104 protein-coding genes and 3 tRNA genes (2 of these 107 cut by a window edge) are annotated in these 113,130 nt (G+C 72.7%); 47 read left to right on the forward strand and 60 right to left on the reverse strand.

Annotation, left to right across the window (positions count from 1 at the left end):
- On the reverse strand, positions 1-494 hold the 5' portion of the coding sequence (locus ACPYO4_RS00285) for a phosphodiester glycosidase family protein (protein ID WP_425707202.1). It extends 3,823 nt beyond the left edge of the window; only the first 494 of its 4,317 coding nucleotides appear in the window; it begins with the start codon at positions 492-494; its stop codon lies off the left edge, out of view.
- 364 nt (positions 495-858) lie between these two features.
- On the opposite strand from ACPYO4_RS00285, the gene ACPYO4_RS00290 reads away from it, so the two are divergent.
- Together ACPYO4_RS00290 and ACPYO4_RS00295 are read left to right on the forward strand one after the other, a co-directional pair.
- Positions 859-1,626 carry an electron transfer flavoprotein subunit beta/FixA family protein gene (locus ACPYO4_RS00290; RefSeq protein ID WP_425707203.1) on the forward strand — a complete coding sequence of 256 codons (768 nt, stop codon included), beginning with the start codon at positions 859-861 and terminating at the stop codon, positions 1,624-1,626.
- Positions 1,623-2,585, forward strand: a complete 963-nt coding sequence (locus tag ACPYO4_RS00295; protein ID WP_425707204.1) for an electron transfer flavoprotein subunit alpha/FixB family protein — start codon at positions 1,623-1,625, stop codon at positions 2,583-2,585. Before ACPYO4_RS00290 ends, ACPYO4_RS00295 begins: the two co-directional genes overlap by 4 nt.
- 15 nt (positions 2,586-2,600) lie before the next feature.
- On the opposite strand, the gene ald is transcribed toward ACPYO4_RS00295, so the two are convergent.
- The 13 genes from ald to ACPYO4_RS00360 form a co-directional block, all read right to left on the reverse strand.
- Positions 2,601-3,728 (reverse strand): alanine dehydrogenase, encoded by a 1,128-nt coding sequence (gene ald, locus ACPYO4_RS00300; RefSeq protein ID WP_425707205.1) that lies wholly within the window; start codon positions 3,726-3,728, stop codon positions 2,601-2,603.
- 179 nt (positions 3,729-3,907) lie between these two features.
- On the reverse strand, positions 3,908-4,447 hold the full coding sequence (locus ACPYO4_RS00305; RefSeq protein ID WP_425707206.1) for a DUF4442 domain-containing protein: 540 nt from the start codon (positions 4,445-4,447) through the stop codon (positions 3,908-3,910).
- Between the two features lie 47 nt (positions 4,448-4,494).
- Positions 4,495-6,516 carry an ABC1 kinase family protein gene (locus ACPYO4_RS00310; RefSeq protein ID WP_425707207.1) on the reverse strand — a complete coding sequence of 674 codons (2,022 nt, stop codon included), beginning with the start codon at positions 6,514-6,516 and terminating at the stop codon, positions 4,495-4,497.
- Positions 6,517-6,644: 128 nt separating this feature from the next.
- Positions 6,645-7,862 carry an N-methyl-L-tryptophan oxidase gene (gene solA, locus ACPYO4_RS00315; protein ID WP_425707208.1) on the reverse strand — a complete coding sequence of 406 codons (1,218 nt, stop codon included), beginning with the start codon at positions 7,860-7,862 and terminating at the stop codon, positions 6,645-6,647.
- 104 nt (positions 7,863-7,966) lie between these two features.
- Positions 7,967-8,296: an ankyrin repeat domain-containing protein gene (locus tag ACPYO4_RS00320; RefSeq protein WP_425707620.1), complete on the reverse strand. Its 330-nt coding sequence runs from the start codon at positions 8,294-8,296 to the stop codon at positions 7,967-7,969.
- A 194-nt stretch (positions 8,297-8,490) separates the two neighbouring features.
- The gene (locus tag ACPYO4_RS00325; protein ID WP_425707209.1) at positions 8,491-9,084 is read right to left on the reverse strand and encodes a hypothetical protein; all 594 of its coding nucleotides are present in this window, start codon (positions 9,082-9,084) and stop codon (positions 8,491-8,493) included.
- A gap of 90 nt (positions 9,085-9,174) precedes the next feature.
- Positions 9,175-10,128, reverse strand: a complete 954-nt coding sequence (locus ACPYO4_RS00330) for a DUF429 domain-containing protein (protein ID WP_425707210.1) — start codon at positions 10,126-10,128, stop codon at positions 9,175-9,177.
- 165 nt (positions 10,129-10,293) lie between these two features.
- Positions 10,294-11,079: a class I SAM-dependent methyltransferase gene (locus ACPYO4_RS00335; protein ID WP_425707211.1), complete on the reverse strand. Its 786-nt coding sequence runs from the start codon at positions 11,077-11,079 to the stop codon at positions 10,294-10,296.
- A gap of 121 nt (positions 11,080-11,200) precedes the next feature.
- A tRNA-Leu gene (locus ACPYO4_RS00340) sits at positions 11,201-11,284 on the reverse strand.
- 364 nt (positions 11,285-11,648) lie between these two features.
- Positions 11,649-14,120: a phosphoketolase family protein gene (locus ACPYO4_RS00345; RefSeq protein WP_425707212.1), complete on the reverse strand. Its 2,472-nt coding sequence runs from the start codon at positions 14,118-14,120 to the stop codon at positions 11,649-11,651.
- Between the two features lie 180 nt (positions 14,121-14,300).
- The gene (locus ACPYO4_RS00350; protein WP_425707213.1) at positions 14,301-15,326 is read right to left on the reverse strand and encodes a DUF5979 domain-containing protein; all 1,026 of its coding nucleotides are present in this window, start codon (positions 15,324-15,326) and stop codon (positions 14,301-14,303) included.
- A complete protein-coding gene (locus ACPYO4_RS00355) occupies positions 15,323-16,294 on the reverse strand; it encodes a hypothetical protein (RefSeq protein WP_425707214.1) in 972 nt (323 codons plus the stop codon). The genes ACPYO4_RS00350 and ACPYO4_RS00355 overlap by 4 nt, the downstream gene beginning before the upstream one ends.
- 439 nt (positions 16,295-16,733) lie before the next feature.
- Entirely contained in the window at positions 16,734-17,615 is an 882-nt protein-coding gene (locus ACPYO4_RS00360) for a LuxR C-terminal-related transcriptional regulator (RefSeq protein ID WP_425707215.1), read from the reverse strand.
- A 262-nt stretch (positions 17,616-17,877) separates the two neighbouring features.
- On the opposite strand from ACPYO4_RS00360, the gene ACPYO4_RS00365 reads away from it, so the two are divergent.
- The 7 genes from ACPYO4_RS00365 to pknB are packed head-to-tail and all read left to right on the forward strand — an operon-like array spanning position 17,878 to position 26,737.
- Positions 17,878-18,576, forward strand: coding sequence for an FhaA domain-containing protein (locus ACPYO4_RS00365; RefSeq protein WP_425707216.1), 699 nt, complete (start codon positions 17,878-17,880; stop codon positions 18,574-18,576).
- A gap of 4 nt (positions 18,577-18,580) precedes the next feature.
- The gene (locus ACPYO4_RS00370; RefSeq protein ID WP_425707217.1) at positions 18,581-19,063 is read left to right on the forward strand and encodes an FHA domain-containing protein FhaB/FipA; all 483 of its coding nucleotides are present in this window, start codon (positions 18,581-18,583) and stop codon (positions 19,061-19,063) included.
- Positions 19,064-19,066: 3 nt separating this feature from the next.
- Entirely contained in the window at positions 19,067-20,374 is a 1,308-nt protein-coding gene (locus tag ACPYO4_RS00375; protein WP_425707218.1) for a PP2C family protein-serine/threonine phosphatase, read from the forward strand.
- A gap of 13 nt (positions 20,375-20,387) precedes the next feature.
- Positions 20,388-22,226: an FtsW/RodA/SpoVE family cell cycle protein gene (locus ACPYO4_RS00380; protein ID WP_425707219.1), complete on the forward strand. Its 1,839-nt coding sequence runs from the start codon at positions 20,388-20,390 to the stop codon at positions 22,224-22,226.
- Positions 22,223-23,677, forward strand: coding sequence for a peptidoglycan D,D-transpeptidase FtsI family protein (locus ACPYO4_RS00385; RefSeq protein ID WP_425707220.1), 1,455 nt, complete (start codon positions 22,223-22,225; stop codon positions 23,675-23,677). Before ACPYO4_RS00380 ends, ACPYO4_RS00385 begins: the two co-directional genes overlap by 4 nt.
- The gene (locus tag ACPYO4_RS00390; RefSeq protein ID WP_425707221.1) at positions 23,674-24,714 is read left to right on the forward strand and encodes a serine/threonine-protein kinase; all 1,041 of its coding nucleotides are present in this window, start codon (positions 23,674-23,676) and stop codon (positions 24,712-24,714) included. The genes ACPYO4_RS00385 and ACPYO4_RS00390 overlap by 4 nt, the downstream gene beginning before the upstream one ends.
- The gene (gene pknB / locus ACPYO4_RS00395; RefSeq protein WP_425707222.1) at positions 24,707-26,737 is read left to right on the forward strand and encodes a Stk1 family PASTA domain-containing Ser/Thr kinase; all 2,031 of its coding nucleotides are present in this window, start codon (positions 24,707-24,709) and stop codon (positions 26,735-26,737) included. Before ACPYO4_RS00390 ends, pknB begins: the two co-directional genes overlap by 8 nt.
- Before the next feature lie 100 nt (positions 26,738-26,837).
- Here pknB and ACPYO4_RS00400 read toward each other — a convergent pair whose 3' ends face one another.
- From ACPYO4_RS00400 to ACPYO4_RS00415, 4 genes are read right to left on the reverse strand one after another with little or no spacing between them, the layout of a single operon-like run.
- Positions 26,838-27,458 carry an anthranilate synthase component II gene (locus ACPYO4_RS00400; RefSeq protein WP_425707223.1) on the reverse strand — a complete coding sequence of 207 codons (621 nt, stop codon included), beginning with the start codon at positions 27,456-27,458 and terminating at the stop codon, positions 26,838-26,840.
- Between the two features lie 3 nt (positions 27,459-27,461).
- Positions 27,462-27,617, reverse strand: coding sequence for a hypothetical protein (locus tag ACPYO4_RS00405; protein ID WP_425707224.1), 156 nt, complete (start codon positions 27,615-27,617; stop codon positions 27,462-27,464).
- Entirely contained in the window at positions 27,617-28,411 is a 795-nt protein-coding gene (locus ACPYO4_RS00410) for a class E sortase (protein WP_425707225.1), read from the reverse strand. Before ACPYO4_RS00410 ends, ACPYO4_RS00405 begins: the two co-directional genes overlap by 1 nt.
- Positions 28,408-29,148, reverse strand: a complete 741-nt coding sequence (locus tag ACPYO4_RS00415) for a DUF881 domain-containing protein (protein ID WP_425707226.1) — start codon at positions 29,146-29,148, stop codon at positions 28,408-28,410. The genes ACPYO4_RS00410 and ACPYO4_RS00415 overlap by 4 nt, the downstream gene beginning before the upstream one ends.
- Positions 29,149-29,268: 120 nt before the next feature.
- On the opposite strand from ACPYO4_RS00415, the gene ACPYO4_RS00420 reads away from it, so the two are divergent.
- Positions 29,269-29,544: a cell division protein CrgA gene (locus ACPYO4_RS00420; protein WP_425707227.1), complete on the forward strand. Its 276-nt coding sequence runs from the start codon at positions 29,269-29,271 to the stop codon at positions 29,542-29,544.
- 375 nt (positions 29,545-29,919) lie between these two features.
- Here ACPYO4_RS00420 and ACPYO4_RS00425 read toward each other — a convergent pair whose 3' ends face one another.
- Together ACPYO4_RS00425 and ACPYO4_RS00430 are read right to left on the reverse strand one after the other, a co-directional pair.
- A complete protein-coding gene (locus tag ACPYO4_RS00425) occupies positions 29,920-30,891 on the reverse strand; it encodes a rhomboid family intramembrane serine protease (protein ID WP_425707228.1) in 972 nt (323 codons plus the stop codon).
- Positions 30,888-31,409, reverse strand: coding sequence for a peptidylprolyl isomerase (locus ACPYO4_RS00430; RefSeq protein ID WP_425707229.1), 522 nt, complete (start codon positions 31,407-31,409; stop codon positions 30,888-30,890). Before ACPYO4_RS00430 ends, ACPYO4_RS00425 begins: the two co-directional genes overlap by 4 nt.
- Positions 31,410-31,720: 311 nt before the next feature.
- Here ACPYO4_RS00430 and ACPYO4_RS00435 point away from each other — a divergent pair, with 311 nt between their 5' ends.
- A complete protein-coding gene (locus tag ACPYO4_RS00435; protein WP_425707230.1) occupies positions 31,721-32,569 on the forward strand; it encodes a hypothetical protein in 849 nt (282 codons plus the stop codon).
- A 146-nt stretch (positions 32,570-32,715) separates the two neighbouring features.
- Here ACPYO4_RS00435 and ACPYO4_RS00440 read toward each other — a convergent pair whose 3' ends face one another.
- Entirely contained in the window at positions 32,716-33,339 is a 624-nt protein-coding gene (locus tag ACPYO4_RS00440) for an NADPH-dependent F420 reductase (protein WP_425707231.1), read from the reverse strand.
- Between the two features lie 112 nt (positions 33,340-33,451).
- Between ACPYO4_RS00440 and ACPYO4_RS00445 the strand changes: the two genes are divergently transcribed.
- A complete protein-coding gene (locus ACPYO4_RS00445; RefSeq protein ID WP_425707232.1) occupies positions 33,452-34,477 on the forward strand; it encodes an LLM class flavin-dependent oxidoreductase in 1,026 nt (341 codons plus the stop codon).
- A 20-nt stretch (positions 34,478-34,497) separates the two neighbouring features.
- On the opposite strand, the gene ACPYO4_RS00450 is transcribed toward ACPYO4_RS00445, so the two are convergent.
- From ACPYO4_RS00450 to fdxA, 3 genes are all read right to left on the reverse strand, one after another.
- Positions 34,498-35,049 (reverse strand): hypothetical protein, encoded by a 552-nt coding sequence (locus tag ACPYO4_RS00450; protein WP_425707233.1) that lies wholly within the window; start codon positions 35,047-35,049, stop codon positions 34,498-34,500.
- A gap of 115 nt (positions 35,050-35,164) precedes the next feature.
- On the reverse strand, positions 35,165-35,500 hold the full coding sequence (locus ACPYO4_RS00455) for a cupin domain-containing protein (RefSeq protein ID WP_425707234.1): 336 nt from the start codon (positions 35,498-35,500) through the stop codon (positions 35,165-35,167).
- A 94-nt stretch (positions 35,501-35,594) separates the two neighbouring features.
- A complete protein-coding gene (gene fdxA, locus ACPYO4_RS00460; protein WP_425707235.1) occupies positions 35,595-35,951 on the reverse strand; it encodes a ferredoxin in 357 nt (118 codons plus the stop codon).
- A gap of 38 nt (positions 35,952-35,989) precedes the next feature.
- Here fdxA and ACPYO4_RS00465 point away from each other — a divergent pair, with 38 nt between their 5' ends.
- The 4 genes from ACPYO4_RS00465 (at position 35,990) to ACPYO4_RS00480 (ending at position 38,450) form a co-directional block, all read left to right on the forward strand.
- Positions 35,990-36,382: a cupin domain-containing protein gene (locus tag ACPYO4_RS00465; RefSeq protein ID WP_425707236.1), complete on the forward strand. Its 393-nt coding sequence runs from the start codon at positions 35,990-35,992 to the stop codon at positions 36,380-36,382.
- 232 nt (positions 36,383-36,614) lie between these two features.
- Positions 36,615-37,295 carry a hypothetical protein gene (locus tag ACPYO4_RS00470; protein ID WP_425707237.1) on the forward strand — a complete coding sequence of 227 codons (681 nt, stop codon included), beginning with the start codon at positions 36,615-36,617 and terminating at the stop codon, positions 37,293-37,295.
- Positions 37,292-37,609, forward strand: a complete 318-nt coding sequence (locus ACPYO4_RS00475; RefSeq protein WP_425707238.1) for a hypothetical protein — start codon at positions 37,292-37,294, stop codon at positions 37,607-37,609. The genes ACPYO4_RS00470 and ACPYO4_RS00475 overlap by 4 nt, the downstream gene beginning before the upstream one ends.
- Before the next feature lie 46 nt (positions 37,610-37,655).
- The gene (locus ACPYO4_RS00480) at positions 37,656-38,450 is read left to right on the forward strand and encodes a hypothetical protein (RefSeq protein WP_425707239.1); all 795 of its coding nucleotides are present in this window, start codon (positions 37,656-37,658) and stop codon (positions 38,448-38,450) included.
- Between the two features lie 24 nt (positions 38,451-38,474).
- On the opposite strand, the gene ACPYO4_RS00485 is transcribed toward ACPYO4_RS00480, so the two are convergent.
- Positions 38,475-38,897, reverse strand: a complete 423-nt coding sequence (locus tag ACPYO4_RS00485; protein WP_425707240.1) for a VOC family protein — start codon at positions 38,895-38,897, stop codon at positions 38,475-38,477.
- A gap of 204 nt (positions 38,898-39,101) precedes the next feature.
- Here ACPYO4_RS00485 and ACPYO4_RS00490 point away from each other — a divergent pair, with 204 nt between their 5' ends.
- Positions 39,102-39,497, forward strand: a complete 396-nt coding sequence (locus ACPYO4_RS00490) for a (R)-mandelonitrile lyase (RefSeq protein ID WP_425707241.1) — start codon at positions 39,102-39,104, stop codon at positions 39,495-39,497.
- 6 nt (positions 39,498-39,503) lie between these two features.
- Here the strand turns inward: ACPYO4_RS00490 and ACPYO4_RS00495 are convergent, their stop codons facing one another.
- Together ACPYO4_RS00495 and ACPYO4_RS00500 are read right to left on the reverse strand one after the other, a co-directional pair.
- Entirely contained in the window at positions 39,504-40,301 is a 798-nt protein-coding gene (locus ACPYO4_RS00495) for an ABC transporter permease (protein WP_425707242.1), read from the reverse strand.
- Positions 40,294-41,262, reverse strand: coding sequence for an ABC transporter ATP-binding protein (locus ACPYO4_RS00500; RefSeq protein WP_425707243.1), 969 nt, complete (start codon positions 41,260-41,262; stop codon positions 40,294-40,296). Before ACPYO4_RS00500 ends, ACPYO4_RS00495 begins: the two co-directional genes overlap by 8 nt.
- Positions 41,263-41,356: 94 nt before the next feature.
- Here ACPYO4_RS00500 and ACPYO4_RS00505 point away from each other — a divergent pair, with 94 nt between their 5' ends.
- Positions 41,357-42,154 carry a TetR/AcrR family transcriptional regulator gene (locus ACPYO4_RS00505; RefSeq protein ID WP_425707244.1) on the forward strand — a complete coding sequence of 266 codons (798 nt, stop codon included), beginning with the start codon at positions 41,357-41,359 and terminating at the stop codon, positions 42,152-42,154.
- A 61-nt stretch (positions 42,155-42,215) separates the two neighbouring features.
- Positions 42,216-43,358: a winged helix DNA-binding domain-containing protein gene (locus ACPYO4_RS00510; RefSeq protein ID WP_425707245.1), complete on the forward strand. Its 1,143-nt coding sequence runs from the start codon at positions 42,216-42,218 to the stop codon at positions 43,356-43,358.
- 55 nt (positions 43,359-43,413) lie between these two features.
- Here ACPYO4_RS00510 and ACPYO4_RS00515 read toward each other — a convergent pair whose 3' ends face one another.
- From ACPYO4_RS00515 to dnaA, 12 genes are all read right to left on the reverse strand, one after another.
- Positions 43,414-44,277, reverse strand: coding sequence for an SAM-dependent methyltransferase (locus ACPYO4_RS00515; RefSeq protein ID WP_425707246.1), 864 nt, complete (start codon positions 44,275-44,277; stop codon positions 43,414-43,416).
- A 76-nt stretch (positions 44,278-44,353) separates the two neighbouring features.
- Positions 44,354-44,429: transfer RNA gene (locus ACPYO4_RS00520), tRNA-Ala, on the reverse strand.
- A gap of 99 nt (positions 44,430-44,528) precedes the next feature.
- Positions 44,529-44,696 (reverse strand): DLW-39 family protein, encoded by a 168-nt coding sequence (locus ACPYO4_RS00525; RefSeq protein ID WP_425707247.1) that lies wholly within the window; start codon positions 44,694-44,696, stop codon positions 44,529-44,531.
- Positions 44,697-44,732: 36 nt separating this feature from the next.
- Positions 44,733-44,806, reverse strand: a tRNA-Ile gene (locus tag ACPYO4_RS00530).
- A 128-nt stretch (positions 44,807-44,934) separates the two neighbouring features.
- Complete coding sequence (locus ACPYO4_RS00535; RefSeq protein WP_425707248.1) at positions 44,935-45,435, reverse strand: DUF3566 domain-containing protein; 501 nt, start codon at positions 45,433-45,435, stop codon at positions 44,935-44,937.
- Positions 45,432-47,987, reverse strand: a complete 2,556-nt coding sequence (gene gyrA, locus ACPYO4_RS00540) for a DNA gyrase subunit A (protein WP_425707621.1) — start codon at positions 47,985-47,987, stop codon at positions 45,432-45,434. The genes ACPYO4_RS00535 and gyrA overlap by 4 nt, the downstream gene beginning before the upstream one ends.
- Positions 47,988-48,144: 157 nt before the next feature.
- Positions 48,145-50,268, reverse strand: a complete 2,124-nt coding sequence (gyrB, locus tag ACPYO4_RS00545) for a DNA topoisomerase (ATP-hydrolyzing) subunit B (protein WP_425707249.1) — start codon at positions 50,266-50,268, stop codon at positions 48,145-48,147.
- A gap of 216 nt (positions 50,269-50,484) precedes the next feature.
- Positions 50,485-51,156 carry a DUF721 domain-containing protein gene (locus ACPYO4_RS00550; protein ID WP_425707250.1) on the reverse strand — a complete coding sequence of 224 codons (672 nt, stop codon included), beginning with the start codon at positions 51,154-51,156 and terminating at the stop codon, positions 50,485-50,487.
- Positions 51,153-52,406 carry a DNA replication/repair protein RecF gene (gene recF / locus ACPYO4_RS00555; RefSeq protein WP_425707251.1) on the reverse strand — a complete coding sequence of 418 codons (1,254 nt, stop codon included), beginning with the start codon at positions 52,404-52,406 and terminating at the stop codon, positions 51,153-51,155. Before recF ends, ACPYO4_RS00550 begins: the two co-directional genes overlap by 4 nt.
- Entirely contained in the window at positions 52,407-53,333 is a 927-nt protein-coding gene (gnd, locus tag ACPYO4_RS00560; protein ID WP_425707252.1) for a phosphogluconate dehydrogenase (NAD(+)-dependent, decarboxylating), read from the reverse strand.
- Positions 53,334-53,358: 25 nt separating this feature from the next.
- Entirely contained in the window at positions 53,359-54,486 is a 1,128-nt protein-coding gene (dnaN, locus tag ACPYO4_RS00565; protein WP_425707253.1) for a DNA polymerase III subunit beta, read from the reverse strand.
- 434 nt (positions 54,487-54,920) lie between these two features.
- Positions 54,921-56,402, reverse strand: a complete 1,482-nt coding sequence (gene dnaA, locus ACPYO4_RS00570; protein ID WP_425707254.1) for a chromosomal replication initiator protein DnaA — start codon at positions 56,400-56,402, stop codon at positions 54,921-54,923.
- A gap of 381 nt (positions 56,403-56,783) precedes the next feature.
- Here dnaA and rpmH point away from each other — a divergent pair, with 381 nt between their 5' ends.
- From rpmH to ACPYO4_RS00610, 8 genes are all read left to right on the forward strand, one after another.
- The gene (gene rpmH / locus ACPYO4_RS00575; RefSeq protein WP_425707255.1) at positions 56,784-56,921 is read left to right on the forward strand and encodes a 50S ribosomal protein L34; all 138 of its coding nucleotides are present in this window, start codon (positions 56,784-56,786) and stop codon (positions 56,919-56,921) included.
- Positions 56,922-56,924: 3 nt separating this feature from the next.
- Positions 56,925-57,353, forward strand: a complete 429-nt coding sequence (rnpA, locus tag ACPYO4_RS00580) for a ribonuclease P protein component (protein ID WP_425707256.1) — start codon at positions 56,925-56,927, stop codon at positions 57,351-57,353.
- Entirely contained in the window at positions 57,346-57,810 is a 465-nt protein-coding gene (gene yidD, locus ACPYO4_RS00585; RefSeq protein WP_425707257.1) for a membrane protein insertion efficiency factor YidD, read from the forward strand. The genes rnpA and yidD overlap by 8 nt, the downstream gene beginning before the upstream one ends.
- Positions 57,810-58,970, forward strand: coding sequence for a membrane protein insertase YidC (yidC, locus tag ACPYO4_RS00590; protein WP_425707258.1), 1,161 nt, complete (start codon positions 57,810-57,812; stop codon positions 58,968-58,970). The genes yidD and yidC overlap by 1 nt, the downstream gene beginning before the upstream one ends.
- A gap of 264 nt (positions 58,971-59,234) precedes the next feature.
- On the forward strand, positions 59,235-59,705 hold the full coding sequence (locus ACPYO4_RS00595) for a protein jag (protein WP_425707622.1): 471 nt from the start codon (positions 59,235-59,237) through the stop codon (positions 59,703-59,705).
- Position 59,706: 1 nt separating this feature from the next.
- Entirely contained in the window at positions 59,707-60,432 is a 726-nt protein-coding gene (gene rsmG / locus ACPYO4_RS00600; RefSeq protein WP_425707259.1) for a 16S rRNA (guanine(527)-N(7))-methyltransferase RsmG, read from the forward strand.
- A gap of 1,780 nt (positions 60,433-62,212) precedes the next feature.
- Complete coding sequence (locus ACPYO4_RS00605) at positions 62,213-63,208, forward strand: ParA family protein (RefSeq protein ID WP_425707260.1); 996 nt, start codon at positions 62,213-62,215, stop codon at positions 63,206-63,208.
- Positions 63,209-63,523: 315 nt separating this feature from the next.
- A complete protein-coding gene (locus ACPYO4_RS00610; RefSeq protein WP_425707261.1) occupies positions 63,524-64,474 on the forward strand; it encodes a ParB/RepB/Spo0J family partition protein in 951 nt (316 codons plus the stop codon).
- Positions 64,475-64,503: 29 nt separating this feature from the next.
- Here ACPYO4_RS00610 and ACPYO4_RS00615 read toward each other — a convergent pair whose 3' ends face one another.
- From ACPYO4_RS00615 to ACPYO4_RS00650, 8 genes are all read right to left on the reverse strand, one after another.
- Complete coding sequence (locus ACPYO4_RS00615; protein ID WP_425707262.1) at positions 64,504-65,502, reverse strand: D-alanine--D-alanine ligase family protein; 999 nt, start codon at positions 65,500-65,502, stop codon at positions 64,504-64,506.
- 80 nt (positions 65,503-65,582) lie between these two features.
- A complete protein-coding gene (locus tag ACPYO4_RS00620; protein ID WP_425707263.1) occupies positions 65,583-66,950 on the reverse strand; it encodes a PLP-dependent aminotransferase family protein in 1,368 nt (455 codons plus the stop codon).
- Positions 66,951-67,038: 88 nt separating this feature from the next.
- Complete coding sequence (locus tag ACPYO4_RS00625; RefSeq protein WP_425707264.1) at positions 67,039-67,368, reverse strand: thioredoxin family protein; 330 nt, start codon at positions 67,366-67,368, stop codon at positions 67,039-67,041.
- A gap of 4 nt (positions 67,369-67,372) precedes the next feature.
- On the reverse strand, positions 67,373-68,422 hold the full coding sequence (trxB, locus tag ACPYO4_RS00630; RefSeq protein WP_425707265.1) for a thioredoxin-disulfide reductase: 1,050 nt from the start codon (positions 68,420-68,422) through the stop codon (positions 67,373-67,375).
- An 89-nt stretch (positions 68,423-68,511) separates the two neighbouring features.
- A complete protein-coding gene (locus ACPYO4_RS00635) occupies positions 68,512-71,127 on the reverse strand; it encodes a hypothetical protein (RefSeq protein WP_425707266.1) in 2,616 nt (871 codons plus the stop codon).
- Between the two features lie 207 nt (positions 71,128-71,334).
- On the reverse strand, positions 71,335-73,848 hold the full coding sequence (gene murJ / locus ACPYO4_RS00640) for a murein biosynthesis integral membrane protein MurJ (RefSeq protein WP_425707267.1): 2,514 nt from the start codon (positions 73,846-73,848) through the stop codon (positions 71,335-71,337).
- Positions 73,845-76,361, reverse strand: coding sequence for a DUF6049 family protein (locus tag ACPYO4_RS00645; RefSeq protein ID WP_425707268.1), 2,517 nt, complete (start codon positions 76,359-76,361; stop codon positions 73,845-73,847). Before ACPYO4_RS00645 ends, murJ begins: the two co-directional genes overlap by 4 nt.
- Complete coding sequence (locus ACPYO4_RS00650) at positions 76,358-76,879, reverse strand: NUDIX hydrolase (protein ID WP_425707269.1); 522 nt, start codon at positions 76,877-76,879, stop codon at positions 76,358-76,360. Before ACPYO4_RS00650 ends, ACPYO4_RS00645 begins: the two co-directional genes overlap by 4 nt.
- Before the next feature lie 144 nt (positions 76,880-77,023).
- On the opposite strand from ACPYO4_RS00650, the gene ACPYO4_RS00655 reads away from it, so the two are divergent.
- Positions 77,024-78,439, forward strand: a complete 1,416-nt coding sequence (locus tag ACPYO4_RS00655; protein ID WP_425707623.1) for a CCA tRNA nucleotidyltransferase — start codon at positions 77,024-77,026, stop codon at positions 78,437-78,439.
- 91 nt (positions 78,440-78,530) lie between these two features.
- On the opposite strand, the gene ACPYO4_RS00660 is transcribed toward ACPYO4_RS00655, so the two are convergent.
- Positions 78,531-79,604 carry an inositol-3-phosphate synthase gene (locus ACPYO4_RS00660; RefSeq protein ID WP_425707270.1) on the reverse strand — a complete coding sequence of 358 codons (1,074 nt, stop codon included), beginning with the start codon at positions 79,602-79,604 and terminating at the stop codon, positions 78,531-78,533.
- Positions 79,605-79,775: 171 nt separating this feature from the next.
- On the opposite strand from ACPYO4_RS00660, the gene ACPYO4_RS00665 reads away from it, so the two are divergent.
- The 5 genes from ACPYO4_RS00665 to rplI all read left to right on the forward strand — a co-directional run bounded on the left by ACPYO4_RS00665 (position 79,776) and on the right by rplI (position 84,031).
- Positions 79,776-82,034, forward strand: a complete 2,259-nt coding sequence (locus ACPYO4_RS00665) for a transglycosylase domain-containing protein (protein ID WP_425707271.1) — start codon at positions 79,776-79,778, stop codon at positions 82,032-82,034.
- 274 nt (positions 82,035-82,308) lie between these two features.
- Positions 82,309-82,599 carry a 30S ribosomal protein S6 gene (gene rpsF, locus ACPYO4_RS00670; protein ID WP_425707272.1) on the forward strand — a complete coding sequence of 97 codons (291 nt, stop codon included), beginning with the start codon at positions 82,309-82,311 and terminating at the stop codon, positions 82,597-82,599.
- A gap of 30 nt (positions 82,600-82,629) precedes the next feature.
- A complete protein-coding gene (locus ACPYO4_RS00675; protein ID WP_425707273.1) occupies positions 82,630-83,205 on the forward strand; it encodes a single-stranded DNA-binding protein in 576 nt (191 codons plus the stop codon).
- A gap of 122 nt (positions 83,206-83,327) precedes the next feature.
- On the forward strand, positions 83,328-83,564 hold the full coding sequence (rpsR, locus tag ACPYO4_RS00680) for a 30S ribosomal protein S18 (protein WP_425707274.1): 237 nt from the start codon (positions 83,328-83,330) through the stop codon (positions 83,562-83,564).
- A 14-nt stretch (positions 83,565-83,578) separates the two neighbouring features.
- Positions 83,579-84,031, forward strand: coding sequence for a 50S ribosomal protein L9 (gene rplI, locus ACPYO4_RS00685; RefSeq protein ID WP_425707275.1), 453 nt, complete (start codon positions 83,579-83,581; stop codon positions 84,029-84,031).
- 415 nt (positions 84,032-84,446) lie between these two features.
- Here the strand turns inward: rplI and ACPYO4_RS00690 are convergent, their stop codons facing one another.
- Both ACPYO4_RS00690 and ACPYO4_RS00695 read right to left on the reverse strand, forming a co-directional pair.
- Positions 84,447-85,586 carry an MFS transporter gene (locus ACPYO4_RS00690; protein WP_425707276.1) on the reverse strand — a complete coding sequence of 380 codons (1,140 nt, stop codon included), beginning with the start codon at positions 85,584-85,586 and terminating at the stop codon, positions 84,447-84,449.
- Between the two features lie 146 nt (positions 85,587-85,732).
- Positions 85,733-87,094 carry an MATE family efflux transporter gene (locus ACPYO4_RS00695; RefSeq protein WP_425707277.1) on the reverse strand — a complete coding sequence of 454 codons (1,362 nt, stop codon included), beginning with the start codon at positions 87,092-87,094 and terminating at the stop codon, positions 85,733-85,735.
- A 441-nt stretch (positions 87,095-87,535) separates the two neighbouring features.
- Here ACPYO4_RS00695 and dnaB point away from each other — a divergent pair, with 441 nt between their 5' ends.
- Together dnaB and ACPYO4_RS00705 are read left to right on the forward strand one after the other, a co-directional pair.
- A complete protein-coding gene (dnaB, locus tag ACPYO4_RS00700; protein WP_425707278.1) occupies positions 87,536-88,885 on the forward strand; it encodes a replicative DNA helicase in 1,350 nt (449 codons plus the stop codon).
- Between the two features lie 132 nt (positions 88,886-89,017).
- On the forward strand, positions 89,018-89,965 hold the full coding sequence (locus tag ACPYO4_RS00705) for a mechanosensitive ion channel family protein (protein WP_425707279.1): 948 nt from the start codon (positions 89,018-89,020) through the stop codon (positions 89,963-89,965).
- 16 nt (positions 89,966-89,981) lie between these two features.
- Here ACPYO4_RS00705 and ACPYO4_RS00710 read toward each other — a convergent pair whose 3' ends face one another.
- Positions 89,982-90,860: an ABC transporter permease gene (locus ACPYO4_RS00710; protein ID WP_425707280.1), complete on the reverse strand. Its 879-nt coding sequence runs from the start codon at positions 90,858-90,860 to the stop codon at positions 89,982-89,984.
- Positions 90,857-91,813 carry an ATP-binding cassette domain-containing protein gene (locus ACPYO4_RS00715; RefSeq protein WP_425707281.1) on the reverse strand — a complete coding sequence of 319 codons (957 nt, stop codon included), beginning with the start codon at positions 91,811-91,813 and terminating at the stop codon, positions 90,857-90,859. Before ACPYO4_RS00715 ends, ACPYO4_RS00710 begins: the two co-directional genes overlap by 4 nt.
- A 91-nt stretch (positions 91,814-91,904) precedes the next feature.
- Between ACPYO4_RS00715 and ACPYO4_RS00720 the strand changes: the two genes are divergently transcribed.
- Positions 91,905-92,648, forward strand: coding sequence for a TetR/AcrR family transcriptional regulator (locus ACPYO4_RS00720; RefSeq protein ID WP_425707282.1), 744 nt, complete (start codon positions 91,905-91,907; stop codon positions 92,646-92,648).
- 11 nt (positions 92,649-92,659) lie between these two features.
- On the opposite strand, the gene ACPYO4_RS00725 is transcribed toward ACPYO4_RS00720, so the two are convergent.
- Together ACPYO4_RS00725 and ACPYO4_RS00730 are read right to left on the reverse strand one after the other, a co-directional pair.
- Entirely contained in the window at positions 92,660-92,974 is a 315-nt protein-coding gene (locus tag ACPYO4_RS00725) for a type II toxin-antitoxin system PemK/MazF family toxin (RefSeq protein ID WP_425707283.1), read from the reverse strand.
- A 1-nt stretch (position 92,975) separates the two neighbouring features.
- On the reverse strand, positions 92,976-93,209 hold the full coding sequence (locus ACPYO4_RS00730) for a YlcI/YnfO family protein (protein WP_425707284.1): 234 nt from the start codon (positions 93,207-93,209) through the stop codon (positions 92,976-92,978).
- A gap of 95 nt (positions 93,210-93,304) precedes the next feature.
- On the opposite strand from ACPYO4_RS00730, the gene ACPYO4_RS00735 reads away from it, so the two are divergent.
- From ACPYO4_RS00735 to ACPYO4_RS00755, 5 genes are all read left to right on the forward strand, one after another.
- Positions 93,305-94,336 carry a GNAT family N-acetyltransferase gene (locus ACPYO4_RS00735; protein ID WP_425707285.1) on the forward strand — a complete coding sequence of 344 codons (1,032 nt, stop codon included), beginning with the start codon at positions 93,305-93,307 and terminating at the stop codon, positions 94,334-94,336.
- 156 nt (positions 94,337-94,492) lie between these two features.
- Positions 94,493-96,016 (forward strand): FAD-linked oxidase C-terminal domain-containing protein, encoded by a 1,524-nt coding sequence (locus ACPYO4_RS00740; protein WP_425707286.1) that lies wholly within the window; start codon positions 94,493-94,495, stop codon positions 96,014-96,016.
- Complete coding sequence (locus ACPYO4_RS00745; RefSeq protein ID WP_425707287.1) at positions 96,016-97,296, forward strand: FAD-binding oxidoreductase; 1,281 nt, start codon at positions 96,016-96,018, stop codon at positions 97,294-97,296. The genes ACPYO4_RS00740 and ACPYO4_RS00745 overlap by 1 nt, the downstream gene beginning before the upstream one ends.
- Positions 97,296-98,759, forward strand: a complete 1,464-nt coding sequence (glcF, locus tag ACPYO4_RS00750; protein ID WP_425707288.1) for a glycolate oxidase subunit GlcF — start codon at positions 97,296-97,298, stop codon at positions 98,757-98,759. Before ACPYO4_RS00745 ends, glcF begins: the two co-directional genes overlap by 1 nt.
- A 160-nt stretch (positions 98,760-98,919) precedes the next feature.
- Positions 98,920-100,758, forward strand: coding sequence for an L-lactate permease (locus tag ACPYO4_RS00755; RefSeq protein WP_425707289.1), 1,839 nt, complete (start codon positions 98,920-98,922; stop codon positions 100,756-100,758).
- 36 nt (positions 100,759-100,794) lie between these two features.
- On the opposite strand, the gene ACPYO4_RS00760 is transcribed toward ACPYO4_RS00755, so the two are convergent.
- Complete coding sequence (locus tag ACPYO4_RS00760; RefSeq protein WP_425707290.1) at positions 100,795-101,487, reverse strand: hypothetical protein; 693 nt, start codon at positions 101,485-101,487, stop codon at positions 100,795-100,797.
- Between the two features lie 424 nt (positions 101,488-101,911).
- Between ACPYO4_RS00760 and ACPYO4_RS00765 the strand changes: the two genes are divergently transcribed.
- From ACPYO4_RS00765 to ACPYO4_RS00780, 4 genes are read left to right on the forward strand one after another with little or no spacing between them, the layout of a single operon-like run.
- Positions 101,912-103,390 carry a uracil-xanthine permease family protein gene (locus ACPYO4_RS00765; protein ID WP_425707291.1) on the forward strand — a complete coding sequence of 493 codons (1,479 nt, stop codon included), beginning with the start codon at positions 101,912-101,914 and terminating at the stop codon, positions 103,388-103,390.
- The gene (locus ACPYO4_RS00770; RefSeq protein ID WP_425707292.1) at positions 103,387-104,793 is read left to right on the forward strand and encodes an amidohydrolase family protein; all 1,407 of its coding nucleotides are present in this window, start codon (positions 103,387-103,389) and stop codon (positions 104,791-104,793) included. The genes ACPYO4_RS00765 and ACPYO4_RS00770 overlap by 4 nt, the downstream gene beginning before the upstream one ends.
- Positions 104,790-105,494 (forward strand): sulfite exporter TauE/SafE family protein, encoded by a 705-nt coding sequence (locus ACPYO4_RS00775; protein WP_425707293.1) that lies wholly within the window; start codon positions 104,790-104,792, stop codon positions 105,492-105,494. Before ACPYO4_RS00770 ends, ACPYO4_RS00775 begins: the two co-directional genes overlap by 4 nt.
- 43 nt (positions 105,495-105,537) lie before the next feature.
- Positions 105,538-106,575, forward strand: a complete 1,038-nt coding sequence (locus tag ACPYO4_RS00780) for a LacI family DNA-binding transcriptional regulator (RefSeq protein WP_425707294.1) — start codon at positions 105,538-105,540, stop codon at positions 106,573-106,575.
- Here ACPYO4_RS00780 and ACPYO4_RS00785 read toward each other — a convergent pair.
- The 3 genes from ACPYO4_RS00785 to ACPYO4_RS00795 form a co-directional block, all read right to left on the reverse strand.
- Complete coding sequence (locus ACPYO4_RS00785; protein ID WP_425707295.1) at positions 106,572-108,155, reverse strand: hypothetical protein; 1,584 nt, start codon at positions 108,153-108,155, stop codon at positions 106,572-106,574. The two genes, ACPYO4_RS00780 and ACPYO4_RS00785, sit on opposite strands and share 4 nt — an antisense overlap.
- 149 nt (positions 108,156-108,304) lie before the next feature.
- Positions 108,305-109,156 (reverse strand): alpha/beta fold hydrolase, encoded by an 852-nt coding sequence (locus ACPYO4_RS00790; protein WP_425707296.1) that lies wholly within the window; start codon positions 109,154-109,156, stop codon positions 108,305-108,307.
- Positions 109,153-109,929 carry a DUF899 family protein gene (locus tag ACPYO4_RS00795; protein ID WP_425707297.1) on the reverse strand — a complete coding sequence of 259 codons (777 nt, stop codon included), beginning with the start codon at positions 109,927-109,929 and terminating at the stop codon, positions 109,153-109,155. Before ACPYO4_RS00795 ends, ACPYO4_RS00790 begins: the two co-directional genes overlap by 4 nt.
- Positions 109,930-109,990: 61 nt before the next feature.
- Here ACPYO4_RS00795 and ACPYO4_RS00800 point away from each other — a divergent pair, with 61 nt between their 5' ends.
- Positions 109,991-110,644: a winged helix-turn-helix transcriptional regulator gene (locus ACPYO4_RS00800; RefSeq protein ID WP_425707298.1), complete on the forward strand. Its 654-nt coding sequence runs from the start codon at positions 109,991-109,993 to the stop codon at positions 110,642-110,644.
- A gap of 156 nt (positions 110,645-110,800) precedes the next feature.
- On the forward strand, positions 110,801-111,865 hold the full coding sequence (locus tag ACPYO4_RS00805) for a hypothetical protein (protein ID WP_425707299.1): 1,065 nt from the start codon (positions 110,801-110,803) through the stop codon (positions 111,863-111,865).
- 87 nt (positions 111,866-111,952) lie between these two features.
- On the opposite strand, the gene ACPYO4_RS00810 is transcribed toward ACPYO4_RS00805, so the two are convergent.
- Entirely contained in the window at positions 111,953-112,771 is an 819-nt protein-coding gene (locus tag ACPYO4_RS00810) for an AAA family ATPase (RefSeq protein WP_010552309.1), read from the reverse strand.
- Positions 112,768-113,130, reverse strand: partial view of a Mu transposase C-terminal domain-containing protein gene (locus ACPYO4_RS00815; protein ID WP_095797975.1) — the end only. Its footprint extends 1,035 nt past the window's final position; only the last 363 of its 1,398 coding nucleotides appear in the window; its start codon lies beyond the right edge, outside the window — the gene reads right to left on this strand; it ends in the stop codon at positions 112,768-112,770. The genes ACPYO4_RS00810 and ACPYO4_RS00815 overlap by 4 nt, the downstream gene beginning before the upstream one ends.

A 113,130-nucleotide genomic window follows, 5' to 3' on the forward strand; every position in this document is an offset into this window, starting at 1 on the left:
ATGTCCGAGATCGTCGAGGTACCGGCGACCTCGCCGGCGTCCATGTAGTCCAGAGAGATCGCCGGGTTCGTCAGGTCGATGTCGAGGATCGCACCGCGCAGCCAGCCGGCCGACTCGAGCCGCTCGAGCTCGGTGAGCACCGCACCCGGGGCGATCCGGGTCGCGGTCTGCTCGCTGACGATCGCGGTGCCGTCGTTGGTGACGTCCAGGTAGTCGTCGGCGACCTCCTCGGGCTCGTCGGGGCCCGGGCCGTCCGTGGCGGTCGCCCCGCCGTCGTCGGGAGCCTCGGGCGCGGCGGGCGCCTCGGGCGCCGCGGAGTCGGTCTCGGCGCCCGCGTCGAGCTCCGCGGTGTCGCCCGGCGTGGGCTGGTCGGGGCCCGGCAGGGGCGTGGCACCGGCGGGGGCGAGCAGGGTCGCGGTCACGCTCGTCGAGGCGAGCAGACCGATGAGGGTGGCGGCGACGCGGGAGCGCCGTCGTCCGGGCACAGCTGACATAACCGTCCTTTGGGAGAACCGGGAAGGGGTGGGGCCATCCCACCGCCACCGGGTGGACCGAACCTGTCGCACGGGTGGACCCGAGGTGTCCTGGAAGCGGCGCGCAGGAGAGGTCGTGCACGACCTGTGCACGCAGGTGGGGACGGGCGTGGAGGACGTTCTCGACGGCGGGACGTTCGTCCCTTCCCCGCCCACGACCGTGGCCCCTGGAGCACCTCCCACGGCGACCGGGCACTGCTCCGACGCCGCACGACCTCCCGACGGAGGCGCGGTGTGAGGGAGGATGGGCGGGATGCGCCCGGCCGGGCACGCGCCCCACGCGGTGCGGTCGGCCGGGAGCGCCCCGACCGTGAGGAGTGACCCCGTGAAGATCGTCGTGCTCGTCAAGCACGTCCCGGATCCGGAGGAGCCGGCGGTGCTCGCCGGCGAGGATCGCCGGATCGTCCGCGAGGGCGGGGTGCTCTCGGAGACCGACTCGCGCGCGATCGCGGTGGCCGAGGAGCTGCGGGGCGACGGCGACACGGTGACCGCCCTGACGATGGGGCCCGCGCTCGCGGAGCCCTCCCTGCGCAAGGCGCTGGCCGCCGGCGCCGACGACGCGGTGCACGTGCTCGACGACCGTCTCGCCGGGGCCGACGCGCTGACGACCGCGCGCGTCCTGGCCGCCGCCGTCACCCGCCTGGACGCGGACCTCGTGCTCGCCGGCAACCTCGCCACCGACGGCATGGGCGGCATGGTGCCGGCGATGCTCGCCGAGCTGCTCGGGCTCCCGCACGTCACGCACGTCGAGGACGTCTCCCTCGACGCCGACGTACTGAGCGCGCGGCGCGTGTCCGGCCCGGTCGCGCGGACCGTCAGCGCACCCGTCCCCCTCGTCGCGTCGGTGGTCGAGCAGGCGGCCGAGCCGCGGATCCCGAACTTCATGGGGCTGCGGTCCGCCCGCACCAAGCTCGTCGAGGTCCTCGGCCTGGACGACCTCGGCCTCGACGTGCCGCGGGCGGCGTGGCGCGTGACCGGCGCCGAGCCCGCGGCCGAGCGCACGCGCGCCGAGCTCGTCACCGACACCGACGAGGCGGTCGAGCGCATCGTCGACCTCCTCACCTCCACCGGCACGATCGGAGCCGCCACGTGACCGTCCTCGTCCTCCTCGAGACCGCCGAGGCGGCGGCTACCGCCGACTCCCTGGCGCTCCTCCCGCTCGCCCGCACCCTCGACGCCGGCGAGGTCGTCGCCGTCGGTTCTGCCCCCGCCGCGGACCACGACGCGATCGCTGCCGCGGCCACGGCCGCCGGGGCCGACGTCGTCGCCCTCGCACCGGTGCCCGGCGCCGAGGTGCTCGTCTCCCCGCTCGTCGACGCCCTCGCCGGTGCCGCCGAGCTGCTCGGCGACGTCTCGGTCGTCCTCGTCCCGGCGACGTCGGACGCCCGTGAGGCGGCCGGCCGGCTCGGCGTGCGGCTCGGCGTCGCTCCCCTGTGGGGCGCCGACCGCCTCACCGCCCCCGGCGGCACGCTCACCACCAGGCAGCCGGTCCTGTGGAACCAGTGGACCGTCACCGCCGAGTCCACCGGCGAGGTGGCGATCATCGTCGTCGACCCCACGACCGACCCGCCCGCGGCGACGCCCGGTGCCGGCCGGCGCCTCGAGCTGCCCGCCCCGACCTCACCTGGCGCGCAGGTCCACGAGCGCGAGGTGGCCACGACCGAGGGCGGCCGGCCCTCCATCACGGAGGCCGACGTCGTCGTGGCCGGCGGTCTCGGCGTGGGCTCGGGCGAGCAGTGGCCGGTCGTCGAGGAGCTCGCGGACGCGCTCGGCGCGGCGGTGGGCGCGACGCGGTCGGCCGTGGACGAGGGCTGGGTGCCGTTCGCCGCGCAGATCGGGCAGACCGGTGAGGTGATCTCCCCGCGCGTCTACATCGGGCTCGGGATCTCCGGCGCCATCCAGCACACGTCGGGCATGCAGCGCTCGGGGACGACCATCGTCGTCAACGAGGACGAGGACTCCCCGCTCTTCGAGCTCGCCGACCTCGGCGTGCTGGGCGACCTGCACGAGATCGTCCCCGCCCTGCTGGAGGCCATCCGCGCCCGCGGCTGAGGGCGGGGAGGTCCGCTACTGCGGCCCCCTCCGGTACCGGTCGTGGTCCTCGGCCGGCGGCAGGTCGTGCGCCTCGGCCACGCCCGCGTGCAGGACCGCGCCGTCGTGGGTGTTGAGCCCCTCGGCCAGGACCGGGTCCGCGGCGCACGCCGCGCGCCACCCGCCGTCACCGGCGAGCGCGCGCACGTAGGGCAGCGTGAGCGAGGTGAGCGCGAACGTCGACGTGCGCGGGAACGCGGCCGGCATGTTCGCCACGGCGTAGACGGTCGATCCGCCGGCCGTGAAGGTCGGGTCGGAGTGCGTCGTGGGCCGGGAGACCTCGAAGCAGCCACCCTGGTCGATGGAGATGTCGACGAGGGCCGCCCCGGGACGCATCGCCTCGACGAGCTCGCGGCTGACGAGCTGCGGCGCGTGGGCGCCAGGGACGAGCACGGTGCCGACCACGAGGTCCGCGCGCAGGACGGCCTCCTCGATCGCCTGGCCGGTGGCGGCGAGGGTCCGCACGCCCGGGCCGAACGCGTCGTCGAGCCGACGCAGCGCGGGGATGTGCTTGTCGAACACCGTCACGGACGCGTGCAGCCCGTGCGCGAACGTGGCCGCACCGGTCCCCGCGACGCCGGCGCCCAGGACGACCACCTCGGCCGGGGCCACCCCGGCGATGCCGCCCATGAGCACCCCGGTGCCGCCACGGGTCGCGTCGAGCAGGTTGGCTCCGACGATCCCTGCCATGCGGCCGGCGATCTGGGACATGGGGGCGAGCAGCGGAAGGCGGCCGTCGTCACTCTGCACGGTCTCGTAGGCGATCGCCGTGGTGCCCGCCTCGAGGAGCCGCTCGGTGAGGGGGCGGTCGGCCGCCAGGTGGAGGTAGGTGAACAGCACCTGATCGCTGCGCAGGAACCCGTACTCGGAGCCGACCGGCTCCTTGACCTTGACGACGAGGTCCGCCGCCCAGGCCTCGGCGGGGTCGTCGGTGAGCGTCGCCCCGGCCGCGGCGTAGTCGTCGTCGGTGAGTCCGGAGGCCACGCCGGCGCCGGCCTGGACGACGACCGCGGCGCCGTCCCCGACGAGCTCCTGCACGCTGGCCGGCGTCAGTCCGACCCGCCCCTCGTGGTCGAGGACCTCGGTCGGGACACCGATCCGCATGCTCACCTCCGTCTCACGGCCGTGCTCGGCTCCCGCCGGGCGCGGGCACCCGCACGGGTGGCGACCAGCGTAGTGCGGATACGCATCCGGCCTGGTCGCAACCACCGCGTCGGCCCCGCGCCGCCCGCCCTTCCCGGTCAGCGCCTTCCGGTCAGCGCCGCCCGGTCAGCGCCACTCGGTCAGCGCCGGACGGCGGCCGCCTCCTCCGCCTCGGACAGGGTCGACGACGGCCTGAGCCGGACGTGCAGCTGCTTGCGCACACGCGCCACCACGGTCCCGTCGGTCGCGACGACATCGGTGGTCAGCCAGTGGAGGTGCGCCCCGCCGTCGGCGGCGCCGGCGCGGATCTCGTCGAGCAGGTCGTCGGTCACGCGGAACTCGGCCTCGACGGCCGTGCGGCCGGGACGGAGGTAGTCGATCTCGCCGCGCTTGTCCCACACCGTGTAGTCGGGGCCGAGCGCGCGGCCCACGAGCAGCATCCAGAACGGGTCGGTCATCGCGTACAGCGAGCCGCCGAACTGGGTGCCGACGTAGTTCGAGGTCAGCGGATTCTTCGAGAGCCGGACCCGCGCCGTCCGCGCGTCCGGGGAGAGATGGGTGATCCGGATGCCCGCGAACAGCATCGGCGGCCAGGCGTTCATCACCCACTTCAGCGCGAACGTCGATCTCAGGCTCCGGTCGAGGTCGGCGTAGGTGGGCAGCTTCGGCAGCGACGGCATGGGACATTCTCCCGCAGCCGCCCCCTCCGGCGCAGATGGGTGACCGGCTATCGCCGTTCGCTCCGACGTCGTGCCTGGTCCTGGTCCCCGAGGAAGACCTGCACGAGCACCCGTGCGCCGAGCGTGAACGCGAACAGCAGGAGCGCCGCTCCCACGACCGGGAGGATGCGGATGCCCTCGGCGAGGTCCGGGCCGCCCGGCGTACTGATCAGGAGGGCGCCCGCCAGTCCCAGGGAGGCGGCGAGCACGGCGACGATGAGCTGCTGGACGATGCCCGTGACGAACGCGCGGTCGTCCTCGTGGCCGAGCACGCGGGTGTTGACGGTGAAGCGGCCTGCCTCGAGGTCCTCCGTGAGCCGGTTGAGGCGTCGGGGCAGGCGCTGGAGCATCGGCAGGACCGCGGCCGCCTGCCCGAGCAGGGCGTCCTTGACCGCCTGCGGGCCGAGCTTCTCGCGGGACAGCGAGCGCCCCTCGGCGCGGGCGGCGGTGACGAGGTCGACGTCGCTGCGCAGGAGGGCGAGGGTGCCCTCGAGCGAGCCGAGCGCGCGGAAGGCACCGGCGAGCTGAGGCGGCACGGTGAACCGGTGACGCAGGACGATGCTCAGCAGGTCGCCGAACACGGCCGAGGTGCCCCCCGCGTCGAGCACCGCCAGCCGGGTGAGCAGCTGACCGATCTCGCGCTCGAGCGCCCGGTCGTCGAGGTGGTCGGGCCGGTCGAGGAGGTCGACGAGGGCGTCGGTCGTGGCGATCGCGTCGCCCCGCTCGACGGCGCCGAGCACGAGCCCGAGCGATCCGCGCGACCCCGAGTCCAGGCGTCCCACCGAGCCGAGGTCGAGGAGCGCGACGGTGTCGTCGGGGCGCAGCATGATGTTGCCGGGGTGCAGGTCGGCGTGGAAGACCCCGGTGACGAGCACCTGGCGCAGGATCGTGCCGACCAGCGCCTGGCTGAGCGCGTCGCGCCGGTCGAGCCGGAGCCGTTCGACGTCGGCGCGCGGCGACGACAGGGGCGACCCCTCGATGCGTTCCATCACCAGCAGGGTCCGCGAGCTGATCTCCGGGTAGGCGCGCGGCACGTGGACCAGGTCCGACGTGGTCGACGCGGCCATCGCCTGCATGTTGGAGAGCTCGACCGTGTAGTCCAGCTCCTCGTCGAGGGAGTCGGCGAACCCGCGGGCGAGCGAGCGCAGTCCGAGGCTGCGGCCCCAGGAGGTCGTGCGGTCGAGCCGGTCCGCGAGCCGCATGACGATGTCCATGTCGCCGGTCACCTGCTGGCGCGCGCCGGGGCGCTGGATCTTGAGGACGACCTCGGAACCGTCGTGCAGGCGCGCCGTGTGGACCTGGGCGACCGAGGCGGCCGCGAGCGGCGCGGTGTCGACGTGCGCGAAGACCTCCTCCAGGGGGCGGCCGAGCGAGGCGTCGACGACGGGGCGGACCTCCTCCCAGGAGAGGGCGGGGACGTCGGAGTGCAGGCGGGACAGCTCCTCGACGACGGTCGCCGGCAGCAGGTCCGGCCGGGTGGAGAGCGTCTGCCCGAGCTTGACGAACGTGACGCCGGCGTCCTCCAGCGCCCGCCGCAGCGCGCGGGCCGACGTGTGGGGAGCGGCGTCGGCGTCGCGCCGCCTGGGCATGCGTGGCCGGAGCCAGGCCACCAAACCGTGCCGGGCCGCGATCTGGACGACCTCCGCGTACCGACGTGCCCGCCGGAAGCGGGCGGGCGTGCCGCGGACGAACGCGATCGGCGAGGGGAGCGCGCCGGTGGGGACGACGGCCTCGAGCACGGCGAGGACCATGATCTCCAGGACGAGGACCCATGCGGTGCCGAGCACGAGGATGATCCCGAGCGGGAGCGGGTCCGCCGTGCTGGTCCAGATCTGGTCGGTGCCGATGTGCAGGCCCTCGAGCACCCGGTCGAGCAGCGCCACCGCCGCCGTGTTACCGATCAGCGCGACGATGATCGTGCGCGGCCAGCCGACCGGCGCCCCGAGCAGGCGCCGGGCCACCACGGCGACGACGATCGCGTTGACCAGCGCCGTCGCGGCGACGAGGAGGTACCCGAGCAGGGACTGCATGTCGGACAGTGTGGCGGACGCGTGGTGCTCGGTGTCACCCGGCCCCGACGCGCGGCTGGTCCGGAGCGAAGTCCGCACCCCCGCGGCGGGCCCGGTAGCGAGGGCCCCGCCCGCGCAGCGGGCCCGGCCTACCGGTCCGCTCGCATGAAGGTCGTGTCCGCGAAGGGGCTCGCCCCCGCCACCTCCTGGGCGAGGAGCTCGCCGATCGCCGGCGCGTGCTTGTGGCCGTGCCCGGAGTCCCCCGCGGCGACGACCAGCCGCTCCCGGCCGGGCAGGCGGCCCACGTGGAACTGCTGGTCCGCCGAGCGCGTGTACATGCAGGCGACGCCGGACACCGGGCTCGGGTCGACGTCCGGGTAGGCGTGCGCGACCGCGTCGGCGAGCGCAGCGGCGTCGCGGCCCAGGTCGATCGACCGGTCGAGCCGGTCGGGATCGGCGTCGGAGAAACCGAGTGCGTCGGTGCCGTCGTCGTCGAGGCCGAGCTTGACGGCGAACCCGCCGTCGGTGCCGGGGAGCTGGGCGCCGTGCCCCCAGACGCAGCGCCCGTCGTCGAGCTCGCGGATGATCACCGGGAACCTCCCGACGTCGAGGATCCCGCCCGGTGCGAGCGCCGCGGGGTCGCGCCCGGTGAACCAGAACATGGGGACGCGGCGCGGCCGCAGCGGCAGGTCGACGAGCCGGTCGGTCCAGGCGCCGGCCGCGACGACCACCTGGCGGACGGTGAGGGTGCCTCCGCCGCCGAGGCGCACGACGACGCCGGCTCTCGCCTCGTCGATGGCCTCCACCCGAGCGCGGACGACCCTTGCTCCGGCGGTGCGTGCGGCGTCGACGGAGGCACGGACCCCGGCCTCGGGCCGTGCGAGGCCGGCGGCCGGGTCGAGGACGGCCACGTGGTCCTCGGGCAGGGCGTGCAGGACGGGGAACCGGTCGCGGGCGTCGGGGGCGCCGATCGTCTCCACCGCCGTGCCGGCGGCCCGGGCGGCGTCGAGGACCCCGGAGACGACGCGGCCGGCCGACGGTCCCGCCATCACGCCGCCGGTGAGCGTGAGCAGCTCGGTGCCGGTGGCGGCCTCGAGGTCGCGCCACAGCTCGCGGGCGCGGCCGGCGATCGGCGTGAGGCCGGGGTGCTCGAGGCAGAGCTCGCGGAAGAGGCGCGTGGTGCCGTGGGTCGAGCCGAGCGCGTGGCCGACGGCGTGCTGCTCGACACCGACCACGTCGATGCCGCGGGCGGCGAGCCGCCACAGCGCCTGGGAGCCCCAGGCACCGAGGCCCACGACGGCGACGTCGGCGCTTGTCGTGGGGGCGGAGGAGGTCGTGGCAACGGAGCTCGTGGGGACTGTGGACACCGGCTGAGTCTGGCACCGTGCGGGACGCGCGTTGTCGGCGAACGGCGCGTCGACCACGATGGGAGACGGGCCGGCAGGCGTCGGACGGGGGCAGACGCGGGGTGTCAGGCGGGCGGGAGCAGGTCCGTTCGTCCGAACATCTCGGCGGTGGCGCGCGCCGTGGGAGTGCCGTGGTCCGGATCGGCGCCGTGCTCGAGAAGGGCGGCGACAACGTCCTCCTCGCCCTTGAAGACCGCGCCTGCCAGCGGGGACTGGCCCCGGTCGTTGAGCCGGTCGACGCCGGCGCCACGATCGGCGAGCGCCCGGACGGCGTCTGCGTGCCCGTGATACGCGGCGAGCATGAGCATGGTGTTGCCTGCCGGATCGGCGAGGTCGACCGGGGCCCCGGCGTCGACGTACGCGGCGAGCCGCTCGGCCTCGCCGCGGCGCGCCATGTCGAACAACTCGTGGGCCAGCTGCGCCGCGCGGTCCTGCTCGTCGGGGTCGTCGTGCTCGTCCTGCTGAGCCGGCTGCTCGTGCTGAACGGGTCGGTGCTGCGAGGTCGGTTCGTCGGCGTCGCGCGGGTCGTCCGTGGCCATCGACCGAGCGTAGCCGCGGCGCCGGCCCGCCCGCCGACGAGAACCTGCGTTCAGCGTCGGCGGCGGAGCCGGTCCATCAACGAGCGCCTGCGCGGAGCCGGTACGGCCTGCCCGGACACCGGGTCACCCGGTCCCGATACGTCGCCGTCGCGGACGTACGGGGTGGTCTCGGTCGATATCAGCGCGTCGTCGAGCGCCACGCCCGTCGTGCGCTGGAGCAGCTCCATCAGCGAGTCCTCGGTCAGCGGCCCGATCCCTGCAGCCGCTTCCGCCGTGTCCGGCTCGCCGTCGTCGAGCTCGATCTGTCCTTCCTGCGAGCGCAGCTCGCGGAGAGGTCCGCCGGGCGCCGTGACCTGCCAGAGGTAGCTGTCCGAGGTGCCGCCGAAGACGGCGAGTCGAACGGTGCGGCCAAGGACCGGGGCCAGGACGGGGGCAAGCCCGAGAACGTCGAGCATGTCGCCGAGGAGCACCGTCCCGCTCGGAACCGCGGCGGCGAAGACCGCACCCGGATAGCCGACTGCCGAGGTGTCCGCCGTGAGGACGAAGTCCGCGAGGACGGTGCCGTCGACAGGTCGCAGTCCGGCGCCGGCGAGCTCGGCCGGTGCGGCACCCTCGACGACGGCGATCGCGCAGTTCCATGACATGGCAGGACGATAGCGCCGGCCGGGGTCAAGCCGCGTCGCGGAGTGCGATCGGGCCTGCGTCTCGGGTCGGACCGCGGCCGGCCGGGCGGGTCAGGCCGGTGGCAGGAGATCGGTGCGACCAAGGATCGGCGAGCGACCGTCACGCGCCGGCCGGGCTGCTTGTCCGACCGCCGCCCGCCACGCGGCTTCTCCCGAGGTCGCGAAGGAGACGGGGGTCCCGTCCACCGTGAAGCCGATCGACTCCTCGCTTATCGGTTCCTTGTTCCCGCCCGGCATCACCGCGGCTGCGTGAGTCGCCGGCGGCCGCGTCGTTCGAGGTCGGGGAGCTGGTGCGTGCGTCGGAGGTGGCGGCGCGACGATGTAGCCGGCGGCGGCACTGCCGTAGACATGGAGCGCAGCCGCATCGATGTCCCACAGCCACGCCAGGTGTGCGCACAGGATCGCGTCGACCTCGTCCTCGACCCTGTTGATGTCGGCCGGCCGAGAGGCTGCTGTCACGATCTCGACGATCTCCTGCCAACGCCGGCTCTCGCGGAGCTTGAGGTTGTCGAGCCCTTCAATACGGTCAACGACCTCGGCAAGGGCTGGTCGTCGGGTCTCGATGGAACCCTTCTTGTACTTCAGCGTCCGACCGAGCTCGAAGAGCCCCACCATCGCCGCGTGCGGGTAGACCTCGAGGCAGAGCGGCCGCGCCGTCGACCCCGGATCCACCTCCCAGCCGTGGCGCTGCGCCAGACGTTCAGCGCGGGGCGGGTTCATGTAGCTCATCGAGCGGTTGCTCGAGTGGCAGCCGGCGTCGTACCGGCCGTAGACCGAGGTCACGAGACGCTCGCAGTCGCGCTGGCCGGTCTCGTTCGTCACGACCAGAGGTGCGTCGACGGCGATGATTTCCCGCCCGTGAGCAACGTGCCGGGCGAGCCAGTCGTCGATCTCGGCATCGGAACCGACCGACCCGGATGCCGTCAACGCGCCGTCGGCATCGAGCACCGCCAGGCCGGTCCTCGCTCGATCGTTCCACGCGAGGTCGATCCCGACGTACGCCATGGTGGTCCACTACGCCTCTCATGCAGGTGTGACGGGGCCTCCGAACCTAGAAGGTCCGGAGGCCCCGTGACAACGGGTGACAATGGGCGCGCAGGAGGGCCTGAACTCCTGCCCTCGTCGACTCACGCACCCGCGCGGGGGCGCCGCATGCCTCCGAGCGGGTGCCTATGGCGTGGCGCGGACGATGACCAGCGAGCCGTCGAACGTCGGTTGCCGCCGCAGTGCGCCGTACTTGGTGTCCCACGCGCCCGAATCGATCGCCGCACCCAGGGCTGCCACGTACTTCTCGGCCTGCGCAGGATCGACGAAGCTCCAGGCCGAGCATGCCGCGCGCGCCCCGGCACCGAGCAGCTCCTCGGGACGCCCGTAGTACGCCTCGTTGAACCCGTCCGTGCAATCGAGCGGAATCGGCACCAGGTCGACGGCGACCGCGCCGCCGAGCCCCTCGGCGAGCTCGGACATCGCAGGGTAGCGACGACGTTCCGTCGAGATGACGTCCGGCGCGTACTCGGCGAGCCAGAAGCGGTCGAGCAGGTCAGGGTCGCAGGTCAGGATGACGACAAGGCCGCGGGTGACGCGGCGGATCTCCGCGAGTCCCGCGGCGAGATCGCCCCACTGATGGACCGAGAACGTCGTCATCGCCGCGTCGAAAGCATCGTCTGGAAACGGCAACGACTCGGCTACCGCGTCGATCGCAGTGCTGAGCTGGTCCGCTCGCTGGGCGCGCATGCTCGCTGACGGTTCGATCGCCGTCACGTCCCGGTCGACGGGCTCATAGTTCCCGGCCCCTGCGCCGACGTTGAGCACCGTCCGTGCACCGCCGAGCGCATCCCACACGGCCTGCGCGATCCGCGGGTCGGGACGGCGATAGTCACTGTACGACTTCCCGATGACACCGTAATCAGCATCCCCGGCGCTGCCGTCCAGCTTTCTCGACTGCTCCACGGCCATGCACCGATCGTCACACAGGGCTGCGCGCGCACCGTCGTCGTCAAGAGACCGTCAACGAAAAACGGCTGAACCCCCGAGACCAGGGGTTCAGCCGTTCACGATGTCCTGGGACATCACACTGTGCGCGAAGGGGGACTTGAACCCCCACGCCCTTTCGGGCACACGGACCTGAACCGTGCGCGTCTGCCAATTCCGCCACTCGCGCGAGCCGTTGTACTGCGGCAAACAGCGTAGAGCAGGCTATCACCTGCGATCCGCGTGACGCCCGCGGATCCGGGCACCCCGGTGGTGATCCCGCACACCGGCGGCGCCGGTCGACGCGCAGCAGTGACCGGCACACCGGCGCCCACCGAGCCGGTGCGAGGCGTGCCGAGTCACCGAGGCAACTGGGTACGTGCCGAGTCAGTCGACGCGGGGCACTGACTCGATGTGTACCCCGCTGGCTCACCGCGAGACGCCGCAGGAGGGACGCCCAGCAGAACCGAGCTCACCGGCCGGGCCGAATCCCGCTCACTCGCCAGGTGGGGGCCGCTGCGCCCGGCAGAACTGCGCCCACCCGCCGGGAAGGGTCAGTCGTTGTCGCCGCCCGTGTCGTCGGTCGACCCGAGCCGCACCTCCTCGCCGCGGCTGTCCGTGAACGTCCACTCCGCGACCTCCGGGAGGTCCTCGCCGTGCCGGCGGGCGTGCATGCGGGCACGGGTCCTGGTGTCGAGGAGCTCCTGACGCAGCCCGGCGGCGCGCTCGGCGAGGCCGGGGACGCGGTCGATGACGTCGGCCGCGAGGCGGTACCGGTCCAGGTCGTTGAGCATGAGCATGTCGAAGGGCGTCGTCGTGCTGCCCTCCTCCTTGAACCCGCGCACGTGGATGTTGCCGTGGTTGGTGCGGCGGTAGGTCAGGCGATGGACGAGCGCCGGGTATCCGTGGAACGCGAAGATCACCGGCCGGTCGGTGGTGAACAGCGCATCGAAGTCCTTGTGGCTCAAGCCGTGCGGGTGCTCCCGCTCGTCCTGCAGCCGCATGAGGTCGACGACGTTGACCACGCGGATCCTCAGGTTCGGCAGCGCCCGCGCGAGCAGGCCGGCGGCCGCGATGGCCTCCATCGTGGGGATGTCGCCCGCGCACCCGATGACGACGTCGGGCTTCTCGCCGGTCACCTCGGTGCCGGCCCAGTCCCAGATGCCGATGCCGCGGGCGCAGTGCAGCTCGGCCTCGTCCATCGTCAGCCACTGCGGGTTCGGCTGCTTGCCGGCGACGACGACGTTGACGTACCCCTTGCTGCGCAGCACGTGGTTGAAGGTCGACAGCAGCGTGTTGGCGTCCGGCGGCAGGTAGATCCGCGTGACGTCGGCGGTCTTGTTCATGACGACGTCGAGGAACCCCGGGTCCTGGTGGGAGAACCCGTTGTGGTCCTGGCGCCACACGTGGCTCGACAGCAGGTAGTTGAGCGACGGGATCGGCACGCGCCAGGGGATCTCCAGGCTCGCGTCGAGCCACTTGGCGTGCTGGTTGAACATCGAGTCGACGATGTGGACGAACGCCTCGTAGCTGTTGAGCATGCCGTGGCGACCGGTGAGCAGGTAGCCCTCGAGCCAGCCCTGCACCTGGTGCTCGGAGAGCACCTCCATCACGCGCCCGCGGCGGGAGAGGTCGACGTCGGTGTCCACGATCTCGCCCTGCCAGGCCTTCCCGGCGACGTCGACGGTGGCCGAGAGCCGGTTCGACGCCGTCTCGTCCGGCCCGAAGACCCGGAAGTTCGTGCGGTTGCGGTCGACGACGCCGGCGAGCCAGCTCCCCAGCGTGCGCGTGGCCTCGCCCATGGTCCCGCCGGGCGAGGGCACGTCGACGGCGTGCTCGCGGTAGTCGGGCAGGTCGAGGTCCCGCGTCAGGCTGCCGCCGTTCGCGTGCGGGTTGGCGCTCATGCGCCGCTCGCCGGCGGGGTTGTTGCGGGCCACGGCGGAGGTGACCCGCCCGTCCTCGTCGAACAGGTCCGCGGGCCGGTAGCTGCGCATCCAGTCCTCGAGGAGCCGCGTGTACTCGGCGTTGCCGCGCACGTGGTTCATCGGCACCTGGTGGCTGCGCCAGGTCCCCTCGACGGGCAGTCCGTCGATCTCCTTCGGCCCGGTCCACCCCTTCGGGGTGCGGAAGACGATCATCGGCCAGCGCGGGCGACCCTCGAGCGTCCCGGCGGCCGCGGCCGAGCGGATGTTCGCGATCTCGTCGAGCACCCGGGCCAGCAGCGCGGCGAAACGGCGGTGCGTCTCGGCGGGGTCCTCGTCGTCGAACCCGCCCTCGAAGAAGTGCGGGCGGTGACCGTAGCCGATCATCAGCGCCTCGAGCTCCTCGCGCGGGATGCGGTCGAAGAGGGTGGGGTTGGCGATCTTGTAGCCGTTGAGGTGGAGGATCGGCAGGACCGTGCCGTCGACCGTGGGGTCGAGGAACTTGTTGCTGTGCCAGGCGGTGGCGAGCGGGCCGGTCTCGGCCTCGCCGTCGCCGACGACCGCGACGGCGATCGTGCCCGGGTTGTCGAACGCAGCCCCGTAGGCGTGGGACAGGACGTACCCGAGCTCTCCGCCCTCGTGGATCGACCCGGGTGTCTCGGGCGCGACATGGCTGGGGACGCCGCCGGGGAAGGAGAACTGACGGAACAACTCGTTGACGCCGCGCTCGTCGGGTCCGACGTGCGAGTAGACCTCGGAGTACGTGCCCTCGAGCCAGGCGGCCGCCACCAGCGACGGGCCGCCGTGCCCCGGGCCGCTGAGGTAGATCGCATCGAGGTCGCGCTCGATGATCTGGTGGTTGAGGTGGGCGTAGAGGAAGTTCTGGCCCGGCGAGGTGCCCCAGTGGCCGAGCAGCCGCGGCTTGATGTCCGCGTCCTGCAGCGGCCGGCGCAGCAGGGCGTTGCCCATGAGGTAGATCTGGCCGACGGCCAGGTAGTTCGCTGCCCGCCACCACGCGTCGACGGCCTCGACCGTCGCGTCGTCGAGGCGGTAGCTCTCGGTCTCGTTCGAGTCTGTCCCGGCCGTTGCGGCGTGGAGCTCCATGTCACCCAGCCTGGTGCTCCGGGCGCGGTTCCGCCACCCCCGAAGGTCCCGGTCCCGGTGTTGCCCGACGACGACGAACGGGGGCCGACCACCCTGAGGTGGTCGGCCCCCGCCGCCCCGGTCGGCGCCTTCCCGTGCCCACCGGGTCAGGGCTGCCTCCCGCCAGCCGTCCTGCGACACCTACCTGCCGTGCACCAGCACGGCGGTGGCGCCGATGCCGATGAGCAGGGCCGCGATGAGCGCCAGGGGTGCGCCGTCGGCGCCGGTGACCGCCACGGACGTGTCGTCCGCGCCGCCGGTGCCGGTCTCGGTGACCACGCAGGTCGCGCCGAGCGGGAGGTCGTCGTAGACGGCGGACAGGTTGTCCAGGGTGAGCTCGCGCGTGGAGCCGCCCGGGATCGTCACCTCCTGCTCCGCACCGTCGACCACCCGGACGCACTGCAGGTCGACCTCGAAGGTCGAGCCCTGTGGCGCCGGGCCCTCGACGGCCTTGGTGACCACGAGCGAGGTGGCCTCGAAGGTGTTCGTGATGACGACCTCCGCGACCTCGTCGCCCTCACCGATGACGACGGTGCCGTCCTCCGGCGAGATCGACGACGCGTCGGCCCCGCCGTTGAGCGTCTCCGCCACGACGCACGCGGCGCCCTGCGGCAGGTCACCCACCGTCGCGACGTAGTCGTTGTCCGGGCCGAGGACGACCCGTTGGTCGTCGGCGCCGACCACCGACTCGACCTGGAGGTCGGTCGGGCTGCCGGTGCGCGACGTCTCACCGAACTCGCCGGTCTCGCCCTGCTCGCTGACCGTGCCGGCGGAACCCAGCGGGAAGCCGTCGACGCGGACGATCCACCCGCCGTCCTCGGAGAGCGACACGGTGCCGAAGTCACCCATGTGCACGTCGACGCCGGAGATCGTGCACTCGACGTCGGCGAGGATCTCTTCCGGTGCGTAGGCCGCGGCCGGGCCGGAGATCTCCTTGTCGATCTGGATCGAGCCGGTCGGCAGGTGCGCGCCGGCCACGGACGGGGAGCGCTTGTCCCAGGTGCCGACGCAGGCGCCGGCGTCGATGGTGACCTCGATCGTCGTCGTCGCGCCCTCGGGTGCGTGGACGACCGGGGCCTCGACGAGCTGCGGGCGGTACTGCGTGCCTCGCGGCGTGCCCGAGACCAGCATGGCCTCCTCCGGGGAGGGCAGCTGCTCGACGATCACGAGCTCGTCGATGCGCCTGGTGCCGGCGTTGACCGCCCGCAGGACCCAGTCGTCCTCGCCGTCGATGACGGAGTTCGCGACGCAGGGGCTGCGGAAGTAGCTTCCGTCGGCTGCCGCGCCGAGGCCGGGGGCCGCGGTGAGGTTCGGTGTGCAGGTGGCGCACGCCTGAAGGCGGGAGACGACCCGGTCGCCCGGCTCGACGGCCCCGCCGGGTCGGACGTCCTTGGGAGCGTGACCTCGATGCCCGGGGCGATGACGACGAGGGTGTCGCCGGCACCGGCCTCGGCCGTACGGCCGTTGGCGGCCGTGACGGTCGTGGTCATCGTGTTGTTCACCGTGATGCTGCTCGTCGCGGAGCCGGCTGCCTCGTCGGTGGTCCCGATCGTGAAGGCGGCGCTGGTCTGCGTGTCCGCGAGGGTGAGCTCGACGACGGGTCCGGCAGAGGTGTCCCGCTCGGTGGCGCGCTGCTCGACGTCGAGGGTGATGCCCGCGCTCGCGCCGGGCTCGATCTCGCCGGTGCAGGTCAGCCGCAGGCCGGCGACGTCGGCCTCGCTCACGCCGGTCGCGAGCGCGGTGATGTCCGTGCCCGGCGCCAGGTCCACCGGCACCTGGAGGCTGAGGACGATGGTGAAGTTCTGGCCCTCGACCATGCCGACCGCGCCGCACGGCAGGTCGCTGCCGCCCTCGCGCCACGTGACCGCCCGCGGGATCGACGCCTCGCCGGGCGAGATGGCCGCATCGGTGATCGGGAGGCCGGCGAGCTCCGCGGGCAGTTGGTCGACCAGCTGCGCGTCGACGCAGGCTGCCTTGTCGCAGCCCATGACGATCGTGTCGCTGAAGGGCTCGCCGGGGGTGAGCTCGGACGTGCTCACCAACGTGCTGACGGTGAGGTACTGGACCGTCGCCGTGGGCGCGGGCGCGTCGTCTCCGCCCTCCGGGGCCGAGCTGACCGCCGACGGGACGAGCATGAGCACCGACGTGGGCAGGCCGAGGAACGCCCCGAACCGGGCCCGCCTCCTCCGGCGTGCACCGTGCCCGGTGCTTCTGTGACGTGGGCGGCAGGCAGGCGGCGCGCAGCGGACATGCACGCTCCTAGCAGGCAGGAAGCGCATGCCGTGTCCCCGCGCGCGGACGTGCCGGCGCGGCGGGGCGACGTCGGGCTGCCGGGGGGGACGAGCTCGACGGAATGGGGGGCGAACGCTTCTCAGGGGGGCGGGGGCGTGCAGCTGGGGACGACGGCACGGGGACACCAGTTGCTCATCGTTTCGATCTGCATCGGCTTCGGTGCGGGGTGAGCCGGAACGTCCCCCGTGTCACCCCCCCGGGGAGTGTCTCGACCTCACCCAACGGGGTGTTCCGACCTGCTTCCTCGGCGGGACCGGGTCCGGGCTCAGCCCGCCGGCAGGATCAGCCCGCCAGCAGGCCGGCCACCAGCGCCCGTGCCAGGGTCTCCTCGCGCGAGGAGACGCCCAGCTTCCGGCAGAGCGAGCTGCGCTGCGACTTCACCGTGTTCAGGGACACGCTGAGCGTCTCCGCGATGCACGCCAGGCTCGATGTCCGCGAGAGCTCGCGCAGCACGACGAGCTCCCGCACGGTGAGGTCCGGCTGGTCGCTCGCCGGCGGGAGGATCGGCCGGACGCCGTCGGCCGCGTCGCCGAACTCGTCGAGGGAGCGGGTCGGCAGCAGCATGAACGGCGAGCGGAGCCCGTGCACGCGGCTCACCACCGCGGCGCGCTCGGCCACCGTGCGCGCCTCATCGACATGGCCCCCCGCGCGCAGGGCCACCGCCGTGAGTGCGCCCGTCGTCATGCGGTCCACCGGGTCGTCCGGGGCGAGGGACCCCGGGAGCCGACCTGCCGGCCCGGCGTCGCCCCTGGCCAGCATCACCCGTGCTGCGGCCGTGCCGAGCACGATCGTCGTCCCCAGCCCCACGGCGGGGTCGGCGGCGGAGCCGAAGGCGTTGAGCATCCGCTCGGTGCCGGCGAGGCCGAGGTAGAGGTCGGGGGCGAGCTCGACGTCCCAGTCCAGCGCCCGCCGGGGCACCGACCGCACGGCGCCGCGGACCGAGAGGCCGTGATGGCGCCGGAGCGTCGCCGAGATCCGCGACCGTGCCTCGGGCCCGAGATCCTGGAGGTCGTCGACGGCGAGAAAGCCTTCCGTGACATCGGGGATCACCCCGTCCTCGACCCAGTGGACGTCGCCGCGCCCCTGCGCCCAGGCCGCCAGCGCGGAGGACTTGCCGCTCCCCCGCGGACCGGTCAGAGCGACCGCCGCGTGGGACCAGGACAAGGCCGCCACAACGCCCGCGGGCTCGATCTACGGTGTCGGGACTCGAGGCGGCACCGCAATACCCTAGCCGCAACCGTCCCGGCGCATGACACCGTCCCGCATCGCGACCCGCATCGCGTCTCGCCACGTCACGCCGAGTCGTGGGACGGGGCGGCGTCCCGCTCCCGAGCCACGGGTCGTTACCATCTGCGTCAGGTACAGCGAGCGCACACCGTCCGGTCGGGACCGGGCGGACCGGCCGACAGCAAGGAGCACCGCACGGATGGGCATCCTCGACCGCTTCGAGAAGGGTGTGGAGAACGTGGTGTCCACGGTCTTCTCCAAGGCCTTCCGCTCGGAGGTCAAGCCCGTCGAGATCGCCTCCGCGGTGCGGCGGGAGATGGACGAGCGCGCGGCCACGCTGACCCGCGACCGCACGGTCGCCCCGAACGAGTTCCACGTCGAGCTCGCCCCGAACGACCTCGCTCGCGTCCAGGAGTGGGGGCACGACGCGCTGGCCGGAGAGATGACGGCGGCCGCGACCGCGCACGCCACCTCGCAGTCCTACAGCTTCGTCGGACCCGTGGACATCGACTTCGTCGTCAACGACTCGTTGAGCACCGGGCGCATCCAGGTCCGCTCCGCCACGCGGCGCGGCGCCGTGGCGCCCGCGGCCGCCGCGACCGCCTCCGCCGCGCACCCGATCCTCGACATCGACGGACGCCGCTACCTCCTCACCGGCCCGACGACCGTGCTCGGCCGCGGCTCGGAGTCCGACATCGTCCTCGACGACTCCGGCGTGTCCCGCCGGCACCTCGAGATCACCGTGTCGCCGCAGGCCGTCATCGCCACCGACCTGGGGACGACCAACGGCACGTTCGTCGAGGGGCACCGCATCACCGCGGCCACCCTCGTGGACGGCAACACGATCACGATGGGCCGCTCGCGGATCATGTTCTGGACCGGCGAGGACGAGGCCTGATCGCGTGAACGAGCTCGTCGTCACGCTCCTGCGCGTGGGCTACCTGGCCGGTCTGTGGCTGTTCGTCCTGCTCGCCGTCCTCGTCCTGCGCAACGACATCTTCGGCACCCGCGTCTCGCCCCGTCCCACGCGCGGCCGACCCGCGCGCGGCGGTCGGTCCACGGGCGCCCCCGCCCGACCGGCCCCCGGTCGTGACGCCCCGACCCGGCTCGTCGTGACGGAGGGCCCGCTGACCGGCACCTCGGTGCCGCTCACGCGCTCCGCGATCCTCGTGGGACGCGCCGAGTCGTGCACGCTCGTGCTCGAGGACGACTACGCCTCCTCCCGGCACGCCCGCTTCTTCCCGCGCGACGGCAAGTGGTTCCTCGAGGACCTCGGCTCGACCAACGGGACGACCGTCGCCGGCCAACGGATCGGCACCGCCATCCAGGTCCCCGCCGGCCTCCCCGTCCGCATCGGCCAGACCGTCATCGAGCTGAGGCGGTAGCGGATGCCCATCGTCACGCGATTCGCCGCCCGGTCCGACGTCGGCCTGCTGCGGTCGAGCAACCAGGACTCCGGGTACGCCGGCGAGCACCTGCTCGTCCTCGCGGACGGCATGGGCGGGCCCGCGGGCGGCGACATCGCCAGCTCGGTCGCCGTCGCGCACCTCGCCCCGCTCGACGACGAGCACGGCGCCGACGAGCTGCTCGGCCTACTGCGCGGCGCCGTCGCCGACGCCCACGCCGACCTCGTGGCCCGCTCGACTGCGGATCCCGACCTCGCGGGACTGGGCACCACGTGCATCGCCATGCTCCGCACGGGCAGCAAGCTCGCGATGGTGCACATCGGGGACTCCCGGGCGTACCTCCTGCGCGGCGGCGAGCTCACCCAGATCACGACGGACCACACGTTCGTCCAGTACCTGGTCTCCACGGGCCGTCTCACGCTGGAGGAGGCCGAGCGCCATCCGCAGCGCAACATGATCCTCCGCGCCCTGGGGGACACGGACGGCGAGGTCGACCTCGACGAGTCCATGCGGGAGGCCAAGGTCGGCGACCGCTGGCTGCTGTGCTCCGACGGGCTGTTCGGCGTGGTCTCCAAGGACACGATCGCCGAGACCCTGCGGGACACCGACGACCCGGGCGCGGCCGCCCAGGCACTCGTCGACCTCTCCCTGCGCGCGGGCGCGCCCGACAACGTCACGTGCGTCGTCGCCGACTTCCTCTCCTCCGGCGACTCCCCCGGGCTCCCGACCGCCGACCCCCAGATCGTCGGTTCCGCCGCCGAGCGCCCCACGCAGCGCCCGGACGGGGCAGGCCGGTCGGACGCCTCCGCCGGCGGCGCCACCGGGGCCGCGGCGCGCGCGTCCTCCGCCGAGCGTGCGGCCGCACTCCTGGGCGCGGAGTCCGGCGAGCAGGACACGACCCGCAGGCGCCGCCTGCCACGGGTCCTGCTCGGCGTCGTCGCCGGTCTCGTCCTGCTCGCCGCCGGCGCGTTCGCGGGCTGGACCTGGACGCAGCAGCAGTACTACGTCGCGCCCTCGGGCGACCACGTGGCGATCTACCGCGGCATCCCCCAGCACGTCGGCCCGCTGGGCCTCTCCGACCTCCACGAGCGCACCGACCTGCGCATCGACGAGCTCACTCCGCTGGCCCAGCAGCGTCTCGACTCGCCCATCACGCGCGGCTCGCTGTCCGGGGCTCGCGACGTCGTCGAGAACCTGCGTGGTTCCGTCGTACCCGAGGAGTCGCCCAGCGAGTCCCCGAGCGAGTCCGGGAGCGAGTCGCCCAGCGAGTCGCAGAGCGGGGCCGCGTGAGGGGGGCCGTCTGATGGCGGTCGTCCGTCAGCAGTCCGCCCGGTCGGGCCGGTGGCCGGAGCTCGGGCTGCTGGCGCTGGCCGTCGCGATCGTCCTGTTCGGCTACGTCCAGGTCGCCCTCAACACGACCGAGGCGCTCCCGACCGACCTCCTCCAGCGGGGTGGAGCCTTCGCGGGCATGGCGCTCGTCGCCCACCTCGTCGTCCGGTGGCGTGCACCGTACGCCGACCCCGTGATCCTGCCGTCGGTCATCCTCCTCAACGGCATCGGCCTGACGATGATCCACCGCATCGACATCGCCGACGGGACGGCGTCGGTCGACCGGCAGCTCATGTGGACCGCCATCGGCGTCGCACTGGCCCTCGCGGTGCTGCTCCTCGTCCGCGACCACCGCGGGCTGCGCGGCATGACCTACACCTCGATGGTCGTCGGCATCGTCCTGCTCCTCCTGCCGCTCGTGCCCGGTCTCGGCCGCACGATCAACGGCGCGCGCATCTGGATCGGCGTGGGGCCCCTGAGCTTCCAGCCCGCCGAGGTCGCCAAGATCGCGCTGGCCGTGTTCTTCGCCGGCTACCTCGTGGCGAACCGGGACAACCTCGCGTTCGCGGGCCCGAGGTTCCTCGGCATGCACCTGCCCAGGGCCCGGGACCTCGGCCCGATCCTCATCGCCTGGGGCGTCGGGATGGCCGTCCTCGTCCTGCAGCGCGACCTCGGCACCGCGGTGCTGTTCTTCGGGATGTTCGTGGCGCTCATGTACCTGGCGACGGAGCGCATCAGCTGGGTGATCCTCGGCGCGCTGCTCGCGATCGGCGGGGCGGTGCTGGCCGCCTCGCTCTTCCCGCACGTCGGGGCGCGCGTGGACGTCTGGCTCCACGCCCTGGACCCGGAGGTGTACTCCCGGAACCCGGGCGGCTCCGGCCAGCTCGTCCAAGGCCTCTTCGGTCTCGCGTCGGGCGGGCTCATGGGCTCGGGCTGGGGACTGGGCTACCCGCAGCTCGTGCCCTACGCCGAGTCCGACTTCATCATGGCCTCGCTCGGCGAGGAGCTCGGCCTCACCGGGCTCGTCGCCATCCTGCTCGTCTACCTCGTCGTCGTGCAGCGCGGCATGCGCGCGTCGATCGCCGTGCGCGACGGGTTCGGCAAGCTCCTCGCGGCCGGTCTCGCGTTCACGATGGCGCTTCAGGTGTTCGTCGTCGTCGGCGGCGTGACCCGGCTCATCCCGCTCACCGGCCTGACCACCCCGTTCCTCGCCCTCGGCGGGTCCTCCCTCGTGGCGAACTGGGTGATCGTCGCGCTCCTGCTGCGCGTCTCCGACGCCGGACGGCGGCCCGCGCCCGTCGTCGACCCGTCGTCCGTGGCGGCGCTCGGCACCGGCACCACCGCACCTTCCCCCGACGTGGCCCGCGCGCCCGCAGTCGTCGGCGCCTCGGGTGCGACCGCCTCGAGGGGCGGTGCCGCGGACCACGCAGGGGCGGGTGCCGGCCGCCCCACCGACGACGCGCCGACGAGCGTGGGCGGCACGCCGGTGCCCGACGCCGCCCCGGGGGCCCACGGACGGTCGCCGGCCCCGGACCGGCACCGCGACGCGGACGCGCCGTCCGGCTGGACCGCCACGGGTGACGCGTGGGACGAGGAGGACGGAAAGACCCTGGGCGACGCCCCGCGCTCGGGCTACCGGCCCGTGCCCGGCGAGCAGCGCCCGACGGCGGCCACGGCCGCCCGGGACGCCACGGCGGCCACGGACGCGGACCCCGGTGCCACCCTGCTCCCCGACGAGGAGCACGACGGGTACGGCGCGCACGACGCGCACGACGACCGACCCGGCCGCGGCGAGCAGGAGGGCAGGCGATGAACCCCCAGATCCGACGCCTCACCGTGGTGATCGCGCTGATGTTCCTCGCGCTCATGGTCTCGGCGACCACCGTCCAGTTCGCCCAGGCGGGCGACCTCAACGCGGACGGCCGCAACGTGCGCACCTTCTACCGGGAGTTCGGCCAGGACCGCGGGCCGATCGTCGTCGAGGGCACGCCCATCGTCACGTCGGAACCCGTCGACGACGCCTACAACTACCTGCGCCGCTACCAGCAGGGGCCGGCGTACGCCCACCTGACCGGGTACTTCTCGGTGGTGCACTCGTCGATGACGGGGCTGGAGCGGTCGGGCAACGAGGTCCTCAACGGCAACGACCCCGGCCTGCTCGTCGCCCGGCTCCAGGCCCTGATCACCGGTAACCAGCCGCGCGGCGGGGCCCTCGACCTGACGATCGATCCCGCGGTCCAGGCAGCCGCGATCGAGGGGCTCGGGGACCAGCGCGGCGCCGTCGTCGCGATCGACCCACGCACCGGCGCGATCCTCGCCATGTACTCCTCGCCGTCCTTCGACCCGAACCCCCTCGCGTCCCACGTGCGCGAGGAGGCCACCAGCGCCTACGACGAGCTGTCGAACGACCCCGACCGCCCGCTGCTCAACCGCGCGATCGGGGGCGACCAGTACGCACCCGGCTCGACCTTCAAGCTCGTCACCGCGGCCGCCATGGTGGAGAACGGCCTGACGGCGGACTCGGTCGTCGAGGCCCCCACCGAGTACCAGCTGCCGCAGACGCAGACGTTCATGCACAACCCCGGCGAGCGCGCGTGCGGCGACGGCTCGGGCAGCGCCACCCTGCGCCAGGCGCTCATCGAGAGCTGCAACACCCCGTTCGCGATCGGCGCGGTCGACCTCGGCACCGACGAGATCAACGAGCAGGCCGAGGAGTTCGGCTTCGGCCGCGCGCTCGAGGTCCCGCTGCCGGTCACGCCGTCGCGCTTCCCCGCGGACGCGACCCCGCCCGAGCTCGCCCAGTCGGCGATCGGACAGTTCTCGGTGCGCACGCACCCGCTCCAGATGGCGATGGTGGCGTCCGCGATCGCCAACGACGGCGTCCTCATGACCCCGTACCTGGTCGAGCGCACCCTCACCGCGGACCTCGAGGAGGTCGGCACCCACGACCCGGAGGTCTTCTCCGAGCCGATCTCCTCCCGCACGGCCGAGGAGATGACGTCGATGATGATCGACGTCGTCGAGCAGGGCTACGACACCCCGGGCGCGATCCCGGGGGTGAGCGTGGCCGGCAAGACCGGCTCCGCCGAGATCGACGCGAACACCCCGCCCCACGCCTGGTACACCGGCTTCGCGCCGGCGGACGACCCGCAGGTCGCGGTGGCCGTCATCGTCGAGAACGGCGGGAACGTCGGCTGGGGCGTCGGCGGGGCCCAGCTGGCCGCACCGATCGCGGCGTCCGTGATGGAGGCGGCGCTGCCATGACCACCCCCCGCGGGCACCCGCCCTCGCCCGGGCCCGACGACGTCGCCCGCACGGGCGCGCTGCCGGGCGCGCAGGCGTCCCGGCCGCCCGGCACCCCGCCGGAGGAGCCGGCCGGGCGCCTGGCTGCGGGCGACCTCGTCGTCGGCCGGTACGAGCTGACCGTGCACCTCAACACCGGCGGCTCGGGCGAGGTGTGGGTGGCCCGTGACCAGCGGCTCGGACGGCAGGTCGCCATCAAGTGCCTGCACCCGGACCTCGCCGCGCAGCCGCACTTCCTCGAGCGCTTCCGCAAGGAGTCCCAGAACACGGCGCGGCTGCGGCACGTCAACATCGCCGCGCTGCTGGACCACGGCCGCGCCGACGACGGCGGCGCGTACCTCACGCACGAGCTCGTCGTCGGCGACGACCTCGCCGACCTCCTCACCCGAGAGGGCACCCTCCCGCCGACGACGCTGATCCGGATCCTCGTCCAGGTCCTCGACGGGCTGCAGGCCGCCCACGCCGCCGGCGTCGTGCACCGGGACGTCAAGCCCGCCAACGTGCTCGTCTCCGCGCGCGGCACCGTGAAGATCACCGACTTCGGCATCTCCCGGGCCGTGGGCCAGGAGACGATGACGTCCGCCGGGATGGTCATGGGGACCCCCGAGTACCTGGCGCCCGAGCTGGCCCGCGGCGCCACGGCGGGGCCGGCGGCCGACCTGTACGCGGTCGGTGTCATCGCCGTCGAGGCGCTGACCGGCGAACGGCCGTTCGGCGGGGCGCGGCCGCTCGACGTTCTGCTGGCCCACGTCAACGACCCCGTGCCGGAGGTGTCCGGGGCACCGCCCGAGCTGGCCGCCGTCGTGCGCGACCTGCTGGCCAAGGACCCGGCCGGCCGACCGGCGTCGGCCTCGGCCGCGGCGGACCGGTTGCGCGACGCGCTGGAAAGTATCCGCAGACCACGACGGCCCGGCGGCGATCCCGTCGGTAGAGTGGACGGCACCGCGCCCGCCGCGGGAGACCGGGCGGAGACCGCGAAGGAGGACGGACGTGAGTGACGACGTGACCGACGAACCCCTCGTCCTGGCGGATCGGTACGAGCTCGGCGGCCTCATCGGACGCGGCGGGATGGCCGAGGTGCACGTCGGGCGGGACACCCGGCTCTCGCGCACGGTGGCGGTCAAGATGCTGCGCGCCGACCTCGCGCGCGACCCCTCGTTCCTCACCAGGTTCCGGCGGGAGGCCCAGTCCTCAGCCGGTCTCAATCACCCGGCGATCGTCTCCGTCTACGACACGGGCGAGCACGTCGAGGCGGCCGGCACGCCCGGCGAGCGTCGCATCCCGTTCATCGTCATGGAGTACGTCGAGGGCCACACGGTGCGCGACCTGCTCGGCGACGGCGACCCGGTGCCGATCAGCGAGGCCGTCGACATCGTCGTCGGCGTGCTCAACGCGCTCGAGTACAGCCACCGCGAGGGCATCGTCCACCGCGACATCAAGCCCGGCAACATCATGATCACGCCGACCGGTGACGTGAAGGTGATGGACTTCGGCATCGCCCGCGCGCTGTCGGACAACTCTGCGACGATGACCCAGCCGCACTCCGTGGTCGGCACCGCCCAGTACCTCTCCCCCGAGCAGGCGCGCGGCGAGGTCGTCGACACCCGGTCGGACCTCTACTCCACGGGCTGTCTGCTGTTCGAGCTCCTCACGGGCCGTCCCCCGTTCTCCGGCGACTCCGCCGTGGCGGTGGCCTACCAGCACGTCCGCGAGACCCCGCCGACGCCGTCCTCGATCGCCTCCGACATCCCCGAGAACCTCGACCGCGTCGTCATGCAGTCGCTCGCCAAGAACCGCGACGAGCGCTACGCCGACGCCGCCCACTTCCGCAGCGACCTGCTCGCCGCCTCCCGCGGCAGCGAGGTCAGCGCGCCGCCGACCACCGCGTGGGCGGCTGCCGGAGCGGGCGCCGCGGCGGCCGCCGCCGCGGGCTCCGCCACCCGGGTCGTCCCCAAGGCGTCGGTCCCGGCCGCCGCTCCCGGCGCCGGCGACCCCGAGCCCTACCGCCGTACACCCCAGCCCGTCGAGGACGAGCCGAAGCGGTCGTGGGCCTGGCTGTGGATCCTGCTCGCCGCCCTGCTCGTCGTCGGCGGCGTCGTCACCTACCTGCTCGTCACCGGCGACGGTCGCGGCGACGAGGAGACCACCCCGGCAGTGACGACGGTCGACGTGCCCGAGCTCGAGGGGCTCGACGAGGCGGCCATCACGGCCGAGCTCGACGAGGCCGAGCTCGTCCCCAACTTCCTCGACCCCGAGAGCTCGGACGACGTCGAGGAGGGCCTGTTCCTCAGCTCGACGCCGGAGCCCGGCACGTCCGTGGAGACGGGGAGCTCCGTCGACGTCGTCCTGTCCTCCGGGCCCGCCGAGGTGACCGTCCCGGACCTCGAGGGAATGGACCGGGCCGAGATCGTCGACGAGCTCGAGGAGGTCGAGCTCGAGGCGACGTTCGGTGAGCCCGAGAACGACGACACGATCGAGGAGGACCTGTTCCTCCGCTCGACCCCCGCACCGGGTGAGTCCGCCCCGCGCGGCAGCTCCGTCGAGATCATCCTGTCCGCCGGGCCCGGCGACGTCCTCGTTCCCGACGTCGCCGGCCGCAGCCAGGAGGAGGCCCGGCAGATCCTCCAGGACGCCGGTCTCAGCGTGGGCAACACCAACACGGTCGACGAGCCCGGGGCGGGCGCCGACCAGGCCCTGCGGACCGACCCCGCGACCGGCACCTCGGTGCCGCGCGACACCGAGGTGACGCTGTTCCTCGCATCCGGCAACGTCGATCTGCAGGACCTCACCGGCCTGCCGCGCGAGGAGGCCGAGTCGATCCTCGACTCCCTCGAACTGAGCTCGAACTTCACGGAGGAGTTCTCGGACGACGTGCCGGAGGGCGACGTCATCACGCAGTCGCACAGTGGGCTGATCCCCCAGGACACGCGGGTCGACGTGACGATCTCCCGCGGGCCCGAGGAGACCGAGGAACCCACGACCACCGAGCCGCCGCCGGAGCCCCCCACCGACGGGGACTGACCCGCAGCCTCCCCGCTCGCGCAGAGCGCGCGGGTGGGGGCCGCCGAGTGTGCGGTCGATACCCGGAGGCCGCGGGCCGCGCCCGCGCGGCCCGCCGTCGTCAGGCCCGGACGAGCGGGGCGAGCCCCTCGGCCGCGGCGACCGCGCCGGTCTGGCCGGCGAGCTCGAGCCAGTTGGCCAGCAGGCGGTGGCCGCCTCGGGTCATCACCGACTCGGGGTGGTACTGCACGCCGTGCAGCGGCAGCTCCCGGTGGGCGAGCCCCATCACCACGCCGCCGGGCGTGCGCGCCGTGACGACCAGCTCGTCCGGCACCGACTCCGGCACGACCGCCAACGAGTGGTACCTCGCCGCGGTGAACGGGCTGGCGAGCCCGGCGTGGACCCCGGTGCCGTCGTGCTCGACCTCGGAGGTGCGGCCGTGCATGAGCTCCGGCGCGTGCATGACGACCCCGCCGTAGAGCTCGGCGAGGACCTGGTGCCCGAGGCAGACCCCGAGCATCGGCACGCCCGTGCGAGCACAGTCCTCGACGATCTCGCCGGAGCGGCCGGCCTCCTTCGGGACGCCGGGCCCGGGCGAGACGAGGACGCCGTCGTACCCCGCGACGTCGAGCTCGGCGTCGTCGTTGCGCCGCACGGCGGTCCGGGCACCGAGGTGCTGGAGGTACCCGACGATCGTGTGCACGAAGCTGTCGTAGTTGTCCACGACGAGGATGCGGGCCACGTGTCACTCCACTGTCAGGTCGGCGCTGGGGAGCTGCGACTCTACCCACGGGAAGACCCACAGGAAGAGGGCGACCACGGCGAGGAGGAGCAGGGCCGTCATGAGCACCGCCCGGAACCACCGTGGGCCGGGCAGGGCACGGAACAACGCCGAGTACATCAGTCCTCCTCGAGGAGCTCGGCGGGCAGCCCGTCGGCGCGGTCGACCCAGTGGTCGAGCTCGGTGTAGGTGATCCACCGGTGGGTGGAGTAGTTGAACGGGTGGCAGGTCGTCAGGGTCATCAGGCGCTCGGTGGGCTCGGCACCGGGGTCCCCCGGCACGGGCGCGACGACCTCGACGTCCCAGGGGCGCACGATCTCGGAGCCCGTCACGCGGTAGACGTAGTAGGTGTCCGCCGTCTCGACGACGATCGGGTCGCCCGCGTCGAGGTCGGCGACCCGCCCGAGCGGCGAGCCGTGGGTCTGCCGGTGCCCGGCGGCCGCGAAGTTCCCCACCTCCCCGGGCATGGCCGTTCCCGGGTAGTGACCGAGGGCGCCGAAGTCCATCACGTCCATGCCGACGCCCTCGATCAGGGGCAGGCCGTGGTCGCTCCCCCACGACGGCACGTGGACGATCCCGAGCGCCTCCATCCCGTCGGGCAGGGTGAGCGCGGCGGGCGAGAACGGGGGCGGCTCGTCGGTCCGCGGGGCCCCGACCGCGGTCGGGGCCTCCCCGATGGCGTCGGCGATGGCAGCGACGGACTGCTCCTGGCGTGCGTGCCCCTCGAGGTCGGTCCACCACAGCTGCCACACGACGTACAGGCCGAGGAGCACGCCGGCCGTGAGCAGCAGCTCGCCGATCACGCCGACGGCGCCCCAGACGGGTGAGCGTCGGCGCCCCGGGCGACGGGACGAGCGCGCCTCGGTGTCCTCCGGGGGCGTCGGGTGCTGCCGGCCGTCGGCCAGGGCCGTCACGAGGACGCCTCGTCGCCCTCGGGCCCGCCGGCCCCGATCGGCTCGGCGAACCGCGTCGTCACCGACGACGACGGCGGGACGTCCAGCCGGTCGTGGACCGTGACCGCATAGCCGAGGCCGATGAGGTCGACCCACTGCCGGTAGATGTCGACCGCCTCGGAGCTCTCCAGCGCGGCGAGCAGCTCGTCGGTATCCCCGACGGCTCCGACGACGAACGGCGGCGAGTAGACGCGCGCACCGACGTAGAGCACGTTGCCGACGCACCGCACGGTCGTCGTGGGCAGGACGCGCTGCCCCTGGACGGTCAGGGCCTCGGCGCCACCCGCACGCAGTGCGTTGATGACGCCCTCCACGTCCTGCTGGTGGACCACGTAGTCGTCGGCGACCCGGTCCGCAGGCATGCCGGAGTCGGGCACGTCGGCGTCGTCGAGCGCGACCTCGATGCCGGGACCGCTCACGGCAGCGGTACCGGCCGCGACGCGCACCTCGTCCGGGGCGGCTCCGGGATCCTCCTCGTGCGGCTCGAGGTAGGGCTCGATCTGCTCGCGGAGCTCGGAGTTCTCGTCCTCGAGGGTCTCCAGGCGTGAGGTCTGCGCGCGGGCGAGCGAGACGAGGTCGGTCGCGGCACGCTCCGGGTCGTCCCCCGCGTCGCGGGCGTTGACGGCGATGACGAGCCCGGCGAGCACCCCGACCGCCGCCACGCGCAGGGAGGCCGGCGGGACCCGGAACCCGGCCATCTCGCCACCTCCCGACATCGCCGCTGCGCTCGAAGACTACGCTAGGCCGAGGTCGCGCCCCGTGCGCGCGCACCCACTTTCCGCACCGCCCCGACGGCGGACCACCACCTGGAGGACGACGTGCCCGTATCGAAGAGGCGCAAGCGCAAGGACGGCACCCCGGTCACCCGCACCAAGGAGCACGAGGAGGAGCTCGCCGCAGCGGCCGCCGCCGAGCCCAGCCCCACGTGGTGGGCACCGACGATGGTCACGCTCATGCTCCTCGGCCTCGTGGTCCTGCTCGTCACCTACCTGACCTCCGCCGCCTACCCGGTGCCCGGGATCGGCAACTGGAACCTCGCGATCGGCTTCGGGATCGCGATGCTGGGGTTCCTCATGACGCTGCGCTGGCGCTGAGAGGCGGTCCCCGACCACGCGACGGCGACCTGCCCGGGCCGCCGTCTCTCCACAGGGATACCCACAGGTGGGGAGGAATGACACGGGTGTCGTTCGCCGGCCTCGCGGGCGGACGACGACGAGAACCACAGCCATGTGATTCCCACAGGTTTCCCCACACCTGGGGACGAATGACAGCCGTGTAGTTCCACAGCTGTGAGCATGGGTGTGGACACGGCTGCGCCACGTGTGCCGCGATCGCCCCGCGGATGGACGGTCCTCGCGACCGGCCCGGGCTCGGTGGACCTTCACGGTCGGTCACGGGCTCGAGAGGGTCCGCGGTCGGCCCGGGCTCGAGAGGGTCCGCGGTCGGCCCGGGCTCGAGAGGGTCCGGGGTCAGCCCGCGCCGGACAGGTACACCGCGCACGTCGCGACGAGCGCGACGGCGACGCCTGTCGAGGAACCGATCGCAACCGCCGCGGGCCGCCTGCGCCACGTGGACCAGGCCAGGCCGAGCACGATGCCGACCACCATGCCGCCCAGGTGCGCCTCCCAGGAGATGTTCCAGCCGGGGACGAAGCCGATGGCGAGGTTGATGACGAGCAGCACGAGCAGCTGGTTCGTCTGCTGACCCAGGCTGCGCTGGATCGCGAGGACGGCGCCGAACAGACCCATGACGGCACCGGAGAAGCCGACCACACCGGTGACCCAGCCGGCGGAGTCGGGACCGCCGGACAGAAGCAGCACCGCGGTGGACCCGCCCAGCGCGGTGAGCACCATGAGCACGGCCAGGCGCCAGCGGCCGACGACCGGTTCGAGCGCCTGGCCGGCGATCCACAGCGCGTACATGTTGAACATCAGGTGGGCCAGCCCGCCGTGCAGCACGACGGTGGTGAGCATCCGCCACGGCTCGTGCTCGGTGACCGCCGGCCAGTAGATGAGGTCGCCCTGGAGGCCCGTCGCCCGCTGCAGGAGGTAGACGACGCCGAGCACGCCCATGACCGCGAAGGTCAGGTAGGGGGATCCGGCGCGCACGCGTATCCCGACGGGCCCGGCCCCGCGGGCGGCACCGGGCCTCGGGCGGTTGTCCGGGTGCGGCGGCCCGGGCACGAGGTGCGGCGGCGGCTGCTGCCCGGGCGCGACGTACGCGCCGTAGCGGGGCGCCGGCGCGTACTCGCCGCCGCGCTGTCCGCCACTGGCCCCGGGAGGGCTCCCGCCCCCGTAGGGGTCGTGCCCGGCGGGGCTCCCGGCCCCGGCGGGTGGGTTCCCGGCGGGCCCCGGGGAGGTCCCGGAGGGTTCGCCGGTCCCGCCCGGGCCGTCCGGCACGCGCGGGTCGCGCATGTCCTCGGGCCCGGGCGGGGTGGTCACTCGACGATCTCGACGGACTCGATGACGACGGGCTCGACGGGACGGTCGGCCGCGCCGGTGGGCACCGCGCCGATCGCGTCGACGACGCCGCGCGAGGCCTCGTCGGTCACCGTGCCGAAGATCGTGTGCTTGCCCTGGAGCCAGGTGGTGGGCTGGGTGGTGATGAAGAACTGGGACCCGTTGGTCCCCTGGCCGCCGCGCTTTCCGGCGTTCGCCATCGCGAGCACGTACGGCTCGGTGAAGCCCAGCTCGGGGTGGATCTCGTCGTCGAACGTGTAGCCCGGGCCGCCGCTGCCGGTGCCCTCGGGGCAACCGCCCTGGATCATGAAGTTCGGGATGACCCGGTGGAACGTCAGGCCGTCGTAGAACGGACGGGTGACCTTCTCGCCGGTCTCGGGGTCCGAGAACTCCTTGGTGCCGCGCGCGAGCTCGACGAAGTTCTTGACCGTCTTCGGCGCGTGGTTCGGGAAGAGCCGGATCGACACGTCGCCGTGGTTGGTGTGCAGGATGGCGTCCATACCCCGATCTTCGCACGCGTGGGGCCCCCGGCACCTCCCGGTCCCGGCGGGTCGCCGTTCACCTGGTGGGACGCCCGGCCCGTGCCGTGCGCCGCCGCTCACGTGGTGGGACGGCCCCGGCCCGCGCCGTGCGCCGCCGCTCACGTGGTGGGACGCACCATGCGGGCCGGGTCCGTCCCCCGTCTCCGGCGTTCTACTGGCAGCCCACGGCCTGATACGGAACTATGGGGGGTGGGGCGGAACGGCACCCGCCGCGAACGACGAGCAGGTCGGGTCCCGACCGCACGACCGCTACGAATGGAGAAACGCACATGTCGCGCAAGAACAAGCGCACGTCCACGACGGCGGAGAACGGGCAGGCCGATGTCGGCGCGAGGCTCGCCGACCTGGGCACCGCGCTCTCCGAGCAGGCCAAGATCAAGGGCGCCCGTGCGGCCGAGCTCGCGCAGGACGGCGTCGACTGGGCGGCCCCGCGCGTCCAGAAGGCCCTCGACGACGCACGGACCACCGCGGGTCCCTCGCTCGAGCAGGCCCGGAGCAAGGCCGAGTCCGGCTACGCCACGGCCCGCGACAAGGTGAAGGACGACTACGTCCCGCGGGTCCAGAAGGCCATGCACGACGCCGCCGAGGCGGCGAGGTCGGACGCACCGCTCACCGACCGGGCGAAGGACGCGACGAAGGCGGCACGCACCTCGCTCACCGAGAAGCCCGCCAAGAAGAAGGGCGGCGCAGGCAAGGCGCTCGGCTGGGTGCTCGTGGGCACCGCCGTCGCGGGCGCCGGCTACCTCGTGTGGCGCCGCACCCAGCCGGTCGACGACCCGTGGGCGGAGGAGTACTGGGACGACACCACGGTGTCGCGCCCGGCCGACTCCTCGGGCTCGCTCGGCGACAAGGCGAACGCGGCCAAGGACAAGGCGGCCGACCTCGCGGGCAAGGCCAAGGACGCCGCGTCGTCGGCGGCCGGCACCGTGAAGGACAAGGCGGCCGACCTCGCCGACCGCAGCGGCGACGACGCCCAGGTCAGCGACGCCACGGCAGCGCCGGACGACGCGGCCGCGGCCGACGTCCCGGTCGAGGCCGCCGGCACGGGTGTCTCCCCGGAGGACACCCCGGTCTACAACGACACGGCAGACCCGCAGGCGGGCAAGCCCCAGGCCTGATCCCGGTCTCATCGCGCCACCGACGACGGGGGCCGACCGTGCGGTCGGCCCCCGTCGTCGTGCCTGCCGCGCGACCGTGGTCATGCAGCCGTCGTCGGCCGTCGGCCGTCCTCCGGTAGGACCTCGGCGCCCGGGCGGGCGAGGCCTCAGGCCGCGCGTGCCCCTGCGATGACGTCCCTGAGGTCTGCGCGCTCGAGGCGTCGCCCGAACACCGGGCCGGAGGGCTCGAGCAGATGGGCGTCGGCCGCGGCGATCGGCAGCGGGTCGAACCCCGCGCGGTCGACGACGTCCGTGACCCGCCGCACGGCATCGGCGTCGTCCCCGGCGACGGCGAAGGCCCGCCGACCAGGCGCGCCGGTCGGACGGGCGTCGGCCAGCAGGTCCGCGTAGGCCGCATGGTTGAAGGTCTTGACGATCCGAGCCCCCGGGTGCGCGGCGGCGAGCGCGGCGGTCGTGTCGACCTCGTGCGCCGTGGCCGCGTCCGTGTCGTACCAGGAGTTCGTCGCGTCCACGACCACACCGCGGAACGCCTCGACATCCAGGTCGCGCGCCGACGCCATCGGTAGCGCGAGCACGACGACGTCGGCCCGGCGCGCCACCTCCTCGAGCTCGACGAGCTCCGCCTCCGGCAGGACGCTGCCGACGACGAGCGCCACGTGCGGGGCGTCGGGCCGGTCGGTGACGAGCAGGTGATAGCCCGCGTCCGCGAGCAGCCGGCCGATCGCCGTGCCGAGCCGGCCCGCTCCGACGATGCCGATGGTCTCAGTCATGCTGCGGGAACGTCCCGCGGCCCGCGCGCTATTCCGCACGCTGTGCCGCCGGGGCCCGCCGAGCGGCACCAGGGTGCGGAATAGTCGGCGTCCGGGCCGGGTTGCGCGGGTCATGACCATCGAGCTCGGCATCGACACCTTCGGCGACGTGACCTCCCGCGAGGACGGGACGCTGCTGAGCCACGCGCAGACCGTCCGCAACGTCGTCGAGGAGGGTGTGCTCGCCGACGAGGTCGGGCTGGACGCCATCGGCATCGGTGAGCACCATCGCGATGACTTCGCCGTGTCGTCGCCCGAGATGGTGCTCGCCGCGATCGCCGCCCGCACGACGCGCATCCAGCTGGCGTCCGCCGTGACGGTGCTCAGCTCGGACGACCCGGTGCGCGTGCACGAACGGTTCGCCACCCTCGACGCGCTCAGCTCCGGACGGGCGGAGGTCGTCCTCGGTCGAGGGTCCTTCACCGAGTCCTTCCCGCTGTTCGGGTTCAGGCTCGAGGACTACGAGGCCCTGTTCGAGGAGAAGCTCGAGGTCTTCTCGCGGCTGCGGACCTCGCAGCCCGTGACCTGGCGCGGGACCCACGTCCAGAACCTCGACCAGGTCACCGTCTACCCGCCCGTGGAGAACGGGATGCTGCGGGCGTGGGTGGCGGTCGGCGGGAGCCCGCAGTCGGTGGTCCGCGCGGCGCAGCACGACCTGCCGCTCATGCTGGCGATCATCGGCGGGCCGGTCCCCCGCTTCGCGCCGTTCGCCGACCTCTACCGGCGCGCGCTCGACCAGCTCGGCCGCGGTCCGCAGCCGGTCGGCTACCACTCCTACGGGCACGTCGCCGAGACGGACGAGCAGGCCCGCGAGGAGATCTACCCGCACTACGTCGAGCAGGTCGCGCGCATCGGTCGCGAGCGGGGCTGGAGCCCGCCCTCGCGCGCGTCGTTCGAGCACGAGGCCGAGCACGGCGCGATGGCGGTCGGCTCGCCGGAGACCGTGGCCCGCAAGATCGCCGAGGGCGTGCGTGCCCTGGGTGCGGACCGGTTCGACCTCAAGGTGAGCACCGGCCGGCTGCCCCACGAGAAGATCATGGCGAGCATCGAGCTGTACGGCACGAAGGTCGCGCCCATGGTGCGCGACATGCTCGCCTGAGCCCGGACGGCGGGCCCTCGCTACTGGACGGCGGCGCCGGTCTCGGCCGGGTCGATCGGGTCCGCGCAGTAGGAGAGCGGGCCGTCACCCTGGCCGTGGAAGTGGTGCTCCTCGCCGCCGACACCCAGGATCAGCAACCGCCCCTCGACGAGTGCCTGCGTGTAGGCCTGACCCGGGGTCGGGCAGCCGATCGAGCCGTCCGACCAGGTGACCTCCTCGAACGAGATCACCTCGATGTCGGCGGGCTCGCTGTCGGTGTCGGTCGCGAGGTCCTCGATCGCGGCCTCGACGTCGGGATCCTGGGCCGAGCCGTCCGAACCTCCGGCGTCACCCGATCCGCCCGGGTCGACGCTGTCCGACGGCGTCTCGTCCGCATCGTTGTCCGTCGGTGCCTCGCCGGTCGGTGCCTCGTCACCCGGGGTCTCGTCGCTCTCGGTCTCGTCCGACGGCTGTTCTGGCGCCGGTGCCTGGGTCGTCGGCTCGTCCGTGTCCTCGCTCCCGCCGTCACTGCACGCACCGAGCGTCAGGAGCGCGGCCGCCGCCACGGCGAGCACTCTGTGGTTCGTCCTCATCGTCGATCACCTCCGGTGGGTCCCACCGTAAGCGGCAGCACCGGTCCCTGCACGGGCCGAGGTACCCACCGGCCGCTGCTGGTCCCGGGCATTGCCCGATGGCGGACCTCGCCGGTCAGTCCCGTTCGCGAGCGACCGTCAGCAGGCAGGCGGAGTCCTCGAGCGCCCGCACGCCGTGCCGGACCGGTGGGATCTCGGCCATAGCGCCGGCCGCCAGCTCAACCTCGTCCTGCCCGGCATGGAGCACCACGCGTCCGCGCAGCACGTGGAGGGTCGCCTCCCCCGGACTGTCGTGCTCCTGGAGCTCCGTGCCCTCGAGGAGGACCATGAGGTGCTGACGCAGCCGGGAGGTCCGGTCCCCGACGACGGCGGTCGACGAGCGGCGCGCCCGTGCCTCGCGGGCGAGCTCCAGCTGCTCGTCGATCAGTGCGTCGAGGTCGATGCGGTCCATCTCGTCTCCCTGGTGTCGGTGTCCCCGACGTCGGGGACCTGTGGGCGCCCCCGGCGTCGGGGAGCTGTGGTGGTGGTGGACTCCGGCGGGGTTGTCACAGACCCCTGCGTCCGGCGCCGGGCGGGGCGCTCGCCACGAGCTCGGTGTCGACGCCCAGCCTGCCGACCCACTGGGCCCCGCCGGGCGCGCCGATCGGCTCGTCGCGGCCGGGCAGCGTGTCGTCGAAGAAGCCGGCGTTCTCCACGAGAAAGGGTTGCAGGGACCGGGGCAGGTCGTCCTCGTAGTAGATGGCCATGACCGGGCAGACCGGCTCGCACGCGCCGCAGTCGATGCACTCCTCGGGGTGGATGTAGAGCATCCGGTCGCCCTCGTAGATGCAGTCCACCGGGCACTCGTCGACGCACCCGCGGTCGAGCACGTCGATGCACGGCTGGGCGATCACGTACGTCATCCGACGACCCTAGTGAGGCCGACGGATACTCTCGAGGCATGTCGACAGGCGGATCGGAACGTCCACGGATCGTCGCGTCGACGTCAGCGCTCGGCCCCGAGGTCGGTGACCCGGGGGCCACCGGGGCGCTCTGGCACCTGACGGGCGACGAGCGGGGGCTCGACGCGAACGTCGTCCAGCTGCCGCCGGGCGGTCGGATCGACCGGCACGCCGGTCCGGCGCTCGACGTGCTGTGGCACGTCGTCGCCGGTGCCGGCAGGCTGCTCACCGACGGCGACGGCGACGGCGACGGGCTCAGGATCGGGCCCGGCGACGTCGTGCACCTCCCCCGCGGCACCGAGCGTGGAGTGGTGGCCGGCGAGGGAGGCCTCCGTTACCTCACCGTCCACGACCGCAAGCCGCCGCTCGGGCTCGGCCCGACGCGGAGCTGAGGACCCGGCAGGAGCCGGGGAGGCCGGCGGCACGGCTGCGCTCGGAACAGGACGGTCTGCCTCAGGTGCACTCGCACGAGAACGGGCCGGTCCGCGAGGGGCGTACTCCCCACCGTCACCGTCTCGTGCCGGCCGCAGGCGCCCTAGCCTCGTACGCGGTACGGCGAGGCTGACGACGCCCCGCTCATCGGACGCACACCGCGTCCGGGTCGACGAGCAGCAAGGTACTTCCATGACACTCGGATCCTCGGTCGGCATCGACGCCGACATCGATCCCATCACCGGCACGGACCATGACCAGTACGTCGCGGTGACGGTCGCCGACGGCGGCCACATCGTCGGTCTCGAGCTGGACCGCAACTGGCGCGTCGACATCGGTCCTGCAGGGCTCGAGCACTCGTTCGTCGAGGCGTACGGCGCAGCGATGACGGAGCTGACCGACGTGGTGCTCGCCCGGTCGTCCCAGATGTTCGACGCTTTCGAGGAGAACCTCGCCGGCGCACGCTCGGGCACGAGCCTGACCCCGATGAGCGAGGACGAACGGCACGAGGCGCTGAGGACGCTACGGGAGTCGGCCGCGGAGAGGGCCGGCTATGCCGAACGACTCACCCAGCTGAAGACGGAGGTCCGCAGCCACACCACCACGGACGGTCGACTGACCGTGGAGACCCGGGACGGTCTGCCGCTGGCCGTCCACGTGCACGACCGCTGGGGCGAGGGGCGGGACGCCACATGGTGCGCACGGGCGCTGTACGGCCTCATCGAGACGGCCCGGGCCGCGCAGGAGGCCGAGATGCAGCACCTCGCGGCCGAGTTCCCGGCGACCCACCGCCTGCTCGAGCTCTCGCAGAACCAGGAACGGTCCGCCGACCTCGGCCGGACCACCGCCGACGACGGGAAGGACCCCTCATGAACGTCATGGTCAACACCGACGACCTCCGGAAGGACGCCAAGATCTGGCGAGGGTTCGCCGACGACCCGTTCGGCACCACCGCCTCCGAGGTCGACGGATTCACGATCCCGGACTCGGCCTTCACGGAGATCGGCGTCCGTGCCGGCGTGCCGGCCGCCTACGAGACGCTGCGACAGCGCGTCAAGGACCTGACCGCCGAGGGCAAGAAGTCGTTCACGGAGATGGCCGACACGCTCGACGACGCCGCCGACATGTACGACGAGACGGACCGGGAGATGCACATCCAGTTCGAGCACGTCGACGTCGACGTGTGACGGCCGACGACCACCGACGACGATCTGCGAGAGGACCAGGACACATATGACAACAGCAGCTGAGGTCAGGGCAGCCTGGACGAGTGCGAGCGAGACGCTCAGGGAGGCCCGCGACCGCTGCCAGCCGACCATCGACTCGTGCCCCTTCGAGTACCGCCCGTACCCGGAGCGGCCAATCGCACCGACGAAGGAACAGATCGAAGAGCTCTTCCGGAAGATCGAGGAGCTCATGGAGATGCTCGGCGATCCTGACGCGATCCGCGACCTTGCCACCGACTGGCAGCAGTGGGGCACAGACATGGGGACGAACTCGGACGTCCTCGAGGCCGACTCGCTTCCGACCACACTGTCCTGGGGAGAGGGCGGGATCCCCTACCGTGCCGCGACCGAGACCAATCGGAACGCTGTCGGGACCACGCTCAAGGACACCGGCCACAAGATCCAGGAGGTCCTCGACGCGATCGCGGAGGACATCGACGACCTCCACCTGCAGATTCTCACCCTCGTCATCTCGCTCGGACTGACCGCCGGTGGCGTGGTCGTTGCCCTCATCGGCGTGGCGGGCGCCATCGTCGGAGTCGTCGCGGCGGCCCCGACCGGTGGACTGAGCCTGGCCGCCTCGATCATCGGGCTCGTGGCTGCGCTCGGCGGATTCGTCATGTCCGCGGCGGGCATCCTCAGTGCGGTTCCCACCGCGATCGAGATCGTCCGGACGGCGGAGTCCCTCGGCGCAGGTGCCAAGCAGGATCTTGAGGACGTCGACACGCACACCATCACCCCGTCCGAGCCCCTCAAGAACGGTGAGTGGCCGCAGGTGATCGGGACCGACGGATACCAGTAGCCTCCGCGCGCCCGGGACGCGCTCCTACGGTGTCGGCTCCCCCGGCACGTTGAGCGCCCACATCACGCCGAACCGGTCGAACATCTGCCCGTAGTGGTCGCCCCACGGGGCGAGCTCGAAGGGCATCTGGACCTCCCCGCCGGCCTCGAGCATCGCCGCACCCACGCGCTGCGCCTCCTCGACCGTGGCGAACGTCAGGAGGAACGAGTAGGCGGAGCCCCGGATCGGGTACTCGTCGTCGTCGACGGCGTCCGAGCCCGCCAGGACGCCCGCGTCCGTGGTGAGGACGGCGTGCGCGACGGCGTCGGGGGGCATGTCCATGCCCGGCATCGGCATGTCCCCGTAGGTGATGATCTCGAGCTCACCGCCGAACAGGTCGCGGTAGTGCTCGAACGCCTCGCGGGTCTGTCCCCGGAACGCGATGTAGGTGGCGATGCTCGTGACCATGGGTGATCTCCGTCGATCGGGCCGCTGACGGCGGACGCCGCCGGGGGAAGTGTGGCGGCTCCGGGCCTGGGGGCGCCACCCCCTGGGCGCGTCGCTCCTCCACCCGTCGATGACACCCCTCCCGCGACGAGCAGCACCTCGCTAGCCTGGTCCTGACGGTGGGGCGCACCGGCGGCCCCGGGGAGCCGACGAGAGGGCACGACCATGGACATCCGCTCGAACGCCGCGGCGGTCCGCGGGCCCGAGGACCGCTTCACCGGCGACGTGTGGCTGACCCCCATCACCACCGGTGACACGCCGTCGAAGGTGCACTCCGCCGTCGTGCGGTTCGCGCCCGGCGCACGCACCGCGTGGCACATGCACCCGGTGGGGCAGACGATCTACATCACCGAGGGCCTGTGTCTCGTCCAGGTGGCCCAGGGCCAGGTCCAGGTGTTCCGCGAGGGCGACGTGGTCCGGTTCCACGGCGGGCTGTGGCACTGGCACGGCGCCGGCCGGCACACGTTCATGAGCCACATCGCCGTCACCGACGGACCCGAGGAGGGGGCGGAGACCATGTGGGGCGCGCTCGTGGCCGACACGGACTACAACCAGCACTGAGCCGGGTCAGTCGCGTCGGACCAGCGCCCGGACGGTGACCGCCAGCCCGACCACGCACCACACGAGCAGCACCAGGAGGTCGCGGCCGCTCGCGTCGTAGGACTCGGAGAGCAGGCCGGCCCGGACGAGGTCCCCGGCCGGCTGGACCGGGAGCACGGCGTGCACGTCCTGGAACCACCCGGGCAGGCGCTCCGCGGGGAACGTGATCGGTGAGAAGAGCAGGACGAAGAACACGAGCACCTGGCTGATCACCTGGGCGAGCATCGGTGGGAGCACCACGGCGACCGCGTATCCCACGGCCGTCGCCGTCAGCGCGGTGAGCATCGAGGCCAGGACCAGCACGGGCCAGGCGATCGAGTAGTCGAGGTCGAAGCGCAGCTGCGCGACGACGACGGCGACGGCGACGCCCGGCAGCGCCACGAGCAGCCACACGACCAGGTCGGCCAGGAGGACGAGCACGCGTGGCACCGGCAGCGCCCGCTGGTAGGTGAATGTGCCGTTCGACTTCGCCTGCGCCACGCCCTGCGGCACGATGACGAGCCCGACGGTCAGCAGCAGGACGGTCGGTGCCCCGGTCGAGAGGAACGCCGCGGCACCGCCGTCGACGTCGGGGATCAGCAGACCGAACCCGATGATGATGCCGGCCGCGAGGAGCGCCTGGACGACGACGATGAGCGGCAGCATCGGCCCCATCTGTGCCAAGGTCCAGCGCAGCAGGGTGGTGAGGACGGTCCAGCTGCCGGTGCGCGGCGGGATCTCGGCAGGCCTGCCGGCGGGACGCTCGGTGAGGGCGGTGTCAGACATGGTGGTCCTCCGTGGTGGTCGCGGCGTCGGACGTGAGGGCGAGGTAGGCGTCCTCGAGCGTGACCGGTGCGAGCGAGTAGCCGTCGATCCGGTCCTCGTCGCGCAGCCCGGTCGCCCAGGCCACCGCACGCTCGGCGTCGCTCGCCCGGATCGTCAGCAGGAGCCGACGTCCGACGAGGACCCGCCGCGTGTAGGGGATCGCGGGAGCGGATCCTGTCGGGTCCGCACCGCCCGGGACGAGCGCGAGCTCGAGACGCAGGCTGGAGTCCTCGCTCCCGCGGATCCGTGCCGGCGTCCCGCTCCCGACCACGCGCCCGCGGTCGAGCACGACGAGCTCGTCGACCACCCGCTCGGCCTCGACCACGTTGTGGGTGACGAGCAGGACGCCGACCCCCTGGTCGCCGAACCGCCGGACCGTCTCCCAGAGACGTCGACGGCGGGAGGCGTCGACGTCGTTGGTGGGCTCGTCGAGGATGAGCAGCGGGACCGGCGCGACGGCGGCCATCGCGAAGGCCGTCAGTCGACGCACGCCTCCGGACAGCCCGGTGCCGTCGGTCGCGGTGCGCCGGGTGTACCACTCGTGGAGGTCGAGCTCGTCGGCGAGGGCGTCGGCCGCGGCCCGCGCCTCCCGCGGCGCCATCCCCCGCAGGCGTCCGGCGATCTCGATGGCGGAGCGCGGGCTCAGGCCGTCGAGCGGCGCCTGACCCTGGCCCTGGAGCGCGACGGCGCGGCGGGCCGTCGCGGGTTGCGCGACGGCGTCGACGCCCGCCACGCGGATCGTTCCTGCGTCGGGCCGCAGGAGCCCGACCACCTGGGAGACGAGGGTCGTCTTGCCCGCACCGTTGTGGCCGAGGAGGCCGACGACCTCGCCGGGACGGACGCGCAGGCTGACGGCGTCGTTCGCCACCACCTTCCCGAATCGCCTCGTGAGGTTGTCGAGCTCGAGCACGGCGTCGCTCATGGCTTCCTCCATGGGTCGAACACATTCACATACCGTCAGTATTGCGATACTTACGGTATCTACGTACCGTCGGTACGTCAATTAGGTTGGGCGCATGACGAGCGAGGAAGCGGCGGGCTCCGCGGGACGCAGGACGCGCGCGGCGCAGCAGGAGGCCACGCGGCACAACCTGGTCCTCTCGGCGCTCGCGAACTTCACCGAGGACGGTTACCACGGGGCGAGCCTGGACAAGATCGCCGCCGACGCCGGCTACTCCAAGGGCGCGGTCTACTCGAACTTCGCCGGCAAGGCCGAGCTGTTCCTCGCGGTCATGGACCACAACATCGCCTTCGCCGACGAGGCCGCGTGGGACCCGCTCGAGCACCCCGGCCGGCACGGCCTCGAGGACCCGCCCTCTCCCGCGGACCCGGCAGGCCGGCGCCGACCGGACGAGCCGGCGGCGGCCGAGGCGGTGCGGGCGTTCGGGCTGGCCACCCTGGAGTTCATCGGCGCGACGGCCCGCGACCCCGCGATGCGAGGGGCCATCTCCGAGCGGCTGGACCTCATGGTGACCATCTTCGATCGGTACGTCGCCGACCGGCGCCCGCCGCAGGAGGAGCTCACCACCGAGGAGGTCGCCACGCTGCTCACGGCGCTCGACCAGGGCGCGGCGGTCCTCGATCTCGGTGGTATCAGCATCGATCCCGCGGTCCTGCGCGAGGGACTGTCCCGGCTGATGGATCCGTGGGGATCGGGGACCTCCGACGGAACCGCCCGCGTGCAGCCGCCGCGCTCGCACGACGTCGCCGTCGTCAGCCGCCTCATCGCCGAGGTGCGGGAGGCCGAGGAGCGGCAGCGTGCGCACCGGGAAGGGGACGACGACCCGGGAGGCTCGGGCCGGGACGACGCGTGAGAGCGCCGGCCGACACCGGCCGGAGCCGCCCGGGTCGGCACCGGGCGGTAGCGTGCGCGCCATGACGACACGCGTCGCCCGGGACCGAGCTCGCCGGATCCGGTTCGACGCCCACCTGCTGGGGGGCTCCACGCTGAGCCCCACCGAGGTCGTCGACCGGGCCGTCGCCCTGCAGGGTCAGGACCTGCCCGCCGTGCTCCGGGCGATCGCGATCCGGTCCCGTCCGGGCACCACGCTCGACGACGTGCGGGCCGCGTTCGACGCGGGTGCGATCGTCCGCTCCTGGCCCATGCGCGGGACGCTCTTCGCGACGACGCCGGAGCACCTGGCCACCCTCCTGTCGCTCACGGCCGAACGGATCCAGCGGGCGGACGGTCCCCGCCGGGAGGCGCTCGGCCTCGACGCGCACGTGATGAGCGCGGCGCGGGAGGTCCTCCTCGACGCCCTGGCGGAACGTCCGCACACCCGCGCGGAGGTCCTCGAGATGTGGAACGCCGCGGGGATCGCCACCGAGTCGGGACGCGGGTACCACCTCATCGCCCACCTCGCGATCGACGGACACGCGCACTGGGGCGCGTTCACGGACGACGGTGCGGAGCAGCTGTTCACGCACTCCTCCACCGCTCCCTCCACCGGGAGTGCGGTCACGTCTTCGTCCGCGCTCGACGGGCCCGCCGACCGCGCCGATCCCGACCGAACGCTCGCCCGGATCCTGCGCGGCTACGTGGCGGCCCGCGGACCCGTCACCGCGGCCGACCTCGCCTGGTGGACGAAGCTCCCCAAGACCCACGTCCTGCGGGCAGCCACGCTGGTGGACGATCTCGTCGAGGTCGACGTCGCGGGCGCGACGGCCTGGGTCCTGGCCGAGATGCTCGACGGCGACCGCGACGGCGACGCTCGGACCGCCCGGCCGACGGGCCCCACCGGAGACGTCACGCTCGTCCCCGCGTTCGACGAGTGGCTGCTGGGATACCAGGACCGCTCGCTCGTCGCGAGCCCGGCCATGCTCGACGCCGTGGTCCCCGGCCGCAACGGGGTCTTCCGACCCACGATCCTCGTCGACGGCGTGGTCGTGGGCACGTGGCGGATCCCTGCGTCGCGCGGGTCGCGCCCCGCCGCGCCGGTCGTGGAGCTGGTCGAGCGCGTCCCGGCGCGCACGAGGAAGTCCGTCGACGCTGCGCTCTCCGCCTGGCCCCACCGGTAACCGCAGCGCCCGTCACGACCGGACGTGGGCGGAACGGTCGTGCACACCACCGCGGTCAGGCCCCCGGCGCGCGCAGCACGAGGACGACGGTCTGCTCGTCGTCGGACCATGGATCGTCGTCCGCGTCGTCCGCGTCGTCGGGCGCGAGCCCGGCGCAGGGAGCACGCTCGGGGAGCAGGCCGTGCGAGCGGCCGTGCTCGGCGGCCGGTTCTTCCTGGTCGCGGTGGAGCTCGACGAGAAGCACGCCGCCGGGGCCGAGCCACTGCGCGGCCTGCGTGACGAGTGCTCGCACGTGGTCGAGGCCGTCGGGGCCACCCAGCAGCGCCGCGTGCGGCTCGTGGTCGCGCGCCTCGTGCGGAAGGAGGTCGATCGCGTCGTCGGGGACGTAGGGCGGGACCGCGGCGACGACATCGACCCGGCCGCGCAGAGTCGCCGGGAGGCCCTGCAGGACGTCACCGCGTTGGATACCGGCGTCGGGTCCGAGGTTGGTCCGGGCGTGCTCGAGCGCGACGGGCGAAGAGTCCACGGCATGGATCTCTGCGGACGGCAGAGCCTCCCGTACGGCGCTGGCCACCGGTGCCACCCCGGAGAAGGCCTCGACGATCACGGGTGGACGGGCACAGGCCCGGGTGGACAGGACCTCTCGGGCAGCGTGCAGGGCTGCCGCGACGAGGCGGCGCGTGCGGCGGCGGGGGACGAAGACACCAGGGCCGACCGAGAGTCGCAGACCGCCGAACCGCACGTGGCCGACCACGTGCTCGAGCGGTTCACCGACGAGGCGTCGGGCCAGCATGCGATCGAGCTCTGCCGGGTGCTCCGCGCTGCCCCGCAGGATCTCGGCCTCCTCCTCGGCGAACACGGAGCCGGCGGTGCGCAGCGCGTCGACGACGGCGTCCCTCTCGCCCCGCAGCGCGGTCATCGGTGCATGGTGTCATCCCCGAGGGACAGGCTGGTGAGCGGACCGTCCGGTCACCGGCTGCTCTGCCGGCGGGACGTGGTGGAGCCACGGGGACTCGAACCCCGAACCCCCTGCTTGCAAAGCAGGTGCGCTACCAGTTGCGCCATGGCCCCTCGTGGCCGGTGGAACCGGCCGGCCGACTCGTCGTCGGGCCGTGCGACGAGACTACTCGTCGCGGATGCCGCCGGTCGGAACCGGCGGATGGTGCTCGGTCAGCCCTCGGTCGCCCCGGACTGCGGGTTGGGGCCGGGGCCCTCGGCGGGGTGGGGGTCGTCCGTGACCTCGGCCCAGATGGCCCGCTCCTCGCGGTCCTGCTGCACCTTGATCCAGACGGCGTACCCGGCCACCGCGGCCGCAAGAACGATCAGAACCTTCTTCATGGACGTCCTCCGGTGCCTCGAGCGTGGGTGGGACAGTGGGCCTGAATGGACTCGAACCATCGACCTCTTCCTTATCAGGGAAGCGCTCTAACCGACTGAGCTACAGGCCCGTGCCCGGCTGAGCGGGCTCGACACGCACGGCGCGCCGACGTGCGAGTTTAGCCCACTCCCCGGCCGCTACCCAACTCGTGAGGGACGCGCACGTGGTGAGTTCCCGCACGCTCGGCGACCGGGGGCGTCAGTCGTCTGTGAAGGTGACCGACAGGCCGCCGACCAGCGCCGCCACGAGGTTGTAGAGGAACGCCGCCAGCGCACCGAGCACGGTGAGCAGGAGGACGTCGAGCACCGCGATGATCGCGGCGAGAGACATCACGCGGTCGAACTCGAGCAGCTGCATGAGCTCGAGGAAGCTGGCCGATCCGATCGTGGCCAGGAGCTCCTCGATCTCCGAGAAGACGTACATCTGGTCGAGCACGAACCACACGGTGGCCACGGCGACCACGAGCATGATGCCCGCGGCGATCGACAGCAGGAACGACAGGCGCATCGCCGACCACGGGTCGATCCGGGCCAGCGTGAGACGCGCGGTGCGCGCCCCGGCGAACCGCCCGGCAGGCCGTCCTCCCCCTCCGGAGGCCCGGGCGGCGCCACCACCCGACCGGGCGGACGCCTGGTCCTCGGGCGGAGGTGGTGGAGTGGTGCGGGACCGGCCTCCGTCGCGGGTCGATGCCTCGCTCACGCGTTACCTCCGTCGTCGTCGGCGCCGTCCCCCGGCACCTGCTCGCCAGACGCTACCCGCTCGTCGGCCGCGTCCGGGGACGGTGTGCCGGCGCCGGCGCTCTCGCCCGCGGCCTCCTCGATACGCTCGACCTCCTCGGCGACCTCCCGCTCGGCGTTCTTCGCCACTGCGATGATCCGGTCCCCGTCGTCGACGCGGGCGAACGAGACGCCCTGGGTGTTGCGTCCGGTCAGGCGGACCTCGTCCACCCGGGAGCGCACCACCTTGCCGCCGGCCATGATGACGAGCACCTCGTCCTCGTCGGTGACGGTGAGCGTGGCCACCAGGTCGCCGCGCGCCTCGACGAGGTTGGCCACCTTGATGCCCAGCCCGCCACGGCCCTGGACGCGGTACTCGTCGACCTCGGTGCGCTTGGCGTAGCCGCCCTCGGTGACGACGAAGGCCTGGTCGCCCGGGTGGACGACCTCCATCGACAGCAGGTGGTCGCCGTCGCGGAATTTCATGCCCGTGACTCCGGACGTCGCGCGGCCGGTCGCCCGCAGCGCCTCGTCGGTGGCTGTGAAGCGCAGCGACTGGCCCTTCTTGGACACGAGCAGCACGTCGTCGCCCTCGTTCACCAGGCGCGCGGCGATCACCCGGTCGGGCTCGCCGTCGCCGTCCTCCCGCAGGTTGATGGCGATGAGGCCGCCCTGGCGGGCCGACTCGTAGTCGGACAGTCGGGTCTTCTTCACCAGGCCGCGCTCGGTGGCGAGGACGAGGTAGTCGGCAGCCTGGTAGTCGGCGATGTCGACCACCGACGCGATCGACTCCCCCGGCTGGAACGCCAGCAGGTTGGCGACGTGCTGACCCTTGGAGTCCCGTCCGCCCTCGGGCAGCTCGTAGCCCTTGGCGCGGTAGACCCGCCCGAGCGTGGTGAAGAACAGCTGCCAGTTGTGCGTGGACGTCACCCCGAAGTGCTCGACGACGTCGTCCTCCCGCAGCTGCGCCCCGCGCACGCCCTTGCCGCCGCGTCGCTGTGCCCGGTAGGAGTCGGTGCGGGTGCGCTTGACGTACCCGCCCCGCGTGATCGTCACGACCACGTCCTCCCGGGGGATGAGGTCCTCGACCGTCATCTCGCCGTCGAACGGGAGGATCGTCGTGCGGCGTTCGTCGCCGTAGCGCTCGACCGTGGCCGCCAGCTCCTCGGAGACGATCGTCCGCTGCCGCTCGGGTCGCGCGATGACGTCCTGCAGGTCCTCGATCTTCGCGGCCAGCGCGGCGTGCTCGTCGAGGATCTTCTGGCGCTCGAGGGCTGCGAGCCGGCGCAGCTGGAGGGCGAGGATCGCATCCGCCTGATCGGTGTCGATCTCGAGCAGCTCCATCAGGCCGGTGCGCGCGTCGTCCGCGGTTGGCGAGCGACGGATGAGCGCGATGACCTCGTCGAGCGCGTCGAGCGCCTTGAGGTAGCCGGTGAGGATGTGCATGCGCTTCTGCGCCTCGCCGAGCTCGTACTGCGCGCGACGCCGCACGACCTCCAGCTGGTGGGTCACCCAGTGGCGCACGAACCCGTCGAGGGACAGCGTGCGGGGCACGCCGTCGACGAGGGCGAGCATGTTCGCCGGGAAGTTCGTCTGCAGCTGCGTGTGCTTGTAGAGGTTGTTGAGGACGACCTTCGCGACGGCGTCGCGCTTGAGGACCACGACGAGCCGCGTGCCGGTGCGCGAGGAGGTCTCGTCGCGCACGTCGGCGATGCCGGGGGCGCGGCCGTCGCTGACCGACTCGGCGATCTTCTCCAGCAGCCGGTCGGGGTTGACCTGGTAGGGCAGCTCGGTGGCGACGAGGCACGTGCGGCCGTCGAGCTCCTCGACCTCGACGACGGCACGCTGGACGATCGAGCCGCGGCCCGTGCGGTAGGCCTCCTCGATGCCGCGCGTGCCGAGGATCGTGGCGCCGGTCGGGAAGTCCGGGCCCTTGATGCGCTGCATGAGCTCGCCGAGGAGCTGCTCCTTGGAGGCCTCCGGGTTCTCCAGGTACCACTGGATGCCGGCCGCGACCTCGCGCATGTTGTGCGGCGGGATGCGGGTGGCCATGCCGACGGCGATGCCCTCGGAGCCGTTGACGAGCAGGTTGGGGTACCGGGCCGGCAGGACGACCGGTTCGGAGTCCCGGCCGTCGTAGTTCGCCTGGAAGTCGACGGTGTCCGAGGTGATGTCGCGGACCATCTCCATGGCCAGCGGCGCCATGCGCACCTCGGTGTACCGGTGGGCGGCCGCACCCTGGTCACCGGGCGAGCCGAAGTTCCCCTGGCCGGCGGCGAGCGGGTAGCGCATGGTCCACGACTGGACGAGGCGGACGAGCGTGTCGTAGATGGCGCCGTCACCGTGCGGGTGGAACGTCCCCATGACGTCTCCGACGACGCGCGTGGACTTGCTGAACGCGGACTCGGGACGGTAGCCGCCGTTGTACATGGCGTAGATCACCCGGCGGTGGACCGGCTTGAGGCCGTCGCGCACGTCGGGCAGGGCGCGCCCGACGATGACGCTCATCGCGTAGTCGAGGTACGAGCGCTGCATCTCGTCCTGCAGGTCGACCTGCGTCACGCCGGAATGCTCGGGTGTCTCGCTCACTGGTGTCCTTCGGTCGGCTGGTGTGCCAGAGGGTGGCGGGCCGCGACGGCGGTGCGCGGCCGTGTGCCGGGGCCCGCCCGGTGGTGGGCGGGCCCGCGGCGGTTCAGATGTCGAGGAAGCGGACGTCGTGGGCGTTGCGCTGGATGAACCCGCGGCGCTGCTCCACGTCCTCCCCCATGAGGATCGCGAAGATCTCGTCGGCGGCCGCGGCCTCCCCCAGGGTGATCTGCTTGAGGGTGCGGGTGTCCGGGTTCATCGTGGTCTCCCACAGCTCGGAGTCGTTCATCTCGCCGAGACCCTTGTACCTCTGGATCGGCCCGTCCTTCTCCTTGGGCAGGCGCTTGCCGTTGGCCAGGCCGTCGGCCACCACGGCGTCGCGCTCCTTGTCCGAGTACACGTACTCGTGCGCGGCGTTCGTCCACTTGATGCGGAACAGGGGCGGCTGCGCGAGGTAGATGTGCCCGCCCTCGAGCAGGGGGCGCATGTAGCGGAACACGAGGGTGAGCAGGAGGGTCGCGATGTGCTGGCCGTCGACGTCGGCGTCGGCCATGAGGACGATCTTGTGGTACCGCAGCTTGTCGAGGTCGAACTCCTCGCCGACCCCGACCCCGAACGCGGTGATGAGGTTGCGGATCGTCTCCGAGCCCAGGGCCCGGTCGAGGCGCGCCTTCTCGACGTTGAGGATCTTGCCGCGGATCGGCATGATCGCCTGTATCCTGGGGTCCCGGCCGCCGACCGCGGACCCGCCCGCCGAGTCACCCTCGACGATGAAGATCTCGCACTCGCGCGGGTCCTTGCTCGAGCAGTCCTTCAGCTTGCCCGGCATGGAGGCCGACTCCAGGACCGTCTTGCGGCGGGTGGCCTCCCGCGCCTTGCGCGCGGCGACGCGTGCGGCCGCGGCCGACTGGGCCTTGCGGATGACGTCCCGGCCCTCGTTGGGGTGCTGGTCGAGCCAGTCCGTGACCTGGGAGTACACCTGGGACTGCACGTAGGTGCGGGCCTCGGTGTTGCCGAGCTTGGTCTTCGTCTGCCCCTCGAACTGGGGCTCGCCGAGCTTGATCGAGATGACGGCGGTCAGCCCCTCCCGTACGTCGTCGCCCGTGAGGTTGTCGTCCTTGTCCTTCAGCAGCCCGTGGTCGCGCGCATACTTGTTGACGACCGACGTCATCGCGGACCGGAAGCCCTCCTCGTGGGTACCGCCCTCGGTGGTGTTGATCGTGTTGGCGTAGGTGTGGACGGACTCGCTGTAGCCGCTCGTCCACTGCATCGCGAGCTCGAGGGAGATCCGCTTCTCGCGGTCCTCGGACTCGAAGGCGATGACCTCGGGATGCACGACGTCGACCCGCTTGGCCGAGTTGAGGTGCTTGACGTAGTCGACCAGGCCGTCGTCGTACCGGTACGTGATCGTGCGGAAGCCGGGGACCGGGTCGTCGGCCGTGCCCTCGTCGTCGCCCGTGACCTCGTCCCCGGAGTCGACCGCCTCGGGGCGCTCGTCGGTCAGGGTGAGCTGCAGGCCCTTGTTGAGGAAGGCGTACTGCTGGAGCCGCGAGCGCAGCGTCTCGTAGTCGTGGTCGACGGTCTCGAAGATGTCGGCGTTGGGCCAGTACCTGACGGTGGTCCCGCTGGCGTCGGTCGCCTCGCCCTTCTCGAGCGGGCCGGTCGGCACCCCGTCGACGAACGACATCCGCCAGACGGAACCGTCCCTGCGCACCTCGACCTCGAGCCGGTGGGAGAGCGCGTTGACGACCGAGACGCCGACGCCGTGCAGCCCGCCCGAGACGGCGTACCCGCCGCCGCCGAACTTGCCGCCGGCGTGCAGCACCGTCAGGACGACCTCGACGGCGGGCTTGCCCTCGGTCGGGTGCAGGTCGACCGGGATGCCTCGCCCGTCGTCGACCACCGTCACCGACCCGTCGCCACCCAGGGTGACGGCGATGTTGCCGGCGTGACCGGCCAGGGCCTCGTCCACCGAGTTGTCGACGACCTCGTAGACGAGATGGTGCAGCCCGCGGGGCCCGGTGGAGCCGATGTACATACCCGGTCGCTTGCGGACGGCCTCCAGACCCTCGAGGACCTGGATGTTCTGGGCCCCGTACTGCCCGCCGGAGCCCGTGGCACCGGTGCTCGCGTCCGGTGCGGGGCCGGGCGTCGACGGGGCGCCTGGTGCAGCTGCGTCCGTCCCGTCTAAGGCGTGCTCGGGGGAGGTTGCGCTGCGATCTGCTGCCACGGTCGACGGTTCTCCTCGGCTCTCGGGCGACGACGGGGAGGCTGACCGCCCCCTCGTCGCCACGTGTCCGGCCCCGGGGCGCGATGCCCCGGACTGCGCCGGACGGGTCGTGAGATTCTACCGTGGACAGCCCTTCCCGCCCAATCATCCACAGGCTGTGTCCACAGCCTGTGGGGTGGTGTCACCCACGTGCGATCCGCGGCGTGCTGCCCGACGTCAGCCGTAGGTGTCCCGGGGCCCTCGACCCCCGCGGACGGCGAACCGCCCGTGCTTCCAGCTGGGTCCGCCGGGGCCCAGGACGGTGATCGAGGAGACGGTGCCGGCGCCCGTCTCCTCCTCGATGCGGCGCTCGAGCTGGGGAAGCAGGAGCCGCACCTGGGTCGCCCACGCCGTCGAGGAGGTGCGCAGCACGAGCTCGCCGTCGGCGAAGGTCTCGACGGCGCAGTGGTCGGCGACCTGGTCACCGACGATCTCGCGCCAGCGCGAGACCACCGAGGCCAGGGACAGCTCGCGGCCCCAGCCCCGCCGCCGCACGAGCTGCGCACCGATCCGGCCCAACGGCTGCGGGTCTCGCCTCGACGGCGACGAGCCCGACCCGGCCCAGCCGAGGCCCGGGCCCGGCCGCCACGGCGAGCGGCGCCGTCCGGGGGTCCCGTCCGCGGCGTCGTCCTGGCCCCCTGCGCCGCTGACTGCGCTGCCCCCGGGGACGATGTCCTCCCCGGCGTCGTCGAGCGCGTCCGTGTCCTCCCGGCTCCTGATGTGCCGGGGCGCCGGCGTGGTGCGCAGCCCCTTGTCCCAGGCGGCGGCGCGCGCACGGGCGAGCACCGCGTGGGCGAGCGCGTCCGGCGAGGCGGGCGGGTCGTCGTCGAGCTCGTCGTCGTTCGTCATCGGGCCCCTCGCACGGTCGCGGTCCCGTCCGCGACGTCGATCCGCGTACCCCCCAGCTCCCCCGGCACGTCCTCGTCGACGGCAACCGTGAGCAGCACCTGCTCGGCCTCGGCGACCATGCCGGCGAGGCGGCTGCGCCGGCGCGAGTCGAGCTCGGCGAAGACGTCGTCGAGGACGAGGACCGGGTCTCCCCCACCACTCTCCCGGGCGGCGTCGCGCAGCACCCGCCAGGCGCCGAGCCGCAGCGCGAGGGCGTAGGACCACGACTCGCCGTGGCTGGCATACCCGCGTGCCGGCAACGGGCCCAGGGCCAGCGCGAGGTCGTCCCGGTGCGGACCGACGAGACACACGCCCCGCTCGACCTCCTTCGGGCGGGCCTCCTCCAGCGCGGCGAGCAGCCGGTCGGCGACGGCCGTCCGGTCCGTGAGGCCCTCCTCGACGTCCTCGGCGCCGCGCCGCGCCAGGCGTCCGGCGTCGTCGTCGATCGTCTCGGGTCCCGTGACACCGGCGAGCACGGCGGCGTCCGGCTCCGGCCCGCCCTCGGCGCCGACGAGCGAGTACCGGCCGTCGATGCGGGCCTCGCCCTGTCCACCGGAGACGTCCCCGTAGGCAGCGGCCACGTGCGGTCGCAGGCGCGCGACGAGATCGGCACGAGCCGCGACGATCTCCGCCCCCGCTTCCGCGAGCTGGGCGTCCCACACGTCCAGGGTCGACAGGTCGACGCTCCTCCCCGCGCGCGCCGCGGCGCCGGCCGACTTCAGCAGCGCGACCCGCTGCCGCAGGACGCGCTCGTAGCGCTGGCGCACCTCCGACAGGCGGGGCCGCAGCTGGACGAGGAGGTCGTCGAGGAACCGGCGCCGACCGGACGGGTCGCCGCGCACGAGCTCGAGGTCCTCCGGGGCGAAGACGACGAGGCGCAGGTGCCCGAGCAGGTCGCGCGGCCGGGCGGGGTGACGATCGAGCCGGGCGCGGTTGGCCCGGCCCGCGATGATCTCGACCTCGAGGAGCGTGTCCCGTTCGTCGTCGCGCACCTTGGCACGGACCACGGCGCCGGGCGTCCCGCGGCGCACGAGCGCCGTGTCCGCGGCGACCCGGTGGGAGCTGAACGTGGCCAGGTAGCCCACCGCCTCGACGATGTTCGTCTTGCCCTGGCCGTTCGGGCCGACGAACGCAGTGACACCCGGCTGAAGGGTGAGCACGAGCTCGCGGTAGGAGCGGAAGTCGCTCAGCGCGAGGTCCGTGACCCGCACCTAGCTCGCCGCGGGACCCACCGGGGGCTCACCGGCAGGGTCCTCGGCGGGCCTGGTGGCGTGCGCACCGAACTGGTTGCGCATGGCCGCGACCATCCGCATCGCCGGGGAATCCTCCTGGCGCGAGGTGAACCGGGCGAACAGCGACGCCGAGATCGCCGGGACCGGGACCGCGGCGTCGATGGCCGCGTCGATCGTCCACCGCCCCTCGCCGGAGTCCTCCACGTATCCGCGGATGGCGTCGAGGTCGGGGTCGTCCTCCAGGGCGAGCACCATGAGATCCAGCAGCCAGGAACGCACCACGGTGCCGCGGCGCCAGGCGTTGAGCACCGCACCGGGGTCGTCGACGAGGTCCTCGTGGGCGTGCATGAGCTCGTAGCCCTCGGCGTAGGCCTGCATGAGGCCGTACTCGATGCCGTTGTGCACCATCTTCGTGAAGTGGCCGGCGCCGACCGGTCCGGCGTGCACGAAGCCCTCCTCACGCGGACCCTCGGGGCGCAGCGCCTCGTAGATCGGCATGAGCCGCTCGACGTCCTCCGTCGAGCCGCCCACCATGAGTCCGTAGCCGACGTCCTTGCCCCAGACGCCGCCCGAGACGCCGGTGTCGACGTAGTGGATGCCGCGCTCGGCCAGCCTCGCGGCGTTCGCACGGTCCTCCTCGAAGTGGGAGTTGCCGCCCTCGACGACGAGATCACCCTCGGACAGCACCTCGGACAGCTCGTCGAGGGTCGCCCGCGTCGGGTCGCCCGCGGGGACCATCACCCACACGGCCCGAGGGGCCGGCAGCGCATCGACGAGCGCGGCGAGCGAGTCGACGTCGGACAGCGCCGGGTCCTGGTCGTACCCGATGACGGTGTGCCCCGCCGCGCGGAGCCGCTCGGCCATGTTGCCGCCCATGCGGCCCATGCCGATCATCCCGAGGTGCATGGCTACTCCTTGACCGGCCGGCTGCTCAGCCGGCGAAGCGGATGGGCATCAGCAGGTAGCGGAACTCGCTCGAGTCCTCGCCGTCGGGCTCGTCCTGGCCCGTGAGCGTGGCCGGCTTCGACGGATGCGTGAAGGACAGTCGGGCCAGCGGTCGCGTGAGCGCGCCCAGCCCGTCCAGCAGGTAGACCGGGTTGAACGCCGTGGTGATCGGTTCGCCGACCAGCGTCGCCTCGAGCGCCTCGGACGCCTGCGCGTCGTCGCCCTGACCGGCCTCGAGCACGACCTGTCCCTCGGTGAACGAGAGCCGGATCGGGGTGTTGCGCTCCGCGACGAGGCTCACGCGCTTCGCGGCGGCGATGAGCTCGGCCGCGTCGACCACGGCGTGGGTGGGCGTCTCGTCGGGGAACAGGCGGCGCACGGGCGGGTAGTCACCGTCGACCAGCAGCGAGGTGGTCCGCCTGCCGCCGGCCTCGAACCCGATCAGCGAGCCGGCGCCGGAGGTGTCCAGGTCGACCTCGACCGCACCGGCCGAGGTGAGGGACTTCGCGACGTCGGAGAGCGTGCGGGCCCGCACCAGCGCGACGGCGGAGACGTCGTCGCCGGCCGGGTGCCACGGCAGCTCACGCATCGCGAGCCGGTACCGGTCGGTGGCGAGCAGGGTGATGGAGTCGCCCTCGATCTCGACACGCACGCCGGTCAGCAGCGGCAGCGTCTCGTCGCGGGAGGCGGCGGTGGTCACCTGGGCGACGGCCTGCGCGAGGACGTCGGCGTCGATGGTGCCGGCCTTGTCCGGCATGGCCGGGAGCGCCGGGTACTCCTCGACGGGCATGGAGGTCAGCGTGAAGCGCGAGGCGCCGCAGGTCAGGGTCACCCGGGTGCCGTCGACCTCGACGTCGACCGGCCGCGCGGGAAGGGCGCGGCAGATGTCCGCGAGCAGGCGTCCGACGACCAGCACCGTGCCCGCCGTCTCGACCTCGGCCTCGACGACGGAGCGCGCCGAGATCTCGTAGTCGAACGTCGCAAGCGTCAGCTGGCCGTCGGCGGCCTCGATGCGCACGCCGGCCAGGACGGGGACGGGAGGACGCGCCGGCAGCGAGCGCGCCGTCCAGGACACGGCCTCGGCCAGGACGTCGCGGTCAACCCTGAACTTCACGGTAGATCACTTTCTCTCAAGACTTCCGCGCTCTCCATGGACGGGGTGCGGCGCACGGCACACCTTACGTGCTCGAGCGCGTGCAGCGGTCGGCGGGAGGAGCTCTCCGGGAACGGGACGGTCGTCGTGGGTCGGGCAGGGGCACCTGGGCATGGGCTGATGAACCACAAAGTCCGAGATCTAGGGTTCGTCATCGTCATAGCACCTGTGGATCCTGGGGATTCTCGTCGTCGGGCCAGGTCAGAGGCTTGTCATTCATGTGGATCGTCCTGCGGAGGACGTCGTGGACGAATGACACGGTCCGTGGATGTCATTCGTCCGTCCACGGAGCGCGGTCGGTCGTCCCCAGCTCGTCCACGATCGTGACCGCGGTCGTCCACCGACGAACCACAGACCGGTCCACACCGTCCGTGAGCGCACGACCGAGGCCGAGGTCACCCTTCGCGCGCCCGGTTCTTGATGCGGGCCGTGAGCTCGGAGACCTGGTTGTAGACCTGGCGCTTCTCCGCCATGAGGTCCTTGATCTTGCGGTTCGCGTGCATGACCGTCGTGTGGTCGCGGCCGCCGAACAGCTGCCCGATCTTCGGCAGCGACAGCGGGGTGAGCTCGCGGCAGAGGTACATGGCGATCTGGCGGGCGGTGACCAGGACGCGGGAGCGGTCCGCCGACGTGAGGGCGTCCAGCGAGATCGAGAAGTAGTCCGCCGTCTGCGCCATGATCAGGCTCGGCGTGATCTCCTCGCTCTCCGGGTCCGTGATGATGTCCTTGAGGACCATCTCGGCGAGCGGCCGGTCGACGTGCTGCCGGTTGAGGTTGGCGAAGGCCGTCACCCGGATGAGCGCGCCCTCGAGCTCGCGGATGTTGGTCGAGATGCGCGAGGCGATGTACTCCAGGACCTCCGGCGCGGCGTCGAGCCGGTCGTTCTCGGCCTTCTTGCGAAGGATGGCGATCCGGGTCTCGAGGTCGGGCGGCTGGACGTCGGTGAGCAGACCCCACTCGAAGCGGGACACGAGCCGCTGCTCGAAGCCGCTCAGCTGCTTCGGAGCGACGTCCGAGGTGATGACCACCTGCTTGGAGTCGTTGTGCAGCGTGTTGAACGTGTGGAAGAACTCCTCGACCGTCTGCTCCTTGCCGCCGAGGAACTGGATGTCGTCGATGAGCAGGACGTCGACGTTGCGGTACCGGCGCTGGAACGACTCCGCCTTGTCGTCCCGGATGGAGTTGATGAAGTCGTTGGTGAACTCCTCGGAGTTCACGTACCTCACCCGGATCCCCGGGTAGAGGTTGCGCGCGTAGTGGCCGATCGAGTGCAGGAGGTGGGTCTTGCCCAGGCCCGAGCCGCCGTAGATGAACAGCGGGTTGTAGGCCTTCGCCGGCGACTCCGCGACGGCGGTCGCCGCGGCGTGGGCGAACCGGTTGGACGACCCGGACACGAACGTCTCGAAGGTGAACTTCGGGTTGAGCCGGGAGGCCTGGTCACCGTTGTCCTCGACCGACGACGTGCCGCGGCTCTGCGACGAACGGTCGGGCGCGCTGCGGGCGGGCGTCTCCTCGGGCGCCGGGGCCGTCCCGGTGGACGGCGGGCGAGCAGGGGTCGCCGCGCTCGGTGGGACGGGGAGCTCGGTGACCACGGGGCGTTGCGGCGTCGGCTCGTCGAGCAAGGAGGGGTCGACGGTCACCGCGAACCGCACCTTGCTGCCGTGGACCCGGGACATCGCGGCGACGATCTGCTCGCGCGCCTGCATCTCGAGGTAGTCCTTGGCGAGGTCGGACCCGACGGCGAGCAGCAGCGTGTCGTCGATGATCCCCAGCGCGCGCGCCTGACGGACGAAGGCCAGCTGGGCCGGGCGGATGTCCCCGCTGTCCGAGAGCTGAGAGACCGCGAGCTGCCATGCCTCGGCGATGGATGTCGCCACGCCCACCCCACTCCTTGCGCGCCTGTCGCCCGACCGGTGCCGGGCGGGTCCCTTACTGTGTCACGGAACGGCCACATCCACATACTTGTCCACAGTTGTGCGCATCTGCCCCCGGCCCGGCGGCCGCACTCTCGTGCGGTTCGTGCGCTCCGGCCACCTGCCGCTCGGACGCATCGGTGGATGACGACGTTCCACAGGTCACGCCCGTCCGCCGTTGACCACGATGCGGCGACGCCCGTAACCTGAGGCGTCCACTGCTGTGGACACCACTCATTCCTGGGCCCGTGGTCGGGCCCGTGCGCGCGCCTGTCCCAGGCCTGTGCGCGGGGGTCGGATCCTCCAGGGCCAGTCAGTTTCTCGAGCAACGTCAGGGGTAGAGCCGTGAGCAAGCGGACTTTCCAGCCGAACAACCGCCGCCGGTCGAAGGTGCACGGCTTCCGTCTGCGGATGCGCACCCGCGCGGGCCGCGCCATCCTCTCGGCGCGCCGTTCCAAGGGTCGCGCGAAGCTCTCCGCCTGAGCCGTGCTCCCGGCGCACCACCGGATGCGCCGCGGGCAGGACTTCACCGCGACCGTCCGGAAGGGCGTGCGGGCCGGCACCGACCGGCTCGTCGTCCATAGACGGCCGACCGCCGACGAGGACGCAGTCCTCGTCGGCTTCGTCGTCTCCAAGGGTGTGGGCGGCGCGGTCGTGCGCACCAGGGTCAAGAGGAGGCTGCGCCACCTGATGTCGGAGCGTCTGGCCTCGATCGAGCGCGGCACGCACGTGGTCGTGCGGGCGCTCCCGCGGGCCGCGCAGGCGACCTCCGCGCAGCTCGGCGCCGACCTGGACCGGGCGCTCAGGTCGACCGCACGCAAGCTGGAGCGGCGGCGTCCCCCGGCAGCGTCGCGCGGGTCCGAGTCGTCTGCGCCGCGCGCGTCCGCGGCGCCGTCGCCGGCGACCGATGGATGAGTCCGCCGGGCGGCGGATCGGACCGCTGACCTGGCTGCTGCTCAAGCTGGTGCGGGGTTATCAGCTGGTCGTGTCCCCCTGGTTTCCGCCCACGTGCCGGTACTACCCCTCGTGCTCGGCGTTCGCCGTCGGGGCCCTGCGCACGCACGGAGCGGGCAAAGGACTGCTGCTCGCGGTGTGGCGTGTGCTGCGGTGCAATCCCTGGTCGAAGGGCGGGGTGGACCACGTGCCGGAGCGCGGGGCCTGGGTGGGACGGCGGGTCCCCCTGCCTGATCCGACGGAGCCAGGTCCGACGCAGCCCGGTCCGGCGAGTGCGGGTGAGGAGACTCACCACACCCCGGAGGGTGCCCCCGAGCACCCGATGACGACCGGCACCGCCGGTGCGTCTACCCTCAGGGAGACCGAACGAGGGGCGGGCGACAGCTCGCCGCAGGACCACAGGGAGCAACCGAGCTGATGGGCTTCTTCGACACCATTCTCGCGCCGATCAGGTGGGCGGTTGCCTGGGTGATGGTGCTCATCCACGACGGCGCCGTCGCCATCGGTCTGCCCGAGGGCCCCGGGTGGGCCTGGATCATCTCGATCGTCGGCCTCACGGTCGTGGTCCGCATTCTCATCATCCCGCTGTTCTTCCGGCAGATCCGCGCCTCGCGGGCGATGCAGCTCGTGCAGCCGGAGCTGAAGAAGCTGCAGGACAAGTATAAGAACAAGAAGGACCCGGCGTCGCGGCAGCGCTTCCAGGAGGAGATGCAGGCGCTCTACAAGGACGCCGGCACGTCCCCGTTCGCGTCCTGTCTCCCCCTGCTGCTGCAGATGCCGATCTTCTTCGGCCTGTTCTCGGTGCTCAACTCGCTCGACAACATCGCCGCCGGCACCTCGGACGCGATCGGCCCGCTCACCCAGGAACGCGCGGTCGAGGCCGAGAACTCGCTCCTGTTCGGCGCGCCGATCTCCTCGACGTTCATGCAGACGTTCGGGGACGGCGCCGCGAACCTCGATGCGGACGTCACCGCGGTCCGGATCGTCACGGTCATCCTCATCATCGCGATGTCGCTCTCCACGTTCTTCACGCAGCGCCAGCTGACGATGAAGAACATGCCGCCCGCGGCGATGGAGAGCCCGATGTTCCGGCAGCAGCAGATCCTGCTGTACATCCTCCCCGTCGTCTTCGCCGTCACGGGCGTCAACTTCCCGATCGGTGTCCTCATCTACTGGTTCATCTCGAACCTGTGGTCGATGGGTCAGCAGTTCTACACGATCAAGCGTCAGCCCACGCCGGGGTCCGACGCGCACAAGGCCATGCTCGAGAAGAAGAACGCCAAGCGTGCGAAGAAGGGTCTCCCACCGCTCGAGGAGGAGACGCCGACGCTGCGGCGCAGCCCCACGGCCGGCCAGCGCCAGCCGCAGCCCAAGCGCGGGAGCGAGGCTGCCGGCACGACGGCGGAGACCACCGCGGACTCCGACGAGGACGAGTTCGAGGTCCGCGGCAAGGACGGCCTGACCGCGGCGGAACGCGCACAGAAGCGGTACGAGCGGCGGCAGGCGGAGCGCCGGCTCGCCGCGGAGAAGCGCAGGAAGCGCGAGGGCGGATCCGCCGGCGGGTCCAAGAAGAATTGATATCTCGCGACCGCGAGGGAGTCGCTCCCGCCGCGGACGCACCACCTGGCACGCGCCCGGATCGGGCGTCGGACGAAGGAGCACACCGTGACCAACGACCTCACCACCGAGAACAACGCTGCCGGCACCGTCGCCGACCAGGAGCCCCGGGAGGACGGCGCGGCTCAGGAGCCGCCGAAGCCCGCCGAGGCGGTCGACGCGGCAGGGCGGGACTCGACGTCCGCGGCCGGCGACGGTCAGCACGAGGCCGCACCGTCCGCACGCGTGAGCCGTCTCGAGGAGGAGGGCGACGTCGCAGCCGACTACCTCGAGGAGCTGCTCGACATCGCGGACCTCGACGGGGACATCGACATCGAGGTGGACCACGGCCGCGCGTCCGTGTCGATCGTGTCCGAGGAGGACGGTGACCGGTACCTGTCGCGCCTCGTCGGTGACGACGGCGGTGTCCTCGACGCCGTGCAGGAGCTCACCCGGCTCGCGGTCCAGGCCAAGCTCGGCGAGCGCTCCCGGATCATGGTGGACATCGCCGGCTACCGCGAGGGGCGGCGCGCGACCCTCACGGCCCTGGCCGAGGAGGCGATCGAGAAGGTCCGCGCCAGCAGCGAGGACGTGTCGCTCGACCCGATGAACCCGTTCGAGCGAAAGATCGTGCACGACGCCGTGTCGGCCGCCGGTCTCGTCTCGGACTCCGAGGGCGTCGAGCCGCGCAGGCACGTGGTCATCCGTCCCGCCTGACATGGACCGGCCAGGTGAGGAGAACGGCCGGGAGGCGGGCACAGAGCCGCGCCCGGACCACTCCCCCGTCGGCTCCGCGGAGGAGGTGAGCCGCGGCGTGGAGATGCTCGAGGTGCCCGGCTCAGGCGTCGCCGAGCTCTTCGATCTCGCATGGTCGCCGGCGCAGCACTTCGCCCGGATGCTCGCGGAGGAGGGTGAGCTGCGCGGACTGATCGGCCCCCGCGAGCTCCCCCGCCTGTGGCGCCGGCACATCGTGAACTCGGCGGCGGTGGCGTTCTACGTCCGGGACGAGGACTCGGTGGTCGACGTGGGCTCGGGTGCCGGGTTCCCGGGGATCGTCGTCGCGCTGCTCAGGCCCGGCGCGACGGTGCACCTGGTCGAGCCCATGGAGCGTCGCGTGGACTGGCTCCACGACGTCGTCGACGAGCTCGGCCTGGACAACGTGGACATCCATCGTGCGCGCGCCGACGAGCTCCACGGCGTCCTCAAGGCCTCGGTCGTGACCGCACGGGCGGTCGCCGCTCTGGACAAGCTCGCGCGATGGACGATGCCCCTCGTGACCGGCGGGGGTCGGCTCGTCGCACTCAAGGGTGAACGGGCGAGCGCCGAGGTCGCGAAGGCCAACAAGGTCCTGCGCAAGCTGGGCGCCACGAGCACCACTGTGGAGACGGTGGTGCCGGTTCCCGGTGGCGAGACGGCCACCCTGGTGCTGGTCAACAAGCGTTGAGTTAGGTTCGTCCCCCGCCGTCGTCGAAGGGCGAGCGACCGGGCTGCTCCTCTACCCTGCGCGCCGCTCCGGCGCCCGTGGGCGTCGTCCGCGGGCGGGTTGTGCGGTGGTCGCTGCGACCGAGGACCTCGACGTGAGTGTGGTGGCGGTCGATCGTCGCTCGCGCGGTCGAGGACAGCACCGGTGGCTCGGTTGTTTCCGGGTTCGGTGCCGGGACGCACAGCAGGTGAGCGGCCCGGTGACGTGCGGATCTCCCGCGGGAGGCGTTGATCGAGGACTCCCTATAGATGCATAAGCATCAAAACTGTCGTTCGCGCTCTCTCGTGAAGGCTGAGTGGCTTCGCGATCTAGCCATCCCGTAGATCCCCCGTGGTCGAGGCCGGTGGCCGGGCGCGGTGGCTGGTCGTTGGTGGCCGGTGGGCCTGAAGAGCGGCGATGGACGGCGGCCGGTCGCGTGGGCTGCCGGTCGGGCGTCGGCTCCTGGACGCCAGCGCCTGGACGGCACGTTGCCGGGTATCCGGCGGCTTCGGGCTTCGCCTGGACCGACAGTTCTGGGCCGCTGTGCCCGTCGAGTCGTCGGCGCTACTCGAGCTCGGTGCAGATGATGATCATCGCGGAACGGCCGCGGGGTTGAGGGGCAGGATCGTTGGGGCGTGAGAAGGCCTCCGCGATGGGATCGCTCGAGGTGGTGACTTCCCTGCAAATACCTGCACCAGTCGCTCGCATTGGCGTCGTTGAGCCTGCGGTCCGTTGTTTCACGTGGAACCTCTGAGTGCCGGATGTCCCTGTGAAGGTGTCGGTCTGGGAAGCGTTCCAGCGCGGTGATGCATGTGGCGCCTACCGGGTGTTGCTTCCGTTGGCTGTCCTCTTGGCCATCCATGGAGGCGCAGGGATAGATCACGTCCGATCCCCGCTGGTGCCGAGAGTGTCAGGTGGATGGAAGCTGAGCGTGCACGGGCGCTTCGAGAAGGACCTGCGTTTCACGTGGAACCGTGTACTCGTCGAGGTGTCATGTGCGTGACGGCCCGGAGTGCGTTCGCGTTCCCGTGGCCATAGCGGACTGAGGAGCTTCCGACACCACGCTGCACGGGCCCGCATACATGAAGCGGTGACGACGCCGAGCACGTTTCACGTGCAACCGACAACAGCCGCGCATGCGGGAGTCCAACATTCGTGAGGACCAAGACGTGCAGAGTCCGTCTCATGCAGGTGCGGCGACAGTGTGAACGGCACATCGCTTCCCGTGAGCAATACAGGTGGACGTGTCACGGGCTCGCACCCGAGGTTCCACGTGAAACAACATGGCCGCACCGACCGCGGACATACCCCATGAGCAACGACGGCCGGCCCACGGTGATTCTGACATCGCCCGCCCCAGTCCCACGCGCACAAGGAGGGAGCTGTGCCGTTGCGCGCGCTCCGCGGAGCAAGCGGACGGCTAGGAAAGCGCAACGGATCGTGCGACGAGCGAAAAGTGCTCTGTCAGGTGTGAGGTGGGTGCCCATATAGGTGTTGAACCACGCGGCCCGAGTCCCAGCGGCGGTGCCACTACTGCCATCGACATCTCCGTCCCGGCCTACAACGCGTGCGGGAAGGCGGGAAACGCCGCATGTCACAGAACATCTCGTTCCACGTGAAACCTGGAGAGCGACGAGCTGGCGGGACAGGTCGGTCGGCCAGCGTTGAACACCTGCCAGGAGCGCGCGGACGGGGACCCGCACCGGTCATGCTCGGCTTAGACTCGCTCCGACGTATTTCCCACGAGCTGGAGACCCGACGCATGGGCGATCGCACGACAGACAAGGCCGCCGAGGTCGCTGACCACAGTTCCGCGGTGCCGGAGGACGATCAGGACGACGCGCTGTCCCACACGGCGTTCGACGACGACGAGACGACGCCGCTCGCTCAGGAACTGGCAGAGCAAGCCGCGCGCCGCCGGAGACTGTTCGGCAAAGACATGCCCAAGCCCACACAAATGCGGACTATAACCGTCGCTAATCAGAAGGGCGGAGTCGGGAAGACCACAAGCGCCGTCAACCTCGCCGCAGCGCTGTCCGAGGGGGGGCTGCGAGTACTTCTGGTGGACAACGACCCGCAGGGCAACGCCTCCACGGCGCTCGGCGCGGAACATGCACCGGGTACACAGTCGTTGTACGACGTCCTCATGGGGGATCTGACGATCGCGGACGTCGTCGTTCCTGCCGAGCTGTTGCCGGGTGTGGAGGTGGTGCCGTCGACCATCGACCTCTCGGGGGCGGAGATCGAGCTGGTCTCCGAGGAGAACCGCGAGAGGCGATTGGCGGACGCCTTGGCGGAGTATGTTCGTCACCGCGAAACTGCAGGTCAGGAGCCCGTTGACTACATTTTGGTCGACTGCCCACCGAGCCTCGGCCTGCTGACGATCAACGCGTTCGTCGCGGCTCGGGAGGTCCTCATCCCCATCCAGTGCGAGTACTACGCGCTGGAGGGCCTCACCCAGCTCGTGCGCAGCATCGGTCTGATCACCGAGCACCTCAACCCCGAGCTCGTGGTCTCGACGATCCTGCTGACGATGTACGACAAGCGCACGAACCTCTCGCGCGAGGTGGCGCACGAGGTGCGTACCCACTTCCCGGACCAGGTCCTGAAGACGGCGGTGCCACGGTCCGTGCGGATCTCTGAGGCTCCGAGCTTCGGCCAGACGATCATCACGTACGACCCGACGTCGTCGGGGGCGCTCACCTACCGTGAGGCTGCGCTCGAGATCGCTGTGCGTGGCGCAGCACCGAAGGAGTAGGACATGGCGGAGAAGCGGCGTGGTCTTGGTCGGGGGATCGGTGCGTTGATCCCGAGCGGACCACCGGCAGGTGCCCGGAGTGCTCGTCCGGCGGATATCTTCTTCGACAGTTCATCGAACGAGTCCGATCGAAGGAAGACGCAGGTCACGACCTCGCCTGAGACTGAAGTGGACGGTTCGGCACCTGTTGCGGAAGCCGGTGCGGTTGAGCAGACACAGGGTGGAAGCACCAGACCTGCCGGTGCGGTACAGGGGGACGCCGCGTCCGATGCGACCTCGACCACGGCCGGTGTCGACAGCGCGGGAGCTTCAGCCGTGACGCCCGACGCCGAGGGACACGAAGGTTCGTGGAACCAGGCGCCCACCACCGGTGACGAGGATCCTCCGGAGGTGCCGGCCGCCCACGACGGTGGACTTCGCCCGGTGCCCGGCGCGACCTACGCCGAGGTTCCCGTCGCCTCGATCGTCCCCAACTCGCGGCAGCCACGGCAGGTGTTCGACGAGGAGGACCTCGACGAGCTGTCGGCCTCCATCCGCGAGCTCGGGGTCCTGCAGCCGGTCGTCGTCCGGCCGATCCCCGAGTCCGACCCTCGGCGCAGCGACACCGTCCGGTACGAGCTGGTCATGGGAGAGCGCCGGCTCCGGGCCTCGATCCAGGCGGACCTCACGGAGATCCCGGCCGTCGTCCGGTCCACGGACGACACGGACCTTCTGCGTGACGCGCTCCTGGAGAACCTGCACCGCGCACAGCTCAATCCGCTCGAGGAGGCGGCCGCCTACCAGCAGCTGCTCGACGACTTCGGCGGCACCCACGACGAGCTCGCACGCCGCATCGCGCGCTCCCGCCCGCAGATCTCCAACACGCTGCGGCTGCTCAAGCTCCCGGCGCTGGTGCAGCGCCGTGTGGCGGCGGGCGTGCTGTCCGCCGGGCACGCGCGGGCCCTGCTCGGCCTCGAGGACGGCGCGGCGATGGAGCGCCTCGCCCAGCGGATCGTCGCCGAGGGCCTGTCGGTGCGCGCGACCGAGGAGGCCGTGACCATGGGGGAGGGCGCGGCCCGTCCCGAGCTGCGTCGCCGGCGTGCGCCCTCCGCGCACTCCGAGCAGCTCGACAGGCTGGCCGACCGGCTGTCGGACCGGTTCGACACGCGGGTCAAGGTGGTGATGGGGCAGCGCAAGGGGCGCATCACGGTGGACTTCGCCTCCGTGGAGGACCTCGACCGCATCCTCACGAGTCTCGTGCCGGGCGAGCAGATCAACGCGGACTGACGCGCTGCCCCCTGCCCACCGGGGCGGTACTACGCCTCCGGCCCGCGTTCGACGGCGCGGCGGGCGAGGGCGAGGTAGAGCTCCTCGGGGGTGGTCGGCCCCTGCGCCGCCGCCTGCGGGAACAGGGACGTCTCGGTGAGCCCGGGGGCCACGTTGATGTCGATGACCCAGGGGCGGCCGTCGCCGTCGACGATCATGTCGACCCGCGACAGGTCGCGCAGCCCCAGGGCCGTGTGCACGGTGGTGGCGGTGCGGGCGACCTCGGCCGCGACGTCGGCGGAGAGCCGCGCGGGGGTGAAGAACTCGGCACGTCCCGGGTTGTACCGGGCGTCGAAGTCGTACGGCCCGTCGGAGGTGGCGATCTCCACCGGCGGGAGCGCGATGGGCCCGTCCCCGAGGTCGACGACCGAGACGGCGACCTCCGTCCCGTCCACGGCGCGCTCGATGAGCGCCTCCGGTCCGTAGGCGAAGCAGGCCACCATCGCGCCCGGGAGCTGGGCGCGATCCTCCACGAGGGTGACACCCAGGGCGGAGCCGCCGTCGACGGGCTTGACGACGAGCGGCAGGCCGAGCCGGTGGACCACGTCGTCGAGGACGCGGCGGGGGCCCACCTCGCGGAAGAGGGACTGGGGGAGCGCGACGTAGGACGGCGTGGCGACGCCGGCGGCGCCGACGACGGCCTTGGACACGGGCTTGTCCGAGGCGAGGCGCGCGCCGGCCGAGGGGGAGCCGACGAACGGCAGGCCGAGCAGCACGAGCAGGTCCTGCAGGGAGCCGTCCTCGCCCTCGGCGCCGTGGACCACCGGCCACACGACGTCGGGCTCGAGCCGGCCGAGCCGGTCGATGAGCGAGGCGTCGAGGTCGAGGATCTCGACCGTGGCGCCGGCCGAGCGCAGCGCCCCGCCCACGCGACGCCCGGAACGGATCGAGACGTCGCGCTCGTGGGTGAGGCCTCCGCTCACCACGGCGACGGTGAGGTCCTCCCTGCCGGAGGTGCGGGGCGATTCTCCGGCGGCCGCGTCGTCCATCTGCTGCTCCTCGTCGTCATGTGGTCACTGGGACCGGCATCGGTGTCGGGTGGTGGGTGCCCGGGCTGGCCCGGACCTGGTCAGCTGGCGTCGGGGCCGGGCACGTCGACCGTGCCCGTGCCGCCGGCAGGGATGTCGTTCGCCGTGCCGAACATCTCGACGAGCTCCGCCTCCGCGCGGACGACCTCCGCCAGTCGGCGCACCCCCTCGCGGATGCGGTCCGGCGTCGGGAAGCAGTAGGACAGTCGGACGTGGTCCTGGCCGGTGCCGTCCGCGAAGAAGGCCGTGCCGGAGGTGTAGGCGACCCGGTTGGTCACCGCCCGCGGCAGCATCGCCTTGGCGTCGAGCCCGGGCGGCAGCGTGAGCCACGTGTAGAAGCCGCCCGTCGGGACCGTCCAGGACAGGTGGGGAAGGTGCTCGCTCAGGGCGCCGAGCATCGCGTCCCGACGCTCGCGGTACATCTCGCGGAACGACTTCACCTGCCCGTACCAGTCGAACTCCTGGAGGTAGCGGGTGACGATCATCTCGTTGATGACCGACGGCGAGAGGATCGCGGACTCCGCGGCCAGCACGAGCTTCTCCCGCACGGCGAGCGGCGCGTACGCCCAGCCGACCCGCAGGCCGGGAGCGAAGGTCTTCGAGAAGGAGCCCAGGTGGACGACGGCGTCCTCGTCGTAGGACTTCAGCGCCGGCAGCGGGTCGGAGTCGAAGCCGAGCAGCCCGTACGGGTCGTCCTCCATGATGAGCACCCCGTAACTGCGGGCGATCTCGACGATGCGGGGGCGCCGCTCGAGGGACAGCGTGACGCCGGCGGGGTTGTGGAAGTTCGGCACCGTGTACAGCAGCTTGACGGTGCGACCGGCCCGGGCGAGCTCGCCGAGGATGCGCTCGAGCTCCTCGGGGATCAGGCCGTGGTCGTCCATCGGAACGTGCACGACGTCGGCCTGGTAGCTCCGGAAGACCCCGAGGGCGCCGACGTAGCTGGGCGCCTCGGCGACGATGACGTCGCCCGGGTCGATGAAGATGCCGGTGACGAGGTCGAGCGCCTGCTGGGAGCCGGTCGTCACCACCACGTCGTCCGGGTGCGCGTGCATCGCGGAGTAGCGCATGACCTCGACGATCTGCTCGCGCAGCTCCTCCTCGCCCTGGCCGCCGCCGTACTGCAGTGCACGCGTACCGGCCTCGGCCACCATCGACCCGATCATGTCGCCGAGCCGCCCCAGGGGCAGGTCCGCGATGTTGGGCATGCCGCCGGCGAGGGAGACGACCTCCGGACGGTTCGCGACGGCGAACAGCGACCGGACCTCCGAGGCACGCAGGTGGTGGGCGCGTCCCGCGTAGTTCTTCAGCCACGGGTCGAGCCGGGTGCCGGCGGCCGCGGCAGCGGGGGCGGCCGCGCGCGGCTCCTGCTGCTCGACCTGGCCGTCCTGGCTGTCCGTGGTGCTCATCGCCTGCTCCTCGTGGCTCGGTGCGCTGGTGCGCGGAGAGGCCAGTCTGCCACCGCGCACCCGCCGCCCCGGGAGGAGCCGGGCGTGGTCAGCCGGGTATCGAGCCCAGCGCCTCGTCGATCGCGGCGAGCAGGCGCGGCTTGGTCTGGGCGCCGACGAGGACGCCCGCGCCCTCCTCGCGGATCCGCAGGTGGTAGGTCGGGATCGTACGCACGCCCCAGCGCTCGGCGATGCCCGGATGCTCGGCGGTGTCGACCGACACCACCGTGACGTCGGGGCGCATGCCGGCGACCTCCTCGAGGACGGGTGCCATCAGACGGCACGGGCCGCACCACTCGGCCCAGAAGTCGACGACGACGAGCCCGCCGGAGCCGAGGACCTCCTCGAGGCCCTCGGCGTCGACGGGCGTGACGTGCACGGTCTCAGCCGGCGACGGGCGTGGGCGACCCGACCGCCTGCGCGGCCGGCTCCGCGTCCGTGACGACGGCCGCCTCGACCTCGGGTGCGCCCGGAGACACGGTGCCGTGGGCGAGGTCCGCGAGGTACCGCTCGGCGTCCAGGGCGGCCGAGCAACCGGTGCCTGCGGCCGTGATCGCCTGGCGGTAGACGTGGTCGACGGCGTCGCCGCAGGCGAAGACACCCGGCAGGTTGGTGGCGGTCGTCGGGTGCTCGACGACGATGTAGCCGTCCTTGTCGAGCTCGACCTGCCCGGCGACGACGCCGGTGCGCGGCAGGTGGCCGATCGCGACGAACATGCCGGTCACCGGCAGCTCGCGCTCCTCGCCGCTCACGGTGTCGCGCAGCGTGAGGGACTCCAGGCGCTGCTCGCCGTTGATGGCGGCCACCTCCGAGCTCCAGGCCATCTGGATCTTCGGGTCGGCGAGCACGCGGTCGGCCATGACCTTCGAGGCCCGCAGCTCGTCGCGGCGGTGGATCATCGTCACCTTGTCGGCGAACTTGGTGAGGAACAGGGCCTCGGTCGCGGCCGAGTCGCCGCCGCCGACCACGGCGATGTGCTGCTGCTTGAAGAAGAAGCCGTCGCAGGTGGCGCAGTAGGACACCCCTCGGCCCGACATCTCGTCCTCCTTGTCGAGACCGATGTGCTTGTACGCACTGCCGAGCGCAAGGATCACCGACCGCGCCCGGTAGGTCGCGTCGTCGGTGGTGAGGACCTTGATGTCGCCGGTGAGGTCGGCGGAGACGACGTCCTCGTAGAGGACCTCGGCGCCGAACCGCTCGGCCTGCGCCTGCATCTTCTCCATGAGGTCGGGACCCATGACGCCCTCGGGGAACCCGGGGAAGTTCTCGACCTCGGTGGTCGTCATCAGCGCACCGCCGGCGTCGATCTGCCCGGCGATGACGAGGGGGCTGAGGTCGGCGCGCGCGGCGTAGATCGCGGCCGTCCAGCCGGCGGGGCCGGAGCCCACCACCACGACGTCGTGGATCTTCTCGGCGGCGGTGGTGTCGGTCATGGACTCTCCTCGGACGTATTCGGTGGGTGCTGCCGGGTGAACAGCGGGCCGCGGCGGGTTGTTCCGGGCCACCTCGGCGGTGTGCCCTGCTACTGGACGGTGATCTCGGCGATCTCCGCCCGGTTGGCGCCGTCGGTGCCCGCGGTCGGCAGCTCGGTGATCCAGACGATGAGGTGGGCGGTCGTGACCGGCGAGTCCCACGTGAACGTGGTCTCCCCGGCCTCGAGGGGGCCCTCGGCGAGCAGCTCGCCCTCGCCGGGCGTGGCCGGGTCGGAGATGCGGATCTCCACGTTGCCGCCCTCGCCGTCGGCGAAGGTGTCGATCGTCAGTCCGCCGACGGTACTGATCTCCTCGAGCCACACGAGCAGCCCCGTGCCGGACTTCACACCGAAGTCGGGCGACTGGTAGGACAGCGAGCGCCAGTAGGTGTCGACGTCGCCGTCGGCGGCCAGCTCGGCGGTGTCGGCGTTGTCCGTGCCGCCGCCCTCGGGGTCGACGAGCTCGGTGCGCGAGAGCACGGGGGCCGGCAGGTCGGAGGCCTCGGCGGTCGGCTCGTCCGTCGTGCTCTCCTCGACCGGGTCGGGCGTCACCACGGGCGGGTCCTCGCTGGGCAGCTCGACGGCAGTGGTCGGCGTGAGCAGCGTCCGGACGGCCAGCCAGGCGCAGATCACGACGACGACGAGGAACAGGACGACGACCCACGGCATCGGGTCGATCGTGTGGCGGCTGACCTCGCGCCCGGGAACGCGGTCGTCCATGAGCGAGCGGTCGTCCCGGGCGTCCAGGCTGCCGGTGGGGCGGTAGCCCACGGGCGGCGCCTGCCCCGTGCGCTGGTCGGCACCCGCGGCCGACGACCGGCCTCGGGCGTCGACCGGTACCCGGCGGACGGGCTCGTCGATCGCGGGCTGCGAACCCGAGCCGGACGTGCCGTAGGGGACGTCGAGCGGCTGCTCGCCGGCCTCCTCCTCGGTCAGGCGCCCGGGGTTGGACAGGCGTTCCTGGATCGAGGTGCGTGCGCGCCCGACCGAGCGTCCGATCGACGACGACGCACCCCCGATCCCCGCCGCGGCTGCCGCGGCCGCGGCCGAGGCCCTCGAACCGATCGACGAGGCACGTCCCGTGGCTCCGCCGGTGCCCGCCGCGGCACCGTCGGGTGCGCCCGGACGACCGGGGCCGCCCGTGTGCTGACCGCGCGCTGCCGGGCCACCGGTGGAGGGGCCGGCCGCCGCTCCGAGGGACGAGCTGCCGGCGACGGCGGTGTCGCTGCCGGCGGCACGGCGAGCGCGACCGCGTCCGTCCGGGGCCGTCCCGGCACCGGCGCCCTCGTCGGACGTAGGGCCGTGGGGGTCCGGGACGGGGAGGTGCGCCACCGCCACGCGGGCATGACGTACGGGCGGGCGAGCGCCGCCGACCACGCGGCGCGTGACGGCGTCGAACCGGGCGGAGGCCCTGGTGGGGACGATGCCCGCCAGCGGGTCGGTGTCGGTCGACCCGTCGGAGGGTGTGTCCTCGGCCGTCGGACGCTCATCCGAGCCACCCGGCTCGGTGGGGCTCGGCGCCGAGGTGCGTGCCGCCTCGGTGGGAGCGTCGGTCGCCGTCTCGTCGCGCGCCGGTCGCGCGGCGCTGCTCGACCCCTCCGCGGCGCGACCGGCCGTCCCGGAGCTGTCTCGACCGCGCTCCTGGTCGCCGGAGCCGGTGGTGCTCGACGATGCCGTGGCGCGTCCGGCCGAGACGGCGTCCCCGGTCCGGGCCTCGGCCCCGTAGGCACCGGCCGCGAGCGTCCCGGCCGCGGCCGCGCCCAGCCCCACCGCGCCGGCGGACGCGGCAGTGGCGGAGGACGTGCCGGACGCCACCGCCTCGGCGGTGCCGTCGGCGGGCGGGATCGACGGCGGTGGGATCTGACGACGAAGCCGCCCGCCGAGCGTCGACCGCGGGCGCGGCTCCGCGGTCTGGGCGGGACGTTCGTCGTCGACGGCGGAGATCTCCTCGGTGGAGTCGCTCGGCGCGGGAGGCGGAGGCGGAGGCGGAGGCGGGGGGGCGGAGTGTCCCCCTGCCGAGCGTCGGACCTCCCGCGGCGGCGGCTCGATGTCGCCCCACGGGGCCAGGGTGTGGAACAGGTCGCCGGCGCTGGAGGGTCCTGCCCCCTCGTCGAGCGTGCGCACGCAGAGGTCGTCGAGGTCGTGCGGGACGCGGTCGATCAGCACGCCGGGCGCGGGCGGGGCCGAGCCGTCGTCGGTGGTCGCCGGTCGGCCGGTCAGGGCGAGGTAGAGGAGCTCGACGAGGTCGCTCGCGTCCTTCCGGGACGCGCGGGCAGGGGTCAGGACGAGGTTCTCGCCGAGCGCGTTGGCGACTCCCGCCCCCGCGACGAGGACCTCGCCGTCGTCGGTGACGTGCACGGACCGCGCGTCGAGGGCGAGGTGCCGGACCCCGTGCCGCCGGGCGGCGTCGAGCGCTGCGGCCGCCTCCCCGATGATGGCCCGGGCCTGCTCGGCCGGGATCGGGCCGTTCCCGGCGTAGTCGGCGAGGGTCGTGCCGCGCGCCGGCTCGCCGACGACGTACGCGGTGCCGTCGTCCGTCGCGACCTCGTAGATGCTGCGCAGCCGGTCGTCCTCGACCAGGGACGCCCGGCGGGCGGCGTCGAGCACCTCGTCCGTGGTGGGCTGCGCGGGGTCCAGCAGCAGCACCTCGACCTGGCGGTCGAGCACCGTGTCGTGAGCCGCGTACCTGGTGGCGCCCGCGGAGGCGGTCTCGAGGGCATGGCCAAGCGCGTAGCGGCCCGCGAGGAGCGGACCGGGTGCGGAGCCCCGGTGCGTGTCCAGGTGTCCCCCTCGGTCGTGGACGGCGGTACGGCGGTGCCGCGGTGCGTGGTCGTGCGCGAGTCTAGTTGCCCGGGGTGCGCCGATCGGGTCGGCTCACCGGCGCGGTGGCTCCGTGTGACCGTCGGCCGAGTCCGGTGTGCCGGACGGTGGCGGGGGAGGGGGCGGCGGCGTCCGACCCGCGACCTCCTCCTGTCGCGGCCGCGCGTGGCGGGCGTGGCGTGGCGCGTGCGCGGGGTCCCGGTCGGGCAGGTCGTCCCCGTCGGCCCGCTCGGCGGGTTGAGGGCGCTCGGGAGGCTCGGCGCGGTCGGCAGGGTCGGGGCGCTGGGGGCGCTCGGTCACCGGCCGGACGGGGCGGACCACGGTCTGGTCGGGCGGGCCGTCGAGCGCGTCGAGGTGCGTGAGCGGGTCGAGCTCGGCCGCGGTGGGGGCGGGAGGTGCGTGCCTGCCGGTTCGGCGCACGGCGTCCCGACTCTCCGGCGGGCTCGCTGGGCGCGCACGGGCCGTGCCGGGCGCGGTGCCGGCCTCGCTCGAGCCCTCGGTGGGAGGCGGTTGAGCCACCTCCGGACGGCTGCGGCGCCCGGGGTTCCAGACCGGCTCCCACGCGGACTCGATGTGCGGGGCCCACGGCAGGTCCCTCGAGGCGTCGACGGCCGCGTCGGCCTCGCGCACCTCCTCGGCGGCCGGCCCGCCCCACAGGGGGCCCGCACCGTCGTCGGTGGGGACCGGACCGGTGGGTCCCCCACCCACGGGCTCGCCGCCCACGGGCCTGTCGCCGTCGGCACCGTCGCCGGGATCGTCACCGGGCCCGTCGTCGGGACCCTCGCCGGGTCCGGCGTCACCGCCGTCGGGCCCGTCGTCAGGACCACCGTGCCGAGGACCGTCGCCCGGCGTGCCCGCCCGCAGGCCGGGATTGAGCACCCGGGCCAGCCACAGGACGACCACGCGCAGCGGCCCGGGGAGCCTGCGCGCGAGAGACGCGACCATGGTGCCGAGCGGACGGGCCACCACCTCGAGCTCGCCGACACCCAGCGCGCGCAGGGCGACGAAGTAGCCCACCATCATGAGGAGCCCGACGATCACGACGCGCAGGAGCGCGCCGGCGACGTCGAGGTCGGACTCGTCCGTGCCGAGCAGGGTGAGCAGGCCCCAGCCGAGCAGGAGCGGGCCGGCGGCGGCCACCGTCATCCGCACGTGCGAGCGCAGCACGCGGCCCCCGTCGGTGCGGCCCAGCCGGGGCCGCAGGCCGAGGAAGGACAGCGCGGCGCCGACGATGTTCGACACCGCCATCGCGACGCAGGCGCCGACGAGGACCCACCGGGGGGTCAGCAGCAGCGACGCGAACGCGCCGCCGACCACGATGACGGTGAGCGGGAGCTGGAGGAAGAACAGCCGCCGGGCGTCCTCGAACGCGTAGTACACCCGCTGGATGACGGTGAACGCGCCCACCCCCACGAGGCCGAGCAGCATGGCGACGAGCACCCTGGCGATCGACTCCACCTCGACGAACGCGGCGGCCGGCGTGATGACCCGGACGACCGGCAGCGCGAGCACCATGAGCCCGCCCGAGCAGAACAGGGTGAACAGCCCGACGACGCGCAGGCCGAGGGAGAGGTCGGCGCGCACGGCGTCGAGGTCCTGGTGCGCCGCGGAGGTGGACATGCGGGTGAACAGCGCGGTGATGAGCGAGACGACGATGAGCGAGGTCGGCAGCGAGTACAGGAAGTAGGCGTTGGTGTACGCGGCGTTGCCGGCCACGTCGATGGCGTAGTCGCCCGCCGCGGAGGCAGCGGCGGCCACGTTGGAGATCGCGAGCGTCGCGAGCTGACCCACCAGGAGGGCGGCGAAGACCCACATCGCCGTCGACGTCGCGGAGCCCAGCCCGCGGCCACGGAACCCGAACTTCGGCCGCAGCTTCACCCCGGCACGGCGCAGCGGCCACATCAGGACGAGCGCCTGGGCCGCGACCCCGGCGGTCGCCACGCCCGCGAGCAGGATCGTGCGGTCCTGCGTCCACCCCTCGGCGCCGGCCGCGGTGAGGTCGGCGACCGACCCGTGCAGCCCGAGGAACACGAGCAGACCCGCGATGGCCACGACGTTGTTGAGCACCGGTGCCCACGTGTACGGGCCGAAGATGCCGCGCGCGTTGAGCACCTGTCCGAGCAGCGTGTACATCCCGTAGAAGAACAGCTGGGGGATGCACCAGTACGCGAACGTCACGGACAGCGAGTACCAGGGGTCCTCCATCCCGAAGGCGAACAGCCGCACGAGCAGCGGTGCGGCGAGCGTGAGCGCGACCGTCAGTCCGGCCAGGCCCAGCGTGATCGCCGTGAGCAGGCGGGAGACGTAGTCGTCGCCGCCGTCCTCGTCCTTGGTCATCGCCCGGACGATCTGGGGGACGAGGACCGCGTTGAGGACGCCGCCGGCGACGAGGAGGTAGATGAGGTTGGGGAGCCGGTTGGCCACGTCGAACGCGTTCGACGCGCCCGTGTTCGCTCCGAGCACCGCGACCAGGAGCACGGGCCCCTTGACCAGGCCGAGCACGCGGGAGACGAGGGTGCCGGCGAACATCGTCACCGAGGACCCGGCGAGCCCCCTCCTGCCGCTCATCGCTCGTCGTTCCTCTCGTCGTCGTCCTCGGAGGTGGCCCGGGGCGGGTGCTCCGGGCGGTCCGCACCGTCGCCGGCGCGAGGGCCATCGTCGACGACGGCGGGCTGCTCCCCCGTGACGTGGACGGTCGGCGCGCCGGGATCGCCGGCGATGACGGGCGTGGCGTCGCCGGTCGGGACCCGGACACCGCGCCGGATCCGGCGCGCGAGCCCGACGACGACGAGCAGGGCGAGCACGACGCCCGCGATCGTCACCGCGGTGCCCTCCCAGCCCGCGCGGACGCGGACGACGATCGTGGCGGCCGAGCCGATCTGCTCGCCGTCGGGCGTCACCAGCCGGATCCGCACCGGAAGGTCGCCGGACCCGATGGCCGAGACGGGGACGAGCGCGGTCTCCTGCCCGCCGGCCGGGACGACGATCTCGACGCCCTCGGGTGCCTCGAGCCTGGGGTCGTCCGGATCGACGACGACGGTCACCCGCGCGTCGAAGTCGCCCTCGTTCTCCACCCGCACCGGCAGGTCCGCCGTCGAGGCGATGAGGTTGATCGGGGAGGTGGGGGTCGGCCGGACGGCGTGCGTGGCCGCGGACAGGGAGTCGCGCCAGCCGGTGACGAGTGCTTCCCGCCCGGCGGCGTCGTCGCGCCAGCCGGCCGAGACGGCGGTGCGCACGGCGAGCGTGGCGCCGGCCACCGCGGGGGGCGGCGTGTCGGTCATCGTGGCCACCGCGGCGGCGAGCCGCTCCGTCTCCTCGGCGCGCGCGAGCCCGGCGGCGTCGATCTCGCCCGGCCCGACGGTCCGGTCGGGCAGGGAGAGGGCCTCGTCCGACGCCGGTGGGGTGTCCATGAGGTCGCCGAGGGCGAGGAGATCGACCCACGGTGCGTCGGCGAGCGCGCGGGCGACGTCGCCGACGACGGCCGGGTCGGCCGGCGAGGAGCGGTCGTAGGTGAGCAGGAGCGGGCGCGGGTCGCTGGGGCGCTCGCGGAAGACGACGGCGAGGTCGGCGAGCAGGAGCTGGCGCGACTGCACGGCGGACAGCTCGACCGGCGACCCGGTCGACCACGGCATGAGGGTGCCGGCGAGCAGCGAGCTGGCCCTCTCCTCGGCGACCAGTGCGGGGGCGGTGAGGCCGCGCGCGCCCCCGAGCTCGACGTCGGCCCGGCCGGAGACGGTGTACGTGAGGTCGGCTACGGGCGCGAGGACGGGGCCGGGCAGGACGGTGACGCTCGTCGAGCCGTCGTGCGCCAGCTCGACGGTGGAGGCGTCGACCTCCTCCCCGGCGGGCCAGGCGAGGGAGGGGACGACGTGGCCGGTGAGCATCCCGATGCGGTCGACCCCGTCGTTCGTGAGCCGCTGGGCGAGGTCCGGTCGCTCGAGGTGGGCGAGGGCGGCGAGGTCGGCGTCGCCGGCGGGCAGCGCGAGCAGCCGGTCGTCCTCGGCGAGCTCCGTGAGTGCCGTGCCCGACGGCGACCCGGCCCCGTCGAGGAGGACCGGGTCCAGCGCGAGGCTCGCCCCGGTGCCGGCGACGGCCTGGGCGAGCGTGAGCACCGCCGACGGCGCGTCCTGCGCGGAGGCGGCGCCCGGATCGGTGGTCGAGCCGGAGCCGGAGGCGGCGTCCGGAGCGGTGGTCGTCGAGGCGTCGCTCGGCGGCTCCCCGGACGGCACCTCACCGGGCGCCGCCCGGTCGGACGGGGTCTCCGTGGCCGGCGGCCCGTCGGTGGGCGGCTCCGACCCGCCGCCCGTCGGCGCCTCGGAGGCCGGTGGCGCCTCTGAGCCCGTCGGCGCCGGGTCGTCCGGTGCGCCGGCCGTACCAGGGCCGAGCCCGGGCACGAGCGCGGGGTCGGCGACGGAGCCGGACGTCGCCGGGACGAGGAGGCCGACCGGCAGCGGCTCGAGGGACTCGGCGGGCGCGCCCCACACCACGACGGAGCGCACCACCTCCTCGACCTCGCCGGCGTCGGTGAGGACGACCTCCAGGCCGCGCGGGCCCCACTCGTCGCGGCCGGCGACGAGACCGAGCTCCTCGGCGGGGACCTCGAGCTCGACCGTCCTGCTCTCGCCCGCGGCCACGGTCCCGTCGAGCTCGACCTCCGTCCGGCTCGCGTACCCCGAGGGCCCCTCGCCGGACTGCCAGGCCGCGAGCACGGACCGCGACAGAGGGATCGTCGGGTCGAGCGCCAGCGCGAGCGTGCCGTCCTCGACGTCGGTGGTCGGGGTGAGCGTGACGGTGACCGTGAGGTCGTCCTCGGGATCGAGGACCGCCGGGGCCACGTCGTCCAGGGCGAGCGGCTCGGCCGGCTCCTCGGCGTCGACAGGGTTGGTGCGGGCCGTCGTCGAGGGTGCGGCCACGGCCGGCGCGGGCGGCGGGCCGGCAGCCGGGGGAGCGGTCGCGGCCGGCCGGGGTCCGTGCGCGGCCGGGAGGCCACCTGCCGCGGGGGTCCCGGAGAGGCACAGCGCCGTCAGCGCCGAGGTGAGAAGTGCCGCCGCGGCCCGCCCCCGCGTGGCTCTCGAGATCATGCCCGGCCGGCCAGCACGTCCCGGGCTGTGGCGACCACGCGCCGCTCGTTGGGGTAGGCCAGGCGTGCCGCGACCTTGTCCAGACGCACCCACGCCACCTGCTCCGCCTCCTGGTCGGGGTCGTTCTCGATGGTCAGGGTGCCGCCGGTGGCCTCGAGGAGGAAGTGGTGCACCACCTTGTGGACGCGCCGGTCCGTGCCGGCGAACCAGTAGTCGATGGTGCCCAGGTGGCGCAGGACGCGGCCGTCGATGCCGGTCTCCTCGGCGATCTCCCGCACGGCGGCCTGCTCGGCGGTCTCGACGCCCTCGAGGTGGCCCTTCGGCAGGCACCACTCGAGGCGGCCGCCCCGGTTGCGGCGGGCGATGACGGCGACGTACGCGACGCCGTCGGCGACCTTGACGACGATGCCCCCGGCGGAGGTCTCGTCGACCACGGGCAGGCGCGAGGAGCGCGAGCCCGGGGTCCGCACCCGCAACGGGCGCGGGGCCCGTGGCTGGGGTATCGGGGCGGCAGGCATGCAGTCCACTGTAAGAGACTCCGTGCCGGACCGAAGGAGGGCGGGCCGAGCCGGCAGGACCGCTCGGGTCCGGAACGGCCGCCGTGGCACCCTTGGTCGGTGCCGGACGACCTGCCTGACGACCTCGCCCTGAAGGTGCGCGCCATGAAGGTGCTCGCTGACCTCCCGCGGCCCGTGCTCGACCTCGCCGCGGCGTTCGTCGACGCCGGCGAGGAGATCGCGCTCGTCGGCGGCCCCGTGCGGGACGCGTTCCTCGAGGTGCCGCCGAAGGATATCGACCTCACCACCTCGGCGACGCCGGAGGACACCGAGCGCCTGCTGCGCGCCTGGGGTGCGCGCACGTGGGACATGGGCCGCGAGTTCGGCACGATCGGCGGCGCGCGCGCCGGCCTCGAGGTCGAGGTGACGACCTACCGCACCGACGAGTACGAGGTGGGGTCGCGCAAGCCCGCCGTCGCGTTCGGGGACTCCCTCGAGGGCGACCTGTCCCGCCGGGACTTCACGGTCAACGCCATGGCCGTGCGACTGCCCGGGCTCGAGCTCGTCGACCCGCACGACGGCCTGGGCGACCTGGCCCGCGGCGTGCTGCGCACCCCGGTCACCGCGGAGCAGTCCTTCGACGACGACCCGCTGCGGATCATGCGGGCCGCCCGGTTCGCCGCGCAGCTGGGGTTCGACGTCGTCGGCGACGTGCGCGAGGCGATGACGGCGATGGCCTCCCGGCTGGAGATCGTCTCGGCCGAGCGCGTGCGCGCCGAGCTCGAGCGCCTGCTGGTCGGCGACCACCCGCGGGCCGGTCTCCGGCTGCTCGTCGACACCGGCGTGGCCGAGGTCGTGCTCCCCGAGCTGGCCCTGCTGCGCGAGACCGTCGACGAGCACGGGCGGCACAAGGACGTCTACGAGCACACGCTCACCGTCCTCGACCAGGCCGTCGACCTCGAGACCGGACCGGACGGCCCCGTGCCCGGACCGGACCTCGTGCTGCGGCTCGCGGCGGTGATGCACGATGTCGGCAAGCCGGCCACGCGGCGCTTCGAGCCCGGCGGCGGGGTGAGCTTCCACCACCACGAGCTCGTCGGGGCGAAGCTGACGGCGAAGCGGATGCGGGCGCTGACGTTCGACAAGCAGACGACGAAGGACGTCGCCCGCCTCGTGGAGCTGCACCTGCGGTTCCACGGGTACGGCGACGGCGCCTGGACGGACTCGGCCGTGCGCCGGTACGTCACCGACGCCGGTCCGCTGCTCGAGCGGCTCCACCGCCTCACCCGGGCGGACTCCACGACCCGCAACCGGCGCAAGGCCGCGCGCCTGTCGGCGGCCTACGACGATCTCGAGCGACGCATCGAGGAGCTCGCCGAGGCCGAGGAGCTGGCGGCGATCCGTCCGGACCTCGACGGCTCGCGGATCATGGAGCTGCTGGGGATCTCACCGGGTCCGCTGGTGGGCCGGGCCTACCAGCACCTGCTCGCGCTGCGGATGGAGGAGGGGCCGCTCGGCGACGAGCGGGCCGAGGCCGAGCTGCTGGCCTGGTGGGCCGAGCAGCCCGAGTCCTCGGCCTGAGGGCTCGTCACGGCAGCGGGGCGGCGGCGTCGCCGAACCGCTCGTCGACGGTGGCCGGCACCAGCTGCGGGGCCGGGTGGGCGTCGCGCCCCTACCGCTCGATCTCGCCGCGGATGAACGCCTCGACGTCGGCCCGGGCGGCGGTGTCCTCGCGCTGCTCGGGCGGGGACTTCATGAGGTAGGCGCTCGCCGCGAGCAGCGGGCCGCCGACGCCCCGGTCCAGGCCCAGCTTCGCGAGGCGCACGGCGTCGATGACGATGCCCGCCGAGTTGGGGGAGTCCCACACCTCGAGCTTGTACTCCAGCGACATCGGGGCGTCGCCGAAGCCGCGGCCCTCGAGGCGCACGTAGGCCCACTTGCGGTCGTCCAGCCACGCCACGTGGTCCGAGGGGCCGATGTGGATGTCGCGGGCCGGCAGGTGCCCCGCGATGTTCGACGTCACCGCCTGGGTCTTGGACACCCGCTTGGACTCGAGGCGCTCGCGCTCGAGCATGTTGCGGAAGTCCATGTTCCCGCCCACGTTGAGCTGGAACGTGCGGTCGAGCCGGACGCCCCGCTCCTCGAGGAGCCGGGCCAGCACGCGGTGCGTGATCGTGGCACCCACCTGGGACTTCACGTCGTCACCGACGATCGGCAGACCTGCGTCGACGAACTGCTGCGCCCAGTCGGGGTCCGAGGCGAGGAACACCGGCAGGGCGTTGACGACCGCGCAGCCCGCCTCGAGCGCGGCCTGCGCGTAGTGGCGGGCCGCCTCCTCGGAGCCCACCGGCAGGTAGCAGACGAGGACCTCGGCACCGCTCTCGCGCAGGGCGGCCGCCACGTCGACCGGGGCGGCGTCGGACTCCTTGATCGTCTCCCGGTAGTACCGGCCCAGGCCGTCGAGCGTGGGCCCGCGCAGCACCTCCACGCCCGTGGGCGGGACGTCGGTGAGGCGCAGCGTGTTGTTCTCCGAGGCGCCGATCGCCTCGGCGAGGTCGGCACCGACCTTGCGGGAGTCGACGTCGAACGCGGCGACGATCTCGACGTCGCGCACATGGATCCCGCCGAGCTCGACGTGCATGAGGCCGGGCACGGTGTCCCGGGGGTCGGCGTCCGCGTAGTACCGCACGCCCTGGATGAGTGAGGAGGCGCAGTTGCCCACCCCGACGACTGCTACCCGCACCACGTCTCGCCTCCTCCGTCGCTCGTCTCCGACCGCCACCGTAACCGGCGCGGGCAGCGGCACCGCGCCTCTTTCCGCCCGGCGCCGGGCGTGTGATCGGGCACAGCCGCGAGCGGCGCCACGAGCCCGAGCTCCATACTGTGGAGCTCACGTCGCGACGAAAGGTTGACGCGGATGGCCAAGGACTCCACGGGCACCGGGACCACCGACCCCGGGACGAAGGGGCGCGTGCCTCTCTGGCGACGCCTGCTGTTCTGGATGGTCGGCCTGTTCGTCGCCGGCGTGGCCGGCGCCGCGGGCCTGTTCGTCGCCGCGTACGCCTCGATCGACGTGCCGGCACCCGACGACTTCGCCCTCGCGGAGGGCACCACCGTCTACTTCGCGGACGGCGAGACGGTGATGGGCCGGTTCGCCGAGTACGACCGGAGCTCGATCTCGCTCGACGACGTCCCGGACCACGTGAGCCAGGCCGTCATCGCCTCCGAGGACCGGCGGTTCTACGAGAACCCCGGGGTCGACTGGCGCGGCATCGCCCGTGCCCTGTGGAACAACGTCCAGGGCGAGGCCCGTCAGGGCGGCTCCTCGCTCACGCAGCAGTACGTCGAGCGGTACTACACCGGCACCACGACCTCCTACGTGGGCAAGTTCCGGGAGACGATCCTCGCGCTGCGGATCGACCAGGAGCAGTCGAAGGACGAGATCCTCGAGAACTACATGAACACCATCTACTTCGGCCGCGGTACGTACGGCGTGCAGGAGGCCTCGATGGCGTACTTCGGGCACGGCGCGTCGGAGATGACGCTCTCGGAGTCGGCGCTGCTCGCAGGCATCATCCCCAGCCCGTCGGCGTGGGACCCGGGGGTGGATCCCGAGCGCGCCGAGCAGCGCTTCGAGCGCGTCCTGGACCTCATGCTCGAGGACGGGTGGATCACGGCGGAGGAGCGCGCGGACGCAGAGTTCCCGGAGGTGATCGAGCCCGAGGAGAACGAGACCTACGCCGGGCCGAACGGCTACCTCCTCGCGATGGTCCGCGACGAGGTCGTGGCCCAGGGCGATCTCACGCTCGAGGAGATCGACACCGGCGGGTACGACATCGTCACGACCATCGACCAGCGCAGCCAGCAGGCCGCGGTCGACGCCGTGGGCAACCTGCCCGAGGACCGTCCCGAGAACAACAACGTGGGTCTGGTGTCGCTGCGGCCGGAGTCGGGCGCGATCGTCGCGCTGTACGGCGGCCCGGACTACGTCACCGACGCCCGGAACAACGCCACGCAGGACCGGGCGCAGGCCGGCTCGACGGCGAAGCCCTTCACGCTGGTGGCGGCCATCGAGGACGGCGTCTCCATGGCGGAGCGGTTCCCGTCCTACACGCCGATGGAGATCGAGGGCTACGACGTCCCGGTCAACAACTACGACCAGCACAACCGCGGCCCCATCACGCTGCGGGAGGCGACCGCCCAGTCGGTCAACACCACCTACGCGCTCGTCAACCAGCAGGTCGGCCCGGAGACCATGGTCGACGTCGCGACCAGGGCCGGGTGGTCCGAGGAGACGCCGGGCCTGGTGGCGAGCGCGTCGAACGTCCTCGGACCGGCGTCCCCGACGGTGCTCGACAGCGCGCAGGCGTACAACACGTTCGCCTCCCGGGGCGTGCGGCACGAGCCGTACATCGTCGAGGAGGTGCTCGACCGGGACGACAACCGGATCTACACCGGCGGCGACGAGGGCGTGCGCGCCTTCGAGGAGGCCGTCATCGACGAGGCCACCTACGCGATGGAGGCGGTCCTCGAGCCCGGCGGCACCGGGGCCACTGCCGGCGAGATCGGTCGCCCGGCGGCGGGCAAGACCGGCTCGTCCAACGCCTACCGCTCGGCCTGGTTCGCGGGGTGGGTGCCGCAGCTGACGACCGTGGTGAGCATGTACCAGGTCGGCGAGGACGGTACCGAGGAGGAGCTCACCGGGTTCGGCGGCGTCGACCTCGTCGCGGGCGGCACCTTCCCCGCGGAGATCTGGCGCGACTACATGCAGGTGGCGACGGAGGGCATGCCAGTCGTCGAGCTCCCCGAGCGCCCGGACCCCGAGGACCTGCCCGGGTCCCCGGACCGGCAGACCCAGATCCCGACCCAGGCGCCGGTGCCCACCGAGGAGCCGACGACGGAGGAGGAGACGACCGAGGAGGAGACCACGGAGGAGGAGACGACCGAGGAGGAGACCACCGAGGAGGAGACCACGGAGGAGGAGACGACGCCGGAACCCACCGAGGAGCCGACGACCGAGGACCCGACGACGCCGGACCCCACCGAGGAGCCGACGACCGAGGCGCCGCCGTCGACGCCACCGCCCGGCCAGGGTGGCCAGGGCGGCGGGAACGGTGGTCCCGGCCAGGGTGGGGCCGGCAACGGTCGCGGTCCCGGGCAGGGCGACGGAGGCTGATCCCGCTCGGCTCCCCGCGGGTGGTGACGCGTCCCGCGCGTCGTGACGCGCGCGCCCGGGCGACCGGGCGCGGTCGGGCCCGGTTCGGCGGAGGCGGCGGGGCGCCGTCGGGCGCTGCTCCGCCGGGGTGACCGGCGGCACGGGACCGGGCGCTCCGTGCGACCCCGGGACCGGGTACCGTTGACGGTCGGCCCCGGAATCGTCCGGTGCCACGCATGACCCTCCTGTCACGGAGAGACCGTGACCGCCCAGTCCGAAGGAGGTGGGGATACCCATGCGGCAGTACGAACTGATGATCATCCTCGAGCCGGAGGTCGACGAGCGCACCGTCGCCCCGTCGCTCGACAAGCTGCTCTCGGTCGTCACGACCGGTGGCGGCACCGTGGACAAGGTCGACATCTGGGGCAAGCGCCGGCTCGCCTACGAGATCGACAAGCGCGCCGAGGGCATCTACGCGGTCATCGACATGACGACGACCCCCGAGGTGGCCCGCGAGCTCGACCGTCAGCTCGGTCTCAACGAGGCCGTCCTGCGCACGAAGCTCCTGCGTCCCGACGCCCACTGACCCGACCGACAGCCACCGTCAGGAGCTCTCATGGCAGGCGACACCATCATCACCGTGGTCGGCAACCTCACCGCCGACCCCGAGCTGCGGTTCACCCCGTCGGGGGCTGCGGTCGCGAACTTCACCGTCGCGTCGACCCCCCGCCAGTTCGACCGTCAGTCGAACGAGTGGAAGGACGGCGAGACGCTGTTCATGCGCTGCTCGGTCTGGCGTGACGCTGCGGAGAACGTGGCCGAGTCCCTGACCAAGGGCATGCGCGTCATGGTCCAGGGCCGTCTGGTCCAGCGTTCCTTCGAGACCCAGCAGGGCGAGAAGCGCACGGTCGTCGAGATGCAGGCCGACGAGGTCGCTCCCTCGCTGCGCTACGCGACCGCCAAGGTCACGCGCACCCAGCGCGGTGGCGGCGGCTTCGGCGGCAACCAGGGTGGCGGCTTCGGTGGCGGCAACCAGGGTGGTGGCGGCTACGGCGGCGGCAACCAGGGTGGCGGCTACGGCGGTAACCAGGGCGGCCAGGGTGGCTTCAACGGCCCGGCCGGCGGCAGCCCCGACGACCCGTGGGCCACGCAGGGTGGCGGCACCGCCTTCCCGAACGACCCGCCGTTCTGAGCCTTCCCGTCGGCACGCTCGACGAACCTGCCGCCCTGCGCGGCGACAACGACATCCACGAAGGGCCCGGACGCGCGACGCACGCGCGCGAGGGCCGGTACTGAGAACCCAAGGAGAACCCCATGGCGAAGCCCGTACTTCGCAAGCCCAAGAAGAAGGTCGGTCCGGTCAAGGCCGTCAAGGTCGGCACGATCGACTACAAGGACACCGCCACGCTGCGGAAGTTCATCTCGGATCGCGGCAAGATCCGCTCGCGCCGGGTCACCGGCGTCTCCGTCCAGGAGCAGCGCCTCATCGCGAAGGCCGTGAAGAACGCCCGCGAGATGGCTCTGCTGCCCTACACCGGCGCCGGACGCTGAGGAAGGGGATCGAGATGGCAAAGCTGATCCTCACCCACGAGGTCACCGGTCTCGGTGCCGCGGGAGACGTCGTCGAGGTCAAGGACGGGTACGCCCGCAACTACCTGGTCCCGCGCGGTCTGGCTGACCGGTGGACCAAGGGCGGCCAGAAGCAGGTCGACCAGATGACGTCCGCCCGCCGCACGCGCGCGATCGCCACGGTCGAGGAGGCCCAGGCCACCCGCGACCGCCTCCAGTCGGTCCCGGTCACCGTGGCCGTCCGCGCCGGCGAGGCCGGCCGCCTGTTCGGCGCCGTGTCGACCGTCGACATCGCCGAGGCCGTCGCGGCCGACGGCGGGCCGCAGCTCGACCGCCGCAAGATCGAGATCCCGGCCCCGATCAAGTCGCTCGGCGAGCACCGCGTGCAGGTCCGCCTGCACGAGGACGTCACGGCGAGCCTCGTCGTCAACGTGGTCCCGGAGGCCTGACGCGCCTCTCTGACCAGTGAGCGCGATTCTGCTCGACCGGTGAGCGTGGTTCCGCTCGACGAGTGAGCGCCCTTCTGCCCGATCCGGGTGGGAGGGCGCTCACGCGTTGACGCCCGGGTCCTCGACGAATGAGCGGAGACCACCGCGTCACGGTCGACCGACACCCCCGGGCCCCAGGTCCGGGGGCGTCGTGCTGTCCGGAGTGGTGCCTGCGTCGCAGACAGGTGAAGTGCTCCTCGGCCCCACGTCTGGTTGCCGACCGCGGCGCCCTGCGCGAGACCACACGGTGCGTGCCGAGCGGACACGTCGACGTCGAACCCACAGTGTGTTCGCCGAACCTGCCCCCGGCGGGTGTGGGATCGGCAGGGATCGTGTGGGTTCGGCCGGCAGGTGTGGGATCGGCAGGACCCGAGCCTCAGACGAGGGCGAGCCGGGTGGCCAGCGCGGCGGCCAGACCGAGCGCGACGTCGAACGCGACGTTCCAGGCCATGCTCACGCGTTCCGCCTGGCCCTGCGTGACCGCCCGGCGCATCATCACGGTCAGCGCCGCGGTCTGCACGGCGCCCGACGCCGCGCCGACGGCCGTGGCGGCGACGACGAACCGGAGCGGGTCGTCGTCGACCACCGCCCACGTCAGCGCGAGAGCGACCACGACCGACGCGACGAGCATCGTGCCGGGGCCGGACCAGCGGTCCGCGAGCCACCCCGCGACCGGCCGCCCGAGGGCCACGGCACCCTGGACGCTGAACGCCGCCACGAGCGCGACCGATCCCGCGTCCGAGTCGGAGAGCGCGCCGGCGGACGTGAGCATGAGCCCGTACGCGATCACCGCGAGGGTATGGACGAGGATGGTCGGTGCGGCGACGGCGACCATCGCGCTCCCCGAGCTCCCCGCGCCGTCGGGGCCCGTGGCCGCGGTCTGGGCGCTGCCGGACCGGGCCACCGTGGGGACGTGGTCCGTGGGGGCGTCGGTCAGGCCGGCGTGGCCGCGCTCGCCGACGCGCCGGGCCGCGGCGACGGGGATGAGCCCGAGGGCCGTGACCACGGCACCGGCGATCGCGACGCCGACGACCCCGACGCTGTTCGCCAGCGCGAGAGCCCCCGGGGCGGCGAGCGTCCCGCCGATCGCCGACGCCAGGCCGTAGATCCCCAGCGCACGTCCGGCCGTGCTCGCGTCGGCCAGCTCACGCGTCCAGGCCGCGCTCGTGACGACGAAGACCCCGAACCCGAGCCCCGTGAGCACGAGACCCGGCCAGCCGTCGGCGAACGGGAGCACGGCGAAGCCCACCGCCATCGCCGCCAGGCCGCCCCCGACCGACCGCGAACGCACCCGCAGCCACCGACCGAAGATCGTGACGAGCGGCTGGACCGCGACGACGCAGACCATGAACACGGCGGTACGGGTGCCCGCGGAGACGCTGCCGCCGGCGAGGGCGACCGGGGCCGAGGTGTACAGGCCGTAGAAGGTGCCGAAGCCGCAGGCCGACGCGATCGCCACGAGGAGGACCGCGCGCAGGTCGGGGCGCTCGATCCTGATGCGGGGTGCGAGGGACATAGGGCCAGGGTGCCCCAGTCCTGCGGCGGGTGGCACGGAGGGCCGGGCGGAAGCGGCGGACCGGCCGGTACCGGCGGACCGGGCGGCAGCGGTGGAGCGGGCGGTACCGGACGAGTCCCCCTCCGCTCCGCGTCGTCGTGCCGGGCTCAGCGCCCCTCCCCGAGCACCATCCACCGCGTGCCGCGCGAGCGCACGTAGGTCGTCACGGCGCGCGCCCCCATGAAGACGCCGGCGAACGCGATCCACAGCCACACCAGGCCCCAGGTGCCGCCGGGCCCGAGCTCGGCGACCGCCCATGCCGCGGGGAGATAGACGACGAGCGTGATGACGCCGGACACGGCGAGGAACGGCCCGTCGCCGGCGCCCATGAGGATCCCGTCGAGGACGTAGACCAGGCCGGCCAGCGCCATGAGGACCCCGACGACGACGAGGCACCACACGGCGGCCGACCGCACCTCGGGGTCGGACGTGAAGATCCGGACCAGCAGCGGTGAGCCGGCGGCGACCGCGACGCCGAGGACCAGCCCGCCGAGGATCCCCCAGCGCAGGCACCGCCCGACGAGGCGCCGGACGGCGCCGGGGTCGCCCCTGCCGAGCCCCTGACCGACCAGGGCCTGCGCGGCGATCGCGACGGCGTCGAGCGCGAACGCGCACAGCGACCAGATCGAGCTCGTCACCTGGTAGGCCGCGAGCCGGGCGGGGCCGAGCGCCGTGGCCACGGCGACCGTCACGAGGATCGCCGCGCGCAGCGAGAGGGTGCGCACGAACAGCGGGAGGCCCGCGCGGGCGGAGGCGAGGACCCCGAGACCGGAGGGGGCGAGCGAGACCTTGTACCGGCGTGCCCCACGGACGACGACGCCGGCGAGCACCGCACCCATGCCGATCTGCGCGATCGCCGTGCCGAGCCCGGAGCCGAGGATCCCCAGGCCCAGGCCGTAGATGAGGATCGCGTTGAGCACGGCGTTGGCTGCGGCACCACCGCCGGCGACGTACAGAGGCGTGCGCGTGTCGAGCAGGCCGCGCAGCGTCCCGGTCGCCGCAAGTACGACGAGCATCCCGGGCAGCCCGAAGGCGGATGCCCGTAGGTAGGTCACCGCCTCGTCGGCGACCTCGCCGCTCCCGCCCAGGGCGCCCACGAGCCAGGGCCCGCCGAGCAGGAGGGCCACGGCGAGCAGGAGCCCGAGGCCGACGGCGAGCCACATGCCGTCGACGCCCGCCCGGATGCCGCGCGCCCGCTGGCCGGCGCCCACGAGCCGGGCGGTCGCGGCCGTCGTCGCATAGGCGAGGAAGACGCACACCCCGACGATCGTCGTCAGCACGGCCTGGGCGATCGCGAGCCCCGCGAGCGAGGACGTCCCCAGGTGGCCGACCATCGCGGAGTCGATGATGAGCAGCAGCGGCTCGGCGACGAGCGCGCCGAGCGCGGGCACCGCGAGACGCAGGATCTGCCGGTCGACCTCACGGGGCGAGAGCTCCGGCCCGACGTCGGCACCCGGGTCCGTGGACATCTCTCCTCCTCAGGTGCTTGTCGGCCGGTACCGGGGTCACGGTAGGCCGGGGCCCGGGAGTGGGCGACCACGGCCCGAGGGGCGACCACAGCCCGAGGAACGGGTCGGCGCGGGGACCGCCCGAGGGTCGGGTCGGCGCGATGACCCCCCGGGGAGAGCGGGACGCGACATGGCCGCCCCGGCGGGAGTCCACACGACACGCCCAGCAATCTTCGTCCACACCCTGTGGGGCGTCCTCCGACGTCGTCGTAGGCCCGGTGCGCATCCGACCGGCTTCCTACCCACACCTTTGTCCACATCTGTGCACACCCTCACGGTGTTGGTCCACAGGGCGTCCACGGGTGTCGGCGCCTTCGTGCACAGTGGGGGTTTGGCACCGGGGCGGGACGGCCGTACCGTCGCCTGGCCCGACGTGCGTGCGGGCACCGAACAGGAGTGAGCGTGGCAGAGGATCCGGGCGTTTCGCGGGCCGACTTCGACCGGACCCCTCCGCAGGACGTGGCCGCCGAGCAGTCGGTGCTCGGCGGCATGCTGCTGAGCAAGGACGCGATCGCGGACGTGGTCGAGGAGGTCCGCGGCGTCGACTTCTACAAGCCCGCCCACGCCCTCGTCTACGAGGCGGTCATCGACCTGTTCGGTCGCGGCGAGCCCGCCGACCCGGTGACGGTCGCCGCCGAGCTCACCCGGCGCGGGGAGATGGCCCGCGTCGGCGGCGCGCCCTACCTGCACACCCTCGTCTCGTCGGTCCCGACGGCGGCGAACGCCGGCTACTACGCGCGCATCGTGCGCGAGCAGGCCGTCCTGCGCCGGCTCGTCCAGGCCGGCACCCGCATCGTGCAGCTCGGCTACGCGACCGACGGCGGCGACGTCGAGGAGATCGTCAACTCCGCCCAGGCCGAGGTGTACGCCGTCGCCGACCAGCGCAACGCGGAGGACTACCGGCCGCTGCGCGAGCTGGTGGACCCCACCCTCACCGAGCTGCAGCGCATCGAGTCCAAGACCGGCGACGACGGCGCCGTCCCGACCGGCTTCGCGGACCTCGACAGCCTGACGAACGGTCTGCACCCGGGGCAGATGGTCATCATCGCGGCGCGTCCCGCCATCGGCAAGTCCACGCTCGCGCTCGACATCTGCCGCACCGCGTCGATCCGCCATAACCATGCCTCGGTGATCTTCAGCCTCGAGATGGGGCGCACCGAGATCACCATGCGACTGCTGTCCGCGGAGGCCGGGGTCTCCCTCAAGCACATGCGCGAGGGCTCGATGCGGCAGGACGAGTGGGAGCGGGTCGCGGGGGCGGCGAGCCGGTCGTCGGGGGCCCCGCTGTTCGTCGACGACAGCCCCAACATGTCGCTCATGGAGATCCGGGCGAAGTGCCGGCGGCTCAAGCAGAACCACGACCTCAAGCTCATCGCCGTGGACTACCTCCAGCTCATGAGCTCGGGCAAGCGCGTGGAGTCGCGCCAGCAGGAGGTCTCGGAGTTCTCCCGTGCCCTCAAGCTGCTCGCGAAGGAGCTCGAGGTGCCGGTCATCGCCGTCGCCCAGCTCAACCGTGGTCCCGAGCAGCGCGGCGACAAGAAGCCGATGATGTCCGACCTGCGCGAGTCGGGCTCGCTCGAGCAGGACGCCGACGTCGTCATGCTGCTGCACCGCGAGGACGCCTACGAGAAGGAGCACCCGCGGGCCGGCGAGGCGGACATCATCATCGCCAAGCAGAGGAACGGACCCACCGGCACGGTGACGGTGGCGTTCCAGGGGCACTACTCGCGATTCGTCGACATGGGGCGCTGAGGGCCGGATTTCTCACAGCGGTGCCCGGCGGCCGCGCATCGCGATCCGGATCGGCCGCTGAGACGATGGTTCTCGGCATCCGGCGGGCTCGAGATGCGGGCCCCGTGACCTGGAGAACGGAGGGGTCGACCCGTGACAGACGTACCCGCGCAGGCCGGCGTGATCGGCGAGTGGTTCGCCTCGAACACCGGGGAGCTGATCTCCAGCCTGATCAACGTCGTCATCATCGTCCTGGTGGCGATCATCGCGCGCGCAGTCCTGGGGCGGGTGATCCTCCGGCTCGCCCAGAGGATCGTCCAGTCGCGGCAACAGCTGGACCGGGCCGCGTCCAACGCCCGGCGCAAGGTCACCAAGTCGATCCCCGACGAGGCCGCTCGCGTGCGCCGCCAGGAGCAGCGGGCGCAGACGATCGGCTCGGTGCTGCGCAGCATCGCCTCGTTCGTCATCTTCGGCGTGGCGTTCATGATGATCCTGGGCGAGTTCGGGATCAATCTCGGCCCGGTCCTGGCCAGCGCCGGCGTGCTGGGTCTGGCTATCGGCTTCGGCGCGCAGAGCCTCGTGCAGGACTTCATCGCCGGCCTGTTCATGATGTCGGAGGACCAGATCGGCGTGGGCGACGTGGTCGACGTCGGTGACGCGGTCGGCACGGTCGAGGAGATGACGATGAGGATCACGAAGATCCGCGACCTCGACGGCAACCTCTGGTACGTGCGCAACGGTGAGATCCGGCGGGTCGCCAACATGAACCAGGACTGGGCCAACGCGGTGATCGAGATTCCGCTGGACTACTCGGTCGACCTGGCCAGGGCGAAGCAGGTGATCGAGAGCGGCCTGGAGGAGTTCGCCGCGGACCCGGAGCTCGCCACCGAGATCCTCGACAAGCCCGAGGTGAGCGGTGTGACCGGCATCGGGAACGGCGCCGTGACGATGCGCATGATCATCAGGACCCGGCCCGGCTCGCAGTGGGCCGTCGGCCGCGCCGCCCGCGCGCACCTCAAGGGCCGATTCGACGCCGAGGGGATCCAGGTCGCGGTACCGATGTTCCCGCAGGCCGAGGTCGGAGCGACCAAGCAGGGCTGAGCGCGTGGCCTGCCCGCTACCTGCTGAGGTTGCGGAACTCCCGCACCGCGAGCGGGACGAAGATCGCCATGATGACGATCGGCCAGAGGATCGCGCCACCGATCGCGTGCCCGTCGATCCAGTAGCTCGCCTCGCCCGTGCCGGCGCCGGGGGTCGCGAACAGCTCGCGGATCGCGCTCGCAGTCGAGGACACCGGGTTCCACGCCGCGACCGCACCGAGCCAGCCCGGCATCATCTCCGGCGGGGTGAACACCGAGGAGATGAACCCCACCGGGAAGGCGACGGCGAACAGCGAACCGGCCACCTCGGTGTTCTTGATCCGCAGGCCCAGGTAGACGCCGACGAAGATGAGGGCCAGCCGCAGCCAGAGCAGCAGCGCGAACGCGAACAGGGCCTCACCCACGGTCCCGGCGGCCCGCCACCCGATGATCAGCGCGAGGACAGCGATGGTGGCGAGGTCGACGGCCGCCTGGATGAGGTCGGAGACCCCGCGTCCGGTCACCACCGCCGACGGGGACATCGGCATGGACCGGAAGCGGTCCATGAACCCCTTCTCCTTGTTGAGCGTCACGGCGAAGGCCGTGTTCATGAACCCGAAGGCCATGGTCATCGCGAACATCCCGGGCATGGCGTAGTCGATGTAGCCCTCGCCGGCGCCCTGCCCGGTGACGTCCATGGCCGAACCGAAGACGTAGACGAACATCAGCACCATCACCACGGGCATGCCGAGCTGCCAGGCGAACGTGGACGGCTGGCGCACCAGGTGGGTGAGCTCCTGCACGACGATCGTCCAGCAGTCCTTGACCGCCCACCTCAGGCGGGACAGGGGGTCGCTCGAGTGGACCGGTGCGGTGGGGACGGACGGGCCGGTCGCGGCCCGGTCGGTGGTGCTCATGAGGCGGCCTCCGTGGTGGTCCGGGCGGTCAGGTGCAGGAATGCCTCGTCGAGCGTGGGCCGGCGCAGCCCGATGTCGTCGATCTCCAGGCCGAGCCGGTCGATCTCGGCCGCCACCGCGGTCAGGGCGCGGACGCCCGCCGTGACGGGGGCGCTGACGCTGCCGTCGGTCACCGTCACCTCGGCGTCGGTGACCCGGCGGACGACCTCGGCGACGCGCGACATCGTGTCGGGGTCGGCCGCGGCGACCTCGAGCCGCTCGTCGCCCATGCGCCGCTTGAGCCCGGCCGGTGTGTCGTCGACGAAGTTCCGCCCCTGGTCGATCACGCTGATCCGGTCGCAGAGCTTGTCGGCCTCGTCGAGGTAGTGGGTCGTCAGCAGCACCGTGGTGCCCCGGGAGGCGAGGTCGCGCACCGCCTGCCAGACCTCGCGCCGCCCGGCGGGGTCCAGGCCGGTCGTCGGCTCGTCGAGGAAGAGCACCTTCGGGGCGAGGATCATGCTCGCGGCCAGGTCCAGCCGTCGCCGCATGCCTCCCGAGAAGGTCTTGGGTGAGCGCTTCGCGGCGTCCTGCAGCCCGAAGAGCTCTAGCAGCTCGTCCGCCCGACGACGCGCCGCCGCCTTCTCCAGCCGGAACAGCCTGCCGAAGATGGTGAGGTTCTGCCGGGCGCTGAGGATGTCGTCGACAGCGGTCTGCTGGCCGACCAGCCCGATGCTCGCGCGGACCTCGCGCGGACGGCTGCGCACGTCGTGCCCGGCCACGGACGCCTGGCCGGCGTCGGCCCGGGTGAGCGTCGCGAGGATGCGGACCGTCGTCGTCTTGCCCGCACCGTTCGGGCCGAGCAGGCCGTGGACGGAGCCGCGCAGCACGGCGAGATCCACCCCGTCCAGGGCCACCTTCTGCCCGTAGCGCTTGCTGAGGCCCACGGTGCGGACCGCGAATCCTGACTCGTTCATCGTCGCTCCCAGGCGTTCTGAGTACATTGCACGCAGGACGATAGCGTACGCTGTCCGCAGAACACAACAGCTTTCGGTGCAAGGGGTGGAGATGTCCGAGGAGAACCCGCTCGCGCGCAGTCATCAGCTGCTCTGGGAGGGCCTGCCGCCCGCGACGAAGGGTCCGAGACCCACGCTGACCCTCGACCAGATCGTCACCGCGGGCATCGGGATCGCCGACTCGGAGGGCATCGACGCACTCTCCATGCGCCGGCTCGCCACGGAGCTCGGGATGGGCACGATGTCGCTCTACCGGTACGTGCCCAGCAAGGCCGAGCTCCTCAACCTCATGCTCGACCACGTCAGCGGTGCCCAGCTCGGCCGCGTCGACCCGGACGGCGACTGGCGCGCCACGCTGACCTCGGTCGCGCGACGCGGCAGGGAAATGTACCTCAGCCACCGGTGGCTCCTCCAGGTCAACTGGTCGCGCCCGGTGCTCGGTCCCGGCAGCGTCTCCCAGATGGAGGAGACGGTCGCGGGCCTGACCGACCTGCCCTTCGGCGATCAGAAGATGATGATGGTGGTCTCCCTGCTCGACGCCTACGTCGTCGGCTCGGTCCGCGAGGAGATCCTCTACGAGCGCGCCGCCGAGGAGAGCGGCATGACGGAGGACGAGTTCTGGGACAACCAGATCCCGGTGCTGACCCGTGCCATGGAGTCGGGGAGCTACCCCGCGATGGCCGCTCTGGACTGGGACGTCTTCGATGCCGGCTGGGCCGACTCCTTCGAGCTCGGCCTGCAGTTCCTGCTGGACGGGATCGACGCCGAGGTCGCCCGTGGCCGCAAGGCTCGCTGAGCCGACACGGCTCAGCGCGGTAGCGGGACCTCGAGGTCGTAGGCCAGGACGATCGCCCTGACCAGCTGCTCCTCCTGCGCCGGTGTCACGAAGCCGATCGTGCGCCCCAGGTGTGCCGTGGGCACGGTGGTCACGTTGTCGATCGCGGCGACGCAGGGGTGATCCAGGCCGTTCTCCGGGCCGAGCGGTACTTCGCTGGACAGACCCTTGGCGGTCGTGGTGATCGGAGCGATCGTCACCTTGGTCATCGCGGTCCGGGCGGCCGGGCGCGTGAGTACGACCGCCGGCCGAGTCTTGTCGAGCCGAACGAGGCAGATCTCCCGCACGTCAGTCCTGGGCCGAGTGGTGCACGACGCTCCACTCGACCAGCGCGTCGAGATCGTCGCCCGCGCCCTGGTCGCGCAGGATCTGTGCGTCCCTCTCGGCGAGGCGATGCCGCAGCTCGCGCTCGAGCGCCGAGGTCACGACCTCGGCGCGGCTGGTGGCAGCACCCTGACCGACGACGTCGTCGAGGAATGTCACGAGACTGTCGGGAAGTCGAAGTGTGATCTGCGTGCTCACGCGACAACAGTACCAAACTGAATCCCGGATCGGGATTCAGTCGGTCGGACCTGAAATCGCTGGCGTCCGCCCTCCGCCGAGGCCACGATCAGCAGGTGAGCACGAGCCCCTACCCCCTGACCACCGACCGGCTGACCGTGCGCATGGTGAACGGCGAGGACGTCGACGTGCTCACGGAGTACCGCAACGACCCGGCCGTCAACGCCCTGCAGGACTGGGACCTGCCCTACCCCCGCGAGCGCGCCGAACGGCTCGCCGCCGCCCACGCGGACCGGGACGACGTCGTGCCGGGCACCGGCACCCAGCTGGCCGTCGAGGCCGACGGCCGGCTGGTCGGCGACCTGTACGTCGGCCTCGACGACCACTCGGGCATCGCCGAGATCGGCTTCACGCTCGCGGCCGCGCACCAGGGCCAGGGATACGCCCTCGAGGCGGCCTCCGCGGTCGTCGACGACCTCGTCGACCGCCTCGGCGTGCACCGTGTCGTCGCCGAGCTCTCGCCGGACAACCGCGCCTCCGCACGACTCCTCGAGCGCCTCGGCATGACCTTCGAGCTCCTCGCGGAGAAGTCCTACCGGTGGCGGGGGACGTGGGACGACAACCTCCGCTACGCGATGACCGCCGACGAACGCCGTGCCTGGCGCGACCGCCCGCGCAGCGCGCCGCAGGAGGTCCGGCTCGTCGAGCTGGACCACGAGAACGCCTGGGCCTACCGGCGGCTGCGCTCGCACCGGTCGCAGGAGCTGTTCGTCGCGAGCGTCGACCATTCCTACACGGACGCGCTGTTCCCCGAGCCCGAGGACGGCCACCCCGTCGTCCCCGTGCTGCGGGGCATCGAGGCCGACGGCGAGCCGGCCGGCTTCCTCATGTGGGCGGACGCCGTCAACGCCGGCACACCGGATCCGTACCTCTGGCGGTTCCTCGTCGACCGGCGGCACCAGGGGCGGGGCATCGGCCGACGTGCGCTGGAGCTGTGGACCGCGGACCTGCGCGCCGCCGGCCACTCGGCGGTCGAGACCAGCTGGGTCCAGGCCCCGGGCGGCCCCGAGCCGTTCTACCTGGGGATGGGCTTCGTGCTCACCGGCGCGTACGACGACGGCGAGGCCGTGGCCCGGCTGTCGCTGTAGGGGAGGCGCTGGTCGCTCGGGATCGTCGCGACGCCCTTGTCGACGCCCTGGCAGAGGCTCTGTCGGTGCCCCGTCCACCTCCGACCGGTACGCTCGGTGTGGACATCCCCACAGCACGCTCGTCACGACGCCGACGTCACCGAGGAGGCTGCCGCCATGACGTCCACCGACACCGCCGTCGCCCCGGACGGCCCCACCGCGCCCGCCGACCGGAGCTCGACCAGCCCGCTCGGCCGCGTCACGGCCGAGCTCGCCCGCACGTTCGACGTCGATCGGATCATCACCGACCGGCAGCGTCTTCAGACCTACGAGTGCGATGGTCTGGCCCAGTACCGGACGGTGCCGGGTCTCGTCGTGCTCGCACGCGATGCGGACGACGTCGCGCGGGCCGTCCGCGTGTGCGCCGCCCACCGGGTCCCGTTCGTCGCACGCGGCTCGGGTACGGGTCTGTCGGGCGGTGCGCTCCCGCACGCGGAGGGCGTCCTCGTCGTCATGTCCCAGATGCGCAGCATCAAGGAGATCGATGCCGCGAACCAGCGCGCGGTGGTCGACCCGGGCGTCATCAACCTCGCCCTGTCCCGTGCGGCGACGCCCGACGGCTACTACTTCGCGCCGGACCCCTCGAGCCAGACGATCTGCTCGATCGGAGGCAACGTCGCCGAGAACTCGGGCGGCGCGCACTGCCTGAAGTACGGCTTCACCGTCAACCACGTCACCGGCGTCGACCTCGTCACCCCGGGCGGTGAGCGGGTCGAGATCGGCGGGAAGGCCCCCGACCCTCCGGGCTACGACCTGCTGGGCGCCCTCGTCGGCTCGGAGGGCACGCTCGGCATCGTCACCGAGGTGACGGTGCGCCTCACCCGGCTGCCGCAGGAGGTCCAGACCGTCCTCGCAGGGTTCCGGTCGGTCGACGACGCGGGGGCCGCGACCTCGGCGATCATCGCTGCCGGCGTGATCCCGGCGGCCATCGAGATGATGGACGCGCTCGCCATCGAGGCGGCGGAGGAGGCGGTCGCCTGCGGCTATCCCGACGGCGCGGGGGCGGTGCTGGTCATCGAGGTCGACGGCTCGTCGGCCGACGTCGCAGGAGAGCTGGCCGAGGTGCTGCACCACTGCGACGCGAACGGGTCGTTCGAGACGCGGCTGGCGGCGGACGACGTCGAGCGCGCCCTCATCTGGAAGGGCCGCAAGTCTGCGTTCGCGGCCGTCGGTCGGATCAGCCCGGACTACATCGTTCAGGACGGCGTCATCCCGAGGACCGCACTGCCCGACGTGCTGCGCCGGATCGCCGACCTGTCCGAGGAGAAGGGCGTGCGGGTGGCCAACGTGTTCCACGCGGGCGACGGCAACCTGCACCCGCTCGTCCTCTTCGACGACGCCGAGGAGGGTGCCGCCGAGCGCGCCGAGGAGGTGGCCGGCGGGATCCTCGACCTGTGCATCGAGGGCGGCGGGTCGATCACCGGCGAGCACGGCGTCGGGTCCGACAAGGCGAAGCACATGCCGCGGATGTTCACCGCCGCCGACCTCGACACGATGCAGGCGGTGCGGTGCGCGTTCGACCCCGAGAACATCTCCAACCCCGGAAAGATCTTCCCGACCCCGCGCCTGTGCGGCGAGCGGCCGGGCCGGCACCAGGGGGCGCACCCGCTCCAGGAGGCCGGCCTGGCGGAGGTGTTCTGATGTCGGCGACGGGTGCGGCCACGCGCGGTGGACCGGCAAGGCCGGGCGGCCCCGATCTCGCGGCCCTGGCCAGGAGCCTCGGCGGCGAGGGCGAGGTCCGCGAGGCGGGCCCGGGCGACGTCGTCGACGGTGTGCCGGCGGCCGTCGTCGCCCGGCCGACGTCGATCGACGGCGTCTCCCGTGTGGTCCGGGAGGCCACCGGCCAGGGGCTCGTCACCGTCGCGCGCGGCGGCGCGACCGCGCTCGACCGGGCGGCGCCCCCCGAGCGTGTCGACGTCGTCCTCGACACCACCGGGCTGGACCGGCTGGTCGAGCACGGGGCCGGCGACCTCGTCGTCGTCGCCGAGGCCGGGCTGCGGCTGCGCGACCTGCAGGCGCAGCTGACCGGCGCCGGCCAGGAGCTCGTGGCCGAGGTCGGGCGGGAGCGGTTCGAGGGTGGGTCGACCGTCGGCGGCGCCCTCGCGACGGGCGCGTCGGGTCCGCGGCGGGTCCTGCGCCACGCGCTGCGCGACCTCGTGCTCGGCACGACCGTGGTCCTGGCGGACGGGACCGTTGCCGCCTCGGGCGGCAAGGTCGTCAAGAACGTCGCCGGCTACGACCTGGCCAAGCTGATGACGGGCTCCTACGGCACCCTGGGGATCATCGTGCGGGCGGCGTTCCGGCTGCACCCCGTCCCGGTCGACCGGCGCTTCGTCGTGCGCAGCGGCGCGCTCGACGAGGTCGCCGACCTCGCCCGGGCGGTGCTCGGCTCCCAGGTGGCCCCCGCCGCCGTCGAGATCGACCGCCCGGCCGGCAGCGACGAGGCGACCCTCGCCGTGCTGCTCGAGGGTGGGACCGACGGCGTCGCCGCCCGGGCCGCCGAGGTCGCCGACCTGATCGGTGGTCGCCTCGCCGAGGAGCCCGCGTGGTGGGACCGTGCGCCCGACGGCGCGGTGAGCGCGCGGGCCACCGCGACCCTGGTCGGGGTGCGCGAGGTGCTGCTCGCGGCCCGCGCGGCGGAGCAGGCGCACGGGACCGGCGTCGCCGTGCGCGGCTCGGCGGCGGGCGTGCTGGACGTCGGTATCGACGGCGCGGACGTGGCCGGCACCGTCGATCGGCTGCGGGCCGCGGCCCCCGACCCGCGGGAGGGCACCGTCGTCGTCCTGCGCGCACCGGCCGCGATCCGCGAGGGCCTCGACGCGTGGGGACCGGTCGGCGGGATCGAGCTCATGCGCAGCATCAAGGAACGCCTGGACCCGGGCCGGAACCTCGCGCCCGGACGCTTCGTGGGAGGAATCTGATGAGCACGGACATGCACCGGCTCGACATGACGGACACGGCGGCCCGGTCGGGCCACGCGCAGACCGACGTCCTGGGCCTGGCGGCCTTCGACGACCACCACCCGCCCTCGCGCGAGCTCATCGACGACTGCGTGCACTGCGGCTTCTGCCTGCCCGCCTGCCCCACCTACGAGCTGTGGGGCGAGGAGATGGACTCCCCGCGCGGGCGCATCTACCTCATGCAGCAGGGCCTGGAGGACCAGCCGATGAGCCCGGCCATGGTCCAGCACATGGACGCCTGCCTGGGCTGCATGGCGTGCGTGACCGCCTGCCCGTCGGGCGTCCAGTACGACAAGCTCATCGAGGCCACCCGCCAGCAGGTCGAACGGCGCGGCAGGCAGCACCGGACCGTGGCGCAGCGCGCCCTGCGGCAGGGCATCTTCGCGCTGTTCCCCCGGCCCGAGCGCCTGCGACTCGTCCGCGGACCCCTCGCGCTGTACCAGAGGAGCGGGCTGAGCAGGCTCGTGCGCGGCTCGAAGGTCCTGGAGAAGATCTCCCCGACCCTGGCCACGATGGAGGCCGTCGCCCCGCCGATCGGGCGCCGGGTGCGCATCCCCGCCCACATGCCCGCCAGGAGCGAGCGCCGGATGACGGTGGGCCTGCTGCTCGGCTGCGTCCAGCGCGAGTTCTACCCCGGCGTCAACGCCGCCACGGTGCGCGTGCTCAACATGGAGGGCTGCGACGTCGTCACGCCGCCGTCCCAGGGCTGCTGCGGCGCCCTGTCCGTGCACGCCGGCCGCGAGGCCGAGGGCCTGACCTACGCGCGCCGACTCATCGACACCTTCAGCGAGGCCGGCGTCGAGCGGATCATCGTCAACTCCGCCGGCTGCGGGTCCACCATGAAGGAGTACGCCCACCTGCTGGCCGACGACCCCGACTACGCCGACCGCGCCCGGGAGTTCTCGGAGAAGGTCCGGGACGTCTCCGAGATCCTCGTCGAGCTCGGCCCCGTCGCGCCCCGGCACCCCCTGCCGATGACGATCGCCTACCACGACGCCTGCCACCTCTCGCACGCGCAGAAGGTGCGGTCCCAGCCCCGCCGGCTGCTGGGCGACATCCCCGGCGTGACGATCAAGGAGATCGCCGACGGCGACCTGTGCTGCGGCTCCGCGGGAATCTACAACCTCGTCAACCCCGAACCGGCGCGCGAGCTGGGGGACAAGAAGGCGACGAACGTGGCGGCGACCGAGGCCGAGCTGCTCGTGACCTCCAACCCCGGCTGCCTGCTGCAGATCACCGACGCCCTGTCCCGCCAGGGCAAGCACATGTCGACCGCGCACATGATCCAGGTCCTCGATGCCTCCCTGCTCGGCAAGGACGTCGGCACCCTCGTCGACGAGGCGCCGACGACCGTGCGCGCCCCCGACACCCCCGAACGGGCCGGCGGCTGCGCCTGCGGAAAAACCGGCGGCTGCGGCGGCTGACGCGAGGCGGCGCGCCGGTCCCTGACGGCCGGCCGGTCGGCATCGACGCGACGTCGTCGGTCGAAATGTCCGCTCGACGAGGCGCGAGGCGTTAGGTTGTCCGCACGACCGGCAACTGGATACAGAGCTTCACCCCTCGACATCCCACGAATCGGCAACGGTGCCGAGCCCGGAGGTCCAGATGGACAACCTCGTCGTACTCGCTCTCTTCGCCATCCTTCCCATCCTCGTCATCGGTGTCCTGCTCGTCGGCCTGCGCTGGCCGGCGAAGTACGCGATGCCGGTCGGACTCGTCGTCATCGTCGTCATCGCCGCCGCCGTGTGGGAGATGTCGTGGACCACGATCGGCGCGTCCGTCGTCCAGGGCCTCCTCGTCGCCATCGGCCTGCTGTGGATCGTGTTCGGCGCGCTGCTGCTGCTCGAGACGATCACCAAGAGCGGGGCGCTGCACTCGATCCGCGCGGGCTTCACCACCATCAGCGCCGACCGGCGTGTCCAGGTGGTCATCATCGCCTGGCTGTTCGGGTCCTTCATCGAGGGTGCCGCCGGCTTCGGCACGCCGGCGGCGGTCGTCGCGCCGCTGCTGCTCGCGCTGGGCTTCCCGGCGATGGCGGCGGTCATGGCGGGCCTGATCATCCAGTCCACGCCGGTCAGCTTCGGCGCGGTCGGCACCCCGATGCTCGTGGGGATCGGCAATGGCCTGTCAGGCACGGACGGGAGCTTCGTCCCGGCGGTCGCGGGACGCGCGGACGAGCTCGGCATGAGTCACTCGGAGTTCGTCGCCCACACGGCGACCCAGGTGGCCACGATCCACGCGATCGTCGGTGTCCTCGTCCCGCTGTTCCTGGTCTGCCTGATGACCGGGTTCTTCGGGGAGAAGCGCAGCTTCCGGGCGGGGCTGGCGGTCGCGCCGTTCGCCCTCTACGCCGCGCTCGCCATGATCCTGCCGTACCTCGCCGTCGCCTACCTGCTCGGCCCCGAGTTCCCGGCCATGATCGGTGGCTTCGTCGGGCTCGCCGTCGTGATGTTCACGTCGTCGAAGGGCTTCCTCATGCCCACGGACACGTGGGACTTCCCGCCGAAGGAGCGCTGGAGCGACCGGTGGATCGGCACCGTGGACCCGGAGGCCGGGGCCACCGTGCTGAAGAAGAAGATGCCGATCGCCATGGCCTGGATGCCGTACGTCGTCGTGGCCGCGGTCCTGCTCGTCACCCGCAACGTGCCGGCGATCACGGAGTTCCTCACCGGACCGGCGGTCCTCCAGGTCAACGACATCTTCGGCACCGGGATCTCCCAGAACATGGACCTGCTGTACTCGCCCGGCGCCGTGTTCCTGCTCGCGGTGCTCATCACCTACGTCCTGCACAGGATGAACGTCCACCAGATCGCGGCGTCGTGGAAGGTGGCGGGCGGGCAGATCGCCGCTGCCGCCGTCGCACTGCTCTGCGCGCTGCCGCTCGTGCGCATCTTCATCAACTCCGGCAGCGAGTTCAACCAGGCGGGACTGGAGTCCATGCCGATCACGCTCGCCGAGGTGGCGGCGAACGCGACCGGAGAGGGCTGGCCGGTCCTCGCTCCGTTCATCGGCGCGCTCGGTGCCTTCGCCGCCGGCTCGAACACGGTGTCGAACCTGATGTTCTCCCTGTTCCAGTACTCGACCGGCGAGAACATCGGCGCGAACGGTCCGGAGACGGTCGTCGCCGCCCAGGCCGTGGGCGGCGCCGCGGGCAACATGGTCACGGTGCACAACGTCGTCGCAGCGGCGGCCACCGTGGGCCTGCTGGGCCGGGAGGGCGACCTCATCCGCAAGACGATCATCCCGATGACCTACTACTGCCTGGCCGCGGGATCGATCGCCTACATGTGGATCTTCGGGGTCGGCCTCAACGTCGGCACGATCGTGTGCGTGCTCGTCATCGTCGCGCTCGCGGTCGGCATCTGGCGGATCTCGACGATGCCCGACGTCCCGAACAAGCAGCTCCTGCCGGCCGGACGGTGACGGCCGCCGCTGCGGGCTCGACCGAGGCGGACCAGGTCAGGGGCTCCCGCCGCGCAGGACGTCGACGTGCACGTGGTCGAGGTGCCGCAGGATCTCGCCGCCCGGCTCGGGCGCGTCGTAGGGCTGCCACCGACCGCTCCGGCTGTGCGCGCTCCAGATGCGGTCGTCGAAGATCACGTACTGGATGTCGAGGGTGTCCTCGTGGGCGACGAGCCAGTGCGCCAGCAGCCAGCCACGACGTCGGTTCTCCTCGGTGACGGGCTGGTAGAAGATGTCGATCGCCCGCCCGTCGTTGTGCGTCGACTCGCCCGCGCGCTGCACGCCACCGGGTGCGAACCCGCCGAGGACCTGATCGCCGAACACCACCGTCATCTGCTCGAGCACCGCCTGCGCCCGCGGGGTGAGGCCGGAGCCGGTGATCTGCTCCTCAGCCAGGTCGTCCGCGGCGGAACCGCGGCAGGACAGGCTCGGTCCGGCGCCCTCCGGCGGGCCGTCCGCCAGCACGCGCAGCACGGCGTCGTCGACGTCGGAGGTGTCGGGCGCCGTGACCGCCGAGCCGTCCCGGGTGTCGGCGGCGACCGCCGTCGTCGCCCGTCGCGCCTGGTCGCGCGTGAGCCCGACCGGACCGTCCGGGCCGGCCACCTCGCACTCGGGCTCGCTCCCCGGGACGGGCAGCCCCTCCTCGCGCACGAGCTCGACGACCCGAGGCCCGACGACGACGAGAGCCACCGCGAGGAGCACCACCACGGCCCAGGTGGCCCAGCGCCGGCGCCCGATTGCGCCTCGGCCGTTCCGTCGGGTCCGCGCCCCGGAGTGGTGGCGCCGCGCTGCTCGGCCTGACGGCGCATCGGTCACGCCCACGAGTCAAGCACGGGTCGGCAGCCTTGATCGGTGATCGACCACCCCCCAGCGCGTCCCTGCGTGGCGACGACGTGCCGCGCCTGGCGAGGTTGTGCCTCGCACGCACGACCTCGCCAGCCAGGGCACGACCTCGGTGGGTCGGGGCGACACCCCGTCGGCCGGCCGACACTCGCGACGCCCCCTGCCACCTGGGCTGTTGACGACGCCGCGGCGAGCCAATACCCTTCCCAAATCGATTCAGGCCCGAATCGATTTGGGAATGTCCATCAGGTCCGGTCCGAAGGAGAACCGCATGACCACATCGACCGACGAACGTCGACCGCACCCCGTCGACGAGATCCCGCCCGTCCGCAAGATCGTCCCGTTCGGCCTGCAGCACGTGCTCGTGATGTCGGCCGCGCCCATCTCGTCCGTCTTCCTCGTGGGAGCGAGTCTCCAGCTCGAGCCGGACCTCATCGTCCAGCTGCTCAGCATCACGTTCGTCTTCTCGGGGATCGGCTCGATCATCCAGTCGATGGGGCGCTGGGGCATCGGCGTGCGGCTGCCGTTCATGATGCTTCCCGGCGGCGCGCCGGTGGTCATGTTCATCGCCATCGCCTCCGAGCACGGCCCGGCGACGGCGTCCGGAGCGGTGCTGCTCACCGCGGTCTTCTACTTCATCGTGCTACCGGTGTTCAGCCGCATCATCAAGTTCTTCCCGTCCCTGGTGATCGGCACGATGATCGTCGTCGTCGGCGTCAACCTCATCCGCATCAACGTGCTGCTCGTGACGGGACGTCCCGAGGAGGAGACCTTCGGCGATCCGGTCGGCGTCGCGCTCGGCATCATGACGATGGTCCTCATCGTCCTGCTCTTCCGGGTGCTGCGCGGCATGGTGCGCCAGCTCGCGGTGATGATCGGCCTGGTCGCGGCGACCGGCATCGCGGCGCTGCTCGGACGGGTGGACGTCCCCGACCTGTCGGGACCGGTCGCCACGGTGCCCGAGCTGTTCCCGTTCGGCACGCCGCAGTTCGACATCCTCGCCTCGATCCCGCTGCTGATCTTCTGCCTCGCCTCGATGGCGGAGGCCACCGGCCAGACCGCGATCAACGCGGAGATCGTCGGCAAGAGGATCGACATCACCAGGGCGGCACCCCGCACCATCCGCGCCGACGCGCTCGTCTCGCTCTTCGCCGGCATGTTCGGCACCTCGCTCATGGTGACGAGCGGCGAGAACATCGGCATCGTGCGGGTGAGCAACGTCAAGAGCCGCTTCGTCACGGCGGCGGCGGGTGTCATCCTCATCGTCATCGGACTGATCACCCCGGTCGCCCGGATCATCTACGCGATCCCGGCCCCCGTGGTCGGCGGGACCGGCGTCGTCGTGTTCGCGATCCTCACCGTCATCGGCCTGCAGATGCTGGGCCGCTCCGACCTGGGCGACCAGCGGAACATGCTCGTCGTCGCCGCGGGCCTGAGCTTCGGCCTGCTCCCGATCGTGGTGCCCGGCGCCTACGACGGCCTCCAGTCCACCCTCGGAAGCATCCTCTCGAGCGGGGTCGCCATGGGCGCCCTGGTCGCGGTGCTCGTGAACATCCTGTTCAACCACATCGGACGCCGTTCCACGGACGCCGCTGCGCCCGCCGACGACTCGGAGGACGACGGCGGGGCCATCGGGGCAGAGGCTGACGCCGACCGGTCGGTCGGGGCCACCGTCGACGCCCGGTCGCACGACGACGAAACCCTCGAGCGCCGGCGCCCGAGCGCCGAGAACCGTGAAGGAGAACGATGAGCGACCTCGCCGCTCTGCACGAGCGCCCCACGCTGCTGATCCCCGAGCTGACGCTGCTGCCCGAGGGGGTGCGCACCGACCGCGCGGTGCTCGTCGACGACGGTCGGGTGTCCGACGTCGGACCGGCCGACGAGATGCGGCTCCGCCACCCGGAGGCGGCGACGATCGAGCTGCCCCGGCGGCTGCTCATGCCCGGCTTCGTCGACGCGCACCACCACCTCACCCAGTCGTTCGGCAAGTCGCTCGTGTTCGGCGAGCCGTCGGAGATCTTCCGCCGCGTCTGGGTCCCGATGGAGGCGCACCTGGACGAGGAGGCCATCGACGTCGCCACCCGGCTCGCCGCGTGGGAGTCGCTGCGCGGCGGGTTCACCACCGTCGCCGACGCCGGCACGCGGGCCACCGTCGACGGCGGGGTGGACACCCTCGCCGCCGCCACGACCGCGCTCGGGGTGCGGTGCGTCCTCGGCGTCATCTGCAACGACATGGTCGCCGGAGAACGCGTCGCCGAGGTCGACGACGTCCTGGCGTCCGCCGAGCGGCACCTCGACCGATGGTCGGAGGACGCGCTCGTGCACCCGTCCCTGGCGGTGTCGCTGCCGGAGGTCGCCTCGGACGAGATGCTCGGGGCCGTCACCTCGCTCGCCCGCCGTGCGGGCGTGACTTTCCAGACCCATCTCAACGAGCACCTCGCTGCCGTCGAGCGGTCGTTGGAGGCCACGGGGCTGCGCCCGCTGGAGCGGCTCGCCCAGCTCGACGCGCTCGGGCCCGAGCTCCTGGCCGCGCATGCCACCCTGCTCACACCACGGGAGATCACACTGCTGCGCGACAGCGGCGGTGCGGTCTCCTACAACCCGGTGGCCAGCTCGTGGAAGGGCAACGCGGTGGCGCAGGCGCTGCTCATGCACGAGCTCGGCGTGCGGCTCGGCCTGGGCACCGACGGCACCCGCGGGGACGCGTTCCGGCTGCTGGACGCGGCCGAGACCGCCCAGCGCCTCACCTACGGCCTGGCGTCCGGCGACTCCTCGGTCGGCGGCGGCTGGCCGTGGCTGGAGCAGGGCCTGACCGGTGGGGCGGACGCCGTCGGACTCGGTGGCGAGGTCGGCACGATCGGCCCGGGGGCCCACGCGGACCTCCTGGTCCTCGACGTCGACGTCCCCGAGCTCGTGCCCTCCTGGGACCTGCCGTGGGAGCTCGTCCGGCTCGCCGGCAAGGACCAGATCGAGTCCGTGGTGGTCGGTGGCCGGCTCCGCCTGTCGGCGGGCCGTCCGGTGGACCTCGACGGCGACGCGCTGCTGGACCGGGCGCGCGCGATCGCGCACCGGGCCGTCGAGGACGCCCCCATCCACATGGTCCACCCGTTCTCCGCCGAGCACCGGGAACGCCTCCGCGGCGTGCACGCATGACCGAGGCGGCCTTCGCGCTGGTCGCCGTGACCGTCCTGGTCGCGGCGTTCGTCCAGGGCTCGACGGGGATGGGGTTCGCGCTCATCGCCGCGCCCGTGGTCACCCTGATCGACCCCCGGCTGCTGCCGGTGCTCCTGCTCGTGCTCATGCTGCCCCTCAACGGGTACGTCGCGTGGCGCGAGCGGGAGCACCTGGACTGGCGGGGGGTCCGCTGGATCAGCGTGGGCCGGTTCGCCGGCACCTTCGCCGGGCTCTGGATCCTGATCCTGGTGAACCTCGACCAGCTCGCGCTGCTCATCGGCTGGTCGACGATCATCGCGGCCGTCGCGGCGCTGCTCGCGCCCGCGTTCGACCCCAACCGGACGGGCCTCGTGGTCGTCGGGCTCATCACCGGCGTCACCGAGACCTCCACCGGCGTGGGTGGCCCGCCGCTCGCGCTGGCCTACCAGCACAAGAGCGGCCCGACCCTCCGGGCGACCGTGGCGGTCTGCTTCCTCGTGGGCGAGGTGATCTCGCTGGTGGTCCTCGGCGTGAGCGGGCAGATCGAGCTTCGCACCCTGGGCCTGAGCGCCGTGCTCGTGCCGTTCGTCGTCGTCGGTGCGTTCGTCAGCCGGTGGGTGCACCACCGCCTCGACGGCCCCCTCCTGCGGATGCTGGTGCTGGGATTCGCCATCATCTCGGGGATCGTCGTCCTCCTCTAGCCGCGTCACCAGCACGGTGACGGACGAGTACGCTGCCAGGACCGTGACTCCTCCTCCCGCCGCCAAGCGCCCGACGATCGCCGACGTCGCACGCGAGGCGGGGGTCTCCCGCACCACGGTGTCGCACGCCCTCAACGACCGGGGCCAGGTGCATGTCGGCACCCGCGACCACGTGAAGGAGGTCGCGGCCCGCCTCGGCTACCGACCCAGCGTCCGGGCCCAGCGTCTGCGGACCGGGCGTTCCCGCACCGTCGCCCTCCTCTCGGCGATGCCGGCCGCGGTCTCCGGCGGGCCCTCGCGTCTCGGATTCTTCACCGAGCTCGCGGTCGGGTGCGCCGAGAACGCGCTGACGCGGGGCTACAGCCTCGTCCTGGTCCCGCCGTCGGAGGATCCCGCCGCCCTGGCCGTGCTGGACATCGACGGGGCGATCCTCCTCGAGCCGCCGGGTCAGGACCCGCTCGCGGCCGAGCTCACGCAGCGAGGGGTCCCGTTCGTGACGATCGGGGAGGACCTCGGCGGCGCGCACGCGCGCCCGTCGGTCGACCTGCGCCACCGTGACGTCGCCGAGCTGCTGCTCACCCACCTGCGGGCACAGGGGGCACGGCGCGTCGGCCTCGTCCTCGGCTCCAGCGGACGACAGTCGCAGGAGACCTTCCGGGCGGTGCACCGAGAGCTCGCCGAGGCAGACGGCGTGACCCCGGTGGTCGTGACGGCCGACGAGCGCCTCGGGGAGGACGCGGGATACGCGGCGACCCGGGGCCTCCTCGAGGCGCACCCCGAGCTGGATGCGCTGTGCGTCCCGATCGACGCGTTCGCCTCCGGGGCCGCCCGTGCCGCATCCGAGGCCGGGCGCCGGGTGGGGAAGGACCTCCTGGTGGCGACCCGTTACGACGGTGTCCGTGCGCGGGCGGCACGGCCCCAGCTCACGGCGGTCGACCTGCACCTCGCGGAGGTCTCCCGTGCGGCGGTGGACCTGCTGCTGCTCGAGCTCGGCGAGACGGCGCCGGGGCCCCCCGCGCAGGTGCCCGCCCCCGTGCTCGTCGCGCGCGCCTCGACGAGGTCCGGCGGCCCCGCGGGCTAGCCGAACAGGTGGCCGCGCACGCCCAGCAGCATCGTGTCCCCGGGCTCGGTCTCGCGCAGGTACCGCGAGACCAGGTGCTCGGGGATCGCGATGCAGCCGGCCGTGGCCACCGGGTTGGCGTGCAGGAAGATCGCGTAGCCCATGCCTTCCCGGACGGCACTGTCCGGCGGGCGGTTGTAGTTGACGACGGCGCCCTGGCGGTAGTCGCCGCCCCGGGTGTGGGCGAGCCGCCACATGTTCTCGTCCGGCATGGTGTTCGCGAGGCTCGGCGTCGCTGCGTCGTAGTACCGGTTGTAGTTGACGCCCGGCGTCCCGCCCCACCGCGAGTACGGCGTGAGGATCCTGTGGTCGAGCGCCGTGCCCGGGTCGTAGAGACCGAAGGACTCCGTCACCGAGTACGCGCCGGTCGGCGTGCGGTAGGTGTGCCAGGCGGCCGGCTGACCGGGGCGGGCGGTGCCGTTCGCGCCGATGCGTGCGGACGTCGACCAGCGCTCGCGGTAGGCCTCCGACCCGGGGACCCGCTCGCACACGGTGAAGGTCGCCCACGAGGTCGACCAGGTCTCCGCGACGGCCATCGACACGCGCCCGGTCAGTCCCGTGTCGTAGCGGGACTGACCCAGGGAGAGCGGGGCGCAGCGTCCCCAGGTGGACCGGTCGGCCGAGCGCGCCCCGACGGTGTCGGTGCCGTTCCCGTCCCAGTCACCGAGGAACGTCACGTCGTAGGCGGCCGCGTAGGTGAACGACCGGTCGGCGTGGACCTGGCCGTGGCTGTCGCTCACGTGCACGGTGCTGCCCCGTCGCACCTGGAAGGTGTCGGTGCCGTCGCCGTCGGTGTCGCCCACGAGGACGCTGTCGGTGGCCCGTCCGTACGGCCACTGGACGCTCGCGGGGCCGCTGGTCAGCGTGTTGCGGACGTGGATCTGGATCCCGCGGCGGATGGCGATCGTGTCGAGGCCGTCGGCGTCGTAGTCGCCCACGTGGACCTCGTCGCCCACCCTGCCGTAGTCGAACGACAACGTCGCGAACCCGGCCGAGTTCGAGTTGCGCACGAGGAACGTGTTGCCGCGACGCACGGCGGGGGTGTCGCCCCCGTCGCCGTCCCAGTCCCCGAAGAAGACCTCGTCGCCGGCGCGACCGTAGACGAACCGGTGCGCGGTCACGGCCGACCCGCCGGACCCGGAGACGTGGAACTCGGCGCCGCGGCGCACGATCATCTCGTCGGTCCCGTTGCCGTCGGTGTCCGCGATGTACACCTCGTCGCCGGCGCGGCCGAAGATCACCTGCCGGGAGGTGGCGCCCGTGGGGGAGTCGGACAGGTGGAACGTCGGCGAGCCGCCGACCGACCCGATCGTGCCGCCCTGGTCGGGCGCGGGGCCCGCGTCGGCGCTCGCGGAGTCCGGCAGGACCACGGGCGGGGAGCCGTCGGTGGTGTCCTCCCCGTCCGGGACCGGGGCGGCTCCGGCGGGCGGACCGAGGGCGGTGACGCCCAGGAACGCGGCGCCGAGCGTGGCGACCAGGCGCCGGACGCCCGGCCCCGACCTGGCGGGGAGCGGCAGGGACGGGCGGGCGACGTGGCGCACGGGCGCTCCGATCAGTGCAGGGACGACGTCGGCGTGGATCCACCGCGAATGTAGCGGTGATCGGCGCCCCTGGGGAGGGCCCGTGCGGCGCGTCCTCAGGCGCCGCCGCGTCCTCAGGCGCTGCCGCGTCCTCAGGCGCTGCCGCGTCCTCAGGCGCCGCCGGAGACGAACTCGTGGATCGCCGTCGCGAGTCGCGCGTCCTCGACGCCGTGCCACTCGCCGGGCAGGATCGCGGCCGTCACGGCGGGGACCTTCTCGTCGAGCTCCCGCACGCCGTCGAGCATGCCGGGGTCCGTGGCGTCCGAGGCGATGACCAGCGTGGGTGTCGTGACCGACGCGAACCGCTCCGCCGGGGTCCCCGGGAGGAACGTCAGCTCGTGCACGATCGTCCGGGTGTTCTCCAGGTCCTGCTCGCTCGGGGGCGGCATCTCGTCGAGGATCTCGGCCGGGACGCCGACGACCTCGACGTCGAACCAGCGCCGGGCCGCGGCCAGGTCCTCGTCGATGAGTCGTCGCGCGTGCTCCCGCGCGGCGAGCCCCGGGTCCTCGGGCATGAGCGGCGGCTCGAGCAGGGCGAGGCGGGCGACCGGGGCGCCGGCCTCGGCCGCCAGCAGGAGCAGGGTGGCGCCGGAGGAGAATCCGTAGGCGGTGACGGGCCGGCCCTCGGCGAGGCCGACGACCGCCGCGAGGTCCTCCAGCTCACGCTCGAACGTGTACGGCTCGGTGGTCCCGCTCTCGCCCGTGCCGCGGCGGTCGTACGTCCACACCGTGAAGTGCTCGGCGAGCGCGGCGGGAAGGCCGGGCTGCGGGGTGGCTGTCCGGGACGTGGCCACGCAGTGGACCATCACGAGGTCGGGCCCCGAGCCGGTGCGGCTCCAGGCGAGCTCGGTCCCGTCCGCCGAGGTGACGGTGCCGTGGTCGGTGGGTGCGGCGTCGGACGGGTGCGCGGTGGTCGGGCGGGTATCGCCGAGGCCGGTCTCGGTCGGGCCGGAGGTGGTCACGATGGCTCCTTCGTCAGGTCGTGCGGTGCGTGCGGTTCGCGGCGGGGCGGTTGGGTGCGGGCGGCGCGGTCCGTGGCAGGACCCGGCACGGGCGCGTCGGTGCGCAGCCACTGCGCGACGGGCCGGCCGTCGCGGCGCCACCACGTGCCGGCGGGGGTCTGGGGCCAGCCGTCCGGCGAGTCCTCCCACTTCTCCTGGCGACCGAGCAGCGTCCGGTCGAGCACGAGGTTGGCCATGTCGAGCAGCTCGGTGCCGCGCGCGATCGTCTGCCACGCGAGGTAGACGACCGCCCCGTCGCGGACGAACGTCCGCAGCTGCCCGCCGCCTGCCACGGCCGGGTCGTCCAGCGCGAGCTCGACCGAGTACCAGGGCATCGTCCACCCCATGAAGTCGCGGTACGCGGCGAGCTCTGGCCACGCGCCCTCGCTGAGGACCGCGAAGGTGACGTCGCGCTCGGCCAGGTAGGCGCGGGTCGCCTCGGAGACCTGGCTCATGGAGAAGGTGCAGCCCTCGCACTGCCGGTGGAGGGGCTCCCCGTGGTGCCACATGAACGAGTAGGTGACGAGCTGGCGGCGTCCCTCGAACGCCCGGGCGAGGGACCCCTCGCCCTCGGCACCGACGAGCCGGACCGGCCCGACCCGGGTGACGGGGAGCCGGCGCCGGGCCGCGGCGAGAGCGTCGCCGGCACGGGTGTGGGCCTTCTCGGCCACGAGGTGCTCGGCCTGGGCGCGTTCCCAGGCGGTGCGGTCGACAGCGCTGTCGGCGAGGTCCATGGCGATATGTTTAACAGAGCGAACACTATCGTGTCCATAGCGGACGTGGGACGATGGTGCCATGCCGATCAAGCGTTCCTACGCGGACCACGGGGATGCCTGCGCCACCGCCCACGCCACGGAGCTCCTCGGCGACCGGTGGACGTATCCGATCCTGCGGGAGCTCATGCTCGGACCGAAGCGGTTCGTCGAGCTCGCCGAGGGCCTGCACGGCGTCACCCCCGCGGTGCTGACCACGCGGCTGCGGACCATGCGGGAGGTGGGTCTCGTAGAGCGCGTCGAGCTCCCGGCGCCTGCACGCGCCACCGCCTACCGGGTGACCGACTGGGGCCGGGAGCTGCGTCCCGTCCTCGACGCTCTGGGCCGGTGGGCGATGAGGTCCCCGGTCCGGGACGACTCCGGCGGCCTCACGCCGGACGGGGCCGTGCAGTCGATGCTCACGATGGCGCCGGCTGCCGCCCCGACGCCGGGGGTGGAGATCGGGCTGCGCCTGCACGACGCCCGGAGCTCCACGGCCCGCCCCTACGACTACCGGCTCTCCTGGGGGCAGACGCTCGAGATCGTGCGTGAGCCCGTCCCGACCGCGCGCGCCCTGGTGGCCGGCGACTCCTCCACCTGGGTGGCCGTCCTCTACGACGGCGTCCCGCTCGAGAAGATGGACGTCTCCGGGAACCGGGCCGAGGTCCGGCGTCTGATCGACGCCTTCGCCGCCTGAGGGCACCGCGCGGGCGTTCCTGCGTGTCGGACGTGAGACGACCGGCGGATGCCCGGCACCGCAGCCCCGGTAGCCGGTAGCGTCCGCACGGCGCGGACGGGCGTCGACATCGTCCCCGCGAGCACCGGACCACACACGACGAGGGGACAAGACCGGATGGCACAGAACGTGATGTTCTCGGGAGGGATCCCGGCGGACGGGGCGGAGGGCGTGTTCACCCTCCTGGCCGACACGATCGGGGACCGCGCCCTGAGCTGGCCCGACGGCGAGACCACCCCGCAGCGGCGCGGCTGGATCGGTGCGGTCAACAACGAGGTGCTCGCCACCGCCCCGTGCTTCGAGGAGGTCGACGCCGACCTCGGGCAGCCCGGCGACCACGCGTACCAGGTCTTCCGGACGCTCCGGATCCGCCCGGGTGCGACCGTGGACCTGCGCGGGCACCTGCCCTACGCGCGCGACGCCATCGACTCCTACCGCACCTTCACGCGCCTCAAGGGCGAGGGACGGATCCCGGACGGCACGCGGTTCCAGGTGTCGGTCCCGGGCGCGCACGACGTCGTGTCGATCACCTTCCCCGACGTCGAGGAGTGGCCGGTCGTCGTCGCCGCCTGGCAGGAGGCGCTGCAGGAGGAGTACCGCCGCATCCTCGAGGTCGTCCCGGCCGAGGAGCTGTGCGTCCAGGTCGACTACTGCACCGAGATGATCCACATCGGCGGCACATGGGCGCAGCTGTTCGCCTGGGTGCCGGACGAGCCGGCCGAGAGCCTGTTCGAGACCTACACGTCTCAGGACTACATCCGGGGCCACCTGGCCGGGCTGCCCGACGACGTCCGGATCGGCATCCACGTCTGTTGCGGCACCTCGCCCAGCTTCCCGGTCCAGGACCTGGCGGACATCGGGCTCCCGGTGCGGCTGTCCAACGCCATCCAGCGCGCCTCGGGCGGCGTGATCGACTTCTTCCACCTGCCGGCGCTCGTCGACTCCGGCGATGCCTACTTCGCCCCGCTCGCGGATCTCGACGCCGGCGGGGCCACGATCTACCTCGGCCTCGAGTGCAACGACGGCATCGAGGCGATGGACCGGCGGATGGCCGCGGCGCGCACGTACCTGCCGGACTTCGGGGTGGCGCACTACTGCGGCTACTTCTGGAACCAGGCGATCATGCCCGAGCTGCTCGCGACCCTCGCCGAGGGTGCGGACCGGCAGGCCGCCACCCTCTGACGGGACGGCGGGGCCGCCCGGCCGGCACGGCCACGCTGTGACTTCGTCTGCTGAATGGCGGGGTTCTTCGGTCGCTTCGTGGCGGGGTCAGGTGACACCGATGACCAGGGTGCTCTGTGCGGCTTCGATGACGTCGTTGGTGATGGTGTCGAGTTCGTTGATCTTCAGGACCCGCTGGATCTGGGGGAAGAGGCGTTCGAGGAGCCGGAAGTTGCCGCGGGTGATCCGTGCGATGGCTGCGATGGCTTGGGCGTCGGTGAAGTCGTCGGGGTCGAGGGTCTTGCCGAGGGATCGCCAGTGTCGCTCGAGGACGAACAGCAGTTCGTCTTGTCCCAGGGGCCGGTACTGGTGGGCGAAGCCGACTCGGCTGTAGAACTGGGGGTAGTGGCTGAACTGCTTCTCCAGGCCGGGCATGCCGATCAGGATCAGGGCGATGCCGTCGCGGTCGTAGCGATCGCGCAGCAGTTCCAGCGCGGCGGGACGCAGTCGTTCGGCCTCGTCGACGATGATCAGCTCCACGTAGTTCCTGCCGTGTCGCCATCCCCAGGCCTCGGGAGTGGCCGTGCCGGGAGGTACGAGGTGCTGCTCGATGCACATGTTGGTGCGGGTGATGGCTTGGGTCAGCTCGTCCTTCAGGGTCCGCGGGGTGGTCAGCACGCTGGGGGTGTAGAGCACGGTGCGGCTCCGGTTCAAGGCGGCGTAGATCTTGGCGTCGTTGTCGGAGCGCGGCCCCCAGTAGGTCAGCAGGTCATGAGCCTTCTCGTAGTGTGCGTAGCGGCGTGCGGAGAGTGTCTTTCCTACGCCGGCTGATCCGAAGCACAAACCGATGGTGTGCCCGCGGCGCACGGCGTCGGCGAACTCGGTGAAGCGGCGGTGCTCCTTGGTGACGATGAAGCGCTGGCTCACCTGAGGTCCTCCTTGTAGATCTTCAACGCCGACCTCGGCGCCGGAGCCGGTGCTTCGGTGATCCGTGGCGTCTCGGTAGGTGCGGCCACGAGGGCGATGCGTTCGTTGATGCCGGCTCGCAGCGCCCGGCGGCGGGCGTTGCGCGCGGCCTGGATCTCCTTGAGGCTGACCTTCTGGTCGTGGTGCTCTTGGTTGACGGCCTTGCAGACGAATTCGTCGTGATCGAAGACGCGGATCTCGGTGATGTCGCGGGGGTCGTAGCGGATCACGACCGAGCGTCCGACGTAGCCGGCCAGAGTTGGCGAGACGTAGCGCAGGCCCTGGAAGCGGATGCCATCGCGGCGCACGACGCGGGTCTT

Origin of the sequence: Georgenia sp. Z1491, assembly GCF_049856175.1 — a bacterium.
GTDB lineage: Bacteria > Actinomycetota > Actinomycetes > Actinomycetales > Actinomycetaceae > JB111.

Excerpts from the sequence above, each read along its gene's own strand:
- ald (WP_425707205.1), bottom strand. The coding sequence starts at position 3,728 with ATGCGGATCGGTGTCCCGACCGAGGTCCTCGACCACGAGGGGCGGGTC.
- ACPYO4_RS00305 (WP_425707206.1), bottom strand. The coding sequence starts at position 4,447 with ATGCCGTCGCTGCCGAAGCTGCCCACCTACGCCGACCTCGACCGGAGC.
- ACPYO4_RS00310 (WP_425707207.1), bottom strand. The coding sequence starts at position 6,516 with ATGCAGTCCCTGCTCGGGTACCTCCTCGTCGCCGCGACGGCGCTGGTC.
- ACPYO4_RS00320 (WP_425707620.1), bottom strand. The coding sequence starts at position 8,296 with ATGGCGCGCCGCGGCGAGGCCGAGCGGCTCGCCGCGTACGTCGACGCC.
- ACPYO4_RS00325 (WP_425707209.1), bottom strand. The coding sequence starts at position 9,084 with ATGTCATGGAACTGCGCGATCGCCGTCGTCGAGGGTGCCGCACCGGCC.
- ACPYO4_RS00330 (WP_425707210.1), bottom strand. The coding sequence starts at position 10,128 with ATGGCGTACGTCGGGATCGACCTCGCGTGGAACGATCGAGCGAGGACC.
- ACPYO4_RS00335 (WP_425707211.1), bottom strand. The coding sequence starts at position 11,079 with ATGGCCGTGGAGCAGTCGAGAAAGCTGGACGGCAGCGCCGGGGATGCT.
- ACPYO4_RS00345 (WP_425707212.1), bottom strand. The coding sequence starts at position 14,120 with ATGGAGCTCCACGCCGCAACGGCCGGGACAGACTCGAACGAGACCGAG.
- ACPYO4_RS00355 (WP_425707214.1), bottom strand. The coding sequence starts at position 16,294 with ATGCTCGTCCCGTCGGCGGTCAGCTCGGCCCCGGAGGGCGGAGACGAC.
- ACPYO4_RS00365 (WP_425707216.1), top strand. The coding sequence starts at position 17,878 with ATGGGCATCCTCGACCGCTTCGAGAAGGGTGTGGAGAACGTGGTGTCC.
- ACPYO4_RS00375 (WP_425707218.1), top strand. The coding sequence starts at position 19,067 with ATGCCCATCGTCACGCGATTCGCCGCCCGGTCCGACGTCGGCCTGCTG.
- ACPYO4_RS00380 (WP_425707219.1), top strand. The coding sequence starts at position 20,388 with ATGGCGGTCGTCCGTCAGCAGTCCGCCCGGTCGGGCCGGTGGCCGGAG.
- ACPYO4_RS00385 (WP_425707220.1), top strand. The coding sequence starts at position 22,223 with ATGAACCCCCAGATCCGACGCCTCACCGTGGTGATCGCGCTGATGTTC.
- ACPYO4_RS00390 (WP_425707221.1), top strand. The coding sequence starts at position 23,674 with ATGACCACCCCCCGCGGGCACCCGCCCTCGCCCGGGCCCGACGACGTC.
- ACPYO4_RS00405 (WP_425707224.1), bottom strand. The coding sequence starts at position 27,617 with ATGTACTCGGCGTTGTTCCGTGCCCTGCCCGGCCCACGGTGGTTCCGG.
- ACPYO4_RS00415 (WP_425707226.1), bottom strand. The coding sequence starts at position 29,148 with ATGGCCGGGTTCCGGGTCCCGCCGGCCTCCCTGCGCGTGGCGGCGGTC.
- ACPYO4_RS00430 (WP_425707229.1), bottom strand. The coding sequence starts at position 31,409 with ATGGACGCCATCCTGCACACCAACCACGGCGACGTGTCGATCCGGCTC.
- ACPYO4_RS00435 (WP_425707230.1), top strand. The coding sequence starts at position 31,721 with ATGTCGCGCAAGAACAAGCGCACGTCCACGACGGCGGAGAACGGGCAG.
- ACPYO4_RS00440 (WP_425707231.1), bottom strand. The coding sequence starts at position 33,339 with ATGACTGAGACCATCGGCATCGTCGGAGCGGGCCGGCTCGGCACGGCG.
- ACPYO4_RS00445 (WP_425707232.1), top strand. The coding sequence starts at position 33,452 with ATGACCATCGAGCTCGGCATCGACACCTTCGGCGACGTGACCTCCCGC.
- ACPYO4_RS00450 (WP_425707233.1), bottom strand. The coding sequence starts at position 35,049 with ATGAGGACGAACCACAGAGTGCTCGCCGTGGCGGCGGCCGCGCTCCTG.
- ACPYO4_RS00455 (WP_425707234.1), bottom strand. The coding sequence starts at position 35,500 with ATGGACCGCATCGACCTCGACGCACTGATCGACGAGCAGCTGGAGCTC.
- fdxA (WP_425707235.1), bottom strand. The coding sequence starts at position 35,951 with ATGACGTACGTGATCGCCCAGCCGTGCATCGACGTGCTCGACCGCGGG.
- ACPYO4_RS00465 (WP_425707236.1), top strand. The coding sequence starts at position 35,990 with ATGTCGACAGGCGGATCGGAACGTCCACGGATCGTCGCGTCGACGTCA.
- ACPYO4_RS00470 (WP_425707237.1), top strand. The coding sequence starts at position 36,615 with ATGACACTCGGATCCTCGGTCGGCATCGACGCCGACATCGATCCCATC.
- ACPYO4_RS00475 (WP_425707238.1), top strand. The coding sequence starts at position 37,292 with ATGAACGTCATGGTCAACACCGACGACCTCCGGAAGGACGCCAAGATC.
- ACPYO4_RS00480 (WP_425707239.1), top strand. The coding sequence starts at position 37,656 with ATGACAACAGCAGCTGAGGTCAGGGCAGCCTGGACGAGTGCGAGCGAG.
- ACPYO4_RS00485 (WP_425707240.1), bottom strand. The coding sequence starts at position 38,897 with ATGGTCACGAGCATCGCCACCTACATCGCGTTCCGGGGACAGACCCGC.
- ACPYO4_RS00490 (WP_425707241.1), top strand. The coding sequence starts at position 39,102 with ATGGACATCCGCTCGAACGCCGCGGCGGTCCGCGGGCCCGAGGACCGC.
- ACPYO4_RS00495 (WP_425707242.1), bottom strand. The coding sequence starts at position 40,301 with ATGTCTGACACCGCCCTCACCGAGCGTCCCGCCGGCAGGCCTGCCGAG.
- ACPYO4_RS00500 (WP_425707243.1), bottom strand. The coding sequence starts at position 41,262 with ATGAGCGACGCCGTGCTCGAGCTCGACAACCTCACGAGGCGATTCGGG.
- ACPYO4_RS00505 (WP_425707244.1), top strand. The coding sequence starts at position 41,357 with ATGACGAGCGAGGAAGCGGCGGGCTCCGCGGGACGCAGGACGCGCGCG.
- ACPYO4_RS00510 (WP_425707245.1), top strand. The coding sequence starts at position 42,216 with ATGACGACACGCGTCGCCCGGGACCGAGCTCGCCGGATCCGGTTCGAC.
- ACPYO4_RS00515 (WP_425707246.1), bottom strand. The coding sequence starts at position 44,277 with ATGACCGCGCTGCGGGGCGAGAGGGACGCCGTCGTCGACGCGCTGCGC.
- ACPYO4_RS00525 (WP_425707247.1), bottom strand. The coding sequence starts at position 44,696 with ATGAAGAAGGTTCTGATCGTTCTTGCGGCCGCGGTGGCCGGGTACGCC.
- gyrA (WP_425707621.1), bottom strand. The coding sequence starts at position 47,987 with ATGCAGCGCTCGTACCTCGACTACGCGATGAGCGTCATCGTCGGGCGC.
- ACPYO4_RS00550 (WP_425707250.1), bottom strand. The coding sequence starts at position 51,156 with ATGACGAACGACGACGAGCTCGACGACGACCCGCCCGCCTCGCCGGAC.
- gnd (WP_425707252.1), bottom strand. The coding sequence starts at position 53,333 with ATGCACCTCGGGATGATCGGCATGGGCCGCATGGGCGGCAACATGGCC.
- yidD (WP_425707257.1), top strand. The coding sequence starts at position 57,346 with ATGGATGAGTCCGCCGGGCGGCGGATCGGACCGCTGACCTGGCTGCTG.
- yidC (WP_425707258.1), top strand. The coding sequence starts at position 57,810 with ATGGGCTTCTTCGACACCATTCTCGCGCCGATCAGGTGGGCGGTTGCC.
- rsmG (WP_425707259.1), top strand. The coding sequence starts at position 59,707 with ATGGACCGGCCAGGTGAGGAGAACGGCCGGGAGGCGGGCACAGAGCCG.
- ACPYO4_RS00605 (WP_425707260.1), top strand. The coding sequence starts at position 62,213 with ATGGGCGATCGCACGACAGACAAGGCCGCCGAGGTCGCTGACCACAGT.
- ACPYO4_RS00615 (WP_425707262.1), bottom strand. The coding sequence starts at position 65,502 with ATGGACGACGCGGCCGCCGGAGAATCGCCCCGCACCTCCGGCAGGGAG.
- ACPYO4_RS00620 (WP_425707263.1), bottom strand. The coding sequence starts at position 66,950 with ATGAGCACCACGGACAGCCAGGACGGCCAGGTCGAGCAGCAGGAGCCG.
- trxB (WP_425707265.1), bottom strand. The coding sequence starts at position 68,422 with ATGACCGACACCACCGCCGCCGAGAAGATCCACGACGTCGTGGTGGTG.
- murJ (WP_425707267.1), bottom strand. The coding sequence starts at position 73,848 with ATGAGCGGCAGGAGGGGGCTCGCCGGGTCCTCGGTGACGATGTTCGCC.
- ACPYO4_RS00645 (WP_425707268.1), bottom strand. The coding sequence starts at position 76,361 with ATGATCTCGAGAGCCACGCGGGGGCGGGCCGCGGCGGCACTTCTCACC.
- ACPYO4_RS00650 (WP_425707269.1), bottom strand. The coding sequence starts at position 76,879 with ATGCCTGCCGCCCCGATACCCCAGCCACGGGCCCCGCGCCCGTTGCGG.
- ACPYO4_RS00655 (WP_425707623.1), top strand. The coding sequence starts at position 77,024 with ATGAAGGTGCTCGCTGACCTCCCGCGGCCCGTGCTCGACCTCGCCGCG.
- ACPYO4_RS00665 (WP_425707271.1), top strand. The coding sequence starts at position 79,776 with ATGGCCAAGGACTCCACGGGCACCGGGACCACCGACCCCGGGACGAAG.
- rpsF (WP_425707272.1), top strand. The coding sequence starts at position 82,309 with ATGCGGCAGTACGAACTGATGATCATCCTCGAGCCGGAGGTCGACGAG.
- ACPYO4_RS00675 (WP_425707273.1), top strand. The coding sequence starts at position 82,630 with ATGGCAGGCGACACCATCATCACCGTGGTCGGCAACCTCACCGCCGAC.
- rpsR (WP_425707274.1), top strand. The coding sequence starts at position 83,328 with ATGGCGAAGCCCGTACTTCGCAAGCCCAAGAAGAAGGTCGGTCCGGTC.
- rplI (WP_425707275.1), top strand. The coding sequence starts at position 83,579 with ATGGCAAAGCTGATCCTCACCCACGAGGTCACCGGTCTCGGTGCCGCG.
- ACPYO4_RS00690 (WP_425707276.1), bottom strand. The coding sequence starts at position 85,586 with ATGTCCCTCGCACCCCGCATCAGGATCGAGCGCCCCGACCTGCGCGCG.
- ACPYO4_RS00695 (WP_425707277.1), bottom strand. The coding sequence starts at position 87,094 with ATGTCCACGGACCCGGGTGCCGACGTCGGGCCGGAGCTCTCGCCCCGT.
- ACPYO4_RS00710 (WP_425707280.1), bottom strand. The coding sequence starts at position 90,860 with ATGAGCACCACCGACCGGGCCGCGACCGGCCCGTCCGTCCCCACCGCA.
- ACPYO4_RS00715 (WP_425707281.1), bottom strand. The coding sequence starts at position 91,813 with ATGAACGAGTCAGGATTCGCGGTCCGCACCGTGGGCCTCAGCAAGCGC.
- ACPYO4_RS00720 (WP_425707282.1), top strand. The coding sequence starts at position 91,905 with ATGTCCGAGGAGAACCCGCTCGCGCGCAGTCATCAGCTGCTCTGGGAG.
- ACPYO4_RS00740 (WP_425707286.1), top strand. The coding sequence starts at position 94,493 with ATGACGTCCACCGACACCGCCGTCGCCCCGGACGGCCCCACCGCGCCC.
- ACPYO4_RS00745 (WP_425707287.1), top strand. The coding sequence starts at position 96,016 with ATGTCGGCGACGGGTGCGGCCACGCGCGGTGGACCGGCAAGGCCGGGC.
- glcF (WP_425707288.1), top strand. The coding sequence starts at position 97,296 with ATGAGCACGGACATGCACCGGCTCGACATGACGGACACGGCGGCCCGG.
- ACPYO4_RS00765 (WP_425707291.1), top strand. The coding sequence starts at position 101,912 with ATGACCACATCGACCGACGAACGTCGACCGCACCCCGTCGACGAGATC.
- ACPYO4_RS00770 (WP_425707292.1), top strand. The coding sequence starts at position 103,387 with ATGAGCGACCTCGCCGCTCTGCACGAGCGCCCCACGCTGCTGATCCCC.
- ACPYO4_RS00775 (WP_425707293.1), top strand. The coding sequence starts at position 104,790 with ATGACCGAGGCGGCCTTCGCGCTGGTCGCCGTGACCGTCCTGGTCGCG.
- ACPYO4_RS00795 (WP_425707297.1), bottom strand. The coding sequence starts at position 109,929 with ATGGACCTCGCCGACAGCGCTGTCGACCGCACCGCCTGGGAACGCGCC.
- ACPYO4_RS00800 (WP_425707298.1), top strand. The coding sequence starts at position 109,991 with ATGCCGATCAAGCGTTCCTACGCGGACCACGGGGATGCCTGCGCCACC.
- ACPYO4_RS00805 (WP_425707299.1), top strand. The coding sequence starts at position 110,801 with ATGGCACAGAACGTGATGTTCTCGGGAGGGATCCCGGCGGACGGGGCG.